111 protein-coding genes and 1 tRNA gene (2 of these 112 only partly in view) are annotated in these 109,251 nt (G+C 68.3%); 58 read left to right on the plus strand and 54 right to left on the minus strand.

Annotation, left to right across the window (positions count from 1 at the left end; translation table 11 throughout):
* Positions 1-159 carry the end of a DUF4202 domain-containing protein gene (locus EOW66_RS08895; protein WP_128156041.1) on the plus strand. It extends 405 nt beyond the left edge of the window, so 159 of the gene's 564 nt are visible here — the last part of the coding sequence; its start codon lies off the left edge, out of view; its stop codon occupies positions 157-159.
* Here the strand turns inward: EOW66_RS08895 and EOW66_RS08900 are convergent.
* The 4 genes from EOW66_RS08900 to ade form a co-directional block, all read right to left on the minus strand.
* Positions 156-1,022 carry a DMT family transporter gene (locus EOW66_RS08900; protein ID WP_128156042.1) on the minus strand — a complete coding sequence of 289 codons (867 nt, stop codon included), beginning with the start codon at positions 1,020-1,022 and terminating at the stop codon, positions 156-158. The genes EOW66_RS08895 and EOW66_RS08900 overlap by 4 nt on opposite strands.
* A gap of 103 nt (positions 1,023-1,125) precedes the next feature.
* Positions 1,126-1,413 carry an HU family DNA-binding protein gene (locus EOW66_RS08905; RefSeq protein ID WP_113898563.1) on the minus strand — a complete coding sequence of 96 codons (288 nt, stop codon included), beginning with the start codon at positions 1,411-1,413 and terminating at the stop codon, positions 1,126-1,128.
* A gap of 132 nt (positions 1,414-1,545) precedes the next feature.
* Complete coding sequence (locus EOW66_RS08910) at positions 1,546-3,021, minus strand: AMP nucleosidase (protein ID WP_128156043.1); 1,476 nt, start codon at positions 3,019-3,021, stop codon at positions 1,546-1,548.
* The gene (gene ade, locus EOW66_RS08915) at positions 3,018-4,811 is read right to left on the minus strand and encodes an adenine deaminase (RefSeq protein WP_164881073.1); all 1,794 of its coding nucleotides are present in this window, start codon (positions 4,809-4,811) and stop codon (positions 3,018-3,020) included. Before ade ends, EOW66_RS08910 begins: the two co-directional genes overlap by 4 nt.
* An 84-nt stretch (positions 4,812-4,895) precedes the next feature.
* Between ade and EOW66_RS08920 the strand changes: the two genes are divergently transcribed.
* Together EOW66_RS08920 and EOW66_RS08925 are read left to right on the plus strand one after the other, a co-directional pair.
* Positions 4,896-5,189 carry a SelT/SelW/SelH family protein gene (locus EOW66_RS08920; protein ID WP_128156045.1) on the plus strand — a complete coding sequence of 98 codons (294 nt, stop codon included), beginning with the start codon at positions 4,896-4,898 and terminating at the stop codon, positions 5,187-5,189.
* Positions 5,186-6,028 carry an SDR family oxidoreductase gene (locus tag EOW66_RS08925; protein ID WP_128156046.1) on the plus strand — a complete coding sequence of 281 codons (843 nt, stop codon included), beginning with the start codon at positions 5,186-5,188 and terminating at the stop codon, positions 6,026-6,028. The genes EOW66_RS08920 and EOW66_RS08925 overlap by 4 nt, the downstream gene beginning before the upstream one ends.
* Here EOW66_RS08925 and EOW66_RS08930 read toward each other — a convergent pair.
* Positions 6,016-7,251, minus strand: coding sequence for an MFS transporter (locus tag EOW66_RS08930; protein WP_128156047.1), 1,236 nt, complete (start codon positions 7,249-7,251; stop codon positions 6,016-6,018). The genes EOW66_RS08925 and EOW66_RS08930 overlap by 13 nt on opposite strands.
* Positions 7,252-7,401: 150 nt before the next feature.
* On the opposite strand from EOW66_RS08930, the gene EOW66_RS08935 reads away from it, so the two are divergent.
* Positions 7,402-8,001 (plus strand): glutathione S-transferase family protein, encoded by a 600-nt coding sequence (locus EOW66_RS08935; RefSeq protein ID WP_128156048.1) that lies wholly within the window; start codon positions 7,402-7,404, stop codon positions 7,999-8,001.
* 11 nt (positions 8,002-8,012) lie between these two features.
* On the plus strand, positions 8,013-9,065 hold the full coding sequence (locus EOW66_RS08940) for a dipeptidase (RefSeq protein ID WP_128156049.1): 1,053 nt from the start codon (positions 8,013-8,015) through the stop codon (positions 9,063-9,065).
* Here EOW66_RS08940 and EOW66_RS08945 read toward each other — a convergent pair.
* The 5 genes from EOW66_RS08945 to EOW66_RS08965 form a co-directional block, all read right to left on the minus strand.
* Entirely contained in the window at positions 9,062-10,234 is a 1,173-nt protein-coding gene (locus EOW66_RS08945) for a TIGR03862 family flavoprotein (RefSeq protein ID WP_128156050.1), read from the minus strand. The genes EOW66_RS08940 and EOW66_RS08945 overlap by 4 nt on opposite strands.
* Positions 10,234-11,256: a DNA polymerase III subunit delta gene (gene holA / locus EOW66_RS08950; protein ID WP_128156051.1), complete on the minus strand. Its 1,023-nt coding sequence runs from the start codon at positions 11,254-11,256 to the stop codon at positions 10,234-10,236. The genes EOW66_RS08945 and holA overlap by 1 nt, the downstream gene beginning before the upstream one ends.
* On the minus strand, positions 11,253-11,744 hold the full coding sequence (lptE, locus tag EOW66_RS08955; protein WP_128156052.1) for an LPS assembly lipoprotein LptE: 492 nt from the start codon (positions 11,742-11,744) through the stop codon (positions 11,253-11,255). Before lptE ends, holA begins: the two co-directional genes overlap by 4 nt.
* The gene (gene leuS, locus EOW66_RS08960) at positions 11,731-14,298 is read right to left on the minus strand and encodes a leucine--tRNA ligase (RefSeq protein ID WP_128156053.1); all 2,568 of its coding nucleotides are present in this window, start codon (positions 14,296-14,298) and stop codon (positions 11,731-11,733) included. Before leuS ends, lptE begins: the two co-directional genes overlap by 14 nt.
* A 106-nt stretch (positions 14,299-14,404) precedes the next feature.
* A complete protein-coding gene (locus tag EOW66_RS08965) occupies positions 14,405-14,953 on the minus strand; it encodes a DUF3576 domain-containing protein (protein ID WP_164881074.1) in 549 nt (182 codons plus the stop codon).
* A 329-nt stretch (positions 14,954-15,282) separates the two neighbouring features.
* Here EOW66_RS08965 and EOW66_RS08970 point away from each other — a divergent pair, with 329 nt between their 5' ends.
* Together EOW66_RS08970 and EOW66_RS08975 are read left to right on the plus strand one after the other, a co-directional pair.
* Positions 15,283-16,290: a porin gene (locus tag EOW66_RS08970; RefSeq protein ID WP_128156054.1), complete on the plus strand. Its 1,008-nt coding sequence runs from the start codon at positions 15,283-15,285 to the stop codon at positions 16,288-16,290.
* A gap of 92 nt (positions 16,291-16,382) precedes the next feature.
* Positions 16,383-17,048, plus strand: coding sequence for a YggS family pyridoxal phosphate-dependent enzyme (locus EOW66_RS08975; RefSeq protein ID WP_128156055.1), 666 nt, complete (start codon positions 16,383-16,385; stop codon positions 17,046-17,048).
* A 156-nt stretch (positions 17,049-17,204) separates the two neighbouring features.
* Here EOW66_RS08975 and ribA read toward each other — a convergent pair whose 3' ends face one another.
* Positions 17,205-18,281, minus strand: a complete 1,077-nt coding sequence (gene ribA / locus EOW66_RS08980; RefSeq protein WP_128156056.1) for a GTP cyclohydrolase II — start codon at positions 18,279-18,281, stop codon at positions 17,205-17,207.
* A gap of 157 nt (positions 18,282-18,438) precedes the next feature.
* Between ribA and EOW66_RS08985 the strand changes: the two genes are divergently transcribed.
* Positions 18,439-19,125, plus strand: coding sequence for a response regulator transcription factor (locus EOW66_RS08985; RefSeq protein ID WP_113898578.1), 687 nt, complete (start codon positions 18,439-18,441; stop codon positions 19,123-19,125).
* A 142-nt stretch (positions 19,126-19,267) separates the two neighbouring features.
* Here the strand turns inward: EOW66_RS08985 and EOW66_RS08990 are convergent, their stop codons facing one another.
* The 10 genes from EOW66_RS08990 to EOW66_RS09035 all read right to left on the minus strand — a co-directional run bounded on the left by EOW66_RS08990 (position 19,268) and on the right by EOW66_RS09035 (position 31,472).
* Entirely contained in the window at positions 19,268-19,615 is a 348-nt protein-coding gene (locus tag EOW66_RS08990) for a DUF3775 domain-containing protein (RefSeq protein ID WP_128156057.1), read from the minus strand.
* Between the two features lie 60 nt (positions 19,616-19,675).
* Complete coding sequence (locus tag EOW66_RS08995; RefSeq protein WP_128156058.1) at positions 19,676-20,821, minus strand: DNA recombination protein RmuC; 1,146 nt, start codon at positions 20,819-20,821, stop codon at positions 19,676-19,678.
* The gene (mutL, locus tag EOW66_RS09000; RefSeq protein ID WP_128156059.1) at positions 20,818-22,722 is read right to left on the minus strand and encodes a DNA mismatch repair endonuclease MutL; all 1,905 of its coding nucleotides are present in this window, start codon (positions 22,720-22,722) and stop codon (positions 20,818-20,820) included. The genes EOW66_RS08995 and mutL overlap by 4 nt, the downstream gene beginning before the upstream one ends.
* Before the next feature lie 64 nt (positions 22,723-22,786).
* Positions 22,787-24,112 (minus strand): M16 family metallopeptidase, encoded by a 1,326-nt coding sequence (locus EOW66_RS09005; protein WP_128156060.1) that lies wholly within the window; start codon positions 24,110-24,112, stop codon positions 22,787-22,789.
* Positions 24,109-25,506, minus strand: a complete 1,398-nt coding sequence (locus EOW66_RS09010; RefSeq protein WP_128156061.1) for a M16 family metallopeptidase — start codon at positions 25,504-25,506, stop codon at positions 24,109-24,111. The genes EOW66_RS09005 and EOW66_RS09010 overlap by 4 nt, the downstream gene beginning before the upstream one ends.
* Before the next feature lie 89 nt (positions 25,507-25,595).
* Entirely contained in the window at positions 25,596-26,141 is a 546-nt protein-coding gene (locus EOW66_RS09015) for a DUF3035 domain-containing protein (protein WP_128156062.1), read from the minus strand.
* Between the two features lie 69 nt (positions 26,142-26,210).
* A complete protein-coding gene (gene lspA / locus EOW66_RS09020) occupies positions 26,211-26,693 on the minus strand; it encodes a signal peptidase II (RefSeq protein WP_128156063.1) in 483 nt (160 codons plus the stop codon).
* Positions 26,694-26,753: 60 nt separating this feature from the next.
* A complete protein-coding gene (purH, locus tag EOW66_RS09025) occupies positions 26,754-28,340 on the minus strand; it encodes a bifunctional phosphoribosylaminoimidazolecarboxamide formyltransferase/IMP cyclohydrolase (protein ID WP_128156064.1) in 1,587 nt (528 codons plus the stop codon).
* Positions 28,341-28,358: 18 nt separating this feature from the next.
* Positions 28,359-30,083, minus strand: a complete 1,725-nt coding sequence (locus EOW66_RS09030) for a heparinase II/III family protein (protein ID WP_128156135.1) — start codon at positions 30,081-30,083, stop codon at positions 28,359-28,361.
* 126 nt (positions 30,084-30,209) lie between these two features.
* Positions 30,210-31,472 carry an RsmB/NOP family class I SAM-dependent RNA methyltransferase gene (locus tag EOW66_RS09035; RefSeq protein WP_128156065.1) on the minus strand — a complete coding sequence of 421 codons (1,263 nt, stop codon included), beginning with the start codon at positions 31,470-31,472 and terminating at the stop codon, positions 30,210-30,212.
* A gap of 84 nt (positions 31,473-31,556) precedes the next feature.
* Between EOW66_RS09035 and EOW66_RS09040 the strand changes: the two genes are divergently transcribed.
* Positions 31,557-31,736 (plus strand): DUF1674 domain-containing protein, encoded by a 180-nt coding sequence (locus EOW66_RS09040; RefSeq protein ID WP_128156066.1) that lies wholly within the window; start codon positions 31,557-31,559, stop codon positions 31,734-31,736.
* A gap of 93 nt (positions 31,737-31,829) precedes the next feature.
* Here EOW66_RS09040 and dapB read toward each other — a convergent pair whose 3' ends face one another.
* Positions 31,830-32,639 (minus strand): 4-hydroxy-tetrahydrodipicolinate reductase, encoded by an 810-nt coding sequence (gene dapB, locus EOW66_RS09045; protein ID WP_128156067.1) that lies wholly within the window; start codon positions 32,637-32,639, stop codon positions 31,830-31,832.
* A 104-nt stretch (positions 32,640-32,743) separates the two neighbouring features.
* On the opposite strand from dapB, the gene rbfA reads away from it, so the two are divergent.
* From rbfA to rpsO, 6 genes are all read left to right on the plus strand, one after another.
* Positions 32,744-33,184, plus strand: coding sequence for a 30S ribosome-binding factor RbfA (rbfA, locus tag EOW66_RS09050; protein WP_113898591.1), 441 nt, complete (start codon positions 32,744-32,746; stop codon positions 33,182-33,184).
* Positions 33,159-33,914, plus strand: coding sequence for a phosphodiester glycosidase family protein (locus EOW66_RS09055; RefSeq protein WP_128156068.1), 756 nt, complete (start codon positions 33,159-33,161; stop codon positions 33,912-33,914). Before rbfA ends, EOW66_RS09055 begins: the two co-directional genes overlap by 26 nt.
* A gap of 51 nt (positions 33,915-33,965) precedes the next feature.
* Entirely contained in the window at positions 33,966-34,877 is a 912-nt protein-coding gene (gene truB, locus EOW66_RS09060) for a tRNA pseudouridine(55) synthase TruB (protein ID WP_128156069.1), read from the plus strand.
* A complete protein-coding gene (locus tag EOW66_RS09065) occupies positions 34,874-35,395 on the plus strand; it encodes a DUF1643 domain-containing protein (protein WP_128156070.1) in 522 nt (173 codons plus the stop codon). Before truB ends, EOW66_RS09065 begins: the two co-directional genes overlap by 4 nt.
* 157 nt (positions 35,396-35,552) lie before the next feature.
* Positions 35,553-35,855: a hypothetical protein gene (locus EOW66_RS09070; RefSeq protein ID WP_128156071.1), complete on the plus strand. Its 303-nt coding sequence runs from the start codon at positions 35,553-35,555 to the stop codon at positions 35,853-35,855.
* A gap of 152 nt (positions 35,856-36,007) precedes the next feature.
* A complete protein-coding gene (gene rpsO / locus EOW66_RS09075; RefSeq protein WP_113898595.1) occupies positions 36,008-36,277 on the plus strand; it encodes a 30S ribosomal protein S15 in 270 nt (89 codons plus the stop codon).
* A 113-nt stretch (positions 36,278-36,390) separates the two neighbouring features.
* Here the strand turns inward: rpsO and EOW66_RS09080 are convergent, their stop codons facing one another.
* On the minus strand, positions 36,391-36,903 hold the full coding sequence (locus tag EOW66_RS09080; RefSeq protein ID WP_128156072.1) for a GNAT family N-acetyltransferase: 513 nt from the start codon (positions 36,901-36,903) through the stop codon (positions 36,391-36,393).
* Positions 36,904-37,167: 264 nt separating this feature from the next.
* On the opposite strand from EOW66_RS09080, the gene pnp reads away from it, so the two are divergent.
* The 4 genes from pnp (at position 37,168) to EOW66_RS09100 (ending at position 42,194) form a co-directional block, all read left to right on the plus strand.
* Positions 37,168-39,309, plus strand: coding sequence for a polyribonucleotide nucleotidyltransferase (gene pnp, locus EOW66_RS09085; protein ID WP_128156073.1), 2,142 nt, complete (start codon positions 37,168-37,170; stop codon positions 39,307-39,309).
* A gap of 78 nt (positions 39,310-39,387) precedes the next feature.
* The gene (locus tag EOW66_RS09090; RefSeq protein ID WP_128156136.1) at positions 39,388-40,383 is read left to right on the plus strand and encodes a Stealth CR1 domain-containing protein; all 996 of its coding nucleotides are present in this window, start codon (positions 39,388-39,390) and stop codon (positions 40,381-40,383) included.
* Between the two features lie 86 nt (positions 40,384-40,469).
* Positions 40,470-41,291: a glycosyltransferase family 2 protein gene (locus EOW66_RS09095; protein WP_128156074.1), complete on the plus strand. Its 822-nt coding sequence runs from the start codon at positions 40,470-40,472 to the stop codon at positions 41,289-41,291.
* Positions 41,292-41,294: 3 nt separating this feature from the next.
* The gene (locus tag EOW66_RS09100) at positions 41,295-42,194 is read left to right on the plus strand and encodes a glycosyltransferase family 2 protein (RefSeq protein ID WP_206363677.1); all 900 of its coding nucleotides are present in this window, start codon (positions 41,295-41,297) and stop codon (positions 42,192-42,194) included.
* A 66-nt stretch (positions 42,195-42,260) separates the two neighbouring features.
* On the opposite strand, the gene EOW66_RS09105 is transcribed toward EOW66_RS09100, so the two are convergent.
* On the minus strand, positions 42,261-42,914 hold the full coding sequence (locus tag EOW66_RS09105) for a peroxiredoxin (protein ID WP_128156075.1): 654 nt from the start codon (positions 42,912-42,914) through the stop codon (positions 42,261-42,263).
* Between the two features lie 232 nt (positions 42,915-43,146).
* On the opposite strand from EOW66_RS09105, the gene EOW66_RS09110 reads away from it, so the two are divergent.
* From EOW66_RS09110 to EOW66_RS09130, 5 genes are all read left to right on the plus strand, one after another.
* Entirely contained in the window at positions 43,147-44,583 is a 1,437-nt protein-coding gene (locus EOW66_RS09110) for an aldehyde dehydrogenase family protein (protein WP_128156076.1), read from the plus strand.
* 163 nt (positions 44,584-44,746) lie between these two features.
* Positions 44,747-45,535 (plus strand): exodeoxyribonuclease III, encoded by a 789-nt coding sequence (locus tag EOW66_RS09115; protein WP_128156077.1) that lies wholly within the window; start codon positions 44,747-44,749, stop codon positions 45,533-45,535.
* Positions 45,536-45,605: 70 nt separating this feature from the next.
* Complete coding sequence (gene trxA / locus EOW66_RS09120; protein ID WP_128156078.1) at positions 45,606-46,505, plus strand: thioredoxin; 900 nt, start codon at positions 45,606-45,608, stop codon at positions 46,503-46,505.
* 26 nt (positions 46,506-46,531) lie between these two features.
* Entirely contained in the window at positions 46,532-47,170 is a 639-nt protein-coding gene (locus EOW66_RS09125) for an LON peptidase substrate-binding domain-containing protein (protein ID WP_128156079.1), read from the plus strand.
* Positions 47,167-47,367 carry a Trm112 family protein gene (locus EOW66_RS09130; RefSeq protein WP_113898603.1) on the plus strand — a complete coding sequence of 67 codons (201 nt, stop codon included), beginning with the start codon at positions 47,167-47,169 and terminating at the stop codon, positions 47,365-47,367. The genes EOW66_RS09125 and EOW66_RS09130 overlap by 4 nt, the downstream gene beginning before the upstream one ends.
* Positions 47,368-47,397: 30 nt before the next feature.
* Here the strand turns inward: EOW66_RS09130 and EOW66_RS09135 are convergent, their stop codons facing one another.
* Positions 47,398-48,624: an FAD-dependent monooxygenase gene (locus EOW66_RS09135; RefSeq protein WP_128156080.1), complete on the minus strand. Its 1,227-nt coding sequence runs from the start codon at positions 48,622-48,624 to the stop codon at positions 47,398-47,400.
* Positions 48,625-48,720: 96 nt separating this feature from the next.
* On the opposite strand from EOW66_RS09135, the gene EOW66_RS09140 reads away from it, so the two are divergent.
* The 4 genes from EOW66_RS09140 to EOW66_RS09155 all read left to right on the plus strand — a co-directional run bounded on the left by EOW66_RS09140 (position 48,721) and on the right by EOW66_RS09155 (position 55,327).
* Positions 48,721-50,037, plus strand: a complete 1,317-nt coding sequence (locus EOW66_RS09140; RefSeq protein ID WP_128156081.1) for an amidase — start codon at positions 48,721-48,723, stop codon at positions 50,035-50,037.
* A gap of 118 nt (positions 50,038-50,155) precedes the next feature.
* Entirely contained in the window at positions 50,156-51,334 is a 1,179-nt protein-coding gene (locus EOW66_RS09145; protein WP_128156082.1) for an aminotransferase class I/II-fold pyridoxal phosphate-dependent enzyme, read from the plus strand.
* A 12-nt stretch (positions 51,335-51,346) separates the two neighbouring features.
* Complete coding sequence (locus EOW66_RS09150) at positions 51,347-54,643, plus strand: DNA translocase FtsK (protein ID WP_128156083.1); 3,297 nt, start codon at positions 51,347-51,349, stop codon at positions 54,641-54,643.
* 84 nt (positions 54,644-54,727) lie between these two features.
* A complete protein-coding gene (locus EOW66_RS09155; protein ID WP_128156084.1) occupies positions 54,728-55,327 on the plus strand; it encodes a LolA family protein in 600 nt (199 codons plus the stop codon).
* Here the strand turns inward: EOW66_RS09155 and EOW66_RS09160 are convergent, their stop codons facing one another.
* Positions 55,328-55,906, minus strand: a complete 579-nt coding sequence (locus EOW66_RS09160) for a transglycosylase SLT domain-containing protein (protein ID WP_113898607.1) — start codon at positions 55,904-55,906, stop codon at positions 55,328-55,330.
* 199 nt (positions 55,907-56,105) lie between these two features.
* Between EOW66_RS09160 and hspQ the strand changes: the two genes are divergently transcribed.
* Positions 56,106-56,432 (plus strand): heat shock protein HspQ, encoded by a 327-nt coding sequence (gene hspQ / locus EOW66_RS09165; RefSeq protein WP_128150088.1) that lies wholly within the window; start codon positions 56,106-56,108, stop codon positions 56,430-56,432.
* Positions 56,433-56,444: 12 nt separating this feature from the next.
* Here hspQ and EOW66_RS09170 read toward each other — a convergent pair whose 3' ends face one another.
* Both EOW66_RS09170 and EOW66_RS09175 read right to left on the minus strand, forming a co-directional pair.
* Entirely contained in the window at positions 56,445-56,939 is a 495-nt protein-coding gene (locus EOW66_RS09170) for an ATP-binding protein (RefSeq protein ID WP_128156085.1), read from the minus strand.
* A complete protein-coding gene (locus EOW66_RS09175; protein ID WP_113898610.1) occupies positions 56,929-57,276 on the minus strand; it encodes an STAS domain-containing protein in 348 nt (115 codons plus the stop codon). Before EOW66_RS09175 ends, EOW66_RS09170 begins: the two co-directional genes overlap by 11 nt.
* A 185-nt stretch (positions 57,277-57,461) precedes the next feature.
* On the opposite strand from EOW66_RS09175, the gene EOW66_RS09180 reads away from it, so the two are divergent.
* From EOW66_RS09180 to EOW66_RS20370, 5 genes are all read left to right on the plus strand, one after another.
* Positions 57,462-57,698 (plus strand): GlsB/YeaQ/YmgE family stress response membrane protein, encoded by a 237-nt coding sequence (locus EOW66_RS09180; RefSeq protein WP_128156086.1) that lies wholly within the window; start codon positions 57,462-57,464, stop codon positions 57,696-57,698.
* A complete protein-coding gene (locus EOW66_RS20365; RefSeq protein ID WP_164880095.1) occupies positions 57,698-57,853 on the plus strand; it encodes a hypothetical protein in 156 nt (51 codons plus the stop codon). The genes EOW66_RS09180 and EOW66_RS20365 overlap by 1 nt, the downstream gene beginning before the upstream one ends.
* Before the next feature lie 49 nt (positions 57,854-57,902).
* Positions 57,903-58,784, plus strand: a complete 882-nt coding sequence (locus EOW66_RS09185) for an SPFH domain-containing protein (protein WP_128156087.1) — start codon at positions 57,903-57,905, stop codon at positions 58,782-58,784.
* Positions 58,784-59,053, plus strand: coding sequence for an NfeD family protein (locus tag EOW66_RS09190; protein ID WP_128156088.1), 270 nt, complete (start codon positions 58,784-58,786; stop codon positions 59,051-59,053). Before EOW66_RS09185 ends, EOW66_RS09190 begins: the two co-directional genes overlap by 1 nt.
* Before the next feature lie 77 nt (positions 59,054-59,130).
* Entirely contained in the window at positions 59,131-59,289 is a 159-nt protein-coding gene (locus EOW66_RS20370; protein WP_164881075.1) for a hypothetical protein, read from the plus strand.
* Positions 59,290-59,346: 57 nt separating this feature from the next.
* Here EOW66_RS20370 and pyrF read toward each other — a convergent pair whose 3' ends face one another.
* Positions 59,347-60,054, minus strand: coding sequence for an orotidine-5'-phosphate decarboxylase (pyrF, locus tag EOW66_RS09195; protein ID WP_128156089.1), 708 nt, complete (start codon positions 60,052-60,054; stop codon positions 59,347-59,349).
* 269 nt (positions 60,055-60,323) lie between these two features.
* Between pyrF and clpB the strand changes: the two genes are divergently transcribed.
* Both clpB and EOW66_RS09205 read left to right on the plus strand, forming a co-directional pair.
* On the plus strand, positions 60,324-62,939 hold the full coding sequence (gene clpB, locus EOW66_RS09200) for an ATP-dependent chaperone ClpB (RefSeq protein ID WP_128156090.1): 2,616 nt from the start codon (positions 60,324-60,326) through the stop codon (positions 62,937-62,939).
* An 81-nt stretch (positions 62,940-63,020) separates the two neighbouring features.
* The gene (locus EOW66_RS09205; RefSeq protein ID WP_128156138.1) at positions 63,021-64,301 is read left to right on the plus strand and encodes a DNA polymerase IV; all 1,281 of its coding nucleotides are present in this window, start codon (positions 63,021-63,023) and stop codon (positions 64,299-64,301) included.
* Between the two features lie 3 nt (positions 64,302-64,304).
* On the opposite strand, the gene EOW66_RS09210 is transcribed toward EOW66_RS09205, so the two are convergent.
* Positions 64,305-65,129 carry an N-formylglutamate amidohydrolase gene (locus EOW66_RS09210; RefSeq protein WP_239017541.1) on the minus strand — a complete coding sequence of 275 codons (825 nt, stop codon included), beginning with the start codon at positions 65,127-65,129 and terminating at the stop codon, positions 64,305-64,307.
* A 215-nt stretch (positions 65,130-65,344) separates the two neighbouring features.
* On the opposite strand from EOW66_RS09210, the gene EOW66_RS09215 reads away from it, so the two are divergent.
* Together EOW66_RS09215 and ykgO are read left to right on the plus strand one after the other, a co-directional pair.
* Positions 65,345-65,419: transfer RNA gene (locus tag EOW66_RS09215), tRNA-Val, on the plus strand.
* Positions 65,420-65,483: 64 nt separating this feature from the next.
* A complete protein-coding gene (gene ykgO / locus EOW66_RS09220) occupies positions 65,484-65,609 on the plus strand; it encodes a type B 50S ribosomal protein L36 (RefSeq protein ID WP_013069105.1) in 126 nt (41 codons plus the stop codon).
* A 242-nt stretch (positions 65,610-65,851) separates the two neighbouring features.
* On the opposite strand, the gene EOW66_RS09225 is transcribed toward ykgO, so the two are convergent.
* From EOW66_RS09225 to EOW66_RS09260, 8 genes are all read right to left on the minus strand, one after another.
* Entirely contained in the window at positions 65,852-67,072 is a 1,221-nt protein-coding gene (locus tag EOW66_RS09225) for a phenylacetate--CoA ligase family protein (RefSeq protein WP_128156092.1), read from the minus strand.
* Positions 67,073-67,154: 82 nt separating this feature from the next.
* Entirely contained in the window at positions 67,155-67,976 is an 822-nt protein-coding gene (locus tag EOW66_RS09230) for an ABC transporter ATP-binding protein (RefSeq protein ID WP_113898618.1), read from the minus strand.
* A 49-nt stretch (positions 67,977-68,025) separates the two neighbouring features.
* Positions 68,026-69,312, minus strand: coding sequence for an ABC transporter substrate-binding protein (locus tag EOW66_RS09235; RefSeq protein WP_128156093.1), 1,287 nt, complete (start codon positions 69,310-69,312; stop codon positions 68,026-68,028).
* Between the two features lie 55 nt (positions 69,313-69,367).
* The gene (locus EOW66_RS09240) at positions 69,368-70,444 is read right to left on the minus strand and encodes a branched-chain amino acid ABC transporter permease (RefSeq protein WP_128156094.1); all 1,077 of its coding nucleotides are present in this window, start codon (positions 70,442-70,444) and stop codon (positions 69,368-69,370) included.
* 49 nt (positions 70,445-70,493) lie between these two features.
* On the minus strand, positions 70,494-70,673 hold the full coding sequence (locus EOW66_RS09245) for a hypothetical protein (RefSeq protein ID WP_113898621.1): 180 nt from the start codon (positions 70,671-70,673) through the stop codon (positions 70,494-70,496).
* Positions 70,674-70,835: 162 nt separating this feature from the next.
* On the minus strand, positions 70,836-71,822 hold the full coding sequence (locus tag EOW66_RS09250) for a branched-chain amino acid ABC transporter permease (RefSeq protein ID WP_128156095.1): 987 nt from the start codon (positions 71,820-71,822) through the stop codon (positions 70,836-70,838).
* Between the two features lie 35 nt (positions 71,823-71,857).
* Positions 71,858-72,676, minus strand: coding sequence for an ABC transporter ATP-binding protein (locus EOW66_RS09255; protein WP_113898623.1), 819 nt, complete (start codon positions 72,674-72,676; stop codon positions 71,858-71,860).
* Entirely contained in the window at positions 72,673-74,646 is a 1,974-nt protein-coding gene (locus tag EOW66_RS09260; protein ID WP_128156096.1) for a long-chain fatty acid--CoA ligase, read from the minus strand. Before EOW66_RS09260 ends, EOW66_RS09255 begins: the two co-directional genes overlap by 4 nt.
* Positions 74,647-74,841: 195 nt before the next feature.
* Here EOW66_RS09260 and EOW66_RS09265 point away from each other — a divergent pair, with 195 nt between their 5' ends.
* The 4 genes from EOW66_RS09265 to EOW66_RS09280 all read left to right on the plus strand — a co-directional run bounded on the left by EOW66_RS09265 (position 74,842) and on the right by EOW66_RS09280 (position 78,910).
* Positions 74,842-76,749: a PAS-domain containing protein gene (locus EOW66_RS09265; protein ID WP_128156097.1), complete on the plus strand. Its 1,908-nt coding sequence runs from the start codon at positions 74,842-74,844 to the stop codon at positions 76,747-76,749.
* A complete protein-coding gene (locus EOW66_RS09270) occupies positions 76,746-77,450 on the plus strand; it encodes a response regulator transcription factor (protein WP_113898626.1) in 705 nt (234 codons plus the stop codon). The genes EOW66_RS09265 and EOW66_RS09270 overlap by 4 nt, the downstream gene beginning before the upstream one ends.
* A gap of 66 nt (positions 77,451-77,516) precedes the next feature.
* On the plus strand, positions 77,517-77,756 hold the full coding sequence (locus EOW66_RS09275; protein WP_113898627.1) for a WGR domain-containing protein: 240 nt from the start codon (positions 77,517-77,519) through the stop codon (positions 77,754-77,756).
* 11 nt (positions 77,757-77,767) lie between these two features.
* A complete protein-coding gene (locus tag EOW66_RS09280; RefSeq protein ID WP_128156098.1) occupies positions 77,768-78,910 on the plus strand; it encodes a saccharopine dehydrogenase C-terminal domain-containing protein in 1,143 nt (380 codons plus the stop codon).
* A gap of 153 nt (positions 78,911-79,063) precedes the next feature.
* On the opposite strand, the gene EOW66_RS09285 is transcribed toward EOW66_RS09280, so the two are convergent.
* From EOW66_RS09285 to EOW66_RS09295, 3 genes are read right to left on the minus strand one after another with little or no spacing between them, the layout of a single operon-like run.
* Entirely contained in the window at positions 79,064-79,717 is a 654-nt protein-coding gene (locus EOW66_RS09285) for a pseudouridine synthase (protein WP_128156099.1), read from the minus strand.
* A 37-nt stretch (positions 79,718-79,754) separates the two neighbouring features.
* A complete protein-coding gene (locus EOW66_RS09290) occupies positions 79,755-80,381 on the minus strand; it encodes a LysE family translocator (protein ID WP_206363678.1) in 627 nt (208 codons plus the stop codon).
* 22 nt (positions 80,382-80,403) lie between these two features.
* Positions 80,404-80,808, minus strand: a complete 405-nt coding sequence (locus EOW66_RS09295; RefSeq protein ID WP_128156100.1) for a RidA family protein — start codon at positions 80,806-80,808, stop codon at positions 80,404-80,406.
* Positions 80,809-81,060: 252 nt separating this feature from the next.
* Here EOW66_RS09295 and EOW66_RS09300 point away from each other — a divergent pair, with 252 nt between their 5' ends.
* The 8 genes from EOW66_RS09300 (at position 81,061) to EOW66_RS09335 (ending at position 88,532) form a co-directional block, all read left to right on the plus strand.
* Positions 81,061-82,044, plus strand: a complete 984-nt coding sequence (locus tag EOW66_RS09300; protein WP_128156101.1) for an ABC transporter substrate-binding protein — start codon at positions 81,061-81,063, stop codon at positions 82,042-82,044.
* A gap of 57 nt (positions 82,045-82,101) precedes the next feature.
* A complete protein-coding gene (locus tag EOW66_RS09305) occupies positions 82,102-82,890 on the plus strand; it encodes an ABC transporter ATP-binding protein (protein WP_239017542.1) in 789 nt (262 codons plus the stop codon).
* Positions 82,887-83,747, plus strand: coding sequence for an ABC transporter permease (locus EOW66_RS09310; protein WP_128156102.1), 861 nt, complete (start codon positions 82,887-82,889; stop codon positions 83,745-83,747). The genes EOW66_RS09305 and EOW66_RS09310 overlap by 4 nt, the downstream gene beginning before the upstream one ends.
* Positions 83,747-85,015 carry a cytosine deaminase gene (locus EOW66_RS09315; RefSeq protein ID WP_128156103.1) on the plus strand — a complete coding sequence of 423 codons (1,269 nt, stop codon included), beginning with the start codon at positions 83,747-83,749 and terminating at the stop codon, positions 85,013-85,015. Before EOW66_RS09310 ends, EOW66_RS09315 begins: the two co-directional genes overlap by 1 nt.
* Positions 85,012-86,406 (plus strand): FAD-binding oxidoreductase, encoded by a 1,395-nt coding sequence (locus tag EOW66_RS09320; protein WP_128156104.1) that lies wholly within the window; start codon positions 85,012-85,014, stop codon positions 86,404-86,406. The genes EOW66_RS09315 and EOW66_RS09320 overlap by 4 nt, the downstream gene beginning before the upstream one ends.
* Before the next feature lie 127 nt (positions 86,407-86,533).
* Complete coding sequence (locus EOW66_RS09325; protein ID WP_128156105.1) at positions 86,534-87,115, plus strand: NAD(P)H-dependent oxidoreductase; 582 nt, start codon at positions 86,534-86,536, stop codon at positions 87,113-87,115.
* The gene (locus EOW66_RS09330; RefSeq protein WP_128156106.1) at positions 87,115-87,741 is read left to right on the plus strand and encodes an NAD(P)H-dependent oxidoreductase; all 627 of its coding nucleotides are present in this window, start codon (positions 87,115-87,117) and stop codon (positions 87,739-87,741) included. Before EOW66_RS09325 ends, EOW66_RS09330 begins: the two co-directional genes overlap by 1 nt.
* On the plus strand, positions 87,738-88,532 hold the full coding sequence (locus EOW66_RS09335; protein WP_128156107.1) for a creatininase family protein: 795 nt from the start codon (positions 87,738-87,740) through the stop codon (positions 88,530-88,532). Before EOW66_RS09330 ends, EOW66_RS09335 begins: the two co-directional genes overlap by 4 nt.
* An 86-nt stretch (positions 88,533-88,618) precedes the next feature.
* Here EOW66_RS09335 and fmt read toward each other — a convergent pair whose 3' ends face one another.
* Genes fmt through def (EOW66_RS09350) form a run of 3 tightly spaced genes read right to left on the minus strand, consistent with a single transcriptional unit; the run spans position 88,619 to position 90,562 of the window.
* Positions 88,619-89,515: a methionyl-tRNA formyltransferase gene (gene fmt / locus EOW66_RS09340; RefSeq protein ID WP_128156108.1), complete on the minus strand. Its 897-nt coding sequence runs from the start codon at positions 89,513-89,515 to the stop codon at positions 88,619-88,621.
* A gap of 4 nt (positions 89,516-89,519) precedes the next feature.
* A complete protein-coding gene (gene def, locus EOW66_RS09345) occupies positions 89,520-90,020 on the minus strand; it encodes a peptide deformylase (RefSeq protein WP_128156109.1) in 501 nt (166 codons plus the stop codon).
* On the minus strand, positions 90,020-90,562 hold the full coding sequence (gene def, locus EOW66_RS09350; RefSeq protein WP_128156110.1) for a peptide deformylase: 543 nt from the start codon (positions 90,560-90,562) through the stop codon (positions 90,020-90,022). The genes def (EOW66_RS09345) and def (EOW66_RS09350) overlap by 1 nt, the downstream gene beginning before the upstream one ends.
* A gap of 173 nt (positions 90,563-90,735) precedes the next feature.
* On the opposite strand from def (EOW66_RS09350), the gene EOW66_RS09355 reads away from it, so the two are divergent.
* Positions 90,736-91,911 (plus strand): MalY/PatB family protein, encoded by a 1,176-nt coding sequence (locus EOW66_RS09355; protein ID WP_128156111.1) that lies wholly within the window; start codon positions 90,736-90,738, stop codon positions 91,909-91,911.
* A 3-nt stretch (positions 91,912-91,914) separates the two neighbouring features.
* Here the strand turns inward: EOW66_RS09355 and EOW66_RS09360 are convergent, their stop codons facing one another.
* Positions 91,915-92,259 carry a hypothetical protein gene (locus EOW66_RS09360; protein ID WP_128156112.1) on the minus strand — a complete coding sequence of 115 codons (345 nt, stop codon included), beginning with the start codon at positions 92,257-92,259 and terminating at the stop codon, positions 91,915-91,917.
* A gap of 171 nt (positions 92,260-92,430) precedes the next feature.
* On the opposite strand from EOW66_RS09360, the gene EOW66_RS09365 reads away from it, so the two are divergent.
* Complete coding sequence (locus EOW66_RS09365) at positions 92,431-93,600, plus strand: lytic murein transglycosylase (RefSeq protein ID WP_128156113.1); 1,170 nt, start codon at positions 92,431-92,433, stop codon at positions 93,598-93,600.
* Here the strand turns inward: EOW66_RS09365 and EOW66_RS09370 are convergent.
* Together EOW66_RS09370 and EOW66_RS09375 are read right to left on the minus strand one after the other, a co-directional pair.
* Entirely contained in the window at positions 93,597-95,036 is a 1,440-nt protein-coding gene (locus EOW66_RS09370; protein WP_239017543.1) for an HlyD family type I secretion periplasmic adaptor subunit, read from the minus strand. The genes EOW66_RS09365 and EOW66_RS09370 overlap by 4 nt on opposite strands.
* Positions 95,033-96,769 carry a type I secretion system permease/ATPase gene (locus tag EOW66_RS09375; RefSeq protein WP_128156114.1) on the minus strand — a complete coding sequence of 579 codons (1,737 nt, stop codon included), beginning with the start codon at positions 96,767-96,769 and terminating at the stop codon, positions 95,033-95,035. Before EOW66_RS09375 ends, EOW66_RS09370 begins: the two co-directional genes overlap by 4 nt.
* 224 nt (positions 96,770-96,993) lie before the next feature.
* Between EOW66_RS09375 and EOW66_RS09380 the strand changes: the two genes are divergently transcribed.
* Together EOW66_RS09380 and EOW66_RS09385 are read left to right on the plus strand one after the other, a co-directional pair.
* Positions 96,994-97,740, plus strand: coding sequence for an MlaA family lipoprotein (locus EOW66_RS09380; RefSeq protein ID WP_128156115.1), 747 nt, complete (start codon positions 96,994-96,996; stop codon positions 97,738-97,740).
* Positions 97,712-98,353: an MlaC/ttg2D family ABC transporter substrate-binding protein gene (locus tag EOW66_RS09385; protein ID WP_128156116.1), complete on the plus strand. Its 642-nt coding sequence runs from the start codon at positions 97,712-97,714 to the stop codon at positions 98,351-98,353. Before EOW66_RS09380 ends, EOW66_RS09385 begins: the two co-directional genes overlap by 29 nt.
* Before the next feature lie 74 nt (positions 98,354-98,427).
* Here the strand turns inward: EOW66_RS09385 and EOW66_RS09390 are convergent, their stop codons facing one another.
* On the minus strand, positions 98,428-100,659 hold the full coding sequence (locus EOW66_RS09390; protein ID WP_128156117.1) for a transglycosylase domain-containing protein: 2,232 nt from the start codon (positions 100,657-100,659) through the stop codon (positions 98,428-98,430).
* Positions 100,660-100,921: 262 nt separating this feature from the next.
* Between EOW66_RS09390 and EOW66_RS09395 the strand changes: the two genes are divergently transcribed.
* Complete coding sequence (locus EOW66_RS09395) at positions 100,922-101,260, plus strand: P-II family nitrogen regulator (protein WP_113898648.1); 339 nt, start codon at positions 100,922-100,924, stop codon at positions 101,258-101,260.
* Positions 101,261-101,284: 24 nt separating this feature from the next.
* Positions 101,285-102,616 (plus strand): ammonium transporter, encoded by a 1,332-nt coding sequence (locus EOW66_RS09400; protein ID WP_113898649.1) that lies wholly within the window; start codon positions 101,285-101,287, stop codon positions 102,614-102,616.
* A 91-nt stretch (positions 102,617-102,707) separates the two neighbouring features.
* Here the strand turns inward: EOW66_RS09400 and EOW66_RS09405 are convergent, their stop codons facing one another.
* From EOW66_RS09405 to smpB, 6 genes are all read right to left on the minus strand, one after another.
* Positions 102,708-104,276 (minus strand): DHA2 family efflux MFS transporter permease subunit, encoded by a 1,569-nt coding sequence (locus EOW66_RS09405; protein WP_128156118.1) that lies wholly within the window; start codon positions 104,274-104,276, stop codon positions 102,708-102,710.
* 3 nt (positions 104,277-104,279) lie between these two features.
* A complete protein-coding gene (locus EOW66_RS09410; protein WP_128156119.1) occupies positions 104,280-105,344 on the minus strand; it encodes an HlyD family secretion protein in 1,065 nt (354 codons plus the stop codon).
* Complete coding sequence (locus tag EOW66_RS09415; protein WP_128156120.1) at positions 105,334-105,792, minus strand: MarR family winged helix-turn-helix transcriptional regulator; 459 nt, start codon at positions 105,790-105,792, stop codon at positions 105,334-105,336. The genes EOW66_RS09410 and EOW66_RS09415 overlap by 11 nt, the downstream gene beginning before the upstream one ends.
* Before the next feature lie 127 nt (positions 105,793-105,919).
* On the minus strand, positions 105,920-107,101 hold the full coding sequence (locus EOW66_RS09420; protein WP_128156121.1) for an amino acid aminotransferase: 1,182 nt from the start codon (positions 107,099-107,101) through the stop codon (positions 105,920-105,922).
* A complete protein-coding gene (gene sseA, locus EOW66_RS09425; protein ID WP_164881080.1) occupies positions 107,101-107,952 on the minus strand; it encodes a 3-mercaptopyruvate sulfurtransferase in 852 nt (283 codons plus the stop codon). Before sseA ends, EOW66_RS09420 begins: the two co-directional genes overlap by 1 nt.
* Positions 107,953-108,057: 105 nt before the next feature.
* Positions 108,058-108,531 (minus strand): SsrA-binding protein SmpB, encoded by a 474-nt coding sequence (gene smpB / locus EOW66_RS09430; protein WP_113898655.1) that lies wholly within the window; start codon positions 108,529-108,531, stop codon positions 108,058-108,060.
* Positions 108,532-108,636: 105 nt separating this feature from the next.
* Here smpB and EOW66_RS09435 point away from each other — a divergent pair, with 105 nt between their 5' ends.
* Positions 108,637-109,083, plus strand: coding sequence for an ion channel (locus EOW66_RS09435; RefSeq protein WP_113898656.1), 447 nt, complete (start codon positions 108,637-108,639; stop codon positions 109,081-109,083).
* Positions 109,084-109,173: 90 nt separating this feature from the next.
* A protein-coding gene (gene msrP / locus EOW66_RS09440; RefSeq protein WP_128156123.1) for a protein-methionine-sulfoxide reductase catalytic subunit MsrP crosses the window boundary here: on the plus strand, positions 109,174-109,251 show its beginning. It continues 843 nt past the right edge of the window; 78 of the gene's 921 nt are visible here — the first part of the coding sequence; its start codon is at positions 109,174-109,176; the stop codon falls past the right edge of the window.

Consider the following 109,251-nt stretch of genomic DNA (forward strand, 5'->3'; position numbering starts at 1 on the left):
CTGCGCCACTACTTCGCGCCCTTCGCGCCGACGCAGACGCCCGAGGCGCTGCTGACGATCGTCGGGAAGACGGCGCGGAAGATGTCGGCCGAGGGCCGCGCCCGGGCGCTCGCCGAATTCGCGCTGCCCGAGCCCTTCGCTGCGGCCTTCCGCGACTAGCCCTGTTTCGAGAGCTGGACGGCGAGGATGCCGCCGGCGATCACCGCAACGCCGAGCAGGTCGAGCGCGCCAAGCCGCTCGCCCAGCACCGCGGCGGCGATGGCGACGCCGAAGAACGGGTTGAGGAAGTGGAAGGTCGCCGCCTTGACCGCACCGATCCGGCCCACAAGCTTGAACCAGACCCAGGTCGCCAGCACGCCGGGGATCAGCACGGTATAGGCGAAGGCGCCGAGCAGCCGCGGGCTCATGTGCACCGCCGCCCAGTCCTCGGTCGCCGCCGAGACGATGGACAGCACCGCGGCGCCGACGAACATCTGCAACCCGACGATCATCATCACATTGCCGCCGCCCGCGGCACCGCGCACGGTGAGCGTGGCGATCGAGAGCGCAAGCGCGGCGGCAAAGCACAGCGCCATGCCGACCGGATCGACCCCGCCCGACAGCCGCGCCCCCATGATGATCGCGACGCCGATCACCCCCGCGACCAGTCCCGCGAGGCCGAGCGGCCGCACCCGGTCGCGAAACACCGCCCAGCCGAGGAAGGCCACCATCAGCGGCATCGTCGAGGCGATGATCGAGGCGACCGAGGCCTGCACCCATTGCATCGCGACGAAGTTCAGCCCGAGGTAAAGCGCGTTCTGGCATAGCCCGAAGATCAGCGTGGCGCGCCATTGCGCCCGGGTCAGCCGCACGCTCTGGCCAAGGGCCAGCGCGATGCCGACCCCGATCAGCCCCGAGAACAGGAAGCGCAGCGTCAGCGCGAACAGCGGCGGCGCCTCGGCGACGATCATCCGTGCCGAGGTGAAGGCCGAGGACCACATCAGGGCAAAGGCCAGCCCCATGCCGATTGCGCGCAGATCCATGCTGTTCTCCTGCCTGGGGGCGGACAAAGAAAAAGGCCGCCCCGATTGCTCGAAGGGCGACCCTGTCCGATCCTGGCGCGCCCCGCAAGGGGGCGGCGGATGGTCAGCCGTTGACGCTGTCCTTGAGGACCTTCGCAATGGTGACCTTGACCTGCTTGTCGGCCGGCTTGGTGATCGTCTCACCGGTGGCCGGGTTGCGCACCTGGCGCTCCGGGCGGGCCTTGCAGGACACTTTGCCAATCCCCGGCAGGGTGACGGCGCCGCCCTCGGCGACTTCCTTGGTCACGATCGCGGCAACGGCGTCGAGCGCGGCCGAGGCGGTCTTCTTGTCCGAGCCCATTGCTTCGGCAACAGCCGCCACGAGCTGGGTCTTGGTCATCGGTTTCGACATGAATCTTCCTCTCATGTGCCCCGTGATCCGGGGTCATCAGCTTCCGCGTGACGCGGCTTCGTGCGCCCTCTAACACACGGTTTTTTTCAGCATGGCAAGCGATTTCGGCACTGCTGGGCGGATTTCCACGCGTCAGAGGAAGGCCGTTTCCTCGAAGCTGCGCAACTTCCGGCTATGGATGCGCTCAAGCGGCATGTCGCGCAGCTTCTCCATCGCGCGCACACCGATCAGCAGGTGATTGGCCACCTGGGTGCGATAGAATTCGGTCGCCATGCCGGGCAGCTTCAGCTCGCCGTGCAGCGGCTTGTCCGAAACGCACAGAAGCGTGCCGTAGGGCACGCGGAAGCGGAAGCCGTTCGCCGCGATCGTTGCCGATTCCATGTCGAGCCCGACGGCGCGCGACTGGCTCAGCCGGTGCACCGGGCCGGACTGGTCGCGCAGCTCCCAGTTGCGGTTGGCGATGGTGGCGACGGTGCCGGTGCGCATGATCCGCTTCAGCTCGTAGCCCTCGAGCTTGGTGACCTCGGCCACCGCCTCCTGCAGCGCCACCTGCACCTCGGCGAGCGCCGGGATCGGCACCCAGACCGGCAGGTCGTCATCAAGCACGCCATCCTCGCGCAGGTAGGCATGCGCCAGCACGAAATCGCCCAGAGACTGCGAGTTGCGCAGCCCGGCGCAATGGCCGACCATCATCCAGACATGCGGGCGCAGCACCGCGATATGGTCGGTCGCGGTCTTGGCATTCGAGGGGCCGACGCCGATGTTCACCAGCGTGACGCCGTTCCCGTCGGGGCGCTTGAGGTGATAGGTCGGCATCTGCGGCAGCTTGGCAAGCGGCGGGATCACCCCGTCGGGGGTGGTGATCTCGGCATTGCCCGGGGCGACGAAGCTCGTGTAGCCCTCGGCCGGATCGGCGAGTTTCGCCCGCGCCACCTTCTCGAACTCCTCGACGTAGAACTGGTAGTTGGTGAACAGCACGTGGTTCTGGAAATGCTCGGCCGCGGTCGCGGTGTAATGGCTGAGCCGCGCGAGCGAATAGTCGACGCGCTGCGCGGTGAAGGGCGCAAGATGGCCCGAGCCGTCCGGGTTCGGTCCGGCGGTGCCGTTCACGATGTCATCGTTCATCGTGGCGAGGTCGGGCACGTCGAAGACGTCGCGCAGTGAGAAGGCGAGCACGCCTTCCTGCGGCACCGTCACGCCGGGCTGCGCGGCCACGGCGAAATGCACCGGGATCGGCGTCGCCGAGGGACCGATCTGCACCGGCACGCCATGGTTGCGGATCAGCAGCCCGATCTGCTGCGTCAGATAGTTGCGGAACAGGTCGGGCCGGGTGATCGTTGCGACATAGGTGCCCGGCAGCGGCACATGGCCGAAGCTGAGCCGCGCATCGGCCTTGATATGCGAGGAGACGGTCAGCCGCACCTCGGGGTAGAAGGCGCGGAACCGCGCCATAGCGCGGCCGCTCTCCAGCACCTCGTTGAATTTCGTCAGCAGGAAATCCGTCGCCTCGGCATAGAGCTGTTCGAGCCGGGCCACCGCGGCCCTGGCATCGGTGAACAGTTCGGGCGCGGGGGAATGCGGCGTCAGGATGGTCAGCGGTTCGTTCATTCGAAAAGATCCGTCAGTTCGAAGCGCGTCACGTCGACAAGGCCGAGGTCCGAGATCCGGATCTCGGGGATGACGACGAGCGCGAGCAGCGAGTGCTGCATGTAGGCATTGTTGAGGGTGCAGCCGCACTCGGCCATGGCGGCGACCATGCGGCTTGCCCGGGCGGCGACCTCGGTGGCCGGATCGTCCGACATCAGCCCGGCGATCGGCAGCGGCACGGCGGCGATCTCGGCACCGTCCTTCCACACGGTGATGCCGCCGCCCATCTCGCCCAGACGGTTCGCCGCGGCGGCCATACTTTCGCGGTCGGTGCCGACGACGATCATGTGGTGGCTGTCATGCGCGACGGTCGAGCCGATCGCCATGCGGCCCTGATAGCCGAAGCCCGAGACGAAGCCGTTCACCACATGCCCGGTGCCGCGGTGCCGCTCGACCAGCGCGATCTGCGCAATGTCCTTCGCGGTGTCGGGCTGGGCAAGGCCGTCGGCCACGGCGAGCTCGGCGGTCAGTGCCTTCGTCGGTGCCTGGTTCTCGACCACGCCGATCACCTTCGCGGTGACGGTATTCGCCCCCTCGGGCGCGGCGATGGCGAAATCGGCCGCCGTCAGGTGCTTGCCCAGATGCACGGTCTGGCGCGCACTTTCGGGCCAGTCGTAATGCGGGCACTCGGCCAGCAGCCGGCCGTTCTCGGCAACGATCCGGCCGCGGGCGATCACCGTTTCGACGGGCAGGGTGACGAGATCCGAGGACAGGATCACGTCCGCCCGCCGCCCGGGCGCGATCGAACCGAGCTCGCGTTCCAGCCCGAAATGCGTTGCGGTGTTCACCGTGCACATCTGCAGCGCCACCAAGGGCGGGCAGCCGCAGGCCACCGCATGGCGATAGACGCGGTTCATGTGGCCCTCGTCCACCAGCGTGCCGGAGTGGCAGTCGTCGGTGCACAGGATGAAGTTGCGCGGATCGAGGCCCTTCTCGGTGACCGCGGTGATCTGCGTCTTGACGTCATACCACGCAGACCCCAGCCGCATCATCGAGCGCATGCCGTTCCTGACCCGCGCGATGGCGTCCTCCTCGCGCGTGCCCTCGTGGTCGTCGGCCGGCCCGCCGGCCAGATAGGCGCGGAACGGCGCACCCTTGTCGGGGCTGGCGTAATGGCCGCCCACCGTCTTGCGCGCGGCCTGCGTCGCGGCGATCTCGGCGAGCATCTTCGGATCGCCGGCGATCACGCCCGGAAAGTTCATCATCTCGCCGAGCCCGATGATGCCGGGCCAGGTCATCGCCTCGGCAACGTCCTCGGCCGAGATCTCGAAGCCCGTCGTCTCGAGCCCCGGCGCCGAGGGCGCGCAGGAGGGCATCTGGGTGAAGATGCTGACGGGCTGCAGAGCCGCCTCGTCATGCATCATCCGCACCCCTTCGAGCCCCAGCACATTGGCGATCTCGTGCGGGTCGGTGAACATCGTCGTGGTGCCGTGCGGGATCACCGCGGCGGCGAATTCGGCCGGCGTCAGCATGCCGCTTTCGATATGCATGTGCCCGTCGATCAGGCCCGGGATCATGTAGCGCCCCGCGGCCTCGATCACCTGTGTCTCGGGGCCGATCGCCCCCGACAGATCCGGCGCGATCGCGGCAAAGCGCCCCTCGGCGACGGCGATGTCGTAGCCCTCGAGCACCTCGCGCGACTGGACGTTGACCCATTTGCCCTGCCGGATCACGGTGTCGGCGGGCGCCCGGCCAGCGGCGACGGCGATCAGACGCGGCGCGGCCTCGGGCCATGTTTTCAAAGCATTCATCTGTTCCATGGCTCAGGGTGCCACCGCCTCGCCCGCGCTGCAAGTGATGTTGTGGTGACAGGGCCTGCGCGCTACATCTTGCGTATGGAACAGGCGCAGAAACCCCGCATCACCATTACCTACTGCACCGGCTGCAACTGGCTTCTGCGCGCCGGCTGGATGGCGCAGGAGCTGCTCTTGACCTTTGGCGAGGAGCTGGGCGAGGTGGCGCTGATCCCCGGTCACGGCGGCATCTACGAGGTGCGGGTGGGCGAGACCCTCGTCTGGGAGCGCAAGCGCGACGGCGGTTTCCCCGAGGCGAAGGTGCTCAAGGCCCGCATCCGCGACATCATCGAGCCGGGCCGCGACCTTGGCCATATCGACCGGAGCGGCGCGTGAGCGTGCTGCTGTCGGTGGGCCACGGCTATTCGGCGCAGGCGCTGGCGCGGGTGCTGCTGCCGCAAGGCTGGCGCATCATCGCCACCACGCGCAGCGCGGACAAGGCGGCAGCCCTGCGCGCGACCGGGGTCGAGGCGCAGGTCTGGACCGGCGGACTGCTGCCGCTGGCGGGGGTCACGCATCTGCTGAGTTCTATCGCGCCGGATGCCGCGGGCGATCCGGTGCTGAATGCCTGCGGCGCGCAGATCGCCACCGTGGCCGGGCAGCTCGACTGGGTGGGCTATCTCTCGACTGTCGGTGTCTATGGCGATCATGCCGGCGGCTGGGTCGACGAGGACACGCCCCTGACGCCCGCGACGAAGCGCGGCGAGATGCGGGTGGCGGCGGAACGTGCCTGGGCCGCGATCCCGGGGCTGCCGCTGCACATCTTCCGCTTGGCCGGCATCTACGGCCCCGGCCGTGGTCCCTTCGAGAAGGTGCGCGAGGGCACGGCGCGGCGGATCGTGAAACCCGGGCAGGTGTTCTCGCGCATCCATGTGGACGACATCGCGCAGGTGCTGGCAGCCTCGATCGCGCGGCCGAACCCGGGGCGGGCCTATAACGTCTGCGACGATGATCCGGCCCCGCCCGAGGATGTGCTGAGCCATGCCGCGGCGCTTCTGGGCCTGCCCGAGCCGCCGGGCGTGCCGTTTGAGGCGGCAGACCTCAGCCCGATGGCGCGCAGCTTCTATGCCGAGAACAAGCGGGTGCGGAACGACCGGATCAAGACCGAGCTTGGCGTGCGGCTGCGCTACCCCGACTATCGCGCGGGGCTCGCGGGCCTGCTTCAGGCCGGTTGAGCCGCCATCTGCCGCTCGCGCACCGGCAGGTGGACAAGCGCCGAGAAGGCGCCGACCCCCACGCCGACCCACCACACCATGGTGTAGTTGCCGTAAAGGTCATAGAGCTTGCCGCCCAGCCAGACGCCGAGGAAGGCGCCGATCTGGTGGCTGAGGAAGACGAAGCCGTACAGCGTGCCCATGTAGCGCAGCCCGTAGATATAGGCGACAAGCCCCGAAGTGAGCGGCACGGTGGCAAGCCAGAGCGCCCCCATGACGAGCGAGAAGATCAGCACCGAGGCGGGCGTCATCGGCACCAGGATGAACACTGCCGCGGCGATGGTGCGCAGCGTGTAGATGCCGGCGAGCAGGTATTTCTTCGACCAGCGCTTGCCGGCCCAGCCGGCATAGATCGAGCCCGCGATATTGGCGAGCCCGATCACCGAGATCGCCACCGCGCCAAGCGCCGATTGCGAGGAAATCCCGAGCCCGGCCAGCATGCTGTCGGGCGGCACCGCGCCGCACATCTCGGTCACCATCGCGGGGAAATGCGCGGTGATGAAGGCAAGCTGATAGCCGCAGCTGAAGAAGCCGAGGAAGATCAGCGTGTAGGACGGGTCGCGGAAGGCGCGGACCAGCACCTTGCCCATGCTTTCCTCGAGCTCGGCACGGCTCGCGCGCGGTTCGGCGCGCAGCATCGGCAGGGCAAAGAGGCTTGCGAGGATCACCACGGCGAAGATCACGAACACGCCCTGCCAGGGCAGCACGGAGAGCAGCGCCTCGGCCACCGGCGCGCCGAAGACCTGCCCGGCCGAGCCCGCCGCCGTCGCGATGCCAAGCGCGAGCGAGCGGTTCTCGTCGGAGCTTGCGCGGCCGACGACGGCGAGGATCACGCCAAAGCCGGTGCCGGCGATGCCGAAGCCCACCAGGATCTCGAGCAGGTCGTGCTGCCAGGGCGCGACCGAGAAGGACGACAGCACCAGCCCCGCGGCATACATCAGCGCCCCCACGACGATCGCGCGGCGGTCGCCGAAGCGTTCGGCCAGCGCGCCGAAGATCGGCTGGCCGATGCCCCAGGCAAGGTTCTGGATCGCGATTGCCAGGCTGAACTCGGACCGCGGCCAGTGGAACTCCGCCGCGATCGGGATCTGGAACACGCCGAAAGAGGCGCGAACGGCAAAGTTCAGCATCAAGATGATGCAGCCCCCGATCAGCACGGGGGTGAGGAGGCGGGCCTTGGTCATGTCTGGTCTCCCTGCGCGCATCTCCCGGCGCGCGGAGGACCACTTTCGCCATGCCCGCGCGCCTGCGTCAACGGGGCGATTGTGCGGGAAACAATGCCGCTTGCACCTGCCCGCGCCGCATGGCCCAATGCGCGCGAAAAGGGGGGCGACATGTATACGGTGATCGGAACTGCGGGCTCGCGCGTGATGCGGGTGCTGTGGATGCTCGAGGAGCTCGGCCAGCCCTACGACCATGTGAAAGCCCATCCGCAACCCGAGGGCGTGGCCGAGATCGCGCCCGCCGGCAAGGGCACGGTGCTGATCGTCGACGGCACGCCGGTGTCGGACACGACGGCGATCATCCAGTATCTCGCCGACCGCCACGGCGCCCTGACGCAGAAGGCCGGCACCTTGCCGCGGGCGCGGCAGGACGGGCTGACGCAGTTCCTGCTCGACGAATTCGACGCGGCGCTGTGGATGGCGGCCCGGCACAGCTACATCCTGCCCGAGGAGCTGCGGCTGTCGGGTATCCGCAACACCCTGCGATGGGAGTTCGAGCACTCGCAGCGGGTGCTGGTCAGCCGCATGGGCGAGGGCGATTTCGTCATGGGCGATGCGATGACGGTGCCGGACCTGATCCTGACCCATTGCCTGACCTGGGCGCTGAGCGCGAAGTTTCCGATCGTCGAGCATCGTCTGACGGAGTATCTGGCACGGATGCGGGCGCGGCCGGCCTGGGGGCGGGCCGCGGCGCATGAGGCTCAGGACTGACGGAGAGGGCGATGATTCCGGTTTTTGACGGGCACAATGATTTCCTGCTGCGCCTGCTGCGCGAGCCCGCGCGGCGTGCGGCGCTGTGGCTTGACGGCACGGGCGAGGGGCATCTCGACCTGCCGCGGATGCGCGCGGGCGGTTTTGCTGGGGGCTTCTTCGCGGTCTACGTGCCGTCGCCCATGCCGCATGACGCGCCCGATTTCGACGCGATGCTGCGCCACCCGCCCTATGCCGTGCCGCTGCCCGAGCCCGTGCCCTATGCCGATGCACTCGAGGTCGCGGTGGCCGAGATCGGGCATCTGCTGTGGATGGAGCGCACCGGTACGCTGGCGATCTGTCGCAGCGTGGCCGAGATCCGCGCCGCGATGGCGGCGGGCAAGATCGCCGCGGTGCTGCACATGGAGGGGGCCGAGGCGATCCTGCCCGACCTCGATGCGCTGCATGTCTGGCACGCGGCGGGGCTGCGCTCGCTTGGCCCGGTGTGGTCGCGGCCGACGGCCTTCGGCCATGGCGTGCCCTTCGCCTATCCGTCCTCGCCCGACACCGGCGAAGGGCTGACCGAGGCGGGCAAGCGGCTGGTGCGCGAATGCAACGCGCTGAAGATCATGCTCGACCTCAGCCATCTGAACGAGAAGGGCTTCGACGACATCGCGGCGATTTCCGATGCGCCGCTTGTTGCCACCCATTCGAATGCCCATGCGGTGACGCCGCACAGCCGCAACCTGACCGACCGCCAGCTTGCGGTGATCCGCGACAGCGACGGCATGGTCGGGATGAACTATGCGGTGGGCTTCCTGCGCCCCGATGGCGTGGGCGAGACCTTCACCGGCTGGGATCCGGTGCTGCGCCATCTCGACCACCTGATCGGCATTCTCGGCGAGGACCGGGTCGGGCTCGGCTCGGATTTCGACGGGGCGACGGTGCCGGCGGATCTGGGCGATGTCGCCGGGCTGCCGCGGCTGCTCGCGGCGCTGCGCGACCATGGCTTCGGCGCGGCGCTGGTCGAGAAGCTTGCCTTCCGCAACTGGCTGGCGGTGCTCGAGCGGACCTGGGGCGTCTAACGCCGCAGCCGCTGCGCCGCCGCGCGCCCGGCGACCCGCCCGGTGGCAAGGCAGCCGGTAAGCAGATAGCCCCCGGTCGGTGCTTCCCAGTCGAGCATCTCGCCCGCGGCGAAGACGCCGGGCAGGGCGGCCAGTTCCAGCCCCTCGCCGAGCGCGGCGCGGGTGATGCCGCCGGCGGAGGAGATCGCCTCGGCCAGCGGCCGGGGCCCGATGTGGCGCACCGGCAGCGCCTTCACCCGCTGCGCCAGCGCGATCGGGTCCGAGGGCAGGGGCCGGCCCCATTCGTTCAGCAGCGCGAGTTTCACCGGATCAAGCCGCAACGCCTTGCGCAGCCGGTTCGAGGCGCTTTCCTTCGGGCTGACATGGGCGATGCGGCGCGCGAGCGCCTCGGCATCGCCATCGGGCACGAGGTCGAGCGTCAGCGGCGCGCCCTCGCGCACCGCGGCAGCGATGGCATAGACCCCGCCGCCCTCGATGCCGCGGGCGGACAGCACGAATTCGCCGCGCGAGCGGGCGCCGGGGGTGACCAGCGCCGCGCCCTTCACCGGCTGGCCGAGGAAGGGCACCATATGCACCGACCAGGCGACCATCAGCCCCATGTTCGCCGGGCGGAAGGGGGCGATCTCGACCCCGCGCGCGGCAAGCCAGGGCACCCAGGCGGCATCCGAGCCAAGCCGTGGCCAGCTTGCCCCGCCAAGCGCCAGAACCGTGACCTCGGGGCGGAGCGTGGCCCGGCCCTCGGGGGTGTCGAAGACGAAGGCATCCCCGTCGAAGCCCTGCCAGTGCCAGCGGGTGCGGAGCTCGACCCCCATGCCGGTCAGCCGCGCGATCCAGGCGCGCAGCATCGGCGAGGCCTTCATCCCGGTCGGGAACACCCGCCCGGTGGTGCCGGTGAAGAGCGCGATCCCCAGCCCGCGGGCAAAGGCCGTCACCGCCGCCGGGCCGAAATCGGCGATCAGCGGCCGCACCCAGTCGGGCGAATAGGCGGTCAGGAACCGGTCGAGCGGCTCGTCCTTCGTCAGGTTCAGCCCCGATTTCCCCGCCATCAGGAACTTGCGCGCGAGCGTCGGCTTCGCCTCGGCCAGCAGCACCGAATGGCCGGCGCGCGCGAGCTCCTCGGCGGCCATCAGCCCGGCCGGCCCGCCGCCGATGACCAGCGCCCGCGCCATCAGTGCCGCGCCAGCATCGACAGGCGCAGCAGCGCGCGTTCCATCACCGCCATCTGCGGCGCCTTCGAGGCCGAGCGCAGGGTGAGGTCGGTCTCGATCAGCAGCTTCAGCGCCTCCTCGAGGCGGAACATGCCCCAGCGGCTGGCCTGCGCCTGCATCCGGTCGCGGCGCGGGCCGAAGACCGGCGGCCGCACCCGGCCGATGCCGGCGCCGGGCCCGCCCGGGTCGGAGGCCGCGGCATGCAGCGTGCGGAAATGGCGCAGCGCCATGATTGCCAGCGTCACCGGCAGCACGCCCTGGCCCTCGATCCGGCGCATCATCGGGCCGAGCTCCTGCGGCCGGCCCTCGGCCACGATGTTCAGCACGTCGTCGACCTCGGCCTCGACCGTGGCGGGGGCGCAGGCGGCGATCTCGGCCGGCGTCAGCGGCGCCGAATCGCCGTATTTGTAGAGCGCGATCTTCTCGACGGTCTGGCGGAAGTCGCCGGGATCGAGCGCCTTCGCCAGCGCCAGCAGGTCGGTCATCGCCGCCTGGTCGATGTGGCGCAGCCCGGCGCGGTGCAGGATCTCCTCGATCTCCTCGCGGGTCGGGGGATCGTCGTAGATGCCGATGGCGACGGCATTCGGATGCGGCTCGAAGAGCTTGCGCAGCGCCGATTTCGCGGTGAGCGAGCCCGCCGTGACGATGATCTGCGCATCGCCCTCGCGCCAGTCCTTGAGCGCCGCCGAGACGGTGGGGGCAAGGGTGTCGGTCGCCTCCTCGACGAAGACCACGCGCGGGCCGGGGAAGAAGCCCACCGCCTTCACCGCGTCATGGAGCGCCGCGCCGTCCTTGCGCAGCTCGGCCGCGGCAATCCGGGTGAGGCGCATCTCGGCCTCGCCCTCGGGGCCGACGAGGGCGGCGATCACCTCCTGCCGGCGCAACGCCACGCGCATCGCATCGGCGCCGTAGATCAGCAGCCCGGTGCGCGCCGGATCGGGCTTCGCGAAAAAGCGGACCGCGGCGACGCCCGCGAGCTTCATTGCGGCAGCGAGCCCGCCTGCGCGAGCAGCCGGGTGACGATCTGGTCGGCAAGCATCGACATCAGCCGACGGTGCGCGTCCTCCTCGGCGGCATCGGTCGCTACCACCGTGCCGGTCGCCGACCACGAGGTGAAGGAGGCAACCTTGCCGGTCAGCAGCACGGCATCGGTGCCGATGTCGTGCAGCGTGTAATCGACCGTGCCCGAGAGCGAATAGCGTGTCGTCGCGTTCGAGGGCGTGATCGCCTGGCCGAGCGCCTCGGTCCTGACCGTGTAGGCCAGCCGGTACTGCGCGGTTTCCAGCGGGCCGAGCCGTTCGCTCAGCCGCCGGATCAGGGCGAAGTCGTCGCGGGTGGCGGGCGAATCGGTCTGCACCCGGCCGAGCAGCTTGGTGCCGCCGCCCTGCGGGCCATAGGCCGGGGTGAAGCCGCAGCCCGCAAGGGCCGCGGCAGCAAGCAGCAGGAAGGTTCTGCGGTCAGATGACGACATTGACGATGCGCCCCGGCACGACGATGAGCTTCTTCGGCTGGCCGCCGGCCAGCACCTTGAGCACAGTCTCGTCCGCCAGCACGCGCTTTTCAACCTCGTCCTTCGGCATGTCCTTGGGCACGGTGATCTCGCCGCGGCGTTTGCCGTTGATCTGGATCGGCAGGGTCACGCTGTCCTCGGCCAGCAGCGCCGGGTCGGCCTTGGGCCAGCTCGCCTGCACGACAAAGCCGTCGCCGTCGAGCATCGACCAGACGTCTTCGGCCAGATGCGGCACCATCGGCGCCATGATCTGCGCCATCAGCTTCATCGCCTCGCGCTTCGCCCCGTTCGAGGCGGCCGATTTCGACAGCGTGTTGGTCAGCCCGTAGATCGCCGCCACCGCCTTGTTGAAGGTGAAGCCGTCGATCGAGCGGGTGACCTCGTCGATCGCCTTGTGCACCGCCTTGAGCAGCGCCTCGTCCTCGGCCCCGCCGGCGCCGCCCGCGCCCTGCGCGATCTCGTCGGCGATGCGCCAGACGCGCGCGAGGAACTTCGACGTCGCCTCGGCGCCGGCCGCGGTCCATTCCACGTCGCGTTCGGGCGGGCTGTCCGACATCACGAAGAAGCGCGCGGTGTCGGCGCCGAAGGAGGCGATGATGTTCATCGGATCAACGACGTTCTTCTTCGATTTCGACATCTTCGCCGAGGGGATGATCTCGAGCTTCTCGCCGGTGGCCTTCACCGTGCCCGCTTCGCGGTCGATGTCCTCGGGCAGGTGATAGACCGGGCGACCCGACGAATCGCGGGTCATGTAGATCTCGTGCGTCACCATGCCCTGGGTGAACAGCGCGCTGAACGGCTCGATCGCCTTCGCCGGCAGGTGGCCGGTGCGGTGCATCGCCCGGGCGAAGAAGCGCGAATAGAGCAGGTGCAGAATCGCGTGCTCGATGCCGCCGATATACTGGTCGACGTTCATCCAGTAATCGACATCCTCGGCCACCGTCGGCGTGGTCGCGTGCGGGTTGGTGAAGCGCGCGTAATACCACGACGAATCGACGAAGGTGTCCATCGTGTCGGTCTCGCGCCGGGCCTTGCCACCACAGATCGGGCAGGTGCAGTCGCGCCAGGTCGGGTGGCGGTCAAGCGGGTTGCCGGGCTTGTCGAAGGTGACATCGTCGGGCAGGCGGACCGGCAGGTTTTCCTTTTTCTCGGGCACCACGCCGCAATCGGGGCAATGCACCACCGGAATCGGGCAGCCCCAATAGCGCTGGCGGCTCAGGCCCCAGTCGCGCAGGCGGTAGTTGGTCACCCCGCGGCCGATGCCATTCGCCTCGCAAAAGGCGATGGCAGCGGCGACGGCATCTTCGCCGCTCTGCACGTCCTCGCCGGAGAAGCCGCGGATATAGCGCACCTTTTCCGACTTCAGCGGAACGAATTCCTCGGCGGGCGGCAGGTCGGCCTCGGCCGCCTCGTCGGCCAGCGGACGGAACACCGAATGGATCGGCAGGCCGTATTTGGTGGCGAATTCGAAATCGCGCGCGTCATGCGCCGGGCAACCGAAGATCGCGCCGGTGCCGTAATCCATCAGGATGAAGTTCGCGATCCAGACCGGCAGTTCCCAGGCCTCGTCGAGCGGGTGGCGCACCCGGATGCCGGTGTCGATGCCCAGCTTCTCGCCGGTCTCGATCGCTTCCTCGGTGGTGCCGCCGCGGCGCGCCTCGGCGATGAACTTCGCCATCTCGGGGTTGTGCCGCTCGAGATGCTTGGCCAGCGGATGGTCAGGCGAGATCGCGCAGAAACTTGCCCCCATCAGCGTGTCGGGGCGGGTGGTATAGCACTCGATGCGGTCGAATCCCTCGGGCGCGTCGATCGTCGAGAAGGCGAACTGCAGCCCGCGCGAGCGGCCGATCCAGTTCGCCTGCATCAGGCGCACCTTCTCGGGCCAGTGCTCGAGACCGTCGAGCGCGTCGAGCAGCTCGCCGGCGAAATCCGAGATCCGGAAGAACCACTGGGTGAGTTCCTTGCGCTCGACCGCCGCGCCCGAGCGCCAGCCCTTGCCGTCGATCACCTGCTCGTTCGCCAGAACCGTCATGTCGACCGGGTCCCAGTTCACCACCGCGTTCTTGCGATAGACAAGGCCCGCCTCGAGCATGTCGATGAACATCGCCTGCTGCTGGCCGTAATATTCCGGGTCGCAGGTGGCGAATTCGCGCGACCAGTCGATCGACAGGCCAAGCGGCTTCATCTGCCCGCGCATGTCGGCGATATTGCCGTAGGTCCAGTCCTTCGGGTGGCCGCCGCGCTCCATCGCCGCGTTCTCGGCCGGCATGCCGAAGGCGTCCCAGCCCATCGGGTGCAGCACGGAAAAGCCGCAGCTCATCTTGTAGCGCGCAACGACGTCGCCCATCGTGTAGTTGCGCACATGGCCCATGTGGATGCGCCCCGACGGATAGGGGAACATCTCGAGCACGTAATATTTCGGTCTGGCCGGGTCGCGTTTCGCGGTGAAGACGCCGGCGTCATCCCAGGCGGCTTGCCATTTCTTCTCGGTCTCGGCGGGTGCGTAGCGCGTCATCTCGGCCCCTCAAACGAAGTCTGCGAGGCGCTTGCTACACCGTGGCGGGGCACGAGGTCCAGAGACGAGCCGGCGGGCGGGGGCAAAATTCCCCGCCCGGCCGGGCTCAGAGCTTCGAATCGGCGATCCGCAGCTGCCGGGCGCGGGTGAGAATCGCATCCTCGACGGCGCGCACGGTGTCGGGCGAGACCGCACCGCCCTTGCTTTCGAGCGAGACCTTGAGGCTGCGCGCGTCAAGCGCCGGATCGGTGATGTGCACCGTGGCGCGATAGGCGCGGCCGCCGCCCGGGGGCGTGCCATAGCCGGTGACGATCAGGCCCGAGAACGGGTCGACGGTCTGGATCGGCAGGAAGTCGAGCACGTCGAGCGTCGCGTTCCAGATGTACTTGTTGACCTCGAGCTTCACGTTCGGGTCGTCGCTGTTCGAGAACAGGTCCCACACCGTCGAGGACTTCTGGCGATATTCCCAGTCGTTGTTGGTGCCGCTCAGGTGCGAGGCCTGGGTCGGGTCCGGCATCGGCCCGGTGGATTCGGTCTGCGCGGCCTTTCGCGAGCCGCCACCGAAGAGATTCCCGCTGGAAATGCCGCCGCAGCCCACGAGCGTGAGGGTGACACCTGCAATGGTCCCGGCGCGCAGGATGTGTCGGATTTTCATCGGATGCAGTCCCCGTGAGCTTCGAGCTGTTGGCCTTGACCGTCTCTAGCCCAAGCCCTGCGGGGCGACAAGGATTTTCCCGGCAGGGGGCGCCCTTGCCCCCCGCTTCCGGCGGCTTGCCGCTTTCACGTGGGCGTGTGCGGGGCGTGTGCGGGCCTCCGCGCGCAAGGGGTTGGCCGGACTGTGGCAAGAGTGCACCACGCCCCGCGGCAATGCCCCGGCGCCAGTCGTTTTCATTGCAATGAGGGGCGGCGGGAGGGAAAAAGCAGCCATACCCAATTCGGATTTCCCTGAGTTGGGGTTTACCTTAGAGACAATGAGGGAAAACGATGAAAAAGGTTCTCTTCGCGACGACCGCCCTGGTCTTCTCGGCCGGCTTCGCCGCTGCTGAAGTGTCGCTCTCGGGCGACGGCCGCATGGGCGTCGTCTACAACGGCGACGACTGGAACTTCTCGAGCCGCGCCCGCGTGATCTTCACGCTCTCGGGTCAGACCGATGGCGGCCTCGAGTTCGGTGGCTCGTTCAAGGCTCATGAGTCGGGTGCTGCTGAAAACGGTTCGGCCGGTTCGGTCTACGTTTCGGGCGCCTTCGGCAAGCTCGAAATGGGCGACGTCGTCTCGGCTCCGGAAGCTCTGTTCGGCGACCTGCCGGAAGTCGGCTACGAAGACCTGACCGCTGGTGAAGGCGACTACACCGGCTTCGCTTCGCTGAACGGCCAGGGCCTGCTCGAAAACGACATCCCCTACCTGACCGGTGACTCGGGCGCCACCACCTCGGCGTACAACCCGGTCCTGCTGTACACCTACTCGGCTGGCGCCTTCTCGGTCGCCGCGTCGCTGTCGGACGGCAAGGAAGCGACCGGCTCGAACGCCTATAACGTTGCGCTCGACTCGGATCAGGAATACGCGATCGCCGCGGCCTACACCTTCCAGAACTACACCGTGGGTCTGGGCTACGAAGTCCTCGACTTCAAGAGCGGCACCACCGTGTTCGGCCACGACAAAGCCACCCAGCTCGAGCTGGCCGGCGTCGCGACCTTCGGCGACACCTCGGTGAAGGCCTACTACGCGGCCGGCGACGACGGCAACCCGGTTGACCAGGCCTACGGCCTCGGCGTGTCGTCGGTCTTCGGCGCGACCACCGTCATGGGTTACGTGCAGAAGGTTGACTTCACCGATGACGCCACCGCGGCTCTCGACCTCGACGGCGCGACCTGGTGGGGCCTCGGTGCTTCCTACGATCTGGGCGGTGGTGCCTCGGTCGCCGGCGGCATCTCGGACTCGGATCTGGACGGCTCGAACGTCACCGCCGACCTCGGCGTGAAGTTCAAGTTCTGATCCTTCAGAACCTGATCGGGAAAGAGCGGGCCTTGCGCCCGCTCTTTTCTTTTGTGCCATCGCGTGGTTTCTGGGGCGCGATGGAGGATGCCATGGGACTTGACGAAATCACCCGCCGCGTCGCCGCGGCAGAGGCGGCTGCGGGCCGGGCTGCCGGTTCGGTGCAGCTGATCGCGGTGTCGAAGGTGCAGCCGGCCGAACGGGTCGAGGCGGTGCTGCGCGCCGGCCACCGGCTTTTCGGCGAGAATTACGTGCAGGAAGCGCAGGGCAAGTGGCCGGCCTGGCGCGCGGGTTTCCCGGGCGTTGCGGTGCACATGATCGGCCCGTTGCAGAGCAACAAGGCGAAGATCGCAGTCGAGCTTTTCGAGGCGATCCACACCCTCGACCGGCCGTCGCTGGCGACGAAACTCGCGCAGCTGGCGCAGGCGCGCGGCACGAGCCCCGATCTTTTCATCCAGGTGAACACCGGAAGCGAGCCGCAGAAGGCGGGGGTGCTGCCCGAGGGCGTCGATGCCTTCGTGGCCGAGGCGCGGGGGATGGAGCTGCCGGTCGTCGGGCTGATGTGCATCCCGCCCGAGGGCGTGGACCCGGCGCCGCATTTCGCCGCCCTTGCCGGGATGGCGGCACGCAACGGGCTGGCCGGGCTGTCGATGGGGATGAGTTCCGATTTCGAGGCTGCGATCGCCGCCGGGGCAACGCATGTGCGCGTCGGCTCGGCGATCTTCGGCGCGCGGGATTATGGGCCGCGGGCGGGCTGAGCCTCAGGCCGTGTCGCGGGCGGGGCGGAGGTTCCGGGGCGCTGCCCCGGACCCCGAGGGATTTTTGCCAAGATGAAAGCAGGCGAGATCGGGGATCACGATCTCGGCGCCCGGGCGGAGGGGAAGCGCGAGGCGGATCAGATCGCCGCGGCGCGCTTACAGGATGTGGCCCGACTTCGCCGCCTTCGTTGCCAGATAGGCGGCGTTGTGGCGGCTGAGCCCGACCTTCAGCGGCACCCGCTCGACCACCTCGATGCCGTTCGCCTCGAGCATCCGCACCTTGGCCGGGTTGTTGGTCAGCAGCCGCACCTTCGAGAAGCCGAGCTTCTTCAGCAGCGCCGCGCCGATGCGGAAGTCGCGCTCGTCATCCTCGAACCCGAGGCGGTGGTTCGCCTCGACGGTGTCGAAGCCCTGATCCTGCAGATCATAGGCGCGCATCTTGTTGGCAAGGCCGATGCCGCGCCCCTCCTGATTGAGGTAGAGCAGGATCCCCGCTCCCTCATGCCCCATCTGCGTCAGCGCGGCGTCAAGCTGTGGCCCGCAGTCGCATTTCAGCGAGCCGAGGACGTCGCCGGTGAAACAGGCCGAATGCAGCCGGGCGAGCACCGGCTCGGAGCGGTCGGGGGACCCGATCTCGACGGCGTAATGCTCCTCGCCGCCGTCGTCGGGGCGGAAGATGTGGAGCCGGCCCTTTTCGGCGGCGCGCATCGGCACGCGGGCGGCCGAGACCGGGGTGAGCACCGCGGCGGCCGAGATCTCGCGCAGCACCTCGGCGGCGTCGAGCGTGGTCAGCCCTTCGGGCGCCGGATCGGGAAGCGGCGCGAGCAGCGCCGCGGGCAGCAGCTGCGCGGTCTTCGCAAGCGCAATCGCGGCGCGGGCGCGCGTGGCGTCGCCCTCGCGCCGGCTTGTCAGCGGCCCCTTCATCGGCATGCGCAGGTCGTCGGCCGGATCGGCGATCGCCCGCAGCCAGGCAAGATCGGCGTCCCTGGGCACCACGATCCGGGCGAGGTCGCCATCATAGACGCGGGCCTTCAGCGTCTCGGCGCGCCAGGAGGTGATCGCGAGGGTGAGCGGGCCGAGGGCGGCGAGCGCCGCCAGCCGCTCGGGGCTCAGCGTCTCGACGGCGACGGCAAGCTGCCCCGACAGCACCACGGGCAGCCCCATGCGCAGATCGGCGCGGGCACGGTTCAGGCGTTCGGCGGCCGTCGGGCCAAGGGAGAAGGGCGTCATCATGGCTCAAGAGATAGCGATGCCTGAAACAAATTGAAACATGGCGCGGTGCTGCGACACGACCGCGTGAGAAAGATTTCACGCCCCTTGCCGTGCGCGTGATCGGGCCTCAGCTTTGCACCGAACGCAGGACACCGACAGAAACGGAGGCCCGAACAAGATGGCTGGACTGAAAAAGATCCTTCTGGTGGACGACGATACCGATCTGCGCGAGGCGCTGGCCGAGCAGCTGGTCGCCACCGAGGATTTCGAAGTGTACGAGGCGGGCTCGGGTGCCGAGGCGGTGGAGAAGGCGAAGGAAGCGCTCTACGACCTCGTTGTGCTCGACGTCGGCCTGCCCGACACCGACGGGCGCGAGCTGTGCAAGAAACTGCGCAAGCAGGGGGTGAAATGCCCGATCGTGATGCTGACCGGGCATGACACCGATGCCGACACCATCCTTGGCCTCGACAGCGGCGCCAACGATTACGTGACGAAGCCGTTCAAGTTCCCGGTGCTGCTGGCGCGGCTGCGCGCGCAGCTGCGCACGCATGAACAGTCGGAAGATGCGGTGTTCCAGCTTGGGCCGTATACGTTCAAGCCGGCGATGAAGATGCTGGTCGACGCGAAGGATCGCAAGATCCGGCTGACCGAGAAGGAAACCAATATCCTCAAGTTCCTCTACCGCGCCACCGACGGCGTGGTGCCGCGCGATGTGCTGCTGCACGAGGTCTGGGGCTATAACGCCGGGGTCACCACCCACACGCTCGAGACCCATATCTACCGGCTGCGCCAGAAGATCGAACCCGATCCGCAGAACGCGCGGCTTCTGGTGACGGAATCGGGCGGCTATCGGCTGGTGGCCTGAGCGATGAGGGCGGGGGTTTCACACCCCCGCACCCCCGTGAGGTGTTTCGGCCAGGAAGAAATCAGTCGTCTTTCATCTTGGCCCAAATACCTCGGGGTGAATTCGCCGCAGGCGAAGAGGGGCAGCGCCCCTCGATCCGCGTTCAGACGGACGGATCGATGCCGTCTTCAGCTTCTTCGAAGCTGATGCCAAGCGCGTTCAGGCCGTCTTCGAGGTAATCGGCCAGCATCGGCACGCCGAGCAGGTAATCCTCGGTCGGCGCGCTCGCCTCTTCCCGGGCGGTCCGCCAGGCCTCGTCGAATTCGCTCGCGTCAAAGGTCTCGCGGCCGATCCACATGACCGCGGTCAGCGCCGCCTGCTCGTCCTCGTTCATCGCGGCGATGAAGGCGCGCAGCTCGCGGCCCTGACCCGAGCCGGGAATGTCGGCGTCGAACTTGCGGGCGCGAATGATGACATTGGCGACTTTGGACGGGCTGATCGGCAGCTGCATGGAGACCTCCTGTGGTCGTGCAGTGTCGCCCCAGACGGCGGCGGGTGCAAGCCGCATCTGTCAGGGCAGGAGCCCCGGCGGGGGCGGCCCTTCGGCGCCGGGGGCGAGTTCCTCGAAGTCGAAATTGTCGAGCCGATGCGCGCGTTTCCCGGCCTTGTCGGCGGAAATGCGGATCTCCTCGATGTCCTTCGCTGCCTGCGAGAAATGGCGGTCGAGGTTGCCCACGCGCTGGCTGAGCCGGTCGATGTCGGCGTAGAGCGCGGCCAGCTCCTGGCGGATCGCGCCGGCCTGCTCGCGCATCCGCGCGTCCTTCAGCACCGCGCGCATGGTGTGCAGCGTCGCCATGCAGGTGGTGGGCGAGACGATCCAGACCTTTGCGGCAAAGCCCTCGCGCACCAGCTCGGGGAAATTCGCGTGCAGCTCGGCATAGACCGCCTCGGAGGGCAGGAACATCAGCGCGCTGTCGGCGGTCTCGCCCTGCACGATGTAGCGGTCCGAGATCGCGCGGATATGGGCGCGCACGGCGATGCGCATCATCCGCTGCGCCTCGATCAGCGCGCTTTGGCTTTTCGCGCGGCGCAGCGCCTCATAGGCCTCGAGCGGGAACTTGCTGTCGATCACGATCGGCCCGGGCGGGTTCGGCATGTGAATGAGGCAATCCGCCCGCCGCCCGTTCGAGAGTGTCGCCTGCATCGTGTAGCTGTCGGCAGGCAGCGCCTTCAGCACGATGTCATGCAGCTGGATCTCGCCGAAGGCGCCGCGGGTCTGCTTGTTCGACAAGATGTCCTGCAGCCCCAGCACGTCGCCCGAAAGCTTCTCGATATTCGCCTGAGCCTTGTCGATCGCCACAAGCCGCTGTTGCAGGTCGCCGAGCGAGCGCGCGGTGCGGGTGGCAGTGCCGTGCAGGCTTTCGGTCATCGCCCGGTTCACCTCGGCCAGCCGCGCCTCCATCAGCTGCAGCACCCGCGCCTGGCTCGCCGCCTGCGCCTCGGAGACATGGTGCAGCCCGCCGGCAAGCTGGTGCTGCCCGTCCGAGAGCGCCTGCACCCGGCCGCCAAGCGCGGTGAGCTGGGCGACGAGCGGATCGAGCGCGCGGGCCGAGCGGCCGGCGGCGCGCAGCACCAAGAGCAGCAGCACGACAACCAGCGCCGCGCCGCCGAGCCCGGCGAGGACCAGCGGATCGTTCAGGGGGGAGAGCGTCGTCATGTCCGACCGAAGAGCCGTTCGATGTCGCTCAGCTTCAGCTCGACATAGGTCGGCCGGCCGTGATTGCACTGCCCGGACAGCGGCGTCGCCTCCATCTCGCGCAGCAGCGCGTTCATCTCGTCCACCCGCATCCGCCGGCCCGAGCGGATCGAGCCGTGGCAGGCCATGCGCGACAGCACCGCGTCGATCTTTGCCAGCACCAGCTCGCTGTCGCCGAGGTCCGAGAGCTCGTCGAGCACGTCGCGCAGCAGCGCCCCGGCGTTGATCTCGCCCAGAATCGCCGGGGTCTCGCGCACCGCGATCGCCGCGCCGCCGAAGGGCTCGATTGTCAGGCCGAGGCGGGTGAGATCGTCGGCGGCCTCGAGAAGCCGCGCCGCATCGGCGGGGGAGAACTCGACGATCTCGGGGATCAGCAGCGCCTGCGCCGCGACGCCCGTCTCGGCCATCTGCCGTTTCAGCCGCTCGTAGACGAGGCGCTCATGTGCCGCGTGCTGATCGACGATGACGATGCCGCGTTCGGTCTGGGCGATGATGTAATTCTCGTGCACCTGCGCGCGGGCGGCGCCGAGCGGCGCGTGGGTCAGTGCCTCGTCCTGCGCGGCGGGCGCCTCGGCGCGCGCGCTTGGCGCGTCGTAAAGGACGGGCTCGGGCGGCCAGGCGGGCGGGGCGAAGGGGGCCGGAGCCTCGTCAAGGCCTGCCTCTGGCAGGGGCGCCAGCGGCATCTGCGCGGCATAGCTCGTGCGCATCGCGCCAAGGCTCGGCCGGTCCATCTGATAGATGCGGGGCGGCAGCGGTGCCGTCTCGGGCCGCATCGCGCCCAGCGTCGCACTGGCGACGGTCGAGGAGGCGCGATGCCCGGCCTCGGCCAGCGCATGGCGGATCGCGGTGACGATCAGCCCGCGCGGGACGCCCGATTCGCGGAAGCGGACCTCGGCCTTCGCCGGGTGCACGTTGACGTCGACGCGCTCGGGGTCGCAGCCAAGGAACAGCACCGCCGCCGGGTGGCGGTCGCGGCTGAGCACGTCCATGTAGGCCGCCCGCAGCGCGCCCAGAAGCATCTTGTCGCGCACCGGGCGGCCGTTCACGAACAGGAACTGCTCGACCGCGGCGCCGCGCGAATAGGTCGGCAGCGCCGCATAGCCGGTCAGGCGGATGCCCTCGCGCTCGGCATCGAGCGGCAGGGCATTGTCGCTGAAGGCGCGGCCGAGCACCCGGCCAAGCCGGCCGGCGAGCGCGCCGAACAGCTCGCCCTGCTCGGCATCGGCGCGGAAGATCTCGCGCCCCTCGCCGCCGCCGGTGACATCGCGCAGGCTGAAGCTGACATAGGGTTCGGCCATCGCGAGCCGCTTCACCGCATCGGCGATGGCGCCGGCCTCGGCGCGGTCGGTGCGCATGAACTTGAGCCGCGCCGGGGTGGCGAAAAACAAATCGCGCAGCTCGACCACCGTGCCGCGGTTCAGCGCCGCGGGTCTGACCGCGCCGATCTGCCCGCCGGTGACGGTGATCGTCGCCGCCTCGAACCCTTCGGCGCGCGAGGTGATGGTGAGCCGGCCGACGGCGCCAAGCGAGGGCAGCGCCTCGCCGCGGAAGCCGAAGGTGTGGATGTTCAGAAGGTCCGAGCCGTCGATCTTCGAGGTGGCGTGCCGGCTCATTGCCAGCGGCAGGTCCTCGGCGGTCATGCCGCAGCCGTCGTCGGTGATCCGGATCAGGGTCTTGCCGCCGTCGGCATAGGCGATGTCGACGCGCCGCGCGCCGGCGTCGAGCGCGTTCTCGACCAGTTCCTTCACCGCCGAGGCCGGGCGTTCGACCACCTCGCCGGCGGCGATCCGGTTCGCCGCGGCATCGTCAAGCTGCCGGATGACCGGGCGTTCGAGGCTGATCTGGGGGGGCTGTGCGTTCATTCCACAAGGGATAGCACAGCCCCGGGGCGAGCCCAATTGATTCGGGCGCGCCCCGGGGCCGGGCTCAGTTCAGGCCGACGGGCTTGCCCACCACCACGAAGCGCAGTGCATCGGCGTCGAGCAGCCGCTTCGCCACGCGGGCGATGTCGTCCTTCGTCACCGCGTTCACCTTGTCGTTGCGGCTGGCGATATAGTCGATCGGCATGCGGTTGAGCTGCATCCCCGCCAGGATGTCGGCGATGTTCGCATTGCCGTCGAAGCGCAGCGGATAGGCGCCGGTGAGGTAGGTCTTGGCGTCCTCGAGCTCCTTGTCGCTGACCGTGCCGGTCGCGGCCTTCGCCCATTCCTGCTTCACCAGCGTCACCGCCTCGGCCACCTTGTCATTCGCCGAGGCGAAGCTGCCCTGCCAGGTCTCGGACAGGTCCTTCGGCACCAGATAGGTGTAGATGCCATAGGTCAGGCCGCGCTTCTCGCGCACCTCGTCCATCAGCCGCGAGGAGAAGCCGCCGGCGCCGAGGATCTGGTTCAGCACATAGGCCGGGAAGAAGTCGGGGTCGTCCATGGCGAGCCCCTTCTGGCCGAACATCACCACCGATTGCGGGCTGTCCCAGTCGACGGTGGTGGTGCCGCCGGTCAGCTTCAGCTCGGCGCGCGGCGGCATCGGCGTGCCGGTCGCGGGCAGATCGCCGAGCAGCCGGTCGAGCATCTGGCCAAGCGCCTCGGGGGTGATGTCGCCGACCGCGGCGACGACCAGCCGGTCCTTCGCCATCACCCGCGCCTTGGCGTCGAACAGATCCTCGCGGGTCAGCGCCTTGACGCTCTCCTCGGTGCCGTTGAGCGAGCTGCCATAGGGGTGATCGCCCCAGGCGAGCTTGCGGAAGGTGGTGCCGGCGATCGCGTTCGGGTCCTTCGCGTCCGAGGCGAGGATCGACAGCACCTGGCCGCGCACCCGGTCGACCGAGGCCTGATCGAAATGCGGATCGGCCAGCGCGCCGCGCAAGAGCTCCACCGCCTTGTCGCGGTTCTCGCTCAGCATCCGGGCCGAGACCGACAGCGTGTCGTCATCGACGTCGAAGCCGAATTTCGCCGCCAGCGCCTCCTGCGCGGCAGCAAAGCCCTGGCTGTCGAGATCGGCCGAGCCTTCCTCGAGCGTCGCGGTCATCAGGTTGATCGCGCCGCGCTTGCCCGGCGCATCGAGCGAGGCGCCGCCGCGGAAGCGGATCTCGAGCGCGGTGAAGGGGATGTCGTGGGCCTCGACGAGCCAGGCCTTGATGCCGCCGGGCGAGGTCACTTCCTCGATGTCGAGCGCCTGTGCTGGCACCGAGAACAGCAGCGCGGCAAGGGTCAGCGCGGCCAGGCGCAGCGGGGTGGAGAGAACCACGCGGATCATTGCGTCACCTCCTGGGTGGCGGGCAGCGAGACGGGCGCATCGGGGGCGGGGGGCGGCGCGTCCTTCGGCCGCTCGATATAGCCGGTGACCGAATCGGCGGGGGTCAGCACCTCGCGCGCCGCGGCCATCACGTCATCGGCGGTGACCGACATCAGCACGTCGGGCCAGCTTTGCACGTCCGCGATGCTGAAGCCCGAGGCCAGCGCCTCGCCGTATTGCTGCGCAAGGCCCTGTGCATCATCCTGCTGATAGATCTGCGCGGCACGGATCTGGGTGCGGATGCGCTCGAACTGCGCCGGGTCGATGCCTTCGGTCAGGAACTCGCTCAGCGCCGCGTCGAGCGCCGCCTCGGCCTCGGGCAGGGACACGTCCTGCGCCGGCATCAGCGCGATCGAGAAGGTGGTCTTGTCGATCGACATGCCGTCATAGAAGGCCGAGGCATAGATCGCATCGCCCTTGTCGAAGACAAGCTTGCGCGACAGCACCGAGGTCTGCGGGTTGCCGCCCAGAATCTCGGCCAGCATCGTCAGCGCCGCGGCCTTCTTCTGGTCCCCCGGGTTGCGCTCGGTGGCGAGATAGGAGCGGCTCAGATAGGGCTGGGCCACACGCGCGTCGGTGAAGGTCAGCCGGCGCGCGGCCAGCTGCGGCGGCTCCTGCGGGCGCAGGCGCGGCGGGATGTCCTCGGACGGCGCCAAGGGGCCGTAATAGTCCGTGGCGAGGGTTTTCACCTCATCCGGCGTGACATCGCCCGCCACCACCAGCACGGCGTTGTTCGGCGCATAGAAGCGGCGATACCAGGCGAGCGCATCGTCGCGGGTGAGCTGCTCCATCTCCTGGCGCCAGCCAATCACCGGCGTGCCATAGGGGCTGTTGAGGAATTGCGCGGCGCGCGACTGCTCGCCGAAGAGCGCGCCCGGATCGCTGTCGGTGCGCTGCGCACGCTCGGCGAGAATCACGTCGCGCTCGGTCTGCCAGTCGTCGGGCGAGATCTTCAGATGCCGCATCCGGTCGGCTTCCATCTTCATCACCAGCGGCAGACGGTCGGCGGCGATGCGCTGGAAATAGGCGGTGTAGTCATAGGAGGTGAAGGCGTTGTCCGAGCCGCCATTCGCCGCCACCGTCTTCGACAGCTCGCCGGCTGCCATCGTGTCGGTGCCCTTGAACATCAGGTGCTCGAGGTAATGCGCGATGCCCGAGCGGCCGCGCTGCTCGTCGGCCGAGCCCGCCTTGTACCAGACCATCTGCACCACCACCGGGGCGCGGTGATCCTCGATCACCACGGCCTCGAGGCCATTGGGCAGGGTGAAATGGCTGACCGGACCGGCCCCGGCCGCGAGGGCGGTGGCCTGGAAGACGGCGAAGGCCGCGAAAGCGGTGGCGATCGATGCGCGCATGGGCTCCTCGTTGATGACGGGCGAACTTTACGTCGCCCGTCGCACGAGGCAACCGCCGATGCGCCGAAAAACGCGGAGTTGAACGGGTGTTACGGCAGCGCTTCCTGCGCCGCGCCCGAGGGCGGGGCCGCCGGCGTGGTCAGGCCGAGCTTGCGCCAGCGTTCGATCTCGGCTTCCTGGTTCAGCGCCATCGGCCGGTAGGCCTTGTAATAGACGTTGACGCTGAGCATCCGCTCGAGCAGGCGGCCGTCGTTCTTCTTGCGATAGTCGTAATCGGCCGCGGCCAGTTCCTGACGGATGCCGGCATCGGTGCCGTAGCGGCCCGCCCGCGCAACAAGCGCGCCATCGCCTGCGGGCACGCCCTTGCCGGTAACCGGCGGCTTGCCGCCAAGCGCGGCGATGGCATCGGCGTTGGGGGTCGGGTCGGTGATGTTGCTGCCGCCCGGGGTCGGCACCGGCAGCTCGTTCAGGCTGTCGGGCATCTGCAGCGGTTTCGTCGGCAGGATGCCGAACTCGTCCGGCCCGTTGGTCGCCGAACGCAGGTGCATCAGCTCCGGCGTGCGGTTCGAGGAACAGCCGGCCGCCAGCAGGGCAATCGCGAGCGCGATCCCGATCTTGCCGAAAGACCCGTGCATGAAGCTCTCCCTCACCGTTTCGATCTCGTCTTAGCCTATCGTCTTGCGTCCGTCACGCCCTGATCCGCGTCAGCGGCGGCGTTTCGCGCCCGTCTCGCCGGACAGGAAGACAAGCCCCACCGCGCCGACAAAGATCGCGATGTCGGCGACGTTGAAGGAGAAGGGGTTGCGCCAGATGGGCAGCGACATGTTCAGGAAATCGGCCACCGCGCCATAGAAGAGCCGGTCGATCACATTGCCGAGCGCGCCGCCGATCAGCAGCCCCGCCGAGATCAGCAGCCCGCGCCGCGCCGCGCCGTCGCGCGCGATCCAGCGCCAGACCCAGACCACGATGACAAGCGCCAGCGCGATCAGGCCCCAGCGGGTCAGCGCATCCTCACCCGCGAACAGGCCGAAGTTCACGCCCTGGTTCCAGGCCATGCGGAAGTTGAGCCAAGGCGGCAACACCTCGATCGCCCCCACCCGGTCGAGCCCCATCAGGTGCACGACCACGTATTTCGAGATCTGGTCGACGATCAGCACCGCCGCCGCAATCCAGGCTGTCAGCCGCATCCGCGCTCCTGTCTCCGCTGTCGGGAAGGCCCGCGCCGCAGGGCACGGGCCGGGGTCGTGTCAGTGACGGAAGTGCCGCATGCCGGTGAACACCATGGCCAGGCCACGTTCGTTCGCCGCGTCGATCACTTCCTGGTCGCGCATCGAGCCGCCGGGCTGGATCACGCAGGTCGCGCCCGCCTCGACCGCCTCGAGCAGGCCGTCGGCGAAGGGGAAGAAGGCATCCGAGGCAACGGCCGCGCCCTTCGCCGGGCTTTCGGCAAGGCCCACGGCCTTCGCCATCCGCTCGGCCTTCTTCGCGGCGATCATCGCGCTGTCGACGCGGCTCATCTGGCCGGCGCCGACGCCGACGGTCTGGCCGGCCTTGGCATAGACGATGGCGTTCGACTTCACATGCTTGGCGACCTTCCAGGCGAAGAGCAGATCCTTCAGCTCTTCCTCGGACGGCGCGCGCTCGGTCACCACCTTGAGGTCGTCGAGGGTGATGTCGCCGTTGTCCTTGCCCTGCACGAGGAAGCCGCCCGCCACCTGACGATAGGTGGTGATCTCGGCTTTCGGGTCGGGCAGCGCGCCGGTGACCAGCAGCCGCACGTTCTTCTTCTTCGCCACCACTTCCTTCGCCGCCTCGTCGACGGCGGGGGCGATGATGACCTCCGAGAAGACCTCGGTGATCGCCTCGGCGGTTTCCGCGTCGAGGGTCTGGTTCAGCGCGATGATGCCGCCGAAGGCCGAGGTGCGGTCGCAGTCGAAGGCGCGCTTGTAGGCGTCGAGCAGGCTGGTGCCGGTGGCGACGCCACAGGGGTTGGCGTGCTTGATGATCGCGCAGGCCGGGGTCTCGGTGCCGAATTCGGCGACGAGCTCAAAGGCCGCGTCGGTGTCGTTGATGTTGTTGTAGGACAGTTCCTTGCCCTGCAGCTGTTTCGCCGTGGCAACGCCCGGGCGGTTCGTGCCGTCGAGGTAGAAGGCCGCCTTCTGATGCGGGTTCTCGCCATAGCGCAGGGTCTGGGCGAGGGTGCCGGCGAAGGCGCGCCGGCGCGGCGTGTCCTCGTGGATCGCGCCCGCCATCCAGGTGCTGACCGCCGCGTCATAGGCCGCGGTGCGGGCATAGGCGATCTGCGCGAGGTTCTGGCGGAATTCGTAGCTGGTGGCGCCGTCCTGGGCATCGAGCTCCTTCAGCACCGCCTCGTAATCCTGCACGTCGACCACGGTCGCGACGAAGGCATGGTTCTTCGAGGCGGCGCGGATCATCGCCGGCCCGCCGATGTCGATGTTCTCGATGCAGGTCTCGTAATCGGCGCCCTTGGCGACGGTTTCCTCGAACGGGTAGAGGTTGACGACGAGCAGGTCGATCGGCTCGATGTCATGGGCGGCCATCGCGGCGAGGTGTTCCTCGTTGTCGCGCAGCGCCAGCAGACCGCCATGCACCTTCGGGTGCAGCGTCTTCACCCGGCCATCCATCATCTCGGGGAAGCCCGTCACCTCGGCCACATCGCGCACGCTCAGCCCGGCCTCGCGCAGCGCCTTGGCGGTGCCGCCGGTCGAGAGCAGCTCGACGCCACGGGCGGCAAGCGCGCGGGCAAAGTCGATCAGCCCGGTCTTGTCGGAGACGGAGATCAGGGCGCGGGTGAGGGGGACGTTTCTGGTCACGGCTGGCAGTCCTTATGCTCAGAGGTCGATTGGCGCATCGGCAACGGTGTCACGGATGGCGGCGGGGGTATCCTGTGCCTTGGCCAAGGTCCAGCCGATTTGGACGGCATGGTCGTAGAGACGGCCGGAAAGCACGATCTGCTGGGTGGCGCGCGGCCGCAGCCGGCCCTTTTCGAGATAGACCGAGGGCGCGAGGCTGAGATCGACCGGCGCGTCGAAGCGGAACACCCAGATCTCGCCCGATTTCAGCGCCATCGACACCGCCCATCCGCCCATGTCGAGCGCGGCGTCGACATCGGGGTGGAGGTGGAAGCGGACCTGAAAGGCGATGCCGCGCATGCCCTCGCGCTCGAACACGGTGTCGAAACGCTTGCGGTCGGCCGTGGTCATCGCGCCGAGCGTGTCCTCGCCGCGCAGGGTGCGGCCGTCGGGGCTCAGTTCCAGTTCGCGCACATGGGTCAGCCCGTGCGTCGGCACATAGCCGTCATGGCCAAAGAGCGCATGGCGCGCCGGGTCGCTTTCGGGCCGCATCCAGACCTCGCGCGGGGTCTCGTCGAGCCAGGTGCGGGTGGTGGTGCCGAAGCGGCGCTCGGGGCCGAGCCGCGACGAGGAATAGCCCTCGATCGCCAGCGTCGAATGGCTGTCGGTGGCGCGGCCCGCGCGCGCCCATTCCGGCCCGAACAGCCGGCCCGAGCCGCAGTTGACGATCAGCGGCCGGCGCCCCGAGGTCAGCTCGAAGGCGAGCGTCGAGGCATGGGCATTGGCCGAGGCCTCGCCCCGGGGCGGGGCGGCGGCGTCAAGAATGAGGGTGGTGCGCCCGGCATGGAGGCGGGCAAAGCCCATGGCAAGGCCCGGCCGCGCCGGCGCCCGCGCGCCCGAGGCGCCAAGCGCGGTATCAAGCCGGCCCTCGGCGCCACGGCCGCCGCCATGGAAGCGGGCAAGCCCGCCGTCGGCATGGCGCAGCGCGCGCAGGGTGGGGGCGATGCGGGCGATGGCATCGCGATGCGCCCCGGCCGGGGTGCGGCCGGCAGCGGTCAGCGCATCGGCGGCCCAGATCAGCAGGGTGAAGACATCGAGGAGTTCCTCGGGGTTGCGCGTCGCGATGCCGCCGGTGGCGTCGATTTGGCTGGCGCAGTCGCGCGCCAGCGCCTCTTCGGCGGGGCCGGCGAGGCGCTCCATCCCGCTCAGCGCGAGCCCGGCATAGATCAGCCCGGTCAGCGCCTCGAAGCGCGGCAGGCCGGGCGCGGCCGAGTGCCAGCGCTGCGCGAGGAACAGCGTCTGCTGCGAGAGGGCGCGGAAGAACAGTTCCGAGGCGGCGCGGTCGCGGCCGTTCAGGATCAGGAGCGCGTGGTTGATCATCCGGATCAGCCGCCGCCCGGTCAGCTCGGGCGTCCAGCCCGGGCCCTTGCCCGCGCCATAGCGCGCGATCCAGTCGAAGACCCAGTCCTGTGCCCGCTCGCGTGCGGCGCGGTCGCCGACGGCGGCAAGGTCGTCAAGCCAGGTGCAGCCGTGCAGCTCTTCCTCGAAGGAGGGGTCGGGCATCGGCAGGTCCCAGATCTTCCGCCCCGGCCCCTCGATCAGGTAGCCTGCGAACAGGAAGTTGCCGGCAACCAGTTGCCGGCCGCGGGCGAAGGCGCCGATGGTGCGCGGCTCGGGGTGGCGGGTGAAGCCGGTCGCCGGGCGGGCGCGGCGGGCGCGCATCAGGGCGAGCCGGTCGAGCGTGCCTGCCCACCGTCCGCGCATCCCGTTACCGCCCGTGCCCTGTTTCGTGCCCGTCATGGTTGTCGCGGTGCCAGCCCGTCTCTGCCTGTCGAAGTCGCGGGCACCATAGAGCGGGGGGCGGCGGCTGTCATCGGCGTTTTCCGGGGCTCAGGCGGTGCGGCGCAGGCGGGCGATGAAGAAGCCGTCCATGCCGCCGAGCCCGGGCCAGAAGTCGGGCCGCAGCCGCAGCGCGCCGGCTTCGGTGCGCCAGGAAGGCTCGATGCCGGGCAGATCGGGCGCCTCGACGCTGAGCTCGGGGTGGCGCTCGAGGAGCGTGGCAAGCTGCGCCTCGCCCTCCTCGGGCAAAAGCGAGCAGGTGCAGAAGACCAGCACCCCGCCCGGCGCGACGAGCGCGAGCGCGCGCTCGAGCAGTGCCGTCTGCAGGGCGAAAAGCGGCTTGATCCCGGCCGCGTCCTTGACGAAGGGCAGGTCGGGGTGGCGCCGGATCGTGCCGGTGGCCGAGCAGGGCGCATCGAGCAGCACCGCGTCGAAGGGCGCGGCGGGCTGCCACTCGAGCGCGTCGGCGGTGACGGTCTCGGCCTTCAGGCCGCAGCGCGCGAGGTTCTCGCGCACCCGCTCCATCCGCGCGGGCGAGATGTCGAGCGCGGTGACCTCGGCCCCCATGGCCGCGAGTTGCAGCGTCTTGCCGCCGGGCGCGGCGCACAGGTCGAGCACCCGCGCCCCCGGAGCGGGGGCGAGCACCTTCGCCGCCATCGCCGCCGCCGCGTCCTGCACCCACCAGGCGCCCTCGGCAAAGCCCGGCAGTTCCGAGATCTGCGCGCCGGGGACAAGCCGCAGCGAGCCGGTGGGCAGCAGCGTCGCGCCGAGCCGCTCGGCCCAGCCCTCGGCATCCGCCTTCACGCTCAGATCGACCGGCGCGCCGGCACGCTGCGCGGCCTCCATGTGCTGCACCGCAACCTTGCCCCAGGCCGACATCAGCCGGCCGCGCAGCCAGCCCGGCAGGGCGGGCTCGGGCAGGCGCGCCCAGCGGTCGGTTTCGGCCGCGACCTTGCGCAGCACGGCATTGACGAGGCCCGCGTAGCCCTCGGTCCGCCGGCCGCCGGCATGGGTCAGCTCGACCGCGGCGCTGACCACGCCATGCGCCTCGCCGCCGGTGCAGAGCTCGACCGTGGCCAGCCGCAGCAGCGCGCGCAGATCGGCGGGGGGCGCCTTGCGCAGATGCGGCTTCAGCATCGCATCGGCGCGCGGCAGGGCGCGCAGCGTGGCGATGGCAAGGCGCTGCGCCCGGGCGCGGTCGGGCGGTGCGAGGCCCGCAAGCACGCCCGCCTGCTCGGAGAGTGTCTCGTGCGCCTCGGTCACCCCGGCGATCAGTGCCGCGGCCGCGCGGCGCGCAAGGTCGATGCCGGCCATGGCTGCCCTCCTGAGCTTTCTTGTCCCGTCTCGCTGCGGGGCCTATAACAAGCGCCGACCCCTGACAAGGAAACGGAGGCTGCGATGAGCGAAGAGCCGAAGAAGGAGCTGCCCGCCGCCGCGCTGCGCGCGCTGGCCGAGGCAGAGGAACGGCGCAAGGCCGACAAGGGGCTGGGCCTGCCGCCCGAGCTCGGTGGCCGCGAGGGGCCCGAGCAGGTGCGCTATGGCGACTGGGAGAAGAAGGGGCTCGCCATCGACTTCTGAGCCGATGGCGGCAGCGTCGGTGGGGCGCTGCCCCGCCGAGGCAAGGCCTCGGCCCCCCGAGGTATTTTGGGCAAGATGAACGGCGCGGGCGGCTTACAGCCCGAGCACGTCCATCATGTCATACTGGCCGGGCTTGCGGTCGAGGCCCCAGAGCGCGGCCTTGAGCGCGCCGCGGGCGAAGATCGCGCGGTCGGTGGCGATGTGGCGCAGCACGATGCGCTCGCCCGCCGTCGCGAAGATCACGTCATGTTCGCCGACGATGTCGCCGCCGCGGATCGAGGAAAAGCCGATCGCGCCGGGCTTGCGCGGCCCGGTGATGCCGTCGCGCCCCGATTCGCGGTTATCCTCGAGCGCGATGCCGCGGCCCGCGGCCGCCGCCTCGCCCAGCATCAGCGCGGTGCCCGAGGGCGCGTCGACCTTGCGGTTGTGATGCGCCTCGACGATCTCGATGTCCCAGTCGGCATCAAGCGCCTCGGCGACCTTGCGGGTCAGCACGGTGAGCAGGTTGACGCCAAGGCTCATGTTGCCGGCGCGGATCTGCGTGCAGTGCCGCGCCGCCGGGGCCAGCGCCGCGATCTGCTCGGTCTCGAAGCCGGTGGTGCCGATCACATGCACGCAGCGCGCCTGCGCGGCGATCTTTGCGAAGGCGAGGGTGGCGGTGGGGGTGGTGAAGTCGATCACTGCCTTGGCGCCGGCAAAGGCAGTCAGCGGGTCGTCGGTGACGGTGACGCCCATCGGCGCGGTGCCGAGGCATTCGCCGAGGTCGCGCCCGATCCAGGCGTTGCCGCTGCGCTCGACCGCGCCAGTGAGGCGGGCCTTGCCGGAGGCGGTGATGACCTCGGTCAGCATCCGGCCCATCCGGCCCGAGACCCCGGTGACGACGATACCCGGCAGATCGCTCATGAAACCCTCCTGTTTTGCCGCGTTCTAGCCCGTTGCAGCGGGCTTGGCAAAGGCTCGCGACACTCCTTGTTGCGGGGGCGCGCACAAGGCACTATGTGCTGGTCATGGCAAAGAACCGTTTTTCCTCGGGCGATGGCCCTTCGCAACGTCAGCTCCGCGTCGGCGAGCTGATCCGGCGCACCCTGTCGGACGTGCTGATCCGCGGCGAGGTGCACGATCCCGACCTCAACCGGATCTCGATCACCGTGGGCGAGGTCCGTCCCTCGGCCGACCTGAAGGTGGCGACGGTCTATGTCGCGCCGCTGGGCGGATCGCTGGGCGGCGAGACCGCCGAGGCGATGCTCGCCGCGCTGCGCCGCCACACCGGCGAGCTGCGCCACCATGTCGCCAAGGCGATGACGCTGAAATACGCGCCCGACCTGCGCTTCCGGCTGGACGAGACCTTCGACCGGCTCGACGAGACGCGGCGGATGTTCTCGGACGAGACGGTGCAGCGCGACATCGCGCGCCGGGGCGACGATGAAGACGAAGACGATCTGGGCTAGCCTGTTCGCCGCGCTGGCGCTGATCGTACCGCGCGTCGCGCTGGCCGAAGAGCCCTGCCGCACGCTCGACTTCGAGGGCATCCCCTTCACCGTCTGCGAGGCGCGGGCGGGCGATGACATCCGGCTGTGGCTGCGGGACGGGACGGGGGCGCTCATTGGCACGCCCGAGCGGCTGCGCGCGCAGCTGGCCCCGACCGAGCGGCTGGTCTTTGCGATGAACGCCGGCATGTATGCGCCCGACCGGCAGCCGGTGGGGCTGTATGTCGAGAACGGCGAGGAGGTTCGCCCGATCGTCACCGCCGAGGGGCCGGGGAATTTCGGCCTGCTGCCGAACGGGGTCTTCTGCATCGGCGAGCGGCTGCGGGTGATCGAGAGCCGCGCCTTCGCGGCCGAGCGGCCCGCATGCCGTTTCGCCACCCAGTCGGGGCCGATGCTGGTGATCGACGGGGCGCTGCATCCGCGCTTTCTGCCTGACAGCGACAGCACCAATATCCGCAACGGTGTCGGCGTCTCGGCTGCGGGCGACCGGGCCTGGTTCGTGATCTCGGACCGCCCCGTCACCTTCCACCGCTTTGCCCGCTTCTTCCGCGACCGGCTCGGCGCGCGCGATGCGCTCTATCTCGACGGCTCGATCTCGCGGCTGATCGTGCCGGCCGAGGGGCGCGCCGATCTCGGCCTGCCGATGGGGCCGATCGTCGGTGTCGTGGCGCCCGCCGACGGGCAAGATTGACCCGGGTCCCGCTTCGCGTTAGCAGGCGGGCCTTCTGAAACGGAGGGCATGATGGGCCGCAAGAAGGGACGCGACATCTCGGGCTGGGTCGTGATCGACAAGCCGGCGGGGGTGACCTCGACTTCGGTCGTGGGCAAGGTCCGCTGGGCCTTCGACGCGAAGAAGGCGGGGCACGCCGGCACGCTCGATCCGGCGGCGACCGGGGTTCTGGCGGTGGCGCTGGGCGAGGCGACGAAGACCGTGCCCTATGTCACCGATGCGCTGAAAGCCTATCGCTTCCAGGTCCGGCTGGGCGCCGCCACCACCACCGACGATGCCGAGGGCGAGGTGATCGCGACCTCGGATCTGCGCCCGACCGATGTCGAGATCGAGGAGGCGCTGACGGCGTTTCGCGGCGATATCGAGCAGGTGCCGCCGCAGTTTTCCGCGGTGAAGGTCGAGGGCGAGCGCGCCTATGATCTGGCGCGCGAGGGCGAGGTGATGGATCTTGCCGCCCGCCCGCTCTGGGTCGAAAGCCTCGATTTCGTCGCCCGCCCCGACCGCGACACCGTTGAACTGGAGATGGTCTGCGGCAAGGGCGGCTATGTGCGCTCGATCGCGCGCGACCTTGGCCGGGCGCTCGGCTGTCTGGGCCATGTGCTGTGGCTGCGCCGCGACTGGGCCGGCCCGTTCCGCGCCGAAGAGGGGCTGAGCCTCGAGGAGATCGACCGGCTCGCCCGCACGCCCGAGCTTGAAAACCATCTGCTGCCGCTTGAATACGGGCTGGCCGACCTGCCCGAGGTGCGGGCCACGGCCGAGGGCGCGGTGCGGCTGTCGCACGGCAACCCGGGGCAGGTGATCGCCCGCGACGTCGAGTTCGGCGAGGAGGCCTGGGCGAGCTTCGAGGGCCGCGCGGTGGCGGTCGGGCGCTACATGGGGGGCGAGCTGCACCCGGCGCGCGTGTTCAACACCGCCGAGCCATGATCACCCGCAGCCACGTCAAGGGCGATGCCCCCTCGGTCGCGGTCTATTCCGATTGCGAGCACTATCGTTACCTGCTCACCCGGGTCTGGGACGAGACCCGGCCGCGCGCCCTTTTCGTGATGCTGAACCCCTCGACCGCGACCGAGGTGCAGAACGACCCGACCGTCGAGCGCTGTGAGCGGCGGGCCCGCACGCTGGGCTTCGGCGCCTTCCGGGTGACGAACATCTTCGCCTGGCGTGCCACCGACCCGAAGGAGATGCGCGCCCAGCCCGACCCGGTCGGGCCGGAGAATGACGCGGCGATCCGGGCGAGCGTCGACTGGGCCACGGGCGCGGGGGCGAAGATCGTCTGCGCCTGGGGCGCGCATGGCGCGCATCTCGACCGCGGCGCGGCGGTCGAGCGGCTGTTGCGCGCGACCGGGCGCGAGCTGTGGCACCTCGGCCTGACCAAGGCCGGCGCCCCGAAACACCCGCTCTATATCGGCTATGACCGCCAGCCCGAGCGCTGGCTGCGCTGAACCGTTCACCTTCGGTCAGGGATTTCGCGCCTATGCTGATGGCGCCGCGGGGCAGGCCCGTGCGGCAGGCTTGTGCGAGGGGGCGACAGTGAGGACAGTGGGCGGATCACGGCGGCCGGCGGATGGCGCGGCTGGCGACGCGGGGGCGGACGGGCTGATGGCCGGGGCGGAAGGCGGCGGCCCTGACGACACCGGCGGCGTGCTTTTCGCGCTGGGGGCCTGGATCGACCCGCAGGACCCGGCCACGATCGCCGATTACGATGCCTGGGAGGACCAGATCGTCGTCGTCTACGACCCGGAGGCGGGCGCTGCGCCGCGGCTGAGCATCGAGCCGTCCGACACCCTGGGCGCGGCCTGGGTGGTGCTGAACGGCACACGGCTTGCCGAGGTGCTGGAGGCCGGCAGCCTAGCGCCGCGGGACGTGCTGCTGCTCACCCCGGCCGAGTTCGCCCATTTCTGATCCGGCGCCGGGTTTTGCCCTTTCTTTTCGGGCGATTCTCGCCTATAGGCGCGCATCCGCCTCTGGTCCTCGGTCCGGGACGGGTGCCTCCACGGGCCTTGCTGGACGACATCCCGGCTTGCGCCGTCACCCTTTTGAAACAGGAGATCCCGATGTCGATCACCGTCGAAGACAAGAACCGCCTGATGAAGGAATTCGCCACCAAAGAAGGCGATACCGGTTCCCCCGAAGTCCAGGTTGCGCTGCTGTCGAAGCGGATCGCCAACCTGACCGAGCACTTCAAAGAGCACAAGAAGGACAACCACTCGCGTCGTGGCCTTCTGATGATGGTGGCTCAGCGCCGCAAACTGCTCGACTACCTGAAGAAGAAAGACGAAAGCCGTTACACCGCGCTGATCGCGCGTCTCGGCCTGCGCCGCTAATTTCTTCCGATCGGAAAACCGGACGCCCGCCTCGCAAGAGGCGGGCGTTTTGGTTTGGCGGGTGAGGCGGCTATGCGGGACGAAGCTGCCGTTCGGTCGGAAGCGTGCCCCTGCTACATTTTGATCCTCGCCATTGGGATGGCATCGACAAATCTTCCAGCCTTGAAGGCGTAATCATGAAAAACCCCCTCGCGCTGGAAGCCCAAGGTCTCATAGAGGGCAATCGCCCCAGTGTTTTCCGCAAGGACTGTCAGCTCGACGCGCCGTAAACCGATCGAGTTATCAGCCTGATCCAGTAGCGTTCTGACGAGATTCGATCCGATACCCATGCGCCAATGGTCATCTCTAACGACGACATCAACGCTACCAGAATGCCTGCAACTGATGTCCGACGCGACATTCAAGCAGGCGTGTCCCAGCAAAACACCATCAAGCTCAGCAATAATGTTCACCTGAGGGGAGAAGTATTCAGCCAACTTCGCTCTTTCTGCAAATGATCTAAATGGTTGCTGCAACGTTCCTGCGACCACACCGGGCATGTTGAGTAGTTGGGTCAAAGCAGGCACGTCCGAAGGCTCAAATGCACGGATTACCGCATGGGAATACTCAGGGGTCATAAGTGACATCACCTCTCAGTGGATTGCGCTCAACAATTGCCCTTGGCGCGAATGACCGCAATGGCCTCAGGCCGTCATCCGGCTATGGCGCTCAATCGCGCGTCCAACTCGCCGCTTTCCAAAACCCTTGTTTTCCTGTATGGGCCGGGCCATCTGCGACGTGACGCCCAGAGCCCCCGGGCACATGCAAAGGATCAGGGGGCGGCGGCAATGGGGCCGCCATGCAAACGGGAAGCCCGGAGGGTCCGGAGTTTCCCAGACAGGATACGCTGAATGTTCAACGTTATGAAAAAATCCATCCAGTGGGGCGACGAGACGCTGACGCTGGAAACCGGCAAGGTCGCCCGCCAGGCTGACGGCTCGGTCATCGCCACGCTCGGCGAGACCTCGGTCATGGCGAACGTCACCTTCGCCAAGAAGCCGAAGCCCGGTCAGGACTTCTTCCCGCTGACCGTGCATTACCAGGAAAAATACTACGCCGCCGGCAAGATCCCGGGCGGCTTCTTCAAGCGCGAGGCGCGCCCGTCGGAGAAGGAGACCCTCGTCTCCCGCCTGATCGACCGGCCCTGCCGTCCGCTCTTCGTGCCGGGCTTCAAGAACGAAGTTCTGGTGATGGCCACCGTGCTGTCGTGCGACCTCGAGAACGATCCCGACATCGTGGCGATGATCGCCGCCTCGGCCGCGCTGACGATCTCGGGCGTGCCGTTCCGCGGCCCGATCGGCGCCGCCCGCGTCGGCTTCAAGGATGGTGCCTACATCCTGAACCCGAAGATGGACGAGATGACCAAGCTGCGCGAGAACCCCGAGCAGCGGCTCGATCTCGTCGTCGCCGGCACCAAGGACGCGGTGATGATGGTCGAATCCGAAGCCTATGAGCTTTCGGAAGCCGAGATGCTGGGCGCGGTCAAGTTCGGCCACGAGCAGATGCAGCCGGTGATCGACCTGATCATCGCGCTGGCCGAGGTCGCGGCGAAGGAACCCTTCGACTTCACCCCGCCCGACTATGCCGCGCTCTACGCCAAGGTGAAGGCCGCCGGCGAGACCGAGATGCGCGCTGCCTTCGCGATCAAGGACAAGCTCGCCCGTCAGGACGCCATCGCCGCCGCCGTGGCGACCGCGAAGGCCGGCCTGAGCGAGGAAGAGCTTGCCGATCCGAACCTGGACCTAGCGATCAAGAAGCTCGAATCGTCGATCCTGCGCGGTGACATCATCAACGGTGGCGCCCGCATCGACGGCCGCAACAACACCACCGTGCGCCCGATCGTGTCGGAAACCGGCATCCTGCCGCGCACCCACGGTTCGTCGCTGTTCACCCGCGGCGAGACCCAGGCGCTGGTCGTGACCACGCTCGGCACCGGCGATGACGAACAGATCATCGACGCGCTGAACGGCAACTTCCGCTCGAACTTCCTGCTGCACTACAACTTCCCGCCCTACTCGGTCGGCGAAGTGGGCCGCGTGGGCTCGCCCGGTCGTCGCGAGATCGGCCACGGCAAGCTCGCCTGGCGCGCGCTGCAGGCGGTGCTGCCGGCGGCGACCGACTTCCCCTACACGATCCGCGTCGTGTCGGAGATCACCGAATCGAACGGCTCCTCGTCGATGGCTTCGGTCTGCGGCGGCTCGCTGTCGATGATGGACGCGGGCGTGCCGCTGAAGGCGCCGGTCGCGGGTGTGGCGATGGGCCTGATCCTCGAGGACGATGGCCGCTGGGCGGTGCTCACCGACATCCTCGGTGACGAAGACCACCTCGGCGACATGGACTTCAAGGTCGCCGGCACCGAGAACGGCATCACCTCGCTGCAGATGGACATCAAGGTCGCGGGCATCACCCCGGCGATCATGGAGCAGGCCCTCGCCCAGGCGAAGGACGGCCGGATGCACATCCTCGGCGAGATGGCCAAGGCGATCTCCGCGCCGCAGGGCTTCTCGGAATACGCGCCGAAGATCGAGACGATGCAGATCCCGACCGACAAGATCCGCGAAGTGATCGGTTCGGGCGGCAAGGTCATCCGCGAGATCGTGGAAACCTCGGGCGCCAAGGTCGACATCAACGACGATGGCGTGATCAAGATCGCCTCGAACGATGCCGAGGCGATCAAGCGCGCCTACGACATGATCTATTCGATCGTGGCGGAGCCGGAAGAAGGCAAGATCTACCGCGGCAAGGTCGTGAAGCTCGTCGATTTCGGCGCCTTCGTGAACTTCTTCGGCAAGCGTGACGGCCTCGTGCACGTCAGCCAGATCGCCAACAAGCGCCTGAACCATCCGTCGGATGCGCTGAAGGAAGGCCAGGAAGTCTGGGTCAAGCTGCTCGGCTTCGACGATCGCGGCAAGGTCCGGCTCGGCATGAAGATGGTCGACCAGGAGACCGGCGAGGAACTCGCCGCCGAGAAGAAAGACGAAACGGCCGAGTGATCGGTCGGATCTGACAGGAGCGGGCCGCCACCGGGCGGCCCGCTTTTTCGCAAGCCGGAACGGGAGGCCGGGGACAGGATGGACGCAGTCATCGCCTGGGTCGACGGCAGCGATCCGCGCCACGCGGCCAAGCGGCAGGCAGCGATGGCGGCGCTTGGCATGGCCCCTGACGCAGGCGCCAATTTCGTCGCGCCCACCCGCTTCAGCGATCTGGGCGAGATCTATGTCTGCATCGCCTCGATCCTGAAATACGCCCCCTTCATCCGGCGCATCCACGTGCTCGGCGACGATCAGGCGCCGGCCGCGATCGGCGAATTCGCGCGGCAGGGCCTCTGTGCCGCCGACCGGATCCGTGTCGTCGATCACCGCGAGCTGTTTCGCGGCTACGAGGAATTCCTGCCCACCTTCAGCAGCCGCACGCTCGAGGCGCTGTTTTGGAACATCGAGGGGATCGGGGACGAGATCCTCTATTTCAACGACGATTTCTTTCTGAACGCGCCGGTCAGCCGGGCTGACTTCGTCGATGACGAGGAGCGACTTCTGCTGGAGGGGCGCCTGCGCTCGGTGCGGGCGACGCTGTGGAAGCACCGGCTGCGGGACTGGGCGGCGCGACTGCGCGGCCAAAGCTTCCCGCCGGTGCGGTTCAAGACCGCGCAGGCGGTGGCGGCGGCGCTGCTCGGGCGGCGACACTACCTGTCGCTTGGCCATTCGCCGCGGCCGCTGCGCACCCGCACGCTGGCCGAGTTTTTCGCCGCCCGTCCCGAGCTGCTGCGCGCCCAGCTGCGCCATCGCTTCCGCGCATCCGAGCAATTCTCGCCCTACGCGCTGTCGAACGAGATCGAACTGGCGCAAGGCCGGGCGCGGGTGGTGCCGGTTTCGCCACAGGTCTATCTGACGCCGAAGACCGAGCTGACGGCGGAAGGGCTGGCGGCACTGCTTGCGGACCGGGCGCGCCGCTATGGCTGTGTGCAGAGCCTCGACGATTTCAGTCCCGCGGCGCGGGCGCTTTTGCGCGCGCAGCTGGCGGACAAGCTGGCGGGCTTCCTGCCCGCCGGGCTCGACCTGCCCGGCTGAGGACGGGCGTCGCATCAACGCAATCAACGCAGGAGACAGGCTTGCGCATCAGGATCTTTCCCGGCCTTTCGCGACGGTTGCGGCAGATGAAAAAGGACGCCCGGGTGCGGCGCGCGCGCGCCGAGCTGGCGGCGCGGCAGGCGCAGGGCGCGGCGTGGCCCGCCCGGCCGCACGGGCTTGCGCGCGGGCTTGTGGTATCGCTCACCAGCTATCCGGCGCGGTTTCCGACGCTGCCGCTGACGCTTGCCGGGCTGCTGTTCCAGACGATCCGGCCCGACGAAACCGTGCTGTGGCTGGCGCGCGAGGACGTCGACAAGATCACCGACGAGATCCGCGCCTTCACCCGCTTCGGGCTGAGCATCCGTGTCTGCGACGACATCCGCTCTTTCAAGAAGATCATCCCGACGCTCGAGGCCTTCCCTGACCGCATCGTGGTCACCGCGGATGACGACGTTTACTACTGGCCGAGCTGGCTTGAGGAGCTGGTGGCGGCACATCGTGCGGGGGCGAGCGTGGTGTGCCATCGCGGCCATCTGGTGCGCAGCGCGAATGGCCGGCCGCTGCCCTATGACGACTGGGTGCACGCCCCCGAACGCGACCTTGCCGGGCCGCAGGTGTTTCCGACCGGAGTGATGGGGGTGCTCTATGATCCGCGCGCCTTCCACCCCGAGGTGATCCGCCGCGATCTGTTCATGGCGCTGTGCCCGCGCGCCGATGACGTCTGGCTGTGGTGGATGCACCGGCTGCGCGGCAGCCGGCCGCATCTGCTGGGACTGGGCCACAAGCAGATCGAATGGCCGGGCAGCCAGGACAGCAACCTGCGCAGCCTGAACATGCACGAGGGCGGCAATGACGCGGCGATCGCGGCGATGATCGCGCAGTATGGATTTCCGGCGGACGGAGAATGAGACATGAGCGAGAAGATGAGCCCCAAGGTGACCGCCTCGGTCCTGATCTCCACCTACAACTGGCCCTGGGCGCTGGAAAAGGTGTTCTGGGGCTTCTTCGCGCAGAACCGGCGTGATTTCGAGCTGCTGATCGCCGATGACGGCTCGCGCCCCGAAACGGCCGAGCTGGTGGCGCGGATGGCGGCGCGCAGCCCGGTGCCGGTGACCCATGTCTGGCAGCCGGACGCCGGTTTCGGCAAGTGCCGGATCCTGAACAAGGCATTGGCGCTGGCCGCGGGCGAGCGGATCATCGTCACCGATGGCGATTGCGTCGTGCGCAACGATTTCGTCGACACCCATATCCGGCAGGCGCGGCCGGGGCATTTCCTGTCGGGCAGCTATTTCAAGCAGACGCCCGAAACCTCGGCGGCGATCGACGAGGCCTCGGTGGCGAGCCAGGCCTGCTTCACCCCGCGCTGGCTGATGGCGCATGGGGCGCCGGCGCGGCGGATGGTGAAGGTGATCGGCCGCGGCCGGCTGGGCTGGCTGATGGACCGGCTGTCCGGGGCAAGCCCGACCTGGAACGGCCATTCCGCCTCCTGCCTGCGCAGCGAGGCGCTGACGGTGAACGGGTTCAACGAGGAGATGGGCTATGGCGGGCTCGACGTCGAGTTCGGGCTGCGGCTGAACCGGCTCGGGCTGACCGCCTGGCGGATCCGGTTCTCGACCGTGGCGCTGCACCTGCATCACGAGCGCGGCTATGCCACCCCGGAGATGCGGGCGGGCAGCCGCGAAGTGAAGGAACGCACCCGCGCGCTCGGCCTGCTGCGCGCCGAGCGCGGCGTCGATCAGTGGCTCGGCCCGGATGGGGCGGCGCAACTCGGCCCCGAGGACCGGGTGACGCGCTACCCCGCCGCCCTGTGACGGGCGCCCGGGACGCAAAAGGCCCCGCGCGGAGGCGGGGCCTTGCGGTCGGTCGGAGCCGGCGCCTTATTCCGGCTTCTTGACGAAGCGCAGATAGGGCAGCTTGACGTCGACGTCGCCGAATTTCGCCTTGCCGTCCTCGGTCGAGACCGAGAGCGCGAGGATCACGTCCTGGCCCGGCACCCAGTTCGCGGGGGTGGCGAAGGGCGCGCCGTCGGTCACCTGGATCGCGTCGAGCGCGCGCAGCACCTCGGCGAAGTTGCGGCCCACCGACATCGGATAGATCATCATCAGGCGGATCTTCTTGTCGGGCCCGATGATGAAGACGGTGCGCACGGTCGAGGTATGCGCCGGGGTGCGCCCGTCGGGCAGATAGGCCTCGGCCGGCAGCATGTCATAGAGCTTCGACACGGTCAGCGAGGTGTCGTCGATGATCGGGAAGGTCGCCGGCGCGCCGGCATAGGCGGAGATGTCCGCCTTCCACTTCTTGTGTTCCTCGACGGTGTCGACCGAGACGCCCATCACCTTGGTGTTGCGCTTTGCCCATTCGTCGGCGAGCTGCGCGACGGCGCCGAATTCGGTGGTGCAGACCGGGGTGAAATCCTTCGGATGCGAGAACAGGATGGCATAGTTGTCGCCGATCCAGTCGTGGAAGCTGATCTTGCCCTCGGTGGTGTCGGCGGTGAAGTCGGGGGCGATGTCGTTGATGCGCAGAGCCATGTTGGTCTCCCTGGTTGACGTTTCGCGCAGAAACTTAAGGCAGGCGGAACGAAGTTGCATCCCCCCGCAGTGAATTCGCGGCAGAATGGGAGGAAATGCCGCCCGCGCCGGCGGAAGCGGAACGTTCTTCTGCAGCCGCCGGGCTTGCCGATTTGCGCAGCCGCTGTGCGAAGCGCCGGCTTGCCCTTGCCGCGCGCGGGTGCCACGCTGCGCGCCAACAGGAGGTTTCCCAATGATCGAAAAACGCGACTTCTACATCAACGGCCGCTGGACCGCCCCCGCCGCGGCGCGCGACTATGCGGTGATCGACCCGTCGACCGAAGAGCCCTGCGCGGTGATCTCGCTCGGCGATCGTGCCGATACCGAGGCCGCCGTCGCCGCGGCGAAGGCGGCGCTGCCCGGCTGGCGCGCCACCGCGCCCGAGACGCGCCTCGCCTATGTCGAGAAGATCCTTGAAATCTACAAGGACCGCTACGAGGAAATGGCGCAGGCGATGAGCCTCGAGATGGGCGCGCCGATCGACTTCGCGCGCTCCGAACAGGCCGGCGCCGGCACCTGGCACATCGAGAATTTCATCCGCGCGGCGAAAGAGTTCGAGTGGGTCCATCCGCTCGGCGACGGCACCCCGGGCGCGATGATCGCCTATGAGGCGATCGGCGTCGTCGGCCTGATCACGCCGTGGAACTGGCCGATGAACCAGGTCACGCTGAAGGTGATCCCGGCGCTGATCGCGGGCTGCACGATGGTGCTGAAACCCTCGGAAGAGGCACCGCTCAGCTCGCTGCTGTTCGCCGAGTTCATCGAACAGGCGGGCGTGCCGGCGGGGGTGTTCAACCTGGTGAACGGCGATGGCGTTGGCGTGGGCACGCAGCTCTCGACCCATCCCGACATCCAGATGATCTCCTTCACCGGCTCGACGCGTGCCGGCAAGGCGATCTCCATCGCCGCGGCCGAGACGCTGAAGCGCGTGGTGCTGGAACTCGGCGGCAAGGGCGCGAATCTCGTCTTTGCCGATTGCGATGAGAAGGCGGTGAAGCGCGGCGTGCGCCACATGTTCGAAAACACCGGGCAGTCGTGCAACGCGCCGAGCCGGATGCTGGTCGAGCGCAGCTATTACGAGACGGCACTCGAGATCGCCGCGCAGACCGCAGCCGAGACCCAGACCGGCGCCCCGCGCGAGCCCGGCCGCCATCTGGGCCCGGTGATCAACAAGAGCCAGTTCGAGAAGATCCAGGGCCTGATCGAAAGCGGCATCAAGGAGGGCGCGCGGCTGATCGCGGGCGGGCTTGGCCGGCCCGAGGGGCTGAACAAGGGCTATTACGTGCGCCCGACGATCTTCGCCGACTGCACCCCGGAGATGACGATCATGCGCGAGGAGATCTTCGGCCCGGTGCTGTCGATCATGCCCTTCGACAGTGAGGAAGAGGCCGTCGCGATCGCGAACGACACCCCCTACGGGCTGACGAATTACCTGCAGACGCAGGACCCCGTGCGCACCAACCGGCTGCTGCGCGCGCTCGATGCGGGCATGGTCGTCGCGAACGGCAAGAGCCGCGGCGCCGGCGCCCCCTTCGGCGGCGTCAAGGCCTCGGGCCGGGCGCGCGAGGGCGGCCGCTGGGGCATCGAGGAGTTCTGCGATGTGAAATCGATCGGCGGCTGGGTCGAATAACCCCGCCGTCGCCCCCGGCCCCGGCGTCGCAAGGTGAGTATTTGGGCCAAGAAAAAGCCGATGCGCCTTTTCCTTGGAAAAATACTCATCCTTCGCCGGGGCCGGGCGCCTTGCCCTTCCGGTCCGCGCGGGCGAAACTGCGCGGCCTGAGAGGAGAGCCCCCATGACCTTCACCCTTGCCACCTGGAACATCAATTCGGTCCGCCTGCGCGAGGGGCTGGTCGAGAAGCTGCTGCGCGAGGAGGCGCCCGACGTGCTTTGCCTGCAGGAATGCAAGAGCCCGGTCGAGAAGATCCCGCTCGAGCGTTTCCGCGCGCTGGGCTACACCTGGATGGTGGCGCGGGGCCAGAAGGGGTACAACGGCGTCGCGATCCTGTCGAAGCTGCCGCTCGTCGAGGCGGGGGCGGGCGACTATGCCGGGCTCGGCCAGGCGCGGCACGTGGCGGCGCGGCTCGAGAATGGCGTGACGATCCACAATTTCTACGTGCCGGCGGGCGGCGACATTCCGGACCGCGCGCAGAACGAGAAATTCGGCCAGAAGCTCGATTTCCTGACCCATATGCGCGACGACTTCTTCGCCAACCGGCCCGAGAAGGCGATTTTGGTGGGCGATCTGAACATCGCCCCGCGCGAGGATGACGTCTGGAGCCACAAGGCGCTTTTGAAGATCGTCTCGCACACGCCCGTTGAGGTCGAGCATCTGGCGCAGACCCGCGACGCCGGGAACTGGGTCGACGTGACCCGGCAGGACATTCCCGAGGGGCTGCTTTATTCGTGGTGGAGCTATCGCGCCAAGGACTGGGACGCGGCCGACAAGGGGCGCCGGCTCGATCACGTCTGGGCGACGCCCGACATCTCGAACGCGGCGCATGGCAGCCGGATCCTGCGCGCGGCGCGGGGCTGGGAACAGCCGTCCGATCACGTCCCGGTCTTCGCGACTTTCGATCTCTGAGGCGATCCGCCCCTTGGCGAGCGGCCCCCCGGCGCGCATATAGGGAACAAAAGATCTGGGAGAGGCGACCATGATTGGCACCGAAGCGAAAACCACCCATTCCGAACTCGTGAAAGACGTCGACGAGACCACCTTCATGGCGGAAGTCGTCGACAAGTCGATGACCATTCCCGTCATCGTCGACTTCTGGGCGCCGTGGTGCGGCCCCTGCCGGCAGCTTGGCCCGGCGCTCGAGGCGGCGGTCGAGGCCGCCAAGGGCAAGGTCGTGATGGTCAAGGTCAACGTCGACGAGAACCAGATGATCGCCGGCCAGATGCGGGTGCAGTCGATCCCGACCGTCTATGCCTTCTGGCAGGGGCAGCCGGTCGACGGGTTCCAGGGTGCGCTGCCGGCCTCGCAGCTGAAGACCTTCGTCGACAAGCTTGCGGCGCTTGCGGGCGATGGCGGGCTCGCGGATGCGGTCGCGGCCGCCGAGGAGATGCTGACCGAGGGCGCCGCCGTCGATGCGGCCGAGACCTTCGCCGCGATCCTCGGCGAAGACGCCGAGAATGCCGAGGCCTATGGCGGGCTGATCCGTGCCCATCTGGCGCTTGGCAATCTCGAACAGGCGGAACAGTTCCTCGCCGCGGTGCCGGCAAAGATCGCGACCGCCGCGCCGGTCGAGGCCGCGCGCGCGCAGATCGCGCTGGCGAAGCAGGCGGCGAAGGCCGGTCCGCTCGATGCGCTGAAGGCGAAGGTCGAGGCCGACCCTGCCGATCATCAGGCGCGGTTCGACTATGCCACGGCGCTGCATGCGGCGGGCGATGTCGAGGCGGCGATCGAGCAGCTGCTCGAGCTGTTCCGTCGCGACCGCGAGTGGAACGAGGGCGCCGCGAAGACGCAGCTCTTCACCATCTTCGACGCGCTGAAGCCCACCGACCCGATCGCGGTGAAGGGGCGCCGGCGGCTTTCGTCGATGATATTTGCCTGATCGCGCGGGCGGGCTAGCTCATGCGCATGATGAAAGCCTGCGACCTGCCAGACCAGATCCCGCTGTTTCCGCTGCCGGGGGCGCTGTTGCTGCCCCGGGGGCGGTTGCCGCTTCACATCTTCGAGCCGCGCTATCTGCAGATGGTCGAGGATTGTCTGAAGACGTCGCATCGGCTGATCGGGATGATCCAGCCCTGCAAGGGGCGCGACGGGACGGCGAAGCTGAACGCGATCGGCTGTGCGGGGCGGCTGACGGGGTTCTCGGAGACCGAGGACGGGCGCTACATGATCACCCTGTCGGGGATCTCGCGGTTCCGGCTGTTGCGCGAGCAGGAGGGGTTCTGCCCCTATCTCCGCGCCGAGGTGAGCTGGACCGATTTCGGGCGCGACCTTGGCCGGGCCGAGCATGATCCGGGCTTCGACCGCGACGGCTTCCTCGGGCTGCTGGCGCGGTTCTTCCACTCGCAGGGGCTCGACACCGACTGGGAGACGCTGAAGGAGGCCGAGGACGAGCTGCTGATCAACTCGCTCTCGATGCTGTTGCCGCTCGAACCCGAGGACAAGCAGGCCCTGCTCGAGGCGCCGAGCCTGACGACGCGGCGCGAGACGCTGGTGACGCTGCTGGAATTTCACCTGCACGGTGGCTGCGAGGAGCGCCAGCAATGAGTGATACGCCCGGGGAAGAAGACCGCGCCGCCTTTGACCGGCGCATGCTCGAGGCGCTGGTCTGCCCGCTGACGCAGGCGCCGCTGCACTACGATGCGGCGCGGCAGGAGCTGATCTCGAAGCCCGCGCATCTGGCCTATCCGATCCGCGCGGGCATTCCGATCATGGTGCCCGACGAGGCCCGCCCGCTGGACTGAAAAGGCCGCCCCGAGGGGCGGCCTTTCCGTTCAGATCGCGCGGCCCTGCAACAGCCGTGGCAACGGGCCCGACAGCCCCGCCGCCTGCCGCATGAAGGCGCGCCGCAACGGGCCCGCGGCCTGCACGATGCCGAGGCCGAGGTCGCGCCCGGCCCGCAGGATCGGGTTGTCGTTCGAGAACAGCTTGTTCACCGTGTCCATGCCAAGCGCGAGCGAGACGGAATCGAAGCGCCGCCAGCCCTGATAGCGTTCCAGCACATCGGGCGCGCCGATGTCCTCGCCGCGGCGCGTCGCCTCGACCACCACCTCGGCGAGCGCCGCAACGTCGCGCAGACCAAGGTTCAGCCCCTGCCCGGCGATCGGGTGCACGCCATGCGCCGCATCACCGATCAGCGCCACCCGCGGCGCGACATAGCTTTTCGCCAGCGTCAGGTTCAGCGGATAGCTGAAGCGCGGCCCGGCCAGCCGGATCTGGCCGAGGAAATCGCCGAAGCGTGGCCGCAGGATGGCGAGGAAATCCTCGTCCGAGAGCGCCGAGATCACCTTGGCATTCGCGTCCGTTTCCGACCAGACGATCGACGAGCGGTTGCCCGGCAGCGGCAGGATGGCAAGCGGCCCGTTCGGCATGAAGAACTGCTGCGCGATGCCCTGATGCGGCAGTTCATGCTCGATCGCGGCGACCAGCGCGGTCTGGCCATAGCCCCAGCCCTCGCGGGTGATGCCGGCGCGTTCGGCCACGCCCGAGCGGCGCCCGTCGGCGCCGACCAGCAGCTTCACCAGCCGCGTGCTGCCGTCCGACAGCGTCACCTTGATGCCGCCCGGCACCACCTCCTGCGCGGTGACCGCGGTCTGGGGGAGCAGGGTGATCTTCGGGTCGACCTCCATCGCGTGCAGGAAGGCGCGGTAGAGGAAGCGGTCCTCCAGCATGTAGCCGACCGGCGTCTGGTCAAGCTCGCGGCTGTCGAAATGCAGAAAGAACGGCGCGGCGCCCTCGCCCGGCCGCCCGTCCGAGGCCTTCACCTCGAGCATCGGCTGGGCGTTCGTCGCCAGCATCGGCCAGAGCCCGATGGCGGCAAGCAGCTTTTGCGAGGCAAGCGCCAGCGCATAGGCGCGGCCGTCGAAGTCATCCTCGGTGCGCGCCCGCGCGGGGGCGGCGTCGACGACGGTGACGGTCAGCCCCGATTGCGCGAGGGCGAGGGCGAGCGCGGGGCCGTTCAGCCCGCCGCCGGCGATGAGGATGTCTGAATCATGTGTCATGGCGCGGAGTATGGCGCGGCGCGCGCGATTGTCCATGCGCGGGATTGTCCGGGGGGCGGGCAATGGCTAGCGTGGCGCAAACGAGCGGAGGGCGCGATGGACGAACGGTTCTGGTCGGCGGCAGAGCAGGGGCGGGCGATGGCCGAGGGCCGGCTCGACCCGGTGGAGATGGCTGAGGCCTATCTCGAGGCCGCGGCGGCGGTGCCCGACGTCTATGCCCGCCTGACGCCCGAGCGCGCACGCGGCGAGGCGATGGCGGCGCGCGCCCGGCTGCGGCTTGGCCTCGGGCGCGGGCCGCTCGACGGCGTGGCGCTGAGCTGGAAGGACCTGTTCGACAGCGCGGGCACGGAAACCGAGGCGGGCTCGCGCCTGCTCGAAGGCCGGGTGCCCGAGGACGACGCCGCGGTGCTGGCGCAGGCGACGCTGGCGGGCACGGTCTGTCTTGGCAAGACGCATATGACGGAACTGGCCTTCTCGGGGCTTGGCATCAACCCGATGACGGCGACGCCGCCGAATGCGGTGATGCCGCATCTCGCCCCGGGCGGGTCGAGCTCGGGCGCGGCGGTATCGGTGAAGCTCGGCCTTGCCGCGGCGGCGGTGGGCTCTGACACCGGCGGCTCGGTGCGGATTCCGGCCGCCTGGAACGACATCGTCGGTCTGAAGACGACGCATGGCCGGGTGTCGACGCGGGGCGTGGTGCCGCTGTGCCGGCGCTTCGACACGGTCGGGCCGCTCGCCCGCAGCGTCGAAGATTGCGCGCTGGTGCTGGCGGCGCTCGAGGGCCGCCACGCCCCCGATCTGCGCGGCGCGACGCTGGACGGCGCCCGGCTTCTGGTGCTCGAGGGTCTGCCGCTCGAGGGTGCGCGGACCGAGCCGCTGCGCGGCTTCGAGGCGGCGGTCGAGCGGCTGGGGCGCGCGGGCGCGCGGATCGAGCGGCGCGCGCTGCCGATGGTGGCGCCGGCGATGGCGCTGTCGGGGCTGCTTTTCGCGCCCGAGGCCTATGGGCTGTGGCAGGCCGAGATCGAGGCGGCGCCCGAGAAGATGTATCCGCCGATTCTCGAGCGCTTCCGCGGCGGGGCAGGGGCGTCTGCCGCCGATTACGTCGCGGGCTGGGCGGCGCTGGACGCATATCGCGCGCGCTGGCACGCGGCGACGGCGGGCTATGACGCGGTTTTGGTGCCCACGGCGCCGATCCTGCCGCCCGACGCGCAGCGGCTGCAGACCGACCCCGCCTATTTCGCCGCCGAGAATCTGCTCGCCCTGCGCAATACCCGCATCGGCAACATCTTCGGGCTGTGCGCGCTGACCCTGCCGAGCGGCGAGCCGATGTGCGGAATTTCGCTCATGGCCGCGCCGATGGCAGAGGAGCGCCTGTTGCGACTGGGGATTGCGGCCGAGGCAGCACTGCACTGAAAAGCCACAGGCACGCCCGGCAAGCCATGGTGCGGGCGTGCTTTTTCTGGACGCGGGCGCCCGGCTTCGGTAACCTGCGATCATACGGGGCGACACGACCCCGATGAACGAGGCACAGATGGATTATCCCGAGCGGTTTGCGAACCTGCCCGAATACGCATTCCCGCGTTTGCGGGCGCTTCTCGATTCGCACGCTCCCGGCGGCGAAGCGGTGGCGTTCACCATCGGGGAACCGCGCCATCCGATGCCCGCCTTCGTCGGTGAGGTTCTGGCGCAAAGCCTTGCGGAATTTGGGAAATATCCGGCAAACGACGGCACGCCCGAGCTGCTGGCGGCAATCTCCGCCTGGCTGCAGCGGCGCTTTCGCGTCGAGGTCGCGGAAAACCGGATCATGGCACTCAACGGCACGCGCGAGGGGCTGTTCAACGCCGCCCTTGCGCTGAGCCCCGAGATGAAGCGCGGCAAGACGCCCGTCGTGCTGATCCCGAACCCGTTCTATCAGGTCTATGCCGTGGCTGCGGTCGAGGTCGGCGCCGAGCCGGTCTTCGTGCCGGCGACCGAGGAGACGGGCTTTCTGCCCGATTACGCGAGCCTGCCGGCCGAGGTGCTCGACCGGGTGACGATCGCCTATCTGTGCTCGCCCGCGAACCCGCAAGGCGCGGTCGCTTCGCGCGACTATCTCGCGCAGTTGCTGCATCTGGCCGAGAAACACGATTTCCGCGTCTTCGCCGACGAATGCTATTCCGAGCTGTGGCGCGAGGCGCCGCCGCCGGGCGCACTCGAGGTCGCCGCGGCCGAGGGCATCGACCCCGAGCGGGTGGCGGTGTTCCATTCGCTGTCGAAACGCTCGAACCTGCCCGGCCTGCGCTCGGGCTTCGTCGCGAGCGGGGCCGAGAACATTCGCCATATCCGCCGTCTGCGCGCCTATGCCGGCGCGCCGCTGCCGCTGCCGATCCAGCGGGTTTCGGAACGGGTCTGGGCGGACGAGGCGCATGTGGTGGAAAACCGCGCGCTTTATGCCGAGAAATACGCCGATGCCGCCGAGATCTTCGCCGGCGTCAACAGCTTCCGGCTGCCCGATGGTGGCTTCTTCCTCTGGCTGCCGGTGCCCGATGGCGAGGAAGCGGCGCTGAAGCTGTGGCGCGAGACCGGGGTGCGGGTGCTGCCCGGCGCCTATCTCGCGCGTGAGGTGAACGGGGAAAACCCCGGCAAGGGATATATCCGGGTGGCTCTGGTCGCCCCAAGAGAAGAAACGCAGCGCGGGCTGATCCGGCTCCGCGACTGCCTGTATACGTGAGGACGGTAGAGCATGGCATCCTATCAGGCACGGCAACGCGACCCGCTTCTGGACCAGAACACCCAGGCAGCGCTTGAACGGCGCGGCAAGGAATTGCTGGGCGGGGTTCTGGTCTTTGCGGGCGTTCTGGTGGGGATGCTGCTTGCCAGCTATTCGCCCGACGATCCGAGCTGGATGGCGGTGTCGGATGCGCCGGTGCAGAACTGGCTCGGGCGGATCGGGGCGGGGATCGCCTCGCCGCTTTACGTCATCGTCGGGCGCGGCGCCTGGCTGCTGCCGCTTGGGCTGATCGCCTGGGGCGTGCGCCACATCCTGCACCGCGGCGAGGAACGGCTCGGCACCCGCGCCGTCTTCCTGCCGATCGGCGTGGCGCTGGCTTCGGTCTATGCCGCGCTGCTGGTGCCCGGCGCCGACTGGGGTCAGGCCTTTGGCCTTGGCGGCCATTTCGGCGACATGATCGCCGGCTCGCTGCTGGGCATGTCGCCGGTTTCGGGCTCGATCGGGCTCAAGCTGATGTCGCTGGTGCTGGCGCTGGCGACGATCGCGATGAGCGCCTTCGTGCTGGGCTTCGACCGGGCCGAGATCCAGACCATCACCCGCTTCCTGCTGCTCGGCTCGGTGGCCGCCTATGATGCGGCGCTGAACGCCTTTGGCCGCGGCGCTGCCGCCTCGGTGCGGATGGCGCAGGGCGCGGCGCAGCAGGCGGCCGAACGGGCACGCCAGCGTCGGGCCGAGGCTGCCGAGCGTGCGGCCGATCTGGCCGCCTGGGAGGCGCAGCAGGCCGCCTGGGAGCAGAGCCAGGGCGGCTATGCCCCCGCAGCGGCGCAGCCGGCGATGAGCGCGGCGGCGAAATCCTCGCTGCTGTCGCGCATCCGCCGCGCGCCCGAACCGGATTACGCGCAGGAAGACGGGCTCCTCGAGTACGACTCCGAGCTGGTCGAACGCGGCTGGCCGGCGCCGGCCGTCGAGGCCCCCTCCGAGGACCGCATCCGCGCCCGCATCGCGCAGGCGGTGAAGACCCGCGCCGTGGCGCCGATGGTCCATGCCGAGCCCGAGGACTGGGAGGCGATGGAGCCCGCGCCGGTGGCAATGCCCGAGCTGCGCGCGACGCCGCGCCAGGCCGAGCCGGCCCCGTATTCCGCGCCGCAGCATTACGCGCCGCAGCCGGCGCCGGCGCCCGCCACGCCCGCCTCGGTGCTGGCGGCGGTCGCGGCGCGTCTGGCCCGTGGCGCCCGCCCGGCGGCGCCGGTGCCCGCAGCGCCGGTGCGGCGCTCGGAGCCGCCGATCCAGGCCCGCCCGCGCTTCCTGCCCGGATCGGCGAGCGCGCCGGCCTCGCATCTGAACGAGCCGGTGCTGCGTGCGCCCGAACCCGTCGCGGCCGCGCCCCATGTCGTGGCCCCCGAGCTGCCGCCGATGTGGGAAACCGCCGTCGACGAGGCGCCGCTGCACGATGCGGCCCTGACCTATCCCGACGCTGCCCCGGCCTATGTCGAGCGCGCCGTGCCGCGCGAGGCGGTCGATCCCGCCGCGACCGGCTGGGAGACGCCGCGCGTCGCCCGCGAGGCGGATGATGCCGACGACTGGGCCGAGACCGACTTCGACCGCAACGCCTTTGCCGATCTCGATGAGGAGATCCCGCAGGTTCCGGCCTCGGCGCCGCGGATCATGCTGAACCGTCAGGTGGTCCCGCCCGCGCCCGAGCGCCGGGTGATGGCACCGCCGCGCAAGGCGCATGTGCCCTCGAAGCAGGCGATCGCCGAGGCCCAGCCGAAGCTGCGCTTCGAGCCGCCGGCGCATCCGGCCTACGAGCCGCCGCCGCTGAACCTACTGACCAACCCGACGACGATCCAGCGCCACAGCCTGTCGGACGACGCGCTGGAAGAGAACGCGCGGATGCTGGAAAACGTGCTCGACGACTACGGCGTGAAGGGCGAGATCGTCTCGGTCCGCCCGGGTCCGGTGGTCACCATGTATGAACTCGAACCGGCGCCGGGGCTGAAGGCCAGCCGCGTGATCGGGCTGGCCGACGACATCGCGCGTTCGATGTCGGCGCTGTCGGCGCGCGTCTCGACGGTGCCGGGCCGCTCGGTGATCGGCATCGAACTGCCGAACGTGCACCGCGAGAAGGTCGTGCTGCGCGAGATCCTCGCGGCGCGCGATTTCGGCGACAGCAACCTGCGGCTGCCGCTCGCGCTCGGCAAGGACATCGGCGGCGAGCCGGTGATCGCCAACCTCGCCAAGATGCCCCACCTGCTCATTGCCGGCACCACCGGTTCGGGCAAGTCGGTGGCGATCAACACGATGATCCTGTCGCTTCTCTACAAGCTCTCGCCCGAGGAATGCCGGCTCATTATGATCGACCCGAAGATGCTGGAACTCAGCGTCTACGACGGCATCCCGCATCTGCTGAGCCCGGTCGTCACCGACCCGAAGAAGGCGGTCGTGGCGCTGAAATGGGTCGTGGGCGAGATGGAGGAGCGCTATCGCCGCATGTCGAAGATGGGCGTGCGCAACATCGAGGGCTATAACGGCCGCGTCCGCGAGGCGATGGACAAGGGCGAGATGTTCAAGCGCACCGTCCAGACCGGCTTTGACGAGGAGACCGGCGAGCCGGTCTTCGAGACCGAGGAATTCCAGCCGCAGCCCTTCCCCTACATCGTCGTCATCGTCGACGAGATGGCCGACCTGATGATGGTCGCGGGCAAGGAGATCGAGGCCTGCATCCAGCGTCTGGCACAGATGGCGCGCGCCTCGGGCATCCACCTGATCATGGCGACGCAGCGCCCCTCGGTCGACGTCATCACCGGCACTATCAAGGCGAACTTCCCGACCCGGATCTCGTTCCAGGTGACGTCGAAGATCGACAGCCGCACGATTCTGGGCGAGCAGGGGGCGGAACAGCTCCTCGGCATGGGCGACATGCTCTACATGGGCGCGGGCTCGCGCATCACCCGCATCCACGGGCCCTTCGTTTCCGACGAGGAGGTCGAGGAGATCGTCAACCACCTGAAGAGCTTCGGCCCGCCGCAATACATGTCGGGCGTGCTCGAGGGGCCGGACGAGGAAGTGGCGAGCGACATCGACGCGGTCTTGGGCCTCGGCTCGGGTGACGATACCGAGAACGCGCTTTACGACACCGCGGTCGCGATCGTCATCAAGGACCGCAAGTGCTCGACCTCCTATATCCAGCGCAAGCTGGGCATCGGCTACAACAAGGCCGCGCGGCTGGTCGAGCAGATGGAAGAGCAGGGCGTCGTCAGCCCGGCAAACCATGTCGGCAAGCGCGAGATCCTGGTGCCCGAGCAGTGATCTGGCACGAACGTGATGCGACGCCCCGCCCGAAGTGATCGGGCGGGGCTTTTTCTTTGCCGTACTTGGATTAGATTTCCCGCCATGACCCTGCTTCGTCTCGCCCTTGCGCCCGTTTTCGCCCTACTTCTTGCGGTTCCGGCCTTTGCCGGGGCGCTGTCGCTCGACCAGATCTCGACCTATCTGAACGGGCTCGAGACCGCGCAGGCCGATTTCCTGCAGGTGAACGCGGATGGCTCCACCGCGAAGGGCGTGCTCTACATCAAGCGGCCGGGGCGGGCGCGGTTCGAATATGCCACCGACAAGACGCTGGTGATGGCTTCGGGCGGGCAGGTGGCGATCTTCGATCCGAAATCGAACCAGCCGGCCGAGCAATATCCGCTCGCCCGCACGCCGCTGAACCTGATTCTGGCGCCGACGGTGGACCTTGGCCGGGCGAAGATGGTGGTCGGGCGCGAAAGCGATGCGACCACCACCACGATCGTCGCGCAGGACCCGGATCACCCGGAATACGGCACGATCCGGCTGGTGTTCACCAACGCGCCGGTGGCGCTCAAGCAGTGGATCATCACCGATGACAGCGGCGCGAAGACCGCCGTGGTGCTGAGCGGGCTGAAGACCGGCGTCGATCTCGGCGCGCGGCTGTTCAGCATCAAAGCCGAGCTCGACGCCCGCAAGAAGTGATCACTTGCCGCAGGCGCGCAGCTGCGACTGATACATGTTGGCGCGCGTCTGCACCTTGTCGGCGACGGCGAGCAGCCAGCCCTTGGAATTGTGGCTGCCGTTCGCAAAGCCCGAGCGCCCCTCGTGATAGGCAAGGTACTGGCCGCGCGCGTCGTATTTCGACACGCCGAGCTTCTTCGAGGTCCCGTCCATGTACCAGCCCATGAAATCGGTCGCGTCCTGGATCCGGTTGCGCTTTGCGCTGAAGCGGCGGGTGGCCTCGCGGTAGTCGTCCCAGGTCGAATCGAGGGCCTGGCTGTAGCCGTAGGCAGAGCTCGCACGGCCGAGCGGAATCACCCCGAGCGCGAAGCGATAAGGCGTCTTGGCGGTGCCGACGAATTTCGATTCCTGATGGATCGTCGCCATCTGGACATGCACCGGCACGCCCCAGCGGGCCTCGGTGCGCTTCATCGCGGAGTAGTATTGCGGCTTCTCGCGCGCCAGAAGGCAGGCGTTGTCGAGGTTACGCGGCGCCTGCGAGCTGCCACCACCACAGGAGGCGACCATCAGCAAGACGGCCAGCTTGAGGTACTTGTTCATCACTGCTCTGCCTGATCGGTCTTGTTTTCCCGCGATTTTACCGGATTTTCTCCGCAGGGGAAATGACAAAGCCATGATCTTGCCGGCCGATTGTGGCAACTGTTGGGCTGCGCACCACAATCTGTTTCCCCCGGCGCCGGCGCTGCGCGGTGGACAGCAGGGCGGGTAAGGTATTACTTACCTTTTATTGGGGGCAGACATGCAGACCGCACGCGCGAAATATGCCATCGGCCAGATCGTCCGGCACCGGAACCAGTCGTTCCGGGGCGTGGTCTTTGATGTCGATGCGATCTTCTCGAATACCGAGGAGTGGTATCTCGCGATTCCCGAAAGCAGCCGTCCGCTGAAGGATCAGCCGTTCTATCACCTGCTGGCGGAGAATGACGACGACTACTACGTTGCCTATGTCTCCGAGCAGAATCTGGTGGCCGATACCACGGGCGAGCCGGTGGATCACCCGGATCTGGACGACTTGTTCGGCGATTTCGAGGACGGGCGCTATCCGCTGCAGTTCCAGCTGAACTGAGCGCGCCGCAGCTCACTGCGCCAGGGCGAGCGGCGCGAGCGGCAGGCGAAAGACCAGCTCGTTGCGGCCGTCGTGGCGGCAATAGTGCAGGTCCTCGACCAGATCGCGAATCAGGAACCAGCCGAAGCCGCCTTCGGGCAGAGTGTCGGGCACCGGGCGCGGGTGATCGCCGCCGATGCCGGACAGGCAACGCTCGGGCAGCTCGATCCCATCGTCGCAGACCAGGCAGGTCAACCCGCGCCGGTCCCGTGCGAGGGCGAGGCTGATCGTGCCCTTGCCGCTGTTGCCATAGCCATGCCTGACGATGTTGTTGAACACCTCGGCCAGGACGATCTCGAGGGCGCCGGCCTCGTCCGTGGTCATCTGGCGGATGAAGCGTGCCAGGGTGCTGTGCAGTGCGGCGCGCACCGACAGCGGATCGGCACTGAAACTGTGCCGGAAGATGGCCTGCTCCGGTGCCGAAGGGTCCGGTGGCGGCTGCGGATGCGAACTCCGCTCAGCCTGCATCGCGCAACCTTTCGGATGTGGCCGCCGCGACGTTCGGATGAATCCGGAACACCGTATCCATCCGGGTCAGCCGGAATACCTTTTCGACCGTCGGCGTGAGCCCGACCAGTTCCAGTTGTCGCGCCGGCGCGAGCGACTTCATCACTGCGACGATCGCACCGAGGCCGGAACTGTCGAGGAAGGTCACGTCCGACAGGTCGAGCACGACGCGCGAGGACGGTTGCGCCGTCACTTCGCGCATCCGGTCCTTGAAGCGGATGGCAATCGCCGCGTCGAGGCGTTCTTCCTGCAGGTACACCACCAGCGCCCCGCCGAGGGCTTCCGCATAAAGGTTCATCACCGCGTCTCCGACAACCGTTCACGGTCGAAGGGTATCCGGAAATGCTTACCAAAGCGTATCGCCGGCCCGGAGCTGCCCGGCGGGGGTGACGCTTTCGCGCATCAGCGCCGGCCCGCCCTGCGCTTCCCCCTTTTGCCCCGCGTGGCCCGCGCCCATATTGGGGCGCAAACCGGAGACAGCCCATGCAGGTCATTGCTCTCATCATCATCGGCGCGGCGGCGGGCTTCATCGCCACCCGTGCGATGAAGATGGAAACCGACATCCCCACCACCATCGCCATCGGCGTGATCGGCGCGCTGATCGGCGGGCTGGTGCTGCGCTTCCTGCTGGCACTGACCGGCGCGCTTGGCGGCTTCGTCGGGGCCTTGCTCGGCGCGTTCCTGCTGATCTGGCTGTGGCGCCAGTACGGGCGGCGCTGATGTGGGGGCCGCTTTTCGGACTGGCCGGCATGGCGACGACGCGGCTGACGCTGTGGTCGCTTGGCCTTGCGATCTGGCTGTTGCGCCGGCCCGGTGGCTGGGCGGTTCTGGCTGTCGCGGCGCTGGTCGGCGTGAAGCTTCTGCCGCAGAAATGAGACCCTCCGCGCTGCGCCCTGCCGCCGCGCCCCACCCCCGGGAGACCCCATGACCTTGCAAGATTTCCTCGGCGAGAACGCCGTCTTCCTGGCACTCGCGGCCTTCGTCATCGTCGCCGTCTATCAGGGCGTGCGGATCGTGCCGCAGTCCGAGAAATACGTGGTCGAGCGCTTCGGCCGGCTGCGTGCGGTGCTTGGCCCGGGCATCAACTTCATCGTGCCCTTCCTCGACCGGGTGGCGCACAAGGTCTCGGTGCTGGAGCGCCAGCTGCCCACCACCCGGCAGGATGCGATCACCGCCGACAACGTGTTGGTGCAGGTCGAGACCTCGGTGTTCTACCGGGTGACCGAGCCGGAAAAGACCGTCTACCGGATCCGCGACATCGACGCCGCGATCTCGACCACCGTCGCCGGCATCGTGCGCGCCGAGATCGGCAAGATGGAACTCGACGCCGTGCAGTCGAACCGTGCCGGGCTGATCCACACGATTCAGGAGAACCTCGCCAATGTCGTCGACGACTGGGGGATCGAGGTCACCCGGGCGGAGATTCTCGACGTCAATCTCGACGATGCGACGCGGGCGGCGATGCTGCAGCAGCTGAACGCCGAGCGCGCGCGCCGTGCCCAGGTGACCGAGGCCGAGGGCCGCAAGCGCGCGGTGGAGCTGGCCGCCGATGCCGAGCTTTACGCCGCCGAGCAGCAGGCGAAGGCGCGCCGCGTCACCGCCGAGGCCGAGGCCTTTGCGACCTCGGTCATTGCCGAGGCGATCGCGAAGAACGGGCTCGAGGCGGCGCAGTTCCAGGTCGCGCTGAAACAGGTCGAGGCGCTGAGCATCGTCGGCAAGGGCGAGGGCAAGCAGGTGGTGCTGCTGCCGGCTGCGGCGCTCGATGCCTTCGCGAATGCCTTCGGGCTGCTCAAGGGGCGGTCGTGATGCTGTGGGAACTTGCCTGGGTCTGGATCGCCGGCGGCGTGGTGCTGGCGCTGCTCGAGATGCTGCTGCCGGGCTTCATCCTGCTCGGCTTCGCGATCGGGGCGGTCTGTGTCGGCGTGCTGATCTGGATCGGCCTGCTGGTCACCCTGCCGCCGATGCTGCTGGTGATGGCGGTGATCGCGGCGATCGCCTGGGGCGTGTTGCGCCGGGTGATGGGCGTGCGCCATGGTCAGGTGAGGATCTGGCACCACGACATCAACGAGAAATGACCGCCGCGCGCCAGCCGGGGCTGGATTTTCAGGCTCCGGGGCCCTAGTGGACTCGCATCCCGAGATGGAGAGGCGCGATGTACGACGATTTTCCCGAAGAGGCGAAGGGCCTCAAGTATTTCCTCAAGATGGTGACGATTGCCCTGGTGGGGGTCGTGGTCTGGATTCTGGTGACGCATCCGATGAACGGCGATGCCAGCTCGACCACCACGCTCGCGGTCACGCATCAGCAGTGATCCGGTCGAACGGGGCTGGAGCGGAAACGGCGGCCATCGGCCGCCGTTTTGCATTTCTCAGCCGCGGATCTCGGCGAGGATCGCCTGCGCCGCGGCGCGCGGGTCCTTGGCCTGCCAGATCGGACGGCCGACGACGAGGTGATCGGCGCCCGCCGCCAGCGCCGAGGCGGGCGTCTCGACCCGCTTCTGATCGCCAAGCGCGGCGCCTGCCGGGCGCACACCCGGGGTGACGATGAGCTTGCCTGCGGCGCCCGGCAGCGCCCGGATCGCCGCCGCCTCGCGCGGCGAGGCGATGACGCCGTCCGCCCCGGCCGCGAAGGCGCGCGCGGCACGTTCGGTGACCAGCGCCTCGATCTCGCCGGGCTTGATCAGCGCCCCGTCGAGGTCGGCGCGGTCGAGCGAGGTCAGGATCGTCACCGCGAGGATCTTCGTGGCCGAGCCCGCCGCGCCCTGTTTCGCCGCGGTCACCACATAGGGGTCGCCATGCACGGTGAGGAAGTCGAGGTCATAGCGCGCGATGCCGCGCACCGCCGCCTCGACCGTGGCGCCGATGTCGAAGAGCTTCATGTCGAGGAAGATCTTCTTGCCCTGTTCCTGCTTCAGCTCGTTCGCCAGCGCCAGCCCGCCGCCGGTCAGCATGCCAAGGCCGATCTTGTAGAACGAGACGCTGTCACCGAGCGTCTTCGCAAGCGAAAGCCCGTCGAGCGCGGTGGGCAGGTCGAGGGCGACGATCAGGCGGTCGTCGGCGGGCAGCAGATCGGTCATGGCGAGGCTCCGGAGATGGCAGGCAAACGCCCGCCTTTTGCGCCCGAAGCCGGCACCGGTCAAGGAAAAGCAGGGCGCGGGCCCCGCCGGCCCCGCCCGGTTTGTGTTTCGTTCCCGCGCGTTACACCGCGCACATTTTTTCCGCGCAGCCTGTCGCCCCCCCCTTGAAGCGGCTGCGATCCGCCTCCACCTCCCTTTCAAGACCCGGACCAGAGCGTGCCGTCATGGGCGTTCGATTTTCCCGGGGGCTTCAGAAAAGGAGATACCCGATGAACATGGAAAAGTTCACCGAGCGGTCGCGGGGCTTCATTCAGGCTGCCCAGACCATCGCGATGCGCGAGGGACATCAGCGGGTGGTGCCTGAACACTTGCTGAAAGCATTGATGGATGACGATCAGGGGCTGTCGTCGAATTTGATCCGACGCTCCGGCGGCGAGCCGCAGCGGGTGCAGGAGGCGGTCGATCTGGCCGTGTCGAAACTGCCGAAAGTGTCGGGCGGTGACGGGCAGGTCTATGTCGAACAATCGCTGGTGCGCGTGCTCGACGAGGCCGAGAAGATCGCGCAGAAGGCGGGCGACAGCTTCGTTCCGGTGGAACGGATCCTGATGGCGCTGGCCGTGGTCAACACCCGGGCGAAGGACTGTCTCGATCAGGGCGCAGTGACCGCGCAGAAGCTGAACGCTGCGATCAACGACCTGCGCAAGGGCCGCACCGCCGATTCGGCCTCGGCCGAGGAAGGCTATGACGCGCTGAAGAAATATGCCCGCGACCTGACCGAGGCCGCGGAAGAGGGCAAGATCGACCCGATCATCGGCCGCGACGAGGAGATCCGCCGCGCCATGCAGGTGTTGTCGCGCCGCACCAAGAACAACCCGATCCTGATCGGCGAGCCGGGCGTGGGCAAGACCGCGATCGCCGAGGGCCTCGCGCTGCGCATCGTCAACGGCGACGTGCCGGAATCCTTGCGCAACAAGAAGCTGCTTGCCCTCGACATGGGCGCGCTGATCGCTGGGGCGAAATACCGCGGCGAGTTCGAGGAACGGCTGAAGAGCATCCTGAAGGAGATCGAGGCCGCGGCGGGCGAGGTCATCCTGTTCATCGACGAGATCCACACCCTTGTCGGCGCCGGCAAGTCCGAAGGCGCGATGGATGCCGCGAACCTGATCAAGCCGGCGCTCGCCCGCGGTGAGCTGCACTGCATCGGCGCGACCACGCTTGATGAATACCGCAAGTATGTCGAGAAGGACGCGGCCCTTGCCCGCCGGTTCCAGCCGGTGATGGTCGAGGAACCGACGGTCGAGGACACGATCTCGATCCTGCGCGGCATCAAGGAGAAATACGAACTCCACCACGGCGTGAAGATCTCGGATTCGGCGCTGGTGGCGGCGGCGACGCTCTCGCACCGCTACATCACCGACCGCTTCCTGCCCGACAAGGCGATCGACCTTGTCGACGAGGCGGCATCGCGTCTGCGCATGGAAGTGGACAGCAAGCCCGAAGAGCTCGATGCGCTCGACCGGCAGATCCTGCAGATGCAGATCGAGGCCGAGGCGCTGAAGAAGGAGGACGACGCGGCCTCGAAGGACCGCCTCGTCACGCTCGAGAAGGAGCTGGCCGAGCTCATGGACCGCGCTGCCTCGATGACCGCGAAATGGCAGGCCGAGCGCGACAAGCTCGAGGCCTCGCGCGATCTGAAGGAACAGCTCGACCGGGCCCGTGCCGAGCTTGATCAGGCCAAGCGCGAAGGCAACTTCGGCAAGGCGGGCGAGCTGCAATATGGCCGGATCCCGGACCTCGAGCGCAAGCTCGGCGAGGCCGAGGAGAAGGAAGACGGCCAGATGGTTTCGGAGGCCGTCCGCCCCGAGCAGATCGCCGAGGTGGTCGAACGCTGGACCGGCATTCCGACCACGAAGATGCTGGAGGGCGAGCGCGAGAAGCTGTTGAAGATGGAGGAAGAGCTGCACGGCCGGGTCATCGGTCAGGATGCGGCGATCACCGCCGTCGCGAATGCGGTGCGCCGTGCCCGCGCCGGGCTGAACGACGAGAACCGGCCGCTCGGCTCGTTCCTCTTCCTCGGCCCGACCGGCGTCGGCAAGACCGAGCTGACCAAGGCGGTTGCCGAATACCTCTTCGACGACGACACCGCGATGGTGCGCATCGACATGTCCGAGTTCATGGAGAAGCACTCCGTGGCGCGGCTGATCGGCGCCCCGCCCGGCTATGTCGGCTATGACGAGGGCGGCGTTCTGACCGAGGCGGTGCGGCGCCGGCCCTATCAGGTCGTGCTCTTCGACGAGGTCGAGAAGGCGCATCCGGACGTGTTCAACGTGCTCTTGCAGGTGCTGGACGACGGTCAGCTGACCGACGGTCAGGGCCGCACGGTCGACTTCAAGCAGACGCTGATCGTGCTGACCTCGAACCTCGGCAGCCAGGCGTTGAGCCTGTTGCCCGAGGGCAGCGATTCGTCCGAGGCGAAGGACGAGGTGATGGGCGCGGTGCGGGCGCATTTCCGCCCCGAATTCCTGAACCGTCTCGACGAGATCGTCATCTTCGACCGGCTGACCCGGGCGAACATGGACGGCATCGTCACGATCCAGCTCAAGCGGCTCGAGAAGCGGCTCGCAGCGCGCAAGATCACGCTCGATCTCAACGACGATGCGCGCAAGTGGCTGGCCGACGAGGGCTATGACCCGGTCTATGGCGCGCGCCCGCTGAAGCGGGTGATCCAGCGCAGCCTGCAGGACCCGCTGGCCGAGCTGCTGCTGAGTGGCGAGGTGAAGGACGGCAGCACGGTGGAGGTGACCGCCGGGCCCGACGGGCTGGTGGTCGGTGGCCGTGTCTCGGCCTCGGGGCGCACGCGCCCGGCCGACGTGCCGCTGCAATAAGCCTTGCGACAGCACAGGAAAGGGGGGCGGGGCAACCCGCCCCCTTTTTCATGCCCGCCCCGGCGCGCTAGAATGGCAATCATGCCCGCCCTGTGCCGCGACTGCCTTGCCACTTTCGACGACGCCCCTGCACGCTGCCCGCGCTGCGGCCGTCCGCGCGTGCTCTCCCACCCCGAGCTTTTTGATCTCACCATCGCGCATCTCGATTGCGACAGCTTCTATGCCTCGGTCGAGAAGCGCGACGATCCGGCGCTCGCTTCGCGCCCGGTGATCGTCGGCGGCGGCACCCGCGGCGTCGTCTCCACCTGCTGCTATGTCGCGCGCGTCTCCGGCGTGCGCTCGGCGATGCCGATGTTCCAGGCACTGAAACTCTGCCCCGAGGCGGTGGTGATCCGGCCGCGGATGGAGCATTACGCGGCGGTCTCGGCGCAGATCCGCGCGAAGATGGCGGCGCTGACCCCGCTGATCGAACCGCTTTCGCTCGACGAGGCCTTCCTCGACCTCGGCGGTACGGCGCGGCTGCACCATGCGCCGCCGGCGCTGCTGATGGCGCGCCTCGTGCGCGAGATCGAGACGGCGATCGGCGTCACCGCCTCGGTCGGGCTGTCGCACAACAAGTTTCTGGCCAAGGTCGCCTCCGACCTCGACAAGCCGCGCGGCTTTTCGGTGATCGGCCGGGCCGAGACGGAGGACTTCCTGCGCGATCAGCCGGTCTCGATGCTCTGGGGCGTGGGGGCGGCGACGCGCGCCGCGCTCGGCCGGGCCGGGCTGCGCACGCTCGCCGACATCCGCCGGGCGGGGCAAGCCGCGATGGTGGCGCGATTCGGCGCCTCGGGCGCGCGGCTCCATGCGCTGGCGACCGGCGAGGATCCGCGCCGCGTCACCCCCGATGCGCCGGTGAAATCGGTGTCGAACGAGACCACCTTCGACACCGACATCGCCGAGCGCGCCCGGCTCGAGGCCTGGCTCTGGGTGATGTGCGAGAAGACCGCGGCGCGGATGAAGGCGAAGGGGCTGTGCGGGCGCACCGCGGTGCTGAAGCTGCGACGGGCGGATTTCTCGGCGCTGAGCCGGCAGCAGCGGCTCGAGGAGCCGAGCCAACTGGCCGACACGCTGTTTCGTGCGACGCTCGCCCTGCTCGAGGCCCTGCCCGAAGATGGCCCGTTCCGGCTGATCGGGGCGGGCTATGCCGATCTCGCCCCCGCCGATGGGCGCGACCCGGTGGGCGACCTGCTCGACCCCGGCGCCGGCCGGCGCGCCGGGGCGGAACGGGCAGTCGATGCGATTCGCGCGAAATTCGGCGCCGGGGCGATCCGCAGCGGCCGCAGCCTCGGCGCCGGAGCGGACAAGCCGCGCGGCTGAGCGCTATTCGGCGGCAAGCGGGCCGCGGCGCGCGGCGCTGTCGCGCCCGATGGCGGCGATGCCCGCGACGGCGTGCGCCATCAGCGCGCGGAAGTCCTCATACCCGGCCGAGGGGCGAATCGCCGCCTCGTCCATGTAGAGACCGCGGCTGATCTCGACCTGGATCACCTCGTACCCGCTTGCCGGGCGGCCGTAATGCTGGGTCACATAGGCGCCGGCGAAGGGGGCGTTGCGCGCCACCCGCAGCCCGAGCCGGGTGAAGATCGCCTCGACTGCGGCAACCGTGTCGGGCCGCGCGGCGGCACCGTAGCGGTCGCCCAGCACCACCTCCGCCGGTCGCGGGCCGGCGCCGCTCACCGCCTCGGAAGGCATCGAATGCATGTCGATCAGGACCGCCCGGCCGAACCGCGCCTGCACCTCGCGCAAGAGCGCGGCGAGAGTGCTGTGGTAGGGGCGCCAGACCGTGGCGAGCCGGGCATCGGCCTCGGCGCGCGTCAGCTTGCCCGAATAGATCGCCCGGTTCGACGAGACGACGCGGGGAATCACCCCAAGCCCGGCCAGCACCCGTGGCCCCGCCGCACCGCGCTCCAGGCCCTCGATCAGCGCCGGGTCGAGCTCGGTCTCGTCGCGGTTCAGATCGACCCAGGCGCGCGGCAGCCGCGCCGTCAGCAGGGCCGCACCCTCGCGCGGGGCGGTTTCGAGGAACCGGTCGACGAAGGCATCCTCGGAGGAGCGCAGCCGCTGCGGATCCAGCACCGAGCGGGCCAGCAGCTCAGCCGGATAGTCGCTCCCGGAATGGGGCGAGGCAAAGACCACTGCCGTGGTCATCCTCTCCGGCTTTCGCAGCCGGTAGGCCTGTGTCTCGCGCAGCAAATCCGCCATTTCACCTCCCGGCTCCGGTCTCACGATACACCGGATTGTTTTCCTTCCAAAACCCTCTTGAAAGCTGCGTCGACTCCTTTTATAGACCGCCAGACCGAAGCGGTTTCGCCCCGCAACGACCGGAAACGGACGATGTGGCAAGCGGGATCACGAGGCTTCACGGGCGGTTAGCTCAGCGGTAGAGCACTACGTTGACATCGTAGGGGTCACTGGTTCGATCCCAGTACCGCCCACCATTCACCGCCCCTTCGGGGGCAGATCTGTTTCAGGCGCACGCGCGCCGCGACTAGGAGAAGACCGATGAAGGTCCGCAACTCGCTCCGTTCGCTCAAGCAGCGTCATCGCGATTGCCAGATCGTGCGCCGCAAGGGCCGCGTCTACGTGATCAACAAGACGCAGAAGCGCTTCAAGGCCCGTCAGGGCTGAGGCACGCTTCGAGCTATGGAAATGAAGGGCCGCGCCGGAGAGATCCGCGCGGCCTTTTCCTTTATCCTCATCGCCTGCGGGGAGGGTGCGGGGGCGCTGCCCCCGTCGCCGTGCCGGCGACTCCCCCGGGATATTTGCGGCAATTGGAAGCGGGAAGGCCCGTCTCTTCCAATTGCCCGAAATATCCCGGGGGTGAATTCCGCGCGCAGGCGCGGAAGAGGGGGCAGCGCTCCCTGCCTCGCTCAGCCGTAGGTGCGCAGGTCCTCGATCACCTTGCCGTCGTTGGGCAGGCTGCCGGGCGCCACCAGCTCGATCGCGCCGCGCAGCTTCAGCGCCTCGACCACGCCGCCGGCAAAGCGCCGCATGTCGGTCGCTTCGGTTTCGATCCGCACCGTCATCACGTCCATCTCGCCGTCGCGGGTGGCGATGACGCGGGCGCGTCGCACCTCCGGGTGGGCGGCGACGAAGGCCGCGACCTGTTCGGGGCGCACGAACATGCCCTTGATCTTGGTGGTCTGGTCGGCGCGGCCGAGCCAGCCGCGGATGCGCGCATTCGTCCGCCCGCAGGGCGAGACGCCGGGCATCAGCGCGCTGAGATCGCCGGTGGCGAAGCGCACCAGCGGATAGTCGGGGTTGAGCGTGGTCACCACCACCTCGCCCACTTCGCCCTCGGGCACCGGGTCGCCGGTGCCGGGGCGGACGATCTCGACGATCACCCCCTCGTCGAGAATCATCCCCTCCATCGCCGGGCTCTCGTAGGCGATGTTGCCGAGATCGGCGGTGGCATAGCATTGCAGGCAGACGATGCCGCGATCGGCATATTCCTGACGCAGCGAGGGGAAGAGCGCGCCGCCGCCCACCGCCGCGCGGGTGATGGCGAGGCGCTCGCCCATCTCCTCGGCCTTGTCGAGGATCACCTTCAGGTAGTCGGGCGTGCCGGAATAGACCGAAGTGCCGACATCGACCGCGGCGCGCACCTGCAGCTCGGTCTGGCCGGTGCCGGCGGGCAGCACCGCCGCGCCGACCGCGCGCGCACCCGATTCGAAGATCATCCCCGCGGGCGTCAGGTGATAGCCGAAGCAGTTCTGCACGATGTCGCCGGGACCGACGCCGCAGGCGTGCAGGAAGCGCCCCATCCGCCACCAGTCGGCGCTGACATCGCCGGGTTCGTAGATCGGGCCGGGGCTCTGGAAGATATGGGCGAAGGCATGGGCGGGTTTCGCCGTCAGCCCGCCGAAGGGGAAGGCCGCCTTCTGCGCCGCGCCGAGGTCGGACTTGCGCAGCACCGGCAGCCGGGCGAGCGCCGCGCGCGAGGTGATCGCAGCCGGATCGACCGGGCCGAGATGGGCCGCGAGCCCGGGGGCGGTGAGCGCGCGGGCGATCACCGCGGGCAGGTCGCGCGCCAGCGCGGCCTCGCGTTCATCCTGCGAGCGGGTTTCCAGCGCATCGAAGTAGCGGCTCATCGGGGTCTGTCTCCGGGTCTGTCCTGAGTGATGCTGCGGTGCAGAATGCCGCGCAGCAATCCTGTGGTTTCAATCTGTTGCGTCAGGCAAGCCAGCGCTTGCGGCGGCGATAGCTGCGCACTTCGCGGAAGGATTTCCGGCCCTCGTCCGACATCCCGAGGTAGAATTCCTTCACGTCCGGGTTCTCGCGCAGCGCCTGCGCCGGGCCGTCCATCACCACCCGCCCGCTTTCGAGGATATAGCCGTAATGGGCGTAGCGCAGCGCGACGTTGGTGTTCTGTTCGGCGAGCAGGAAGGTCACGCCCTCGCCCTCGTTGACCGCCTTCACGATCTCGAAGATCTGTTCGACGAGCTGCGGCGCGAGGCCCATCGAGGGCTCGTCGAGCAAGATCATCTCGGGGCGCGACATCAGTGCGCGGCCCATGGCGACCATCTGCTGTTCGCCGCCCGAGGTATAGCCCGCCTGGCTGCGGCGGCGCTCCTTCAGGCGCGGGAAATAGGTGTAGACCATCTCGAGGTCGCGCGCGATCGCGGCACGGCCGTCGCGGCGGGTATAGGCGCCGGTGAGCAGGTTTTCCTCGACGGTCAGGTGCTCGAAGCAGTGGCGGCCCTCCATCACCTGGATCACGCCCTTCTTCACCAGATCGGCGGGCGCCATGTCCTGCAGCCGCTCGCCGCGGTAGATCACCGAGCCCTTGGTGATCTCGCCGCGCTCGGATTTGAGCAGGTTCGAGATCGCCTTGAGCGTCGTCGTCTTGCCCGCGCCGTTGCCGCCCAGAAGGGCGGTGATGCCGCCCTTCGGCACCGCGAGGCTGACGCCCTTCAGCACCAGGATGACGTGGTTGTAGATCACCTCGATGTTGTTCACCTCGAGCAGGGTCTCGGTCTTGGCGGCGTCGAGCATGGCGTCCTCCGTGGGGGTGGTCCCCCGGCCCGTGGGCCGGGGGAGGGGGTCATTTGCAGCGTTCGGTGAGGCCGGCTTCCTTGGCATAGGCCTCGGAATCGGCGGCGATCAGCGGGTCGAGAACCTCCTTGTCGGGGGCGATGAAGCCGGTGACGAGGGTCCATTTGCCGGCCGCGGCGTCCCACTGCTGGATCATCGCGCCGCCCGGGCCGCCGTGATCGGCGCAGGTGGCAGCGAAGGGCTGGCCGAAGTTCGGCAGGCCGAGTTCGGCCATCCGCGCATCGGTGATCTCGAGCGCCTCGAAGCCGTTGCGGACCTCGGCGGCATTGACGTTCGCATGGCCGGCCAGTTCCTGCGCCTTGCGGATCGCCTCGGCGATGACCACGGCGGCATACATGCCGCGCGAATAGATCACCGAGCCCTCGGCCTCGGCCGGGCCGCTCGCCTTGCCGGGATCGTAGACGTATTTCTTCATGTCGGCGTAGATCGGATACTCGGTGCCGACGCCGTGCATGGTCAGCGCCTTGTAGCCGTTCGCGCCGGCGCCGGCGGGCTTGACGTCATTCTCCGAGCCCGACCACCAGATGCCGATGAAATGGTCCATCGGGAACTTGATGTTCGCGGCTTCCTGGATTGCCACCTGGTTCATCACGCCCCAGCCCCAGAACAGCACGTAATCGGGCTTGTCGCGGCGCACCTGCAGCCATTGCGACTTCTGCTCCTGGCCGGGGCTGTCGATCGGCAGGGCGGTCAGCTTGAAGCCGTGCTTCTTCGCCAGCTCTTCAAGGGTGCGGATCGGTTCCTTGCCATAGGCCGAGTTGTGGTAGAGCAGGGTGATCTTCTTGCCGTCAAGGCTGCCGCCGGACTGGTCGAGCAGGTATTTCACCGCCACCGAGGCGCCGTCCCAGTAGTTCGCCGGGTAGTTGAACACCCATTCGAAGACCTTGCCGTTCGCCGCCGAGGTGCGGCCGTAGCCCGGGGTGTAGAGGGTGATGCCGTCGGCCGCCATCTTCGGGATCAGCTGATAGGTGATGCCGGTCGACAGCGGGTTGTAGGCGAGCGCCCCCATGCCCTTGGTGCTTTCATAGCACTCGACGCCCTTCTCGGTGTTGTAGGCGGTCTCGCATTCCGGCACGACGACCTTCTCGCCGCCGATGCCGCCGTCGCGCTCGTTGAGCAGGGTGAAGTAGTCGTTGAACCCGTCGGCGTAGGGGATGCCGCCGGCCGCGAAGGGCCCGGTGCGATAGCTCAGGTTCGGCACCACCAGATCGGCCGAAGCCGGCAGGGCGGTGGTGGTGATGGCCGCGACCACCAGGGCTGCAAAGGTCTTCTTCATACGCGATTCCTCCCAGAACGTATTCGGTTGATTTCCCGTGACTTTCCCGCCCTCCTCAGTGCGGGAACGGCCACAGGCGCAGTTTCTCCTTCGCCACCCGCCAGAGCTGGGCGAGGCCATGCGGCTCGGCGATCAGGAAGACGATGATGAGCCCGCCCACGATCATCAGCTCGATATGGGCGGCAAGGTCGGTGGGCCAGCCGAGGCCGCCGACAAGGACGTTCTTCAGAAACACCGGCAGCAGCACCAGGAAGGCCGCCCCGGCGAAGGAGCCGAAGATCGAGCCAAGCCCGCCGATGATCACCATGAAGAGGATCAGGAAGGACTTGTTGATGCCGAAGGCCTCGCCCACTTCGGCCGCGCCGAGATAGACCGAGAAGAACAGCGCCCCGGCGATGCCGATGAAGAACGAGCTGACGGCGAAGGCGGTGATCTTGGTGGTCAGCGGGTTCACCCCGATGATCTCGGCGGCGATGTCCATGTCGCGGATCGCCATCCACTTGCGGCCGATGGTGCCGCGGGTGAGATTGCGGGCGACCAGCGCGACGAGGGTCAGCAGGATCAGGCAGAACATGTATTTCGCCGTGGCCGAGGTCTGCGCGCCGGTGACGAAGACGCCGAACATGCTGCGGTCGGGCGCGGTGATCTGGCCCGAGGCCGAATAGTTGTAGAACCACGGCACCTTGTTGAAGAGCCAGACCAGGAAGAACTGCGCGGCGAGCGTCGCCACGGCCAGGTAGAAGCCCTTGATCCGCAGCGAGGGCAGGCCGAAGAGCACGCCCACGGCGGCGGTGACGCCGCCCGCAAGCAGCACGTGGATGAAGACCGGCACATCCGGGAAGGCGGTCATCAGCTTGTAGACCGCATAGGCGCCCACGGCCATGAAGCCGCCGGTGCCAAGGCTGACCTGCCCGGCATAGCCCACAAGAATGTTCAGCCCGATCGCCGCGATCGCGTAGATCAGGAAGGGCACGAAGACCGCATTCGCCCAGTAGTCGTCGATGACGAGCGGGATCACGCCAAAGGCCACAGCCAGGGTGGCATAGAACCCCATGCGGTCGAAGCGGATCGGGAAGGTCTGGTTGTCCTCCCGGTAGCTCGTCTTGAAATCACCTGCCTCGCGGTAGAACATCAGGCCTTCCCCCCGTTGATCGTGCGGGGGAAGGCGTGGTCCGTCCCCCTCAGCAGCCGCGCTTCAGACGTGCCCAGGCGAGCAAGGCCGCCCCGGCACCGGCCGCGGCCAGTAGGATGTTGAGTGAATGCAGCGCCGTCGGTTCGTCCGGCGGGGCAGCGAGCGCGATCCAGCCGAAGGCGAGTGCCGCGCCCGAACCGATGGTGAAGACAGTCGCACAGGTTTTCATGACCAAAGGACCTCCCAATCCCTTGCGCGGCCATGATGGGCCGCGTCAGCAACCCTTCTCTCCGACCGGGGCCTCCCTGCCCCTGCGCGGTCGGATCTGCGACAGGATGTCGCATCCCCTCCCGGCACTCAACGAAAATCGTGTTTGCGCTCACAGCCATCGTCACACCCGCTCGATGATGCGTTCGCCGAACAGGCCCTGCGGCCGGAACACGAGGAAGACGAGGGCGAGCACATAGGCGAACCAGTTCTCGGTGGCGCCGCCGATCAGCGGGCCGAGGAAGAACTCGAACAGCTTCTCGCCCATGCCGATGATGAGACCGCCGACGATGGCACCGGGGATCGAGGTGAAGCCGCCCAGCATCAGCACCGGCAGCGCCTTCAGCGCGATCAGGCTGAGCGAGAACTGCACGCCCGATTTCGAGCCCCACATGATCCCGGCGACGAGGGCGACGATGCCGGCGATCGACCACACCAGCACCCAGATGAAGCGCAGCGAGATCCCGACCGAGAGCGCCGCCTGGTGGTCGTCGGCCACCGCGCGCAGGGCGCGGCCCTGTTTCGAATACTGGCTGAACAGGGTCAGCGCCGTGACCAGCGCCACCGCGACCAGCGCCGCGACGATGTCGAGATTGTCGACGAAGAAGCCATAGCCGAAGAGGCTGTCGGTCACGCTCTCGAGCGTCTCGTTGATGCCCTGCGGCAGGCCGACGTCCAGCGTCTTGATGTCGGCGCCCCACATCACGTCGCCGAAGCCCTCGAGGAAATAGGCCAGCCCGATCGTCGCCATGAAGAGGATGATCTCGGCCTGGCCCACCAGATGCTTCAGCACCAGCTTCTCGATGACGATCGCCAGCACCACCATCACCCCGGCGGTGAGCAGGATCGCGAGGATCGAGGGCAGCTGCCAGCCGAAACTCTCGAGATGCCCGCCGGTGATCGCGTTGATGACATGGGCGAAGGGCACCTGGCCCTGCTGGATGCCGACAAGCGTCAGCGCGGCAAAGAGTGCAAGCACCCCCTGCGCATAGTTGAAGATGCCAGAGGCCTTGTAGATCAGCACGAAGCCGAGCGCGACGAGCGCATACATCACCCCCGCCATCAGGCCGTTCAGGGTCACTTCCATCGCATAAAGCAGCTGGTCAGGCATGGCGGCCTCCCTTCAAGTTCGGTTGCGGACGGGGCTCAGTCATGGGCCACCCCCAGATAGGCGTCGATCACCGCCTGGTTGTTGCGCACCTCCTCGGGCGGGCCGTCGCCAATCTTCTTGCCGTAATCCATCACCACCACCCGGTCGCTCAGGTCCATCACCACGCCCATATCGTGCTCGATCAGCACGATGGTGGTGCCGAACTCGTCGTTCAGATCGAGGATGAAGCGGCACATGTCCTCCTTCTCCTCGACGTTCATCCCGGCCATCGGCTCGTCGAGCAGCAGGATCTTCGGTTCCGCGGCCAGGGCGCGCGCCAGCTCGACGCGCTTCTTCAGCCCGTAGGGCAGGCGGCCGACAGGCGTTTTCCGGATGTTCTGGATTTCCAGAAAGTCGATGATCTTCTCGACCTTCTCGCGATGTGCCTCTTCCTCGCGGCTCGCGCCGCCCCACCAGAAGGCCTGGCTGAAGAGCCCCGACTTCATCAGCGTCAGCCGCCCGGTCATGATGTTGTCGAGCACCGACATGCCGTCGAAGAGCGCGATGTTCTGGAAGGTGCGGGCGATGCCGAGGCGGGCGACCTGATAGGGTTTCATCGGCCCGCGCTGATAGCCCTTGAACCAGACCGAGCCCTCGGTCGGAACGTAAAAGCCCGAGATCACGTTCAGCATCGAGGATTTGCCGGCGCCGTTCGGGCCGATGATCGCGCGGATCTCGCCGTCGCGGATGTCGAAGCTGATGTCCTTGATCGCCGTCACCCCGCCGAACTTCAGCGTGATGTTGCGCAGTTCCATCAGCACGCCGCCGATCTTGCGGCCATCGGCGGTGACCCAGCCTTCGTTCATGTCCTTCATTCTGCGGCCTCCGCCAGCTGCGGCCCGGGGGCGACGGTCGCGTCGGCAAGCGTCAGCGTCGCCTTGATCGCCCCCTTGCGGCCGTCCTCGTAGGTGACCTCGGTCTCGGTGTAGACGCTGTCGCGCCCGTCATAGAGCGCGTCGATCAGGTCGGCGTATTTCTCCGCCACGATGTTGCGGCGCACCTTGCGGGTGCGGGTCATCTCGCCATCGTCCGCATCGAGTTCCTTGTGCAGGATCAGGAAGCGGTGGATCTGGCAGCCGGAGAGCATCGGGTCGTGCGCCACCGAGGCGTTCACCTCGTCGATGTGACCGCGGATCATGTCATAGACCTTCGGGTGCCCGGCCAGTTCCTGATAGGAGGCATAGGCGATGTTGTTGCGCTCGGCCCAGTTGCCGACCGCGGTCAGGTCGATGTTGATGAAGGCGGTGCAGCGGTCACGACCCGCGCCAAAGACGACAGCCTCAAGAATGCTTGGGTAGAACTTGAGCTTGTTTTCCACGTATTTGGGAGCGAAGAGCCGGCCATCGGCCAGTTTGCCGACGTCCTTGGCGCGGTCGATGATGCGCAGGTGCCCCGAGCCTTCCTCGAAGAACCCCGCATCCCCCGTGGCAACCCAGCCCTCGGCGTCCTTGGTCGAGGCGGTGCTGTCGGGGTTGTTGTAATACTCGACGAAAGTGCCCGGCGAGCGATAGTAGACTTCACCGTTCTCGCCGATCTTCACCTCGACGCCCGGCGAGGGCACGCCGACGGTGTCGGAGCGGACCTGGCCGTCGGGCTGCTGGGTGATGAAGACCGAGGCTTCGGTCTGGCCGTAAAGCTGCTTCAGGTTGATGCCGAGCGATCGGTAGAAGTCGAAGATCTCGGGCCCGATCGCCTCGCCCGCGGTATAGCCGACGCGGATGCGCGAGAAGCCGAGCGTGTTCTTCAGCGGCCCGAAGATGAAGAACCCGCCAAGCGCATAGCGCAGCCGGTCGAGCATGCCGACCGGTTCGCCGTCGAGGATCGCGGGCCCGACCCGGCGGGCCAGCGCCATGGAATGGTCGAAGAGCCATTTCTTCACCCGCCCCGCATCTTCCATGCGGATCATCACCTGCGTCAGCTGGCCCTCGAACACCCGCGGCGGGGCGAAGAAATAGGTCGGCCCGATCTCGCGCAGGTCGGTCATCATCGTCGCGGCGTTTTCCGGGCAGTTCACGGTGAAGCCCGCCCAATAGGCCTGTCCGACCGAGAAGATGAAATCGCCGACCCAGGCCATCGGCAGATAGGCGAGCACCTCTTCGAGACGCGTCAGCCGGTCGAAGGAGACGGAGTTCTTCGCCGTCTCGATGATGTTGCGGTTCGACAGCACCACGCCCTTCGGCTTGCCGGTGGTGCCCGAGGTGTAGAGCATCACGCAGGTGCTGTCATAGGTCAGCTCGGCGATGCGGGTCTCGAGTTCCTCCTGATAGCGGTAATGCCCCGCCTTGCCCTCGGCGATGACATCGGCGAGCGCGTTCATCCGGGAATGGTCGTATTTCCGCATGCCGCGCTTGTCGGTGTACATCACGTGCTTGATCGTGTGGATGCGGTCCTCGATCTCGACGACCTTGTCGACCTGCTCCTGATCGCCGCAGACGACGAAGCGCGCGCCGCAATGGCCAAGGACATAGGCCATCTCCTCGGCCACCGCGTCCTGATAGAGCGGCACCGGCACCGCGCCGCACATCTGCGCCGCCACCATCGCCCAGTAATGCGCCGGGCGGTTGCGCCCGATGATCGCGACGTGATCGCCGCGCGCGACGCCGAGGCTCAGCAGCCCCATCGCCAGGGCGCGGATTTCCTCGTTTGCCTGGGCCCAGGTCCAGCTCTGCCAGATCCCGAATTCCTTTTCGCGATAGGCCGGATAGCCGCCATACCGCGCCACGTTCCGCGCCAGAAGCGCAGGAATCGACTGCGCGGATTGCTCCGCCGCCGTTCTGTCCGCCATGTGTCCTCCCTCACGCCGGTCGCCCGGCGTCCTCGCCGCGGGAAGCGATTCCTCCATCGCCCGCCGCGTCATGCCCGAAGGCTGCGGGTCAAAGTTTTCCTGACTTTTTCCGAAATCTAACGAATCCTTTCTCGCGCCCCTTGCCCCTTTGCCGAACCCCGCCGGGATGCTAGCGATGACGGGGGAGGAGACCGGATGACCGCAGAGGATGCCCACACCCGGCTGATGGAGGCCGGGCTGAACATGATCGGCCAGGCGCTGTCGATCTTTGACAGCGAGCTGCGGCTTGCGGTGTGCAACCGGCAATTCGCGCTGATGTTCGAGCTGCCCGAGGCGCTGACCCGTCCGGGCACGCCGTTCGAGGACACCATCCGCTTCCTGGTGACGCGCGGCGAATACGGGCCGGTGACCGATCTCGAGGAGGCGGTGCGGCTGCGCGTCGCGCAGGCGCGGACCTTTGCGCCGCATTACATGGAGCGCGCCCGCGCGAACGGGCGCACGATTGCGGTCGAGGGGGCGCCGCTTGCGCAGGGCGGCTGGGTCACCGTCTATACCGACATCACCGAGATCAAGCGCCAGGAGGGGCTGTTGCGGGCCCGCTCGCAGGAGCTGTCGGTGCAGGTGCTCGACCATGCCGAGCGGCTGGCGGCGGCGAACCGCGAGCTTGGCGCGACGAATGCCGCGCTTGCCGAGACGCAGCGCGAGCTGACCGCGATCGAGGCGCGCACGCGCCAGGTGAACGAGATGATGCCCGCCCATATCGCGCATGTGGATTGCGGGCTGATCTACACCTTCTCGAACCGCAAGCTGCCCTCGGTGATGCCCGGATCGGTGCTCGATCCGGTCGGCCGGCACGCCGCCGAGGCGCTTGGCGCCGACACCTTCGCGCGCATCGAGCCCGGCTTTGCGCGGGCGCTCGCCGGCGAGGCAAACGTGCGCGAGATCACCCATACGCCCTCGGGGCGGCGGGTGCGCATCGCGCTGACCCCCGACCGCGATGCGGCAGGCGAGGTGGTGGGGGTCTATATCCTCTCGACCGATGTCACGCATGAGGCGCAGGCCCGCGCGGCGCTCGCGCAATCGGCCAAGCGCGAGCTCGCCGGCCACCTGACCTCGGGGCTTGCGCATGATTTCGCGAACCTGCTGACCGTCATTCTGGGCCTGCAGGGGCGGCTTGCGCGGATGCCCGACCTGCCTCCCGACGCGGCCGAGATCGCCCGCGGCACGCTGGCCGCGGCGCGGCGCGGCGGCACGCTTCTGGACCGCATCGCCGCGATCTCGGGCCGGCGCGCGCTGCGCCCCGAGGCGGTGGAGCTGCGCCCGCTGGTCGAGGATATCGCGGCGATGGCGCGCCCGACGCTCGGTGACGCGGTGCGGCTCGAGACCTTCGTCGGCGGGCTCGACCTGCCGGTGCTGGTCGATCCCGGTCAGCTGCAGGACAGCCTGCTGAATCTGCTCCTGAACGCGCGCGATGCGATGGGGCCGCGCGGCGGCACGATCCGGATCGAACTGCACCCGGTGCGCGACACCTGGGTCGAGATTTCGGTCACCGACACCGGCCCCGGCTTTTCGGCCGAGGCGCTCGCCCGCGGGCTCGACCCGTTCTTCACGACGAAGGGCGGCGAGGGCTCGGGGCTTGGCCTGTCGATGGTCTATGACCAGACGAAGCTGGCGGGGGGCACCGTGCAGCTCGAGAACACCGAGGAGGGCGCGCGCGTCACCCTGCGCCTGCCGCTGCGCCCCGCCGGCGCGCCTTCCGCGCCGATGCTGGTGCTGCTGGTCGAGGACAATGACGAGATCCGCGCGAATGTGCGCGAGATGCTGCGCGGCCTCGGCCATACGGTGATCGAGGCGGCAAGCGTCGCCGAGGCCGAGGCGCTGACCGCACTGCCCGACATCGCGATGGTGCTCTCCGACATCCAGTTGCCGGGCGAGGCGACCGGGGTCGATCTTGCCCGCCGCCTTGCGCCGCGGGTGCCGGTGGTGCTGATGACCTCGCTGCCGCCGGGCGATGCACTGCGCGCCTCCGCCCCCTGCGCGGTGCTGCAAAAACCCTTCTCCGCGCGCGAACTTGCCGCCCTGATCGACGGAGCCCGCCGATGACTGCCCCGCATGTCGCCATCCTCGACGACGAGCCCGAGATCCGCCGGATGCTGTCGGATGCACTGGAAGAAGCGGGCTTCCGCACCACCTGCTATGCCCGCGCGACCGAGTTCGAGGCGGGGCTGAAACGTGCCCAGCCCGATGTCTGCCTCGTCGATCTGGGCCTGCCCGACCGTGACGGGCTGGCGCTGGTGCACCGGCTGGCGCTGGAACAGGGGGCGGCGATCATCATCATCTCGGGGCGCGCGCAGGTGCAGGACCGCGTCACCGGGCTGGAACTTGGGGCCGACGACTACATCATCAAGCCGTTCGATCCGACCGAGGTGGTGGCCCGCATCCGCGCCCGCCTGCGCAAGCCCCGCGCCGAGGCGGCACCGGCCGCGCAGACCGCCGATTTCGCCGGCTGGCGCGCGCAGTTCGACCGCTACGTGCTGACCGATGCCGGGGGCCGCGAGACGCCGTTTTCGCACGCCGAGGGCGAGGTGCTGCGGCTCTTTCTCGAAAGCCCGAACCGGCTCATCACCCGCGCGCAGATGCAGGAGGCGCTGGGCAGCGGCGCCGGCGAAAGTTTCGACCGGGCGATGGACGTGCGGATCTCGCGGCTGCGCACGAAACTTGGCGAAGATCCGAAGAACCCGCGCCTGATCAAGACGATCTACGGCGCGGGCTACATCTTTCTGGGCGAGGTGCGCTGGAGCTGATTTTGCGCTGGCAATGGCGGCGCGCTTCTGATTCCCTTGGATCAGACCCCTGCGGAAGGCACTGCCATGCTGACCATCCTGCTTCACCGCACCCCGGCGCGCGCCTTCTACCGCGTGGAAATCTCCGACAACCTGTTCGGCGAATATACCGTGCTGCGCGAATGGGGGCGTGGCGGGCGCGCGGCCGGGGCGCGGGTGAACTGGTTTTCCAACCTGCGCGACGCGGTGCAGGCGGCCGACCGCTGGCGGGGCCGGGCGATCTCGCGCGGCTACCGGCTGAGCGAGCGGCGCACCGCGCAGGGCTGAGGAGGGCGGCGATGGCAATGATCCACTGGTGCGGCACGGGGCTGAGCTCGGGGCCGGGGCTGCGCCGGCTGATCGACGCGGGCCGCGCGCTCACCGTCTGGACGATCGAACGGCCGCAGGCCGAGGCGCTGCTTGCCGGCCGCCGCGCCCGCATCGCCGACTACAGCCTGCCCGCGCTCGAGGCGACGCTGCGGCCGGGCGATGTTGTCGTCTCGATGCTGCCGCCCGACCTGCATCTGGCGCTTGCCCGGCTCGCGCTGCACCGGCAGGCGCATTTCGTCTGCGCCTCGGAGCTGACGCCCGAGTTGCGCGGGCTTGATGCGGCGGCGCGCAAGGCGGGCGTCGCGGTGGTGGGCGAGGTCGGGCTTGCCCCCGGCATCGACCATCTGATGGCGCATGATCTGGTCGCCGATTACCGCGCCTCGGGCACCATCGCGCCGGGCGATACGGTGTCGTTTCACAGCTATTGCGGCGGCATCCCGGCGCGGCCAAACGCCTTTCGCTACAAGTTCAGCTGGTCGCCGCTTGGCGTCTTGCGCGGGCTGAAATCGCCCTCGCGCTCGATCCGCCACTTCAGCGAGCTGCGGCTTGCCCACCCCTGGGAGGGGGTGACGCGCTATGACGCGCCGCTGCCGCGCCCCGAGACCTTCGAGGTCTATCCGAGCCGCGACAGCCTCGGCTACATCGGCGACTATCGTTTCGATCCGAGCTGGCGGATCGAGGATTTCGTCCGTGGCACGCTGCGGCTTCTGGGCTGGGCCGAGGCCTGGCAGCCGGTCTTCGCGGCGCTGTCGGATGCGTCGGAAGGGGCCGAGCGCCGCCTTGCGCAGCTGGCCGAGCGGCTCTTGCGCGAGAACGGCTATGCCCCGGGAGAGCCTGACCGGGTGGTGGCGGTGGTCACGCTGGCCGCGAAACGCGCCGGGCGCGCGGTCTTCGACCGCTCCTGGGTGCTCGAGGCCAAGGGCGACATCCGTGGCAGCGCGATGGCACGGCTGGTTTCGGGGACGGTCTCGCTCGCGGTCGAGGCGGTGCTGGCGCATGACATTCCGGCGGGCGTGCAGGCCGCGCCGCATGACCCGAAGCTGGTGCAGGGCTGGCTTTCTGCGCTGCAGGTGCAGGCGCAGTATCTGGCGAAGGTGGATCACCTGGCCTGAGCTCGCAGGGGGCCCGCCCCCTCTTTCGCTGACGCGAAATTCACCCCCGGGATATTTGGGGCAATTGGAAGCAGCGAGCCGTGCTCATCTTCCAATCGCAGTCAAATATCCCGGGGGTGAGGCCGCAGGCCGAGGGGGCAGCGCCCCCTTGCCTCAGAACGGGCAGGGCGCGGTGAAGGTCATGTGGCGCCCGCCGTCGGGGTGGCGCAGGCGCAGGCTTTCGGCGTGCAGCATCAGCCGCGGGAAGTCCCGTGCCGGCCCTTCGGCATAGAGCGGATCGCCAAGGATCGGGTGGCCGGTCTCTCGCATGTGCACGCGCAGCTGGTGGCTGCGCCCGGTGAGCGGGGTCAGCCGCACCCGCGTCGTGCCGTCGGCATCCAGCCGCAGCACGCGCCAGTCGGTCTGTGCCGGGCGGCCGTTTTCATGGTCGACATGCTGGCGCGGCCGGTTCGGCCAGTCGACGCAGAGCGGCAGGTCGACATGGCCTTCCTTCGGCTCGAGATGGCCCCAGAGCCGGGCGAGGTAGTGCTTCTTCGTCTGCCGGTGCTCGAACTGCAGGCCGAGGTGGCGTTGCGCATGCGGCGTCAGGCCGAAGACCATCACCCCCGAGGTGTCCATGTCGAGCCGGTGGACGAGCAGCACCGTGGGATAGGCCGCGCGCAGCCGCGCGATCAGGCAATCGGCGCGGTCCTCGCCCTTGCCGGGCACCGAGAGCAGCCCGGCCGGCTTGTCGACCACGAGGATCTCGTGATCGGCGTGCAGGATGCGGGGCTGTTCGGTCGTGGGGGTGTAGACGAAATCGGTCATGGCGCCCAGATGGCGCGCGGGCGCGGCGAAATCAAGCTCAGTCGAGGGCGAGTTTCGCCGCGAGCCCGCCGAACAGCAGCGCCGCGACCCTGTTCAGCACCCCCATCCGCCGCGCGAGCCGGGTGCCGAGCCAGCCCGCCGAGGCGCCGTAGCCCATGGTGATCAGGGTGCCGCCGGTGAAGACGATGCCGCCGAGGATCAGCATCTGCTGCCACAGCGGCCCGATCGCCGGGTCGGTGAACTGCGGCAGGTAGGCCAGCATGAAGAGCGCGACCTTGGGGTTCAGCACATTGGTGATCACGCCACGGCGGAAGGCGTCACGGGGCAGCAGCGCGCCGCCCACGCTTTCGGGCGGCGGCACCACCGCGCGCCAGCTTTTCACCGCGATCCACAGCAGATAGGCCGCCCCCGCCCAGCGGACGATGTCGAGCGTGCCGGGATGCGCCGCCACCAGCGCGGCAAGGCCGAAGGCGGTGGCACAGGTGTGGAAGATGCCGCCGATGCCGACACCAAAGCCCGCCGCCACCCCGGCCTTCGGCCCGCCCTGCAGCCCCGAGGCGATGGCGAACAGAACATCCGAGCCGGGCGTCAGGTTCAGCACCAGCGCGCCGGCCAGAAAGGCAAGCAGCGTCGCCGGCGGAAAGGCCATCAAGGTCTCGAGCATGTCGGGGCTCCTTCGGGGCGTTTCACCCGACGCTAGCCTGAAGTGCGGCCGCCGTCACCTCGACTTCGACAAGGAACTCGGCGCGGGTGAAGCCGGTGACGATGACGAGGGTCGAGGCGGGCAGATTGCCCGAGCCCGCCAGCCATTCGTCGCGCGCCGCCATGTACTCGGGGAAATGCGCCCGATCGGTGACGAAGGCGTTGATCCGGACCACGTCAGCCGGTCCCATTCCCGCCTCGGCGAGGATCGCGGCGACATTGGCAAAGCACAGCCGGGCCTGTTCGCGCACCGTGGCCGGGGCGACGTCATCGGGGCCGAGGCCGAGCTGGCCCGAGGTCATCACCAGCCGCGCGCCGGGCGGCAGCTCGACGCCATGGGCATAGGCGCCGAAGGGCGGGCGGATCGAGGTCGGGGCAAGGGCACGCATGGATAACCTCCGGTTGGTCGGGCGCCGGTTTCTTCGGGTCAGATCCTGCCCCCGGCGCCCGGCGAGAGCCATGCTTCCTGACCAAACGGGCAAAATTTTCGGCATCTGCCGAAAACGCAGGCAGGGGTCGGGAAAACCTGCCCAAAGCCGCGCCGTCTTCTGCCGGCATGCGGGTTTTTGCCGCACCGCCCCCTGAGCATTGCGCCGCGCCCTCCTAGGCTGGCCGCAGAGAATCACACCCCGGAGCCGCGCATGCGCAAGATTGTCCTTTCCCTGCTTCTGTCGACCGTCGCCACCGCAGCCTCGGCGAACACGGCGGTGACCTTCGGCACCAACTGGCTGGCCCAGGCCGAGCATGGCGGCTTCTATCAGGCGGTGGCCGATGGCACCTATGCGGCCTGCGGGCTTGACGTGACGATCCAGCCGGGCGGGCCGCAGGTGAACAACCGGGCGCTGATGCTGGCGGGCAAGATCGACTTCAACATGGGCGGCAACCTGCTCGAGGAATTCTCGGCGGTGCAGGAGGGCATCCCGGTCGTCGCCGTCGCCGCGATCTTCCAGAAGGAGCCGCAGGTCATCCTGACCCATCCGGGCGCGGCGAAAAGCTTCGAGGACCTGAAGACCCTCAAGCTCCTCATCGGCGATGCGGGCTATGCGTCCTATTATCAGTGGATGATCAAGGCCTATGGCTTCACCCCCGAGCAGCGCGAGGTCTACACCTTCAACCCCGCGCCCTTCATCGCCGATGAGAAGTCGGGGATGCAGGGCTATCTCTCGTCCGAGCCGCTGATGGTCGAGAAGGAGGGCGGCTTCAAGCCCGACGTCTGGCTGCTCGCCGATGCCGGCTATTCGACCTATTCGACGCTGATCGAGACCATGGCCGATACTGTCGCGAAGAAGCCCGAGGTGGTGAAGTGCTTCGTCGATGGCTCGATCAAGGGCTGGTACAATTTCCTTTACGGCGACAACAGCGCCGCGAAGGAGAAGATCAAGAAGGACAACCCCGACATGACCGACGAGCAGCTCGCCTTCGGCATCAGCCAGCTGAAGGAGAAGGGGATCGTCGATTCGGGGGATGCGCTTGAGAAGGGCATCGGGGTGATCACCGACGCCCATGTGAAGGACTTCTTCGACAAGATGGTCGCGGCCGGGGTCGTGCCCGGCGATCTCGACTACAAGGCCGCCTATACCACCGATTTCGTCGGCGCAGGCGTCGGCCTTGATCTGAAGAAGTGATCTTCCCGGGGCGGGCCTATGGTGGCCCGCCCGAACCTTTTCCGAGACGAGGCACCGATGGTGGTGACCTGGCGCAAGCCGAAACCGCTGGGCAAGCGGGCGAAACTTCTGGAGATGGCCGCGGTCGACAAGGCCTTCGCCGGGGGCACGCTGGCGCTCAGGGAGATGAACCTGACCGTGAACGAGGGCGATTTCATCTCGCTTCTCGGGCCTTCGGGCTGCGGCAAGTCGACGGCGCTGCGGCTGATTGCCGGGCTGATGCATCCGACGCGCGGGCAGATCCGCTGGGAGGGCGGCGAGGCCGAGATCGGCGTCGTCTTCCAGGAGCCGACGCTGATGCCCTGGGCGACGGTCGAGCAGAACGTCTATCTGCCCTTCCGCCTGAAGGGGCAGAGCTTCGTGCAGGTGCGCGACGACATCCACCTGGCGCTGAAGCTGGTCGGGCTCGAGGCCTTCGCGAAATCCTATCCGCGCGAGCTCTCGGGCGGGATGAAGATGCGGGTCTCGATCGCGCGGGCGATGGTGACGCGGCCGCGACTGATCCTGATGGACGAGCCCTTCGCCGCACTGGACGAGATCACCCGCCACAAGCTGAACAAGGATCTGCTCGAGCTGAAGGAAAAGATCGCTTCGACGGTGATCTTCGTCACCCATTCGGTGTTCGAATCGGTGTTTCTGAGCGACCGCATCGTGGTGATGGCGGCCCGGCCCGGCCGGGTCTCGACCGAGCTGACCGTCGATGCGCCCTATCCGCGCGGCGAGGATTTCCGCACCTCGGCCGATTATGCCGCGCTGTGCCGCACCGCCTCGGATGCGCTCCATGCCGCGATGGGAGAGACCGCATGAGCCTTGCCGATCCCGCCCTCGAGCTGACCGCGCCGGTCGATGCCGACGAGCTGGCCCGCGCCCGCGCCCGGCGGCGCGAGCGGGTGCTGCGCTGGCTGCTGCCGAGCATCACCGTGGTGCTGCTGATCGTGCTGTGGGACCGCATCGTCGTCTGGAACGAGATCCCGCATTACATCCTGCCGGGGCCCGGCCTTGTTGCGCAAACGCTGGTCAAGGACGCGCCGATCCTGCTGCCGGCGCTTGGCGTCACGCAGCAGATCACGCTGATGGCGCTTGCGGTCGCGGTGCTGGGCGGCGTGGGGCTTGCGGTGCTCTTCAGTCTCAGCCGCTGGGCCGAGATGTGTTTCTACCCCTTCGCGGTGATCTTGCAGGTCACCCCGGTCGTCTCGATCGCGCCGCTGATCTTCATCTATGTCGACAACCGGCTGGCGGGGCTCTTGCTCTGCGCCTGGATCGTCGCCTTCTTCCCGATCCTGTCGAACACCACGCTCGGGCTGAATTCGACCGACCACAATTTGCGCGACCTCTACCGGATCTATGGCGCCACCCGCTGGCAGCGGCTGCGCTATCTGCAGATCCCGACGGCGCTGCCCTATTTCCTTGGCGGGCTGCGCATCGCCGGCGGGCTGAGCCTGATTGGTGCGGTGGTGGCGGAATATGTCGCGGGCACCGGCGGCATCGGCTCGGGCCTGGCCTTCCGCATCCTCGAGGCGGGATACCGGCTGAACATCCCGCGGATGTTCGCGGCGCTCGCCCTCATTGCGCTGACCGGCGTCGTCATCTTCGCGGTGCTGAGCCTGGTGACGCACCTGATGCTTCACAAATGGCACGAGAGTGCCATCAAACGGGAGAATTGATGGATTTTTGCGTTCTGCCCAGCGGCACGTATCGTCTGATCAATCTGAAAACCCCGGCCTGCCTCCTCGGACAAGAGGGCGACCTCGCCCAGATCGACCTGGCCATCTCGGATGGCCGGATCGTCGCGGCGGTGCCGCCCGACGCGCCTGTGGTGGACATGGCCGGCAAGATGGTTTTTCCGGCCTTCGTCGACATGCACACGCATCTCGACAAGGGCCATATCTGGCCGCGCGCGGCGAACCCCGACGGCACGTTCGAGGGGGCGCTGGCCACCGTCGGCGCCGACCGGGTGGCGAACTGGTCGGCCGAGGACGTGCGCGCGCGGATGGAGTTTGCGCTGCGCTGTGCCTGGGCGCATGGCACGCGCGCGGTCCGCACCCATCTCGACAGCCTCGCGCCGCAGGACGCAATCTCCTTCCCGGTCTTCGCCGAGCTGCGCGAGGACTGGGCGGGCCGGATCGCGCTGCAGGGCGCATGCCTCGTGCCGATCGACAGCGTCGAGGAGGGCGGCCCCTTCGGCCGCACCGCGGCGATCGTCGCAGGTTCGGGCGGCGTGCTCGGCGCCGTCACCTATCCGGTCCCCGACCTGCGCCGGCGGCTGCGGGTGTTCTTCGACCACGCGGCGCGGCGCGGGCTGCAGGCCGACTTCCACGTCGACGAGACCGGCGATGCCTCGGTCGCGACGCTGAAGGTGATCGCCGAGGTGGCGCTGGAGGTGGGCTTCGACGCGCCGGTGACGGTGGGGCATTGCTGCTCGCTCGCCGTGCAGCCCGAGGCCGAGGCGGCGCGCACGCTCGACCTTGTGGCCAGGGCCGGGCTGAACGTCGTCAGCCTGCCGATGTGCAACATGTATCTGCAGGACCGCACGCCCGGCCGCACGCCGCGCTGGCGCGGGGTGACGCTGGTGCACGAGATGGCGGCGCGCGGCATCAATGTCAGCTTTGCCTCCGACAACACCCGCGATCCGTTCTATGCCTATGGCGATCTCGACATGATCGAGGTGATGCGCGAGGCGACGCGGATCTCGCATCTCGACCACGCGGGCACCGACTGGCCGCGCGCCTTCACCGCGAACCCCGCCCGCGCCTGCGGCATTGACGCGCCCTCGCTTGCCCCGGGCGCGCCCGCCGATCTGGTGATCTGCCGCGCCCGCAGCTGGACCGAGCTCTTCGCCCGCCCGCAGGCCGACCGCATCGTGCTGCGCGCCGGCCGGCAGATCGACCGCACCCTTCCCGATTATTCCGAACTCGACGGACTGATGACATGAACATTGATGCTGCAAAGGCCGCGCTCGCCGATCTCGAGCTTGACGACAATCCCGCCTCGATCCGCTCGAAAAGCCGGGATTTCTTCTGGTATTCGCCGGTGCTGAAGGCGCGGCTCGATCACGTCGTCGCCGATTTCGTCGTCTCGCCGCGCGACGAGGCCGAGGTGATCGAGGTGCTGCGGACCTGTTACGCCCATGACGTGCCGGTCACCGTGCGCGGCGCCGGCACCGGCAATTACGGTCAGGCGATGCCGCTGGCGGGCGGCTGCGTGATGCATCTGAAGAACATGAACCGGATCCGCGAGATCGCCCCCGGCCGGGTGGTGGCGGAACCGGGCATCGTGATCCGCGACCTCGATGCGCAGACGAAGGCGCAGTCCGGGCAGGAGCTGCGGATGATGCCCTCGACCGCCGCCACGGCGACGCTCGGCGGTTTCATCGCCGGCGGCTCGGGTGGCGTGGGCTCGGTGCGTTGGGGCGCGCTGCGCGATCTGGGCAATATCCTGCGGCTGCGCGTGGTCTCGATGGAGGCCGAACCGCAGATCCACGAATTCACCGGCGAGGAGCTGCACCGGGTCAGCCACGCCTATGGCACGAACGGCATCATCACCGAGATCGAGATGCCGCTCGCCCCGGCCTATGACTGGGTCTCGACCGTTCTGACCTTCCCCGATTTCGCCGAGGCCGCGCGCTTTGGCGCCGAACTCGCGGCCGAGGACGGGATTCTGGTCAAGCTCGTCACCGTCTGCGAGGCGCCGATCGCTGCGCAGTACTTCCAGCGCTTCAAGGGCCATGTCGACGCGGGCGACACCACCTTGCAGCTGATGGTCGCGCCGCAGTCGATGCCGGCGCTCGAGACCTTCCTCGCGCGCTGGCCGGCGGGCCGGATGATCTTCCGCTCGGACGCGAACGACTGGAGCCGCGACCCGGGCGTCGCCTATGAATACGGCTGGAACCACACCACGCTGCGCGCGCTGAAGGTCGATCCCGACATCACCTATCTGCAGGTGCGCTATCATGGCGCCGATTTCCTCGAGGTGATCGAGGCGGTCCGTGCCCGTTTCGGCGCCGAGCTGATGCAGCACCTCGAGGTGATGCGCGAGCATGGCCAGGTGATCTATGCCGGGCTGACCATGGTGCGGTTCACCACCGAGGAACGGCTCGAGGAGATCGTGCGCGAGCACGAGGAGATGGGCGCGATGATCTTCAACCCGCACCGCTACACGCTGGAAGAAGGCGGGCGGCAGTCGGCCGACGCGCGCCAGCTTGCCTTCAAGCGCGAGGCGGATCCGAAGGGACTTCTGAACCCCGGCAAGATGATCGCCTGGGACGTGCCGGACTGGGGCTACGAGACGATCTATGCCTATGCCGGGATGAGGGCGGCGGAATGACCGGCGCCGGCACCTGCGGCAGGGGGCAGAGTGAGGAGTTGGGCCAAGAAAAAGCCGCTCTGCCTTTCCTTGGAAAAATACTCCCGCCGGAGGCGTCCGCGGGCGGGGCCGGGAGCGGAGGGCGGGGATGACGCGCGCGCTGGTCCTTTTCGCCCATCCCTGCGCCGAAAGCTTCTCGGCGGCGCTGCACCGGCACGTGTGCGATACGCTTTCGGCGCGGGGCTGGCAGGTCGACGATTGCGATCTCTACGCCGAGGGCTTTGCGCCGGTGCTGAGCGCGGCCGAGCGGCGCGGCTATCACGACATCGGGCCGAACCTCGATCCGGTGGCGGGTCACGTTGCGCGGCTGCGCGCCGCCGAGGCGCTGGTGCTGGTGTTCCCGGTCTGGAACATGGGCTATCCGGCGATCCTGAAGGGGTTTCTCGACCGGGTGTTCCTGCCCGGCGTGTCGTTTCGGATGGAGAACGGCCAGACCGTGCCGAACCTCACCCATATCCGCCGGCTTGCCGCGGTGACGACCTATGGCGGCTCGCGCTGGCGCACCTTTCTGGCGGGCGATCCGCCGCGTCGGCTGGTCACCCGCCATCTGCGCTACATCACCCGGCCCGAGCGTTTCCGCTTCCTCGCGTTGCATGACATGAACCGCGTGACCGAGGCCGGGCGCGCGGCCTTCCTGACCCGCGTCGGCCGCGCGATGGAGGCGTTCTGATGCGCGCGCTTGTCGTCTATTGTCACCCGCGCGCCGACAGCTTCAACGCCGCCGTGCGCGACGTGGTGCTGGAAAAGCTGGCCGCCGCCGGGGCCGAGACCCGGCTGATCGACCTTTACGCCGAGGGCTTCGAGCCGGTGATGTCGGGGCCCGAGAACGCCGCCTATCTCGACCTGACGATCGGCACCGATCACATGGCCGCTCATGTCGCGGCGATCCGCTGGTGCGACACGCTGATCTTCGTCTATCCGACCTGGTGGTACGGGCTGCCGGCGATGCTGAAGGGGTGGCTCGACCGGGTGCTGCTGCCGGACGTGGCCTTCCTGATGCCCGAGGGCGAGAACGGCACGATCCGCCCGGGGCTGCGCCACATCACCCGGCTTGGCGTCTTCACCACCGGCGGCGCCTCGCGGCTGCTGACCTTCTTCGTCGGAGCGCCGGGGCGACGCACGCTGCTGCGCGGGCTTGGGCTCTTGTGCAAGCCCGGCAAGCGCACCGCCTTCGCCATGCATTACCTGATGGACAGTTCCACCCCGAAAACCCGCGCGCGGCACCTGCAACGGGTCGCGCGCCAGATGGACCGGCTGATCGGGCCGGTGCCGCAACGACAGGAGGTCAAGGCATGACCCACCACGACTGGGCGTTCCACCGCGCGCCCGCTTTCAAGGGGCTCGATCCGATGACGACCGTCGCGATCCTGCCCACCGCCGCGATCGAGCAGCACGGGCCGCATCTGCCGGTGGGCACCGATACGCTGATCATGGAGGGGATGCTCGCCGAGCTGCGCCGGCAGCTCGATGCCGCGCCCGATGCGCCCGCGGTGCGGATCCTGCCGGTGCAGGCGGTGGGCAAGTCGAACGAGCATCTGTGGGCGCCCGGCACCGCCACGCTGAGCGCCGAGACGGCGCTGAGCGCATGGGTCGAGATCGGGCTTTCGGTGGCGCGGGCGGGGATCCGCAAGATCGTGCTGGTGAACAGCCATGGCGGCAACCTTGACCTGGTGTCGATCCTGTCGCGCGAGCTGCGGGTGCGGGCGGGGATGTTCGCGGTGAAATGCCAGTGGACCGCCTTCGGCCATCCCGAGGGGATGTATCCGGCGAAGGAGCTGGCCTATGGCATCCATGGCGGCGATGTCGAGACCTCGCTGATGCTGGCCTTCAACCCGGAGACCGTGGACATGGGCGCGGCGCAGGATTTCGCCTCGAGCGCCGAGACCGGGCTGATCTCGCCGGTGGGGCCGATCTCCTATGGCTGGATCGCCTCCGATGTGAACCCGCTCGGCGCCGTTGGCAATGCCGCCGCGGCGACGGCGGGGAAGGGCCGGGCGACGGCCGCGCATCAGGTGGCAGGTTTTGTCGAGCTGTTGCGCAAGGTGGCGGCGCAGCCGCTCGACGGGTTCGCGCCGGTTGCCGGGTGACGCGCGCCGGGGGCTTCGCGCCCCCGGACCCCGCGAGGTATTTGCGGCAAGATGAAAGCCGGGCCGTCAGGCGCGGCGAGGGCCGGTCAGGCGAGGTGATCGGGCAGGGTGAGGCCCTTCAGCACCTCGGCGGCGGGCATCGGGCGTTTGCCCTCGCGCTGCGCCTCGAGCACCTCGAGGGCACCAGTGCCGCAGGCCACGGTGAAGCCGCCGAGCACCTGTCCGGGCGTGCCGCTGCCGGGCGCCGGGGCGGCGCGCAGCAGTTTCAGCCGTTCCTCGCCCGCAAGGCACCACGCGCCCGGGAAGGGGGAAAGGCCGTTCACCTGGTGCACGAGCTCCGCCGCCGGGCGGGACCAGTCGATCCGCGCCTCGGCCTTGTCGATCTTCGCCGCATAGGTGACGCCCGTTTCGGGCTGCGGCTCGGGGCTGAGGGTATCGAGCCGGTCGAGCGCCTCGAGGATCAGCGTGGCGCCCATCTCGCTCAGCCGGTCGTGCAGCGCGCCGGTGGTCTCGGTTGCGCCGATCGGGGTGGTGGCGCGCAGCAGAACCGGGCCGGTGTCGAGCCCCGCCTCCATCTGCATGATGCACAGCCCGGTCTCGGCATCGCCCGCCATGATCGCGCGGTGGATCGGCGCGGCACCGCGCCAGCGCGGCAGGAGCGAGGCGTGGATGTTCAGGCAGCCGTGCCGCGGCGCGTCAAGCAGCGCCTGCGGCAGGATCAGCCCGTAGGCCACCACCACCGCGACATCGGCCCCGAGCGCGGCGAAGGCGGCGCGGTCTTCCTCGGCACGGAAGTTGCGCGGCGTGCGCACCGGCAGGCCGAGCTCGAGCGCCTTCATGTGCACCGGCGTCGGGCGGTCCTTCTTGCCGCGGCCGGCGGGGCGGGGCGGCTGCGAATAGACCGCGACCACCTGATGATGCGCCGCCAGCGCCGCGAGCACCGGCACGGAAAACTCGGGCGTGCCCATGAAGACGACGCGCATCGGCTTACCTCCGGGTGAGTTTCGCCGCTTTCTGCACCAGCATCTTGCGGCGCAGCGGTGAGAGATGGTCGAGATAGGTTTTGCCGTTCAGATGGTCGATCTGATGCTGCACCGAGGTCGCCCAGAGCCCGACGAAGTCGCGCTCCTCGGTCTCGCCCGCCTCGTTCAGGAAGCGCACGGTGACGGCGCGGGGCCGTTCGATCGTGGCGAAGACGCCGGGCAGGTTGGGCGAGGCCTCGTCGTGGCGGCGCAGCTGCACCGAGGCATGCAGCACCTCGGGGTTCGCCATCTTCACCGCCTGACCGCGCTTGTCCGAGGCATCGACGACGGCAAGCCGCAGCATGATGCCGATCTGCGGCGCGGCAAGGCCGACGCCCGGCATCGCCTCCATCGTCTCGACCATGTCGTCCCAGATCATCCGCACCGTCTCGGTCACCGCCGTCACCGGCTCGGCGGCCGTGTGCAGGCGGCGGTCCTCATAGGGAATGAAGGGGCGCACCGCCATCAGAGGATGCTCTGATCCTTCGCGGCGCGGGCGCGCTCGCGTTTCAGCTTTTCCATCTTGCGGGTGATCATCTGCCGCTTCAGGGGGCCGAGGTAGTCGATGAAGAGCTTGCCGTCGAGGTGGTCGTTCTCGTGCTGGGCGCAGGTGGCCCAGAGCCCGTCGAACTGCTCCTCGTGGATCTGCCCGTCAAGGCCGAGCCAGCGCATCCGCACCTCGCGCGGGCGGGTCACCTCGGCGTATTGATCGGGGATCGAGAGGCAGCCTTCCTCGTAGACGTTGGTCTCTTCCGAGGTCCAGGTGACCTCGGGGTTGAGCATCACCATCGGCGCCGGGGCGGTGGCCTTGTCCTTGACGCAATCCATCACGAAGAGGCGCTTGAGCACGCCGACCTGCGGCGCGGCAAGGCCGACGCCCGGGGCTTCATACATCGTGGCAAGCATGTCATCGGCAAGTTTGCGGATCTCGTCGTCGACGGTGACGACGGGGGCGCAATGCTTCTTGAGCCGGGGGTCGGGATGGATCAGGATCGGGCGCAGTGTCATGGCGTTGATGTAGGGGATGGCGCGACGCCGTGCAATGGCCTGGTGAAATCGGAAAAACGTTCCATGTTGATTGAAAATTCAGGGAATAATTCCCGATGAATTGATCTTCATCGGAACGTTGTGCTGCGATATTCATCCGGGAAGGACTAAAATTTCGACAGGAGCGTGAAGACATGACCCTTGCCCCCGACTTCGACGAGGTGATCGACCGCGTCGGCACCCATTCGGTGAAATGGGACTGCATGCAGGACCTTTACGGCGTGAGCCCCGAAGAGGGAATCGCAATGTGGGTGGCCGACATGGACTTTCGCCCGCCGGCCTGCGTGCAGGGCGCGCTCGAGACGATGGCGGCGCAGGGCGTCTATGGCTATTGGGGCGACAACCGCGCCTATCATGCGGCGATCGGCTGGTGGATGGCGCACCGGCACGGCTGGCAGGTCGAGCCCGAGTGGATCTTCACCACCCATGGGCTGGTGAACGGCACCGCGATCTGCGTTGACGCCTTCACCCAGCCGGGCGACGGCGTGGTGCTGATGACGCCGGTCTATCATGCCTTTGCGCGGGTGATCCGGGCGGCCGGGCGCACCGTCGTCGAATGTCCGCTGAAGCTGGTCGATGGCCGCTATCAGATGGATTTCGACGCCTGGGAGGGGATTGTCGACGGCCGGGCGAAGATGCTGATCCTGTGCTCGCCGCACAATCCGGGCGGGCGGGTCTGGACCGCCGAGGAGCTGCAGGCAACCGCCGAGTTCGCCCGCCGGCACGGGCTGGTGCTGGTTTCCGACGAGATCCACCATGATCTGGTGATGCCCGGGCAGCGCCACATTCCGATGGCGACGGCGACCGATTACCCGGTGGTGATGATGTCGGCGACGACCAAGACCTTCAACATCGCCGGCACCCATTCGGGCAATGTCATCATCGCCGATCCGGAGCTGCGGGCGCGGTTCGCGGGCCGGATGGCGGCGCTTGGCATTTCGCCGAACAGCTTCGGCCTGGCGATGGCGACGGCCGCCTACAGCCCCGAGGGGGCGGCCTGGCTCGACGCGCTGATCGCCTATCTCGACGGCAACCGGAAGATTTTCGACGAGGGGGTGAACGCGATTGCCGGGCTGCGCTCGATGCCGCTCGAGGCGACCTATCTCGCCTGGGTCGATTTTTCCGGCACCGGTATGAGCGACGCCGAGCTTGCCGCGCGCGTCGAGCAGGGCGCGAAGATCGCGGCGAATCACGGGCCGAGCTTTGGCGCCGGCGGCGAAGGCTGGATGCGCTTCAACCTTGCCACGCCGCGGCTGCGGGTGGAGCAGGCCGTCGCGCGGCTGCGGGCGGCGTTTTCCGACCTGCAGTGAGGCCTAGAGGCGGGGCAGAAGCCCCGCCGGCGCGCCCTCGTCGCGGACGAAATCGACGGGCGGGCGATCGGTCACCGGGGTCTCGCGCTTGATGGTGCAGATCAGCTCGCCCCCCTCGATCTCCGAGGCGACGATCAGGCAGGTCGCCAGATGGCGGCTGCCCTCATAAAGATCGACAAGCCCGCGCAGGGTGTGGATCTGTGCCGCATCAAGGGCGAAGCCGCCAGGCCAGCGCCGCAGCACCGGCCAGCTTTCCTCGCCCGCCCGGATCCGCAGTCGCGAGCGGCGCCGGCCGCCCTGTGTCGCCGCGCGCAACCCGGCGAGAAGCTCTTTTGGCAGAATCTCCATTTCCCCCTCCGGTGACCGTTCCCTGCCTCCAAGTCTGTGCAGGCGCTTGTAAAGATCAAGCGACGGTGCCGGCCGCAGCGCAGCATGTGCCCGAAATGTGACGCCCCGCGCACGGTTGCCCGACGGGCCGGCCGCCGCTACCGTCAGGGGGGTCTTTCCGGGAGTTTTCCGATGCGCCGCCTGTTCCTTGCCACCTGCCTTGCCCTCGCCGTTCCGGGGCTTGCCCGTGCCGCCGACTGCGGCGGCGATTTCGGCACTTTCGTCGCCGGGCTGAAGGCCGAGATGCGGGCCGGGGGGCTGAGCGCGGCGCAGGCCGACGCCTTCTTCCGCGGCGTGCGGCAGGACGCCCGGGTGCTGCGCGCCGACCGCGGGCAGGGCGTTTTCCGCAAGGATTTCCTTGCCTTTTCGGCCTCGGTCATCAGCCAGAACCGGCTGACGAACGGGGCGCGGATGGCGACGAAATATGCCACGGTCTTTGACCGGGCCGAGCGCAGCTATGGCGTGCCACGCGGCATTTTGCTGGCCTTCTGGGGGCTCGAGACTGATTTCGGCGCGGTGCAGGGCGATTTCAGCACCCGCGACGCGCTGGTGACGCTGGCGCATGACTGCCGCCGGCCCGACCTGTTCCGGCCGCAGGTTCTGGCCGCGGCGCGGCTTTCTGCGCGCGGCGATTTCGATCCGGCACGCAGCCGCGGGGCCTGGGCGGGCGAGATCGGCCAGGTGCAGATGCTGCCCGCCGATATTCTGGTCAACGGCGTCGACGGCGATGGCGACGGCCATGTCGATCTGAAGGGCTCGGTGCCCGATGCGTTGCTGTCGGGGGCGAAGATGATCGCCGGCATGGGCTGGCGCGCGGGCGAGCCCTGGATGCAGGAGATCATCGTGCCCGCGGATCTCGACTGGCGCCAGACCGGGCTGAACCACGCATTTTCGACCGCCGACTGGGCGCGGATGGGGGTGCGGGCGCGGACGGGCGCGCTGGCACCGGGGCAGGGCTCGGTGCTTCTGCCGATGGGGCGCAAGGGGCCGGCCTTCATGGTCTATCCGAATTTTCAGGTGCTCTTCGAGTGGAACAAGAGCTTCGTCTATGTCACCTCGGCCGCCTATTTCGCCACGCGCCTCGAGGGCGCGCCGCGGCTTGATCCGCGCACGCCCGAGCCGGGATTGAGCGCCGAGCAGATGAAGGCGCTGCAGGCGCGGCTGACGGCGCGCGGCCATGACGTCGGCAAGATCGACGGCATCCTTGGCGAGAAGACGCGCGAAGCGGTGCAGGCCGAGCAGGCCCGCCTCGGCCTGCCCGCCGACGCCTGGCCGACCGCCGCGCTGCTGAACCGGCTTTAATCCTCGCGGAAGGCGCGGTTGAAGTAATCGGCGAAGGGCTTCACCAGATAGCCGAGCGGCGAGCGCTCGCCGGTGCGGATATAGACCTCGACCGGCATGCCCGGCAGCAGCGTCAGCCCGCCGAGCTTCGCCAGCTCGCCCGGGTTCAGCATCACCTCGGCGCGGTAATAGGAGGCGCGCGTCGCCTCGTCGGTGATGGCGTCGGCCGAGATGTTGGTGACCTGGCCCAGAAGCTGCGGCGTGGTGCGGCTGGCAAAGGCCGAGAAGCGCAGCTGCACCGGCTGGCCGATCGAGACCTCGTCGATATGGATCGGCGAGATCCGCGCGGCGATGACCAGCGGCCGGTCCTGCGGCACGATGTAGAGCACCGGCTCGGCCGCCCGGATCACCGCGCGCGGCGTGGTGACGGTCATGCCGTAGACCACGCCCGAGACCGGCGCGCGCAGGTCGAGCCGCTCGATCTGCCCGCTCAGCGCGCGGCGCCGCTCGGCCAGTTCCAGCTCGCGATAGCCGATGTTGCGCAGTTCGGTCTCGGCATCCTCGCGCCGCTGCGAACTGAGCCGCAGGGTCTCGAGCTCGAGCTCGGTGATCCGGCCTTCGGCCTGGGCGCGCTGCGCCGTCAGCTCGCCGACCTGCCCCGCCAGATTTGCCGCCTCGCGCTCGAGGGCCAGCACCCGGCTCGATTGCGCCAGCCCCTTCGCCAAGAGGCTGCGCTGATCGGTCAGCTCCTGCCCGATCAGGTCCTGCTGGGTGGCAAGGGCGGTCAGCTGCGCGTCGATGCCGGCGATCTGCGACTGCGTCTGCTCGCGCCGCTTCGCCACCTGTTCGAGCGATTTCGTCAGCGTGGCGAGGCGGGCGTCAAACAGCCGCTGCTGGCCGTCGACCAGTTCGGCCACGTCCGGGTCGGCCTGTGCGGCGGCCAGAAGCTCGGGCGCGAAGCTGATCGCGGCGGCGTCGGCGCGCTCGGCCTCGAGCCGGCCGCGGCGCGCCAGAAGCTCGTAGAACTGGCCCTCGACGATGGCGTGCTCCGAGCGCAGCATCTCGCCGTCGAGGCGGATCAGCGTGTCGCCGGCCTGCACATGATCGCCGTCCTGGACGAGGATCGCGTCGACGACGCCGCCGTCCGGGTGCTGCACCACCTGGCGGCGCTGGTCGACCTCGATCTGACCGCTCGCCACGACGGCGCCGGCGATCGAGCTGAAGGTGCCCCAGGCGCCAAAGCCGCCGACGAGCACGAGCAGCGCGAGGAAGCCCGCGATCAGCGTGCCGCGGGCCGAGAGATGGGGAACATGCGGGGGCGGTTCGGGCGCCGGGGCGGGGGGCCCGGTCCTTGCCGGATGTGTCGGGATCGCCTTGCGCACCAGCGCCATCGAATCGGGCGTGCCGGTGGTGGCCGGGACGGGCGGCTTCGGGTCGGAGTTCGCGCCCTGCGTCATGCCACACCTCCGGGGCCGGACTTGCGGGTGATTTCGTTCGCGTTCTGCACCATCGCGCGCAGCACCTCCTCGCGCGGGCCGAAGGCGCGGCGCAGCCCGCCCTCGAGCATCAGGAGCGTGTCGCATTCCGCGATCGCCGCCGGCCGGTGCGCCATGATCAGCACCGCGCCGCCGGCGGCCTTCATGCTGCGCACCGCGGTGTTCAGCGCGAGGCTGCCCTCGTTGTCGAGGTTCGAGTTCGGCTCGTCGAGGATGAGCAGCACCGGGTGGCCGTAAAGCGCACGGGCGAGGCCGATGCGCTGGATCTGCCCGCCCGAGAGCCGGCCGCCGGCCTGATCGACGCGGGTGTCGTAGCCCTCGGGCAGGTCGAGGATCATCTGATGCGCCGCGGCGCGCCTGGCCGCCTCGACCACCTGTGCGGGGTCGGGGCGGGGCGACAGGCGGGCGATGTTCTCGGCGATCGTGCCGTCGAACAGCGTCACCCGCTGCGGCAGGTAGCCGATCAGCCCGCCGAGCACGTCGGGGTCGTATTGCTCGAGCGTGGCGCCATCGAGCCGGATCCAGCCGCCCGCCGGCCGCCACACCCCGCACAGCGCGCGGGCAAGTGTCGACTTGCCGGCGCCCGAGGGGCCGATCACCCCCATGGCCTGACCGGGTTCGAGCCGGAACGAGACCATGCGCAGCGTCGCGGCGGAATGGCCGGGCGGCACCACGGTGAGGTTGTTCGCCTCGAGCACGGCGCGCGGCCGCGGCAGCGGGGTGCGCAGGGTCTCGGCCGGGACCGAGCTGAGCAGCACCATCAGCCGGCCCCAGCCTTCGCGGGCGCGGGCGACGACCGACCAGCCGGTCACCGCCTGCTCGACCGGGGCGAGGGCGCGGCCCATCAGGATCGAGCCCGCGATCATCGCCCCCGCGGTCATCTCGCCGCGCAGCACGACGAAGGCGCCAAGCGCCAGCATCGCCGATTGCAGGAAGACGCGGAAGGTGCGGGTGAAGGTGGCAAAGCCGCCGCCGATGTCGGTGGCGCGCAGCGCGGCCTCTTCGGCGTGTGTGCGCGCCGCCTTCCAGCGCAGGAAGGAGGCGCGGCGCATGCCGAGCGCCTGCAACAGCTCTGATTCGTCGCGCAGATGGTCCGAGAGCCGGTCCGAGGCGATATGGGCGCCGGTCGCCTGCATCAGCGGCTGCATGGTCATCGACTGGTTGAGCAGGGTGACCGCGACCAGCAGCGCGCCGCCCGCAAGCGCGAGGAAGCCGAGCCAGGGATGGAAGAAGAAGATCGCGGCGAAGAAGATCGGCGACCAGGGCAGGTCGAAGAGGGCAAGGAACACCGGCGCCGAGAGCAGCTTGTGCACCGCGTCGAGGTCGCGCAGCGACGAGACCGCCACCGGGTCGTTCGGCGCGACCGCGTGGCGGCGCAGCGCCGCATCGAAGACCCGCGCCTCGAGCCGGGCCTGAAACTGCGCGCCGACCCGCGCCATGACGCGCGCGCGGACGTAATCAAGCACGCCCATCATCGCGAACAGGAAGACGACGAGGAGAAAGAGCGCGGTCAGCGTCTCGACCGAATGGGCGCCGAGGACGCGGTCATAGACCTGCAGCATGAACAGCGGCCCGGTCAGCATCAGCAGGTTGACGAAGGCCGAGAACAGGCCGACGGACCAGATCAGCGCGTTGCTTTCCGCCCGTGCGCCGCGCAGCTCTGCCCGGCCCTTCGCGAGTTCGTCGCGTTTCATCAGGATCCCCCTCCGGACATTCGGGGGCGCCCCCGAATCGGCGTTTCCCCGCCACAGTTCATTCAAATCGAGCCAGGTTTCCCGCTCGTGAACAGAAAAGCCGTTTCGGCGCCTTGTCTCAGCGATGCCACAACCTTAATTCTTGCCCCGTGGTTTACCCTTAAACGCGGCTGCGAGTCACCCTGGTTCGCTGCCGTCAGAGGGGAACGGAACGGGAGAACGGGATGGCCAGAGCACTTGGCGGCGCCGCTGTGGTGGTGCTCGCACTCGTCGGCTGCGCCGCGCAGAGCGAGTCGCCGACCGGGATCAACGATCCCTATGAAAAGACCAACCGGCAGATGCATGCCTTCAACAAGGGCGTCGACGAGGCGCTGTTCAAGGCCCGCCCGGGGCAGCCGCGCACGGTCGACAACGGTTTCGTGCGTTCGGTGTCGAACGTGGGCTCGAACCTCGGCCTGCCGGGCAAGGTGGTGAACTCGCTGCTGCAGGGGCGCCCGGAACCGGCGGTGAAGAACACCTTCCGCTTCCTGATCAATTCGACGATCGGGCTGGGCGGTGTCTTCGATCCGGCGGGCTCGTCCTTCTCGCTGCCCGAGACCGACACCGATTTCGGCGAGACGCTTGCGGTGTGGGGGGTGCGCGAGGGCGCCTATGTCGAACTGCCGGTCTTCGGCCCCTCGACCGAACGCGATGCGGTCGGCACCGTGGTCGACATCGCGATGAACCCGGTGGGGCAGGTGCTGAAAGGCGCCGATGCCGCCGCCGCCAGCACGGCGCGCGTCGCCGGCAAGGTGGCAGACCGCAAGATCCACGGCGATATCGTCGAATCCATCCTTTACGACAGTGCGGACAGCTACGCGCAGGCCCGCCTCCTCTATCTGCAGAACCGGCGTTACCAGTTGTCCGGACAGGAGTATAACGATGCCCAGGCATGGGATCCCTATGCTGACCCTTACCAGCAGCAGCAATGAACGCGGCCTGAGCCGGGCAGGGGGGCGCCGCGCCTTCCTGCGCGGTGGCGCCGCACTGGCGGCGGCCGTCATGCTGCCCGGCGCGGCTTTCGCGCTGAACGACACCCAGGCCCGTGCGCTGATCGGCAAGGCCGTCGACGACGTGAATTCGGCCATCGATTCGGGCAAGTCCGGGCCGGCGCTTTATGCCCTGTTCGAGAGCATCTTCGTGAAATACGCCGACGTGCCGACGATCGCGCGCTCGGCGCTCGGCGTTGCCTCGCGCTCGGCAAGCCCGGCGCAGATGGCGGCTTTCACCACCGCCTTCCGCGGCTATATCTCGCGCAAATACGGCAAGCGTTTCCGCGAGTTCATCGGCGCCCGCTTCGAGGTTGCCGAGGCGCGCCAGGTCAAGACCTTCTACGAGGTGAAGACGGTTGCCTACCTGCGCGGCCAGTCGCCCTTCGAGGTGCTGTGGCAGGTTTCGGACAAGTCCGGCAAGGATCTGTTCTTCAACATCATCATCGAGGGCGTGAACATGCTCGCGGCCGAACGCACCGAGATCGGCTCGATGCTCGACGCGCGGCGCGGTGACGTGAACGCGCTGATCGCCGATCTGAAGACGGCCGGCTGATCGGCCCAGCCGACGCATGAAAAAGGCGCGGTCCCGCAAGGGGCCGCGCCTTTCGCTTGCCGGGGCTGCCGCACTCAGTACAGCGAGTGCAGCAGAGATTCGATCTTGTCGCCAAGGGTTTCCGTCTTCTGCGGTTCGGGGCGGACGAGTTCGCCATTCACCACCGGCACGCCGCCCTCGGGGATCGGGCCGCCCTCGGTCCAGGGGGCCTGCGGCGCGCCCTGCGCAACGGGCTGGTTGCGCCATTCCGCCGGATCGGCCTTCGGCAGCGGCGTCGAGGGGACGTCGGCCTCGACCCGGGCCATCACCTCGTGCCAGATCTCGGCCGGCAGGCCGCCGCCGGTGACGCCGGAAAGCGGGCGGTTGTCGTCGTAGCCCATCCAGACGCCGGTGACGTAATCGGCGGTGAAGCCGATGAACCAGGCGTCGCGCGCCGATTGCGTGGTGCCGGTCTTGCCGGCGACCTCGTGCCCGTCGAGCCGGGCGCGCCGGCTGGTGCCCTGTTCGACGCCCTGGAACATCATCCACATCAGCTCGCGCGCGGCCTTTTCCGAGATCACCCGCTCGCCCATGCCGCCGCCGGCCCCGAAAAGCGGCTCGGCATCGCCCTTCAGCCGCAGCTCGGTCAGGCCGTAGGGTTTCACCGAGGAGCCGCCGTTCAGGATGCCGGCATAGGAGCCGGTCATCTCGAGCAGCGTCGATTCGGAGACGCCGAGCACCACCGCCGGCCCCGCCGCGAGGTCCGAGGCGAAGCCGAAGTCGGTGGCGACCTTGCGCACCGCATCGAAGCCCACGGCCTGGCCCACCCGCACGGTGGCGGTGTTGATCGATTCGGCGAGGGCCTTCCACAGCGGGATCTCGCCCAGATACTTGTTGGTGTAGTTCTTCGGCGACCACGGGCCCGAGCCCTTGACGTTGATCGTCAGCGGGCCGTCGAGAATGGGGGTGTCGGGGGTCCAGCCCATGTCGAGCGCCGCGGCATAGACGAAGGGCTTGAAGGTGGAGCCGGTCTGCCGCTTCGCCTGGGTGGCGCGGTTGAAGGCGCCCGAGACCTTGGTCTTGCGCCCGCCCACCATCGCCCGCACCGCCCCGTCCGAGGACATCACGACGATCGCCGCCTCGGCGGAGGACCCGTCCTTGACCTTGGTGTCGAAGACCGCGGCGAGGGCCTCCTCGGCCTTGCGCTGCAGGCTCTGGTCGAGCGTGGTGCGGATCACCACGTCCTCGGTGGTGTCCTTCGACAGGAAGTCGGGGATCGTGTCCATCACCCAGTCGGCGAAATAGCCGCCGGCGCGCGCCTGTGCCGCCTCGGAGAGCGTGGCCGGGTTGTCGCGCGCCTGCGCCCAGTCCTTGTCATTCAGGACGCCCTGCTCGTGCATCAGCGCAAGCACCATCCCCGCCCGCTCCTGCGAGCGTTTCAGGTTCGAGGTGGGGGCGTAATAGGAGGGCGCCTTCAGCAGCCCGGCAAGCATGGCCGCCTGTTGCGGGGTGACATTCGCGGCGGAGGTGCCGAAGTAGCGCTGCGCCGCCGCCTCGAAGCCGCGCGCGCCGGCGCCGAGATAGGCGCGGTTGAGGTAGATCGTCAGGATCTGGTTCTTGGAATACTTGAATTCCATCGCCAGGGCGAAGGGGATCTCCTTGATCTTGCGCTTCACCCCGCCCGAACGGCAGTCGTCCTCGTAGGCAGCTTCGGTCTTCCAGCGCTGCGGGTCATAGGCGACGCCGAGGCAGAGCAGTTTTGCCACCTGCTGGGTGATCGTCGAGCCGCCGTTGCCCTCGAGCGGGCCGCGCCCCTCGCGCAGGTTGATCGCGATCGCCGAGGCGATGCCGCGGGGCGAGACGCCGAAATGCTTGTAAAAGCGGCGGTCCTCGGTGGCGATGATGGCGTTGCGCAGGTAGGGCGAGACATTCTCGGCAGTGATCTGGCCGCCGAAGGTCTCGCCGCGCCAGGCGAAGACCTCGCCGCCGCGGTCGAGAAGGGTGACCGAGCCGCGGTTGCGGCCGTCGAGCAGCGCCGTGTACTCGGGCAGCTGCGAGTAGAAGTAGAAGGTGGCAAGCCCGACGATCAGCGCGATCACCGCGCCGACCCGCCAGGCGGTGCCCCAGACCACGCGCCAGATGAAATGCGCAAAACCGTAAAGCGCAGTGCGGATCGGCCCGCGCCGGCGCGGCGGCCGGGGGGCGGAAGAGCCGTGAGACTTCTGCGACGGGGCGGGTTTCGGCGTGGCCTTCGCGGCGGGGGCTGCCCCCGTCGGATACCGTTTGTCTGCCATCAGCGGCCCGCGCCGCCCGCCTGTTCCTGCCATTGTTTCGCCTGCTGCCTGCCTTTCGGAGCAGGTTACATGGATGCTTTCCGCTTGTGGAGCAACAAGCATTCACGATTCGGTTTTTGTGGCGATTAAATTTTAACCAGAATGCCTGATTTATGTGACTTTCGGGCACAAAGCACGGGAAGGACGCCGCGGCCGATGCGCGCTTCGCTTGTCTGGAAGGGGGGGAAAAGGCCTTCTGCTGGCGTGCGGTGCCCTCGCTGGCATCGGGGCTGCGGACCATAGGAAGGGAAATCCAGTGAAACTGATCATTGCAGCAGTCAAACCGTTCAAGCTCGAGGAGGTGCGCGAGGCGCTCACCGCCATCGGCGTGCGCGGCATGATGGTTACGGAAATCAAGGGTTTCGGCGCTCAGTCCGGCCACACCGAAATCTATCGCGGTGCGGAATATGCGGTGAACTTCGTGCCGAAGGTGAAGCTCGAGATCGTGGTCCCCGACAGCCTCGCCGACGAGGTCGTGGACACGATCCTGAAGTCGGCGAAGACCGACAAGATCGGTGACGGCAAGATCTTCGTCCTCGACGTGAACCAGGCGGTTCGCGTGCGCACCGGCGAAGCTGGCGACGACGCGCTGTAAGAAACGCTCAGGGGAAGTGAAACGATGAAAAACCTTACCAAGATTGCGGGTCTCGCCGCGGCGCTCGCAGCCGCAGCCGCCCTGCCGGCCTTCGCGCAGGATGCGGCGGCAGAAGCCGCGCCGGTCATCGACAAGGGCGACGTCGCCTGGATGATGATCTCCTCGGCGCTCGTGCTGTTCATGACGATCCCGGGCCTCGCGCTGTTCTACGGTGGCCTCGTGCGCACCAAGAACATGCTCTCGGTGCTGATGCAGTGCACCATGATCACCGCTGTCGTGATGATCATCTGGGTGCTCTACGGCTACTCCTTCGCCTTCGGCGGCGGCACCTCGCCGTTCTGGGGCGGCCTCGGCAAGCTCTTCCTGTCGGGCGTGACGATGGATTCGACCGCCGCGACCTTCACCGACGGCGTCGTGCTGCCGGAATATGTCTTCATCGCGTTCCAGATGACCTTCGCCGCGATCACCCCGGCGCTGTTCATCGGCGCCTTCGCCGAGCGCATCAAGTTCTCGGCCGTGATCCTGTTCACCATCCTCTGGGTGACGGTGATCTACTTCCCGATCGCGCATATGGTGTGGGACGGCTCGGGCCTGATCTTCAACATGGGCGCCGTTGACTTCGCCGGCGGCACCGTGGTCCACATCAACGCCGGGATCACCGCGCTTGTTGCCGCGCTCGTCATCGGCCCGCGCATCGGCCTGGGCAAGGACATGATGGCGCCGCACTCGATGACGCTGACGATGACCGGCGCCGCGATGCTGTGGGTTGGCTGGTTCGGCTTCAACGCCGGTTCGAACCTCGAAGCGACCGCCGGCGCGACGCTTGCGATGCTGAACACCTTCGTGTGCACCGCCGCTGCGATCGTCAGCTGGGGCCTCGTCGAGACCCTGACCCGCGGCAAGGCCTCGGGCCTCGGCGCCGCCTCGGGCATGGTTGCCGGCCTCGTCGCCATCACCCCGGCCTGCGGCACCACCGGCCCGGTCGGCGCGATCGTCCTCGGCCTCGCCGTCTCGCCGGTCTGCTACTTCTTCGTCACCACGGTGAAGTCGAAGTTCGGCTATGACGACAGCCTCGACGTCTTCGGCGTGCACGGCATCGGCGGCATCATCGGCGCCATCGCCACCGGCATCCTGATGGCTCCGGGCCTTGGCGGCACGGGCGGCGACGACTTCGCGATGGGGGCTCAGGTCCTGATCCAGATCAAGGCCGTCATCATCACCCTGCTGTGGTCGGGCATCGGCTCGCTGATCCTGCTCTACATCGTCAAGGCGATCACCGGTCTGCGCGTCTCGGTCGATGACGAACGTCAGGGCCTCGACCTCACCACCCACGGCGAAAGCGCCTATCACTCGTAAGAGCGATGTCCCGCGAAAGTGGGAGGGACGAGCGAAACTGGAAAGGCCCGGGGGAACCCCCGGGCCTTTTGCCTTGCGTGGATGCGGGCGCTCAGTCGGCGTGGATCGTCGCCGCCTCGCCCGCCTCGCTCAGCCCCGGGCGGCGCAGCAGCAGCACCAGCGGCACGGCGGCAAGGGTGACCCACATCATCGCCTTGAAGTCGTCGAGATAGCCCACCATCGCCGCCTGCTGGGTGACGAGCTGGTTGACGATCGTCCAGACCGCGCCGTCTCCGTATTTCAGCGTCAGCATCTTCAGCGCGCCGGCCAGCGGCCCGTTCGTCAGCTGCGTGAAGTCCGGATCGAGCGCCGAGACCTTCTGCACCAGCTCGGTGTGGTTGATCTGGGTGTTGCGGGTCAGCAGCAGCGTCACCACCGAGATCCCGATCGAGGAGCCGATGTTGCGCACGAGGCTGTAGAGCGCCGTCGCATCGCCGCGGAAGCGCGCCTCGATCGTGGCGAAGGAAACGGTCGAGAGCGGCACGAAGACGAGGCCGAGCCCGAAGCCCTGCACGAGGCCCGAGATCACCACCAGCCGCGCGTCCATCTGCGGGCCGAAGCCGGTCATGATGTCGAGCGAGAGCGCGGTGAGCAGCAGCCCCGCCACCACCAGAAGGCGTGCGTCGAGCACCCGCAGCAGCTTGCCCGCCGCCATCATCGTGATCATCGTGCCGACGCCGCGTGGCGCCATCACCATGCCCACAGTGATCACCGGATAGCCGAAGAGACCGGACAGCATCGGCGGCAGCAGTGCCAGCGAGGCGAGCAGGATGATGCCGACGATGAAGATGAACACGAGCCCGGTGGCGAAGTTGCGGTCAAGGAACATCCGCGGGTCGAGGAACGGGTGCTCGGCGCCGATGATCCAGACCACGAAGACCCAGAATCCCGAGAGCGCGATGGCGAACTCGATCCAGATCTCGGCCGAGTTGAACCAGTCGACCTCGCCGCCGCGGTCGAGCATCAGCTGCAGCGCGCCAACCCCGATGCCGAGTGCCGCGAAGCCGAAGAAATCGAACTGCCGCAGCCGCCGGCCCATCTCGGGCAGGTAGGCCATGCAGCCCGCGAGCGCCACCGCCCCGAGCGGCACGTTGATGTAGAACACCCACCGCCAGTTGAAGGTCTCGGTCAGATAGCCGCCGAGGGTGGGGCCGATGATCGGGCCGACCATGATCCCCGCGCCCCACATCGCCATCGCCGAGCCGTGCTTTTCCTTCGGGTTGATGTCGAGCAGGAAGGTCTGGCTGAGCGGCACGATCGCGGCGCCGAAGACGCCCTGCGCCATGCGGAACAGCACCATCGTCTCGAGGCTCCAGGCGATGCCGCACAGCATCGAGGTGAGGATGAAGCCCGCCACCGAGGCGACGAAGATCTCCTTGCGGCCGAAGCGCTCCGACATCCAGCCCGACAGCGGCGTGACGATCGCCGCGGCGACGATGTAGGAGGTCAGCACCCAGTTGATCGTGTCCGAGGACGCGCCGAGGTCGGCGCGCATCGACGGCAGGGCGACGTTCGCGATCGTGGTGTCGAGCACCTGCATGATCGTCGCGAGCATCAGCGAGAGGGTGATCAGCCCGTGATGCTTGACCTCGCCCGGGGCGGAGACGACGGCGGCCGGCATGGCTTACTTCTCCGCCGTCGCGCCATGCGCGAAGAACGACCCGAAACGGGTCTCGGCCTTGGTGTCGACGGTGACCGAGGCGGAGAGACCCGAGCGCAGGCCGTTCAGATCCGAGCCCTCGGCAAGCCGCAGCCGCACCGGCACGCGCTGCGTCACCTTCACCCAGTTGCCGGTGGCGTTCTGCGCCGGCAGGATCGAGAACTCGGCCCCGGTGCCCGCGCCCACGGATTCGACCGTGGCGGTGTAGCCGCGGTCCGGGAAGGTGTCGAACTCGACCTCCGCGGTCTGGCCCGGGCGCATCCCGCCGATCTGGGTTTCCTTGAAATTCGCCTCGATCCAGGTGTCGCCGGTTTCGACCAGCGAGAACAGCGTGGCGCCGGCGGTGACGAACTGGCCGGGCTTGAAGCTGTCGGCCCTGTAGATCACGCCGTCGGCCGGCGCCTTCACCGTGGTCAGCGACAGGTTGTAGGCCGCCTTGTCGCGCGCCACGATCGCCGCCTGCACGGTGGGGTGATCGTCGGTGGCGATCTCGGGGTCGCTGCCGAGCGCGGCAAGCGCCGCCTCGACGCCCTGCTGCGCGGCGGCGAGCGATTCACGGGCGGATTTCGCGTTGTGCCGCGCCGCGTCGAGCGCCGATTCGGTGCCGGCGCCGCGGCCGGTGATCTGCTGCTGCCGCTTCAGCTCGGAGTCGAGGTAGTCGACGCTGTCCTGTGCGACCTTCGCCTGGGCAAGCGAGACCCGGTAGGCGGCGCGCAGCTGCTCGACGCCGAGCCGCGCCTGCGACAGGGCCGCCTCGGCCTGGGCGAGGGCGAGCTTGTAGGGTTCGGGATCGACGCGGAACAGCTCCTGCCCGGCCTTCACCTGCGTGCTGTCGGCGACGAAGACCTCGGTCACGCGGCCCGACAGGTCCGAGGCGACCGAGATCCGCGCCTGGCGGACCGCGGCGTTCTCGGTGTTCTCGTAGCGCCCGGCATCGAGCCAGATCCAGGTGCCGCCGATCACCAGCGCCAGCGGCAGCGCGGCCATCAGCCATTTCTTCGGTTTTCTCTGAACGTTCTCAGCGGTCATCTTGCGCCTCGGGGCTGTCGGAAAGGTTGATGATGATCCGGCGCAGGGCGTCGGTCAGGGTGTCGAGCGCGCCGGGGGGCAGCCCGGCCAGCGCCTGTTCGTAAAGGTCATCGGCAATCTGCCGCGCGTTCTCGAAGGCGGCATGGGCCTTGGACTTCGCGACGACGAGCTTCACCCGGCGGTCGTTCGGGTCCGGTTCGCGCTCGACCCAGCCCGCCTCCTGCATCCGGTCGACGAGGCGCGAGACCGAGATCGGCTCGATTTCGAGGAACTCGGCCAGCCGTGCCTGCGACAGCGGCCCGCGCCGCAGCAGATGCACGAGGACGCGCCATTGCGCGGAGCTGAGGCCGAGCTCGGTGGCGCGCTGCTCGAACCGGCGGCGGATCGCGCGCGTGGCGTCGGTCAGCAGGAAGCCGAGGCTTTCATCGGGAATGGGGGGACTGGACATGCGACTCGCCTTCAGGAAGGTGAGCAGAGATATTATAAGCCTGCTTATCAAATCAAGGAAAATGCGCAAAAGAAATGCGCGGCGGCATCGCTGCCACCGCGCAGGGGATGTGCAAAAATGCGCCGGTTCAGACGCCGGCGGCGAGGATCGCGCGGGCCAGGACCGGCACTGATTTCGCGTTCAGCCCCGCCACGTTGAAGCGGGAATCGCCGACCATGTAGATGCCGTTTTCGGTGCGCATCTTCTCGACCTGCTCGGGCGTCGCGCCAAGGCGCGAGAACATGCCGCGGTGCCGGGCGAGAAAGTCGAAGCGGTCCGAGTTCGACAGCTGCCGCAGTTCGGCGGCGAGCTGCTCGCGCAGGCCCAGCATGCCGTTGCGCACTGCTTCGAGCTCGGTTTCCCATTCGGCGCGCAGCGTCGGGTCGGTCAGCACCATCGTCACCAGCCGCGCGCCGTGGTCGGGCGCGAAGGAATAGGTCTGCCGGTTCAGATAGGCGAGCGTGCCCTGCGTCATCTCCTTCGCCGCGGCGTCGGACAGCACCATCAGGCAGCCGGTGCGCTCGCGGTAGATGCCGAAGTTCTTCGAGCAGGAGGCGGCGATCATCACCTCGGGCAGGCGCGACGCGATCAGCCGGGTGCCGGTGGCATCGGCCTCGAGCCCGTCGCCGAAGCCCTGATAGGCGATGTCGACCATCGGGATCGCGCCGGTCTTCTCGAGCAGGTCGGCGACTGTCGCCCATTGCTCGATCGTCAGGTTGGCGCCGGTCGGGTTGTGGCAGCAGCCGTGCAGCAGCACCACGTCGCCCGCCTTCAGCCCGGCCAGGTCGGCCATCATCGCGGTGAAGTCGACGGCGCGGGTCTCGGCGTCGAAATAGCGATAGCTTTTGCGCGGCATGTGCATGAAGTCGAGGATCGACAGGTGGTTCGGCCAGGTCGGGTCCGAGGCCCAGACCGTGCAGTCGGGGTTGGCGATCCGCGCCAGCTCGAAGGCCATGCGCACGGCGCCGGTGCCGCCCACGGTCTGCAGCGCCGAAAGCCGATCCTTCGGATAGTCCGCGCCCAGCACCAGCCCCGCCATCGCGGCGTGGAAGGCGGGCTCACCCGCCAGCGCGGTGTAGGTCTTCGTCGTCTCGGTGTCCCAAAGCTGCTTTTCCGCCGCCTTGATCGCCCGCATCACCGGGGTGTGGCCCTCGGCATCCTTGTAGACGCCGACGCCGAGGTCGACCTTCTCGGGCCGGGGATCGGCGCGGAACATGCCCATCAGCGCGAGGATCTTGTCCTGCGACTGCGGCTTCAATGCGTTGAACATCATGCTTCTCCGGTTGCGACCTTGAGGTCGTTGTACATGCCCCATTCCGACCACGAGCCGTCATAGACGGACCAGTCGCGGTGGCCGATGCGTTCGAGCGCCAGCGCGAGGATCGAGGCCGAGACGCCCGAGCCGCAGGTGCAGATCACCGGCTTCGTGGTGTCGACCTGCGCCGCGGCGAACAGCGCGCGCAGCTCTTCGGGGGATTTCAGCCGGCCGTCGGCGGTGATCACCGTCTGCCAGGGCAGGTTCTTCGATCCCGGGATATGGCCCGAGCGCAGGCCCGGGCGCGGCTCCGGCGTGGCGCCGGTGAAGCGGTCATGGGCGCGGGCATCGACGATCTCCTGATCGCCGAGCTTTGCAGCATGGGCGACCTGGGTGACGTCCTTCACCAGGCTCGCCTGGCGCTGCACGGTGATGTGGCGATCGCGCATCACCGGCGGCAGATCCTCGATCTCGCGGCCCTCGGCGATCCATTTCGGCAGCCCGCCGTCCAGCACGGCGATGTCGCTCTTGCCCATCAGGCGGAACAGCCACCACACCCGCGGCGCCGAGAACACGCCGACCTGATCGTAGACCACCACCTGATGGCCGTCGCCCACGCCCATGGCGCGCATCCGCGAGATGAACTTCTCGACCGGCGGTGCCATGTGCGGCAGCGGCGAGCGGGTGTCGGAAATCTCGTCGATGTCGAAGAAGCGCGCGCCGGGGATATGGGCGGCGTCATAGCCCTTGCGGGCGTCGCGTTCGTCATCCGGCATGAACCAGGTGGCGTCGAGGATACGCAGGTCGGGGTCCTGCAGGTGGGCTGCCAGCCACTCGGTGGAAACCAGCGTCTTCGGATCGTCCATGGCCATCGCGCCCCTCCGTTTTCTCGGTCTTGTGCTTAGACTCAAGGGGGGCGCTGACGCAAGGCTGAAGGGGCCTTCAGCCGTCTGTGGGATGGGGAAAGCGGCTCAGCTGTTCTGTTTCAGCAGGCGCTGCTTTTGCCGGTTCCAGTCGCGCTTCGCCTCGGTTTCGCGCTTGTCGGCAAGCTTCTTGCCCTTGGCGATGCCAAGCAGCAGCTTCACCCGGCCCTTCTCGTTGAAATACATCTTCAGCGGCACGATGGTCATGCCCTCGCGCCCGGTGGCATTCCACAGCCGTGCGAGCTCGCGCTTCGAGACAAGGAGCTTGCGCCGGCGCCGCTCCTCATGGCCGAAGACGCCCGCCTCCTTGTAGGCGGCGATGTAGCCGTTGATCAGCCACAGCTCGCCCCCCTCGACCGAGGCATAGCTTTCGGCGATGTTCGACTGGCCGGTGCGCAGCGACTTCACCTCGGAGCCGGTCAGCATGATGCCGGCCTCGAGCGTGTCCTCGACGGCATAATGGTAACGGGCCTGCCGGTTCTCGGCGATCAGCTTGGAATTGGGGTCGGATTTCTGCGCCATGATCGCACCGAGATAGGCGAGGGGAGGGCATCTGTCCAGTGCGGCACGCGCGCCACTTGACCGGAACCGGGGCGCGGATGTAGCGCGAGGCCGGGGGGGACGGCGATGTTCATTCAGCTTTTCATCGGCTCGGTGATGATGCTTCTGACGGTGGTGATCGCCGCCTTCAGCGCCTGGGGCATGGAGTGGGCCTTCGCCCGCTCGCATTTCTGGCTGTTGCTCGAGCCGCACCGGCCGAAGCTGATGCTGGTGGTGCTGATCGCCGCATTCTGGGCGCTGGCGATGGTGACGGTCGGGGTGTGGATCTGGGCGCTGTGCTTCCGATCGCTCGGCATCTTCGTGACGATGGAGGCGGCGGTCTATTTCGCCCTCGTCTCCTACACCACGCTTGGCTACGGCGACATTCTTCTCACCCACGAATGGCGCATCCTCGGCGGCATGGCGGCGGCGAACGGGCTGCTGAACATCGGCCTGCTCACCGCGCTTCTGGTCGAGGCGCTGCGCCACGTCCGGCTGAGCCAGCTGCAGGCGCACCGCGCGCGCGATCTTTAAACGCGGTCACATGTGCGTCAGACCCGCTGGTTGCCGCCCGGCATCGCGCCATTTGCGCGTAACATGGGGGCAAACAGAGGAGGTGAGAAGATGCGCCGAAACCGCGACACGCAGCCGGGCTGGGCCGAGGTGACGCCCAGGGCCCTGTTCCTGAACCGCCGCGAGATC

This window comes from Paenirhodobacter huangdaonensis (genome assembly GCF_004022465.1).
GTDB lineage: Bacteria > Pseudomonadota > Alphaproteobacteria > Rhodobacterales > Rhodobacteraceae > Rhodobacter > Rhodobacter huangdaonensis.

Excerpts from the sequence above, each read along its gene's own strand:
- EOW66_RS09105 (WP_128156075.1), bottom strand. The coding sequence starts at position 42,914 with ATGGCTCTGCGCATCAACGACATCGCCCCCGACTTCACCGCCGACACC.
- EOW66_RS09095 (WP_128156074.1), top strand. The coding sequence starts at position 40,470 with ATGAAAAAGGACGCCCGGGTGCGGCGCGCGCGCGCCGAGCTGGCGGCG.
- EOW66_RS09250 (WP_128156095.1), bottom strand. The coding sequence starts at position 71,822 with ATGCCTGACCAGCTGCTTTATGCGATGGAAGTGACCCTGAACGGCCTG.
- EOW66_RS09310 (WP_128156102.1), top strand. The coding sequence starts at position 82,887 with ATGAGCCTTGCCGATCCCGCCCTCGAGCTGACCGCGCCGGTCGATGCC.
- EOW66_RS09055 (WP_128156068.1), top strand. The coding sequence starts at position 33,159 with ATGAAGACGAAGACGATCTGGGCTAGCCTGTTCGCCGCGCTGGCGCTG.
- lptE (WP_128156052.1), bottom strand. The coding sequence starts at position 11,744 with ATGTCGTCATCTGACCGCAGAACCTTCCTGCTGCTTGCTGCCGCGGCC.
- pyrF (WP_128156089.1), bottom strand. The coding sequence starts at position 60,054 with ATGACCGATCTGCTGCCCGCCGACGACCGCCTGATCGTCGCCCTCGAC.
- ade (WP_164881073.1), bottom strand. The coding sequence starts at position 4,811 with ATGAATGCTTTGAAAACATGGCCCGAGGCCGCGCCGCGTCTGATCGCC.
- EOW66_RS09405 (WP_128156118.1), bottom strand. The coding sequence starts at position 104,276 with ATGCCGGCCGCCGTCGTCTCCGCCCCGGGCGAGGTCAAGCATCACGGG.
- EOW66_RS09380 (WP_128156115.1), top strand. The coding sequence starts at position 96,994 with ATGGCCAGAGCACTTGGCGGCGCCGCTGTGGTGGTGCTCGCACTCGTC.
- smpB (WP_113898655.1), bottom strand. The coding sequence starts at position 108,531 with ATGGCGCAGAAATCCGACCCCAATTCCAAGCTGATCGCCGAGAACCGG.
- EOW66_RS09300 (WP_128156101.1), top strand. The coding sequence starts at position 81,061 with ATGCGCAAGATTGTCCTTTCCCTGCTTCTGTCGACCGTCGCCACCGCA.
- EOW66_RS08945 (WP_128156050.1), bottom strand. The coding sequence starts at position 10,234 with ATGGCGCGGGCGCTGGTCATCGGCGGCGGGCCGGCCGGGCTGATGGCC.
- EOW66_RS09330 (WP_128156106.1), top strand. The coding sequence starts at position 87,115 with ATGCGCGCGCTTGTCGTCTATTGTCACCCGCGCGCCGACAGCTTCAAC.
- def (WP_128156110.1), bottom strand. The coding sequence starts at position 90,562 with ATGACACTGCGCCCGATCCTGATCCATCCCGACCCCCGGCTCAAGAAG.
- EOW66_RS09010 (WP_128156061.1), bottom strand. The coding sequence starts at position 25,506 with ATGCGCGCATCGATCGCCACCGCTTTCGCGGCCTTCGCCGTCTTCCAG.
- EOW66_RS09370 (WP_239017543.1), bottom strand. The coding sequence starts at position 95,036 with ATGACGCAGGGCGCGAACTCCGACCCGAAGCCGCCCGTCCCGGCCACC.
- mutL (WP_128156059.1), bottom strand. The coding sequence starts at position 22,722 with ATGAACGCACAGCCCCCCCAGATCAGCCTCGAACGCCCGGTCATCCGG.
- sseA (WP_164881080.1), bottom strand. The coding sequence starts at position 107,952 with ATGGACGATCCGAAGACGCTGGTTTCCACCGAGTGGCTGGCAGCCCAC.
- EOW66_RS09270 (WP_113898626.1), top strand. The coding sequence starts at position 76,746 with ATGACTGCCCCGCATGTCGCCATCCTCGACGACGAGCCCGAGATCCGC.
- EOW66_RS09130 (WP_113898603.1), top strand. The coding sequence starts at position 47,167 with ATGAGTGATACGCCCGGGGAAGAAGACCGCGCCGCCTTTGACCGGCGC.
- EOW66_RS09210 (WP_239017541.1), bottom strand. The coding sequence starts at position 65,129 with ATGACCACGGCAGTGGTCTTTGCCTCGCCCCATTCCGGGAGCGACTAT.
- EOW66_RS09180 (WP_128156086.1), top strand. The coding sequence starts at position 57,462 with ATGCAGGTCATTGCTCTCATCATCATCGGCGCGGCGGCGGGCTTCATC.
- truB (WP_128156069.1), top strand. The coding sequence starts at position 33,966 with ATGGGCCGCAAGAAGGGACGCGACATCTCGGGCTGGGTCGTGATCGAC.
- EOW66_RS09410 (WP_128156119.1), bottom strand. The coding sequence starts at position 105,344 with ATGACCGCTGAGAACGTTCAGAGAAAACCGAAGAAATGGCTGATGGCC.
- EOW66_RS09115 (WP_128156077.1), top strand. The coding sequence starts at position 44,747 with ATGACCTTCACCCTTGCCACCTGGAACATCAATTCGGTCCGCCTGCGC.
- EOW66_RS09230 (WP_113898618.1), bottom strand. The coding sequence starts at position 67,976 with ATGCTCGACGCCGCCAAGACCGAGACCCTGCTCGAGGTGAACAACATC.
- EOW66_RS08990 (WP_128156057.1), bottom strand. The coding sequence starts at position 19,615 with ATGCAGCTGCCGATCAGCCCGTCCAAAGTCGCCAATGTCATCATTCGC.
- EOW66_RS08920 (WP_128156045.1), top strand. The coding sequence starts at position 4,896 with ATGGAACAGGCGCAGAAACCCCGCATCACCATTACCTACTGCACCGGC.
- EOW66_RS09260 (WP_128156096.1), bottom strand. The coding sequence starts at position 74,646 with ATGGCGGACAGAACGGCGGCGGAGCAATCCGCGCAGTCGATTCCTGCG.
- ykgO (WP_013069105.1), top strand. The coding sequence starts at position 65,484 with ATGAAGGTCCGCAACTCGCTCCGTTCGCTCAAGCAGCGTCATCGCGAT.
- EOW66_RS09355 (WP_128156111.1), top strand. The coding sequence starts at position 90,736 with ATGACCCTTGCCCCCGACTTCGACGAGGTGATCGACCGCGTCGGCACC.
- EOW66_RS09170 (WP_128156085.1), bottom strand. The coding sequence starts at position 56,939 with ATGCAGGCTGAGCGGAGTTCGCATCCGCAGCCGCCACCGGACCCTTCG.
- EOW66_RS08930 (WP_128156047.1), bottom strand. The coding sequence starts at position 7,251 with ATGACCAAGGCCCGCCTCCTCACCCCCGTGCTGATCGGGGGCTGCATC.
- EOW66_RS20365 (WP_164880095.1), top strand. The coding sequence starts at position 57,698 with ATGTGGGGGCCGCTTTTCGGACTGGCCGGCATGGCGACGACGCGGCTG.
- EOW66_RS09305 (WP_239017542.1), top strand. The coding sequence starts at position 82,102 with ATGGTGGTGACCTGGCGCAAGCCGAAACCGCTGGGCAAGCGGGCGAAA.
- EOW66_RS09240 (WP_128156094.1), bottom strand. The coding sequence starts at position 70,444 with ATGTTCTACCGCGAGGCAGGTGATTTCAAGACGAGCTACCGGGAGGAC.
- EOW66_RS09315 (WP_128156103.1), top strand. The coding sequence starts at position 83,747 with ATGGATTTTTGCGTTCTGCCCAGCGGCACGTATCGTCTGATCAATCTG.
- EOW66_RS09335 (WP_128156107.1), top strand. The coding sequence starts at position 87,738 with ATGACCCACCACGACTGGGCGTTCCACCGCGCGCCCGCTTTCAAGGGG.
- EOW66_RS09295 (WP_128156100.1), bottom strand. The coding sequence starts at position 80,808 with ATGCGTGCCCTTGCCCCGACCTCGATCCGCCCGCCCTTCGGCGCCTAT.
- dapB (WP_128156067.1), bottom strand. The coding sequence starts at position 32,639 with ATGAGCGATCTGCCGGGTATCGTCGTCACCGGGGTCTCGGGCCGGATG.
- EOW66_RS08970 (WP_128156054.1), top strand. The coding sequence starts at position 15,283 with ATGAAAAAGGTTCTCTTCGCGACGACCGCCCTGGTCTTCTCGGCCGGC.
- EOW66_RS08995 (WP_128156058.1), bottom strand. The coding sequence starts at position 20,821 with ATGACGACGCTCTCCCCCCTGAACGATCCGCTGGTCCTCGCCGGGCTC.
- EOW66_RS09415 (WP_128156120.1), bottom strand. The coding sequence starts at position 105,792 with ATGTCCAGTCCCCCCATTCCCGATGAAAGCCTCGGCTTCCTGCTGACC.
- leuS (WP_128156053.1), bottom strand. The coding sequence starts at position 14,298 with ATGACGCGCTACGCACCCGCCGAGACCGAGAAGAAATGGCAAGCCGCC.
- EOW66_RS09080 (WP_128156072.1), bottom strand. The coding sequence starts at position 36,903 with ATGTCACTTATGACCCCTGAGTATTCCCATGCGGTAATCCGTGCATTT.
- EOW66_RS09030 (WP_128156135.1), bottom strand. The coding sequence starts at position 30,083 with ATGCGCGGACGGTGGGCAGGCACGCTCGACCGGCTCGCCCTGATGCGC.
- EOW66_RS09360 (WP_128156112.1), bottom strand. The coding sequence starts at position 92,259 with ATGGAGATTCTGCCAAAAGAGCTTCTCGCCGGGTTGCGCGCGGCGACA.
- EOW66_RS09275 (WP_113898627.1), top strand. The coding sequence starts at position 77,517 with ATGCTGACCATCCTGCTTCACCGCACCCCGGCGCGCGCCTTCTACCGC.
- EOW66_RS09145 (WP_128156082.1), top strand. The coding sequence starts at position 50,156 with ATGGATTATCCCGAGCGGTTTGCGAACCTGCCCGAATACGCATTCCCG.
- EOW66_RS09190 (WP_128156088.1), top strand. The coding sequence starts at position 58,784 with ATGCTGTGGGAACTTGCCTGGGTCTGGATCGCCGGCGGCGTGGTGCTG.
- EOW66_RS09400 (WP_113898649.1), top strand. The coding sequence starts at position 101,285 with ATGAAAAACCTTACCAAGATTGCGGGTCTCGCCGCGGCGCTCGCAGCC.
- pnp (WP_128156073.1), top strand. The coding sequence starts at position 37,168 with ATGTTCAACGTTATGAAAAAATCCATCCAGTGGGGCGACGAGACGCTG.
- EOW66_RS08965 (WP_164881074.1), bottom strand. The coding sequence starts at position 14,953 with ATGAAAATCCGACACATCCTGCGCGCCGGGACCATTGCAGGTGTCACC.
- EOW66_RS09175 (WP_113898610.1), bottom strand. The coding sequence starts at position 57,276 with ATGAACCTTTATGCGGAAGCCCTCGGCGGGGCGCTGGTGGTGTACCTG.
- EOW66_RS09100 (WP_206363677.1), top strand. The coding sequence starts at position 41,295 with ATGAGCGAGAAGATGAGCCCCAAGGTGACCGCCTCGGTCCTGATCTCC.
- EOW66_RS09255 (WP_113898623.1), bottom strand. The coding sequence starts at position 72,676 with ATGAAGGACATGAACGAAGGCTGGGTCACCGCCGATGGCCGCAAGATC.
- EOW66_RS09365 (WP_128156113.1), top strand. The coding sequence starts at position 92,431 with ATGCGCCGCCTGTTCCTTGCCACCTGCCTTGCCCTCGCCGTTCCGGGG.
- EOW66_RS09385 (WP_128156116.1), top strand. The coding sequence starts at position 97,712 with ATGCTGACCCTTACCAGCAGCAGCAATGAACGCGGCCTGAGCCGGGCA.
- EOW66_RS09070 (WP_128156071.1), top strand. The coding sequence starts at position 35,553 with ATGGCCGGGGCGGAAGGCGGCGGCCCTGACGACACCGGCGGCGTGCTT.
- EOW66_RS08975 (WP_128156055.1), top strand. The coding sequence starts at position 16,383 with ATGGGACTTGACGAAATCACCCGCCGCGTCGCCGCGGCAGAGGCGGCT.
- EOW66_RS09265 (WP_128156097.1), top strand. The coding sequence starts at position 74,842 with ATGACCGCAGAGGATGCCCACACCCGGCTGATGGAGGCCGGGCTGAAC.
- EOW66_RS09140 (WP_128156081.1), top strand. The coding sequence starts at position 48,721 with ATGGACGAACGGTTCTGGTCGGCGGCAGAGCAGGGGCGGGCGATGGCC.
- EOW66_RS09290 (WP_206363678.1), bottom strand. The coding sequence starts at position 80,381 with ATGCTCGAGACCTTGATGGCCTTTCCGCCGGCGACGCTGCTTGCCTTT.
- hspQ (WP_128150088.1), top strand. The coding sequence starts at position 56,106 with ATGCAGACCGCACGCGCGAAATATGCCATCGGCCAGATCGTCCGGCAC.
- rpsO (WP_113898595.1), top strand. The coding sequence starts at position 36,008 with ATGTCGATCACCGTCGAAGACAAGAACCGCCTGATGAAGGAATTCGCC.
- EOW66_RS20370 (WP_164881075.1), top strand. The coding sequence starts at position 59,131 with ATGTACGACGATTTTCCCGAAGAGGCGAAGGGCCTCAAGTATTTCCTC.
- trxA (WP_128156078.1), top strand. The coding sequence starts at position 45,606 with ATGATTGGCACCGAAGCGAAAACCACCCATTCCGAACTCGTGAAAGAC.
- EOW66_RS09150 (WP_128156083.1), top strand. The coding sequence starts at position 51,347 with ATGGCATCCTATCAGGCACGGCAACGCGACCCGCTTCTGGACCAGAAC.
- EOW66_RS09155 (WP_128156084.1), top strand. The coding sequence starts at position 54,728 with ATGACCCTGCTTCGTCTCGCCCTTGCGCCCGTTTTCGCCCTACTTCTT.
- EOW66_RS09325 (WP_128156105.1), top strand. The coding sequence starts at position 86,534 with ATGACGCGCGCGCTGGTCCTTTTCGCCCATCCCTGCGCCGAAAGCTTC.
- EOW66_RS09320 (WP_128156104.1), top strand. The coding sequence starts at position 85,012 with ATGAACATTGATGCTGCAAAGGCCGCGCTCGCCGATCTCGAGCTTGAC.
- EOW66_RS09040 (WP_128156066.1), top strand. The coding sequence starts at position 31,557 with ATGAGCGAAGAGCCGAAGAAGGAGCTGCCCGCCGCCGCGCTGCGCGCG.
- EOW66_RS09185 (WP_128156087.1), top strand. The coding sequence starts at position 57,903 with ATGACCTTGCAAGATTTCCTCGGCGAGAACGCCGTCTTCCTGGCACTC.
- EOW66_RS09035 (WP_128156065.1), bottom strand. The coding sequence starts at position 31,472 with ATGGCCGGCATCGACCTTGCGCGCCGCGCGGCCGCGGCACTGATCGCC.
- EOW66_RS09125 (WP_128156079.1), top strand. The coding sequence starts at position 46,532 with ATGATGAAAGCCTGCGACCTGCCAGACCAGATCCCGCTGTTTCCGCTG.
- EOW66_RS08900 (WP_128156042.1), bottom strand. The coding sequence starts at position 1,022 with ATGGATCTGCGCGCAATCGGCATGGGGCTGGCCTTTGCCCTGATGTGG.
- EOW66_RS09235 (WP_128156093.1), bottom strand. The coding sequence starts at position 69,312 with ATGAAGAAGACCTTTGCAGCCCTGGTGGTCGCGGCCATCACCACCACC.
- clpB (WP_128156090.1), top strand. The coding sequence starts at position 60,324 with ATGAACATGGAAAAGTTCACCGAGCGGTCGCGGGGCTTCATTCAGGCT.
- def (WP_128156109.1), bottom strand. The coding sequence starts at position 90,020 with ATGGCGGTGCGCCCCTTCATTCCCTATGAGGACCGCCGCCTGCACACG.
- EOW66_RS09390 (WP_128156117.1), bottom strand. The coding sequence starts at position 100,659 with ATGGCAGGAACAGGCGGGCGGCGCGGGCCGCTGATGGCAGACAAACGG.
- EOW66_RS09280 (WP_128156098.1), top strand. The coding sequence starts at position 77,768 with ATGGCAATGATCCACTGGTGCGGCACGGGGCTGAGCTCGGGGCCGGGG.
- lspA (WP_128156063.1), bottom strand. The coding sequence starts at position 26,693 with ATGCGGCTGACAGCCTGGATTGCGGCGGCGGTGCTGATCGTCGACCAG.
- EOW66_RS08905 (WP_113898563.1), bottom strand. The coding sequence starts at position 1,413 with ATGTCGAAACCGATGACCAAGACCCAGCTCGTGGCGGCTGTTGCCGAA.
- EOW66_RS09090 (WP_128156136.1), top strand. The coding sequence starts at position 39,388 with ATGGACGCAGTCATCGCCTGGGTCGACGGCAGCGATCCGCGCCACGCG.
- EOW66_RS09435 (WP_113898656.1), top strand. The coding sequence starts at position 108,637 with ATGTTCATTCAGCTTTTCATCGGCTCGGTGATGATGCTTCTGACGGTG.
- EOW66_RS09135 (WP_128156080.1), bottom strand. The coding sequence starts at position 48,624 with ATGACACATGATTCAGACATCCTCATCGCCGGCGGCGGGCTGAACGGC.
- EOW66_RS09375 (WP_128156114.1), bottom strand. The coding sequence starts at position 96,769 with ATGAAACGCGACGAACTCGCGAAGGGCCGGGCAGAGCTGCGCGGCGCA.
- EOW66_RS08935 (WP_128156048.1), top strand. The coding sequence starts at position 7,402 with ATGTATACGGTGATCGGAACTGCGGGCTCGCGCGTGATGCGGGTGCTG.
- EOW66_RS09225 (WP_128156092.1), bottom strand. The coding sequence starts at position 67,072 with ATGAGCCGCTACTTCGATGCGCTGGAAACCCGCTCGCAGGATGAACGC.
- fmt (WP_128156108.1), bottom strand. The coding sequence starts at position 89,515 with ATGCGCGTCGTCTTCATGGGCACGCCCGAGTTTTCCGTGCCGGTGCTC.
- EOW66_RS09005 (WP_128156060.1), bottom strand. The coding sequence starts at position 24,112 with ATGATCCGCGTGGTTCTCTCCACCCCGCTGCGCCTGGCCGCGCTGACC.
- EOW66_RS09285 (WP_128156099.1), bottom strand. The coding sequence starts at position 79,717 with ATGACCGATTTCGTCTACACCCCCACGACCGAACAGCCCCGCATCCTG.
- EOW66_RS08940 (WP_128156049.1), top strand. The coding sequence starts at position 8,013 with ATGATTCCGGTTTTTGACGGGCACAATGATTTCCTGCTGCGCCTGCTG.
- EOW66_RS09420 (WP_128156121.1), bottom strand. The coding sequence starts at position 107,101 with ATGTTCAACGCATTGAAGCCGCAGTCGCAGGACAAGATCCTCGCGCTG.
- EOW66_RS09205 (WP_128156138.1), top strand. The coding sequence starts at position 63,021 with ATGCCCGCCCTGTGCCGCGACTGCCTTGCCACTTTCGACGACGCCCCT.
- ribA (WP_128156056.1), bottom strand. The coding sequence starts at position 18,281 with ATGATGACGCCCTTCTCCCTTGGCCCGACGGCCGCCGAACGCCTGAAC.
- EOW66_RS09245 (WP_113898621.1), bottom strand. The coding sequence starts at position 70,673 with ATGAAAACCTGTGCGACTGTCTTCACCATCGGTTCGGGCGCGGCACTC.
- EOW66_RS09015 (WP_128156062.1), bottom strand. The coding sequence starts at position 26,141 with ATGCACGGGTCTTTCGGCAAGATCGGGATCGCGCTCGCGATTGCCCTG.
- EOW66_RS08985 (WP_113898578.1), top strand. The coding sequence starts at position 18,439 with ATGGCTGGACTGAAAAAGATCCTTCTGGTGGACGACGATACCGATCTG.
- EOW66_RS09110 (WP_128156076.1), top strand. The coding sequence starts at position 43,147 with ATGATCGAAAAACGCGACTTCTACATCAACGGCCGCTGGACCGCCCCC.
- EOW66_RS08910 (WP_128156043.1), bottom strand. The coding sequence starts at position 3,021 with ATGAACGAACCGCTGACCATCCTGACGCCGCATTCCCCCGCGCCCGAA.
- EOW66_RS09065 (WP_128156070.1), top strand. The coding sequence starts at position 34,874 with ATGATCACCCGCAGCCACGTCAAGGGCGATGCCCCCTCGGTCGCGGTC.
- EOW66_RS09160 (WP_113898607.1), bottom strand. The coding sequence starts at position 55,906 with ATGAACAAGTACCTCAAGCTGGCCGTCTTGCTGATGGTCGCCTCCTGT.
- rbfA (WP_113898591.1), top strand. The coding sequence starts at position 32,744 with ATGGCAAAGAACCGTTTTTCCTCGGGCGATGGCCCTTCGCAACGTCAG.
- holA (WP_128156051.1), bottom strand. The coding sequence starts at position 11,256 with ATGAAGCTCGCGGGCGTCGCCGCGGTCCGCTTTTTCGCGAAGCCCGAT.